At 42.3% G+C, this 115,343-nt stretch carries 94 protein-coding genes, 2 tRNA genes and 1 pseudogene (2 of these 97 running past the window's edge); 40 read left to right on the plus strand and 57 right to left on the minus strand.

Annotated features, from left to right (window positions below):
* Nucleotides 1–2,224 carry the 3' portion of an ExeM/NucH family extracellular endonuclease gene (locus tag EYR97_RS05755; protein ID WP_131092866.1) on the plus strand. 371 nt of this gene lie to the left of the window's left edge, so 2,224 of the gene's 2,595 nt are visible here — the last part of the coding sequence; its start codon lies off the left edge, out of view; the stop codon is at nt 2,222–2,224.
* Between the two features lie 209 nt (nt 2,225–2,433).
* Here EYR97_RS05755 and EYR97_RS05760 read toward each other — a convergent pair whose 3' ends face one another.
* Complete coding sequence (locus EYR97_RS05760; protein WP_131093162.1) at nt 2,434–4,119, minus strand: response regulator; 1,686 nt, start codon at nt 4,117–4,119, stop codon at nt 2,434–2,436.
* A 214-nt stretch (nt 4,120–4,333) separates the two neighbouring features.
* Complete coding sequence (locus EYR97_RS05765) at nt 4,334–5,005, minus strand: 2OG-Fe(II) oxygenase (protein ID WP_131092867.1); 672 nt, start codon at nt 5,003–5,005, stop codon at nt 4,334–4,336.
* Nucleotides 5,006–5,405: 400 nt separating this feature from the next.
* On the opposite strand from EYR97_RS05765, the gene EYR97_RS05770 reads away from it, so the two are divergent.
* The 4 genes from EYR97_RS05770 (at nt 5,406) to EYR97_RS05785 (ending at nt 11,379) form a co-directional block, all read left to right on the plus strand.
* Nucleotides 5,406–6,959, plus strand: coding sequence for a bifunctional GNAT family N-acetyltransferase/carbon-nitrogen hydrolase family protein (locus tag EYR97_RS05770; protein WP_131092868.1), 1,554 nt, complete (start codon nt 5,406–5,408; stop codon nt 6,957–6,959).
* Between the two features lie 241 nt (nt 6,960–7,200).
* Entirely contained in the window at nt 7,201–8,010 is an 810-nt protein-coding gene (locus EYR97_RS05775) for a hypothetical protein (RefSeq protein ID WP_131092869.1), read from the plus strand.
* Nucleotides 8,011–8,170: 160 nt separating this feature from the next.
* Nucleotides 8,171–8,908, plus strand: a complete 738-nt coding sequence (gene rluF, locus EYR97_RS05780) for a 23S rRNA pseudouridine(2604) synthase RluF (RefSeq protein WP_131092870.1) — start codon at nt 8,171–8,173, stop codon at nt 8,906–8,908.
* Nucleotides 8,909–9,024: 116 nt separating this feature from the next.
* A complete protein-coding gene (locus EYR97_RS05785; protein ID WP_131092871.1) occupies nt 9,025–11,379 on the plus strand; it encodes a bifunctional diguanylate cyclase/phosphodiesterase in 2,355 nt (784 codons plus the stop codon).
* A 73-nt stretch (nt 11,380–11,452) separates the two neighbouring features.
* Here the strand turns inward: EYR97_RS05785 and rpsO are convergent, their stop codons facing one another.
* The 10 genes from rpsO to EYR97_RS05835 all read right to left on the minus strand — a co-directional run bounded on the left by rpsO (nt 11,453) and on the right by EYR97_RS05835 (nt 25,484).
* Nucleotides 11,453–11,722, minus strand: coding sequence for a 30S ribosomal protein S15 (gene rpsO / locus EYR97_RS05790; protein ID WP_131092872.1), 270 nt, complete (start codon nt 11,720–11,722; stop codon nt 11,453–11,455).
* A gap of 279 nt (nt 11,723–12,001) precedes the next feature.
* Complete coding sequence (locus tag EYR97_RS05795; RefSeq protein ID WP_131092873.1) at nt 12,002–13,117, minus strand: hypothetical protein; 1,116 nt, start codon at nt 13,115–13,117, stop codon at nt 12,002–12,004.
* Nucleotides 13,118–13,223: 106 nt separating this feature from the next.
* Complete coding sequence (gene truB, locus EYR97_RS05800) at nt 13,224–14,195, minus strand: tRNA pseudouridine(55) synthase TruB (RefSeq protein WP_131092874.1); 972 nt, start codon at nt 14,193–14,195, stop codon at nt 13,224–13,226.
* A complete protein-coding gene (rbfA, locus tag EYR97_RS05805) occupies nt 14,196–14,597 on the minus strand; it encodes a 30S ribosome-binding factor RbfA (RefSeq protein WP_131092875.1) in 402 nt (133 codons plus the stop codon).
* 104 nt (nt 14,598–14,701) lie between these two features.
* Complete coding sequence (infB, locus tag EYR97_RS05810) at nt 14,702–17,308, minus strand: translation initiation factor IF-2 (protein ID WP_131092876.1); 2,607 nt, start codon at nt 17,306–17,308, stop codon at nt 14,702–14,704.
* A 24-nt stretch (nt 17,309–17,332) separates the two neighbouring features.
* Nucleotides 17,333–18,829 carry a transcription termination factor NusA gene (gene nusA, locus EYR97_RS05815; RefSeq protein ID WP_131092877.1) on the minus strand — a complete coding sequence of 499 codons (1,497 nt, stop codon included), beginning with the start codon at nt 18,827–18,829 and terminating at the stop codon, nt 17,333–17,335.
* A 45-nt stretch (nt 18,830–18,874) separates the two neighbouring features.
* Nucleotides 18,875–19,333: a ribosome maturation factor RimP gene (gene rimP / locus EYR97_RS05820; RefSeq protein WP_131092878.1), complete on the minus strand. Its 459-nt coding sequence runs from the start codon at nt 19,331–19,333 to the stop codon at nt 18,875–18,877.
* Between the two features lie 391 nt (nt 19,334–19,724).
* Nucleotides 19,725–20,723 carry a two-component system response regulator gene (locus EYR97_RS05825; protein ID WP_131092879.1) on the minus strand — a complete coding sequence of 333 codons (999 nt, stop codon included), beginning with the start codon at nt 20,721–20,723 and terminating at the stop codon, nt 19,725–19,727.
* A 13-nt stretch (nt 20,724–20,736) separates the two neighbouring features.
* A complete protein-coding gene (locus EYR97_RS05830; RefSeq protein ID WP_131092880.1) occupies nt 20,737–24,129 on the minus strand; it encodes an MHYT domain-containing protein in 3,393 nt (1,130 codons plus the stop codon).
* A gap of 158 nt (nt 24,130–24,287) precedes the next feature.
* A complete protein-coding gene (locus EYR97_RS05835) occupies nt 24,288–25,484 on the minus strand; it encodes a nucleotidyltransferase family protein (RefSeq protein WP_131092881.1) in 1,197 nt (398 codons plus the stop codon).
* A gap of 573 nt (nt 25,485–26,057) precedes the next feature.
* Here EYR97_RS05835 and EYR97_RS05840 point away from each other — a divergent pair.
* A complete protein-coding gene (locus tag EYR97_RS05840) occupies nt 26,058–26,792 on the plus strand; it encodes an alpha/beta fold hydrolase (RefSeq protein WP_131092882.1) in 735 nt (244 codons plus the stop codon).
* Nucleotides 26,789–27,685, plus strand: coding sequence for an acyl-CoA desaturase (locus tag EYR97_RS05845; RefSeq protein ID WP_131092883.1), 897 nt, complete (start codon nt 26,789–26,791; stop codon nt 27,683–27,685). Before EYR97_RS05840 ends, EYR97_RS05845 begins: the two co-directional genes overlap by 4 nt.
* Here the strand turns inward: EYR97_RS05845 and EYR97_RS05850 are convergent.
* From EYR97_RS05850 to EYR97_RS05860, 3 genes are all read right to left on the minus strand, one after another.
* A complete protein-coding gene (locus tag EYR97_RS05850; RefSeq protein ID WP_131092884.1) occupies nt 27,682–28,311 on the minus strand; it encodes a DUF4760 domain-containing protein in 630 nt (209 codons plus the stop codon). The two genes, EYR97_RS05845 and EYR97_RS05850, sit on opposite strands and share 4 nt — an antisense overlap.
* A gap of 359 nt (nt 28,312–28,670) precedes the next feature.
* Nucleotides 28,671–29,297, minus strand: a complete 627-nt coding sequence (locus EYR97_RS05855) for a hypothetical protein (protein ID WP_131092885.1) — start codon at nt 29,295–29,297, stop codon at nt 28,671–28,673.
* A complete protein-coding gene (locus EYR97_RS05860) occupies nt 29,294–29,665 on the minus strand; it encodes a hypothetical protein (RefSeq protein WP_131092886.1) in 372 nt (123 codons plus the stop codon). The genes EYR97_RS05855 and EYR97_RS05860 overlap by 4 nt, the downstream gene beginning before the upstream one ends.
* 129 nt (nt 29,666–29,794) lie before the next feature.
* Here EYR97_RS05860 and EYR97_RS05865 point away from each other — a divergent pair, with 129 nt between their 5' ends.
* The gene (locus EYR97_RS05865) at nt 29,795–30,391 is read left to right on the plus strand and encodes a TetR/AcrR family transcriptional regulator (protein ID WP_131092887.1); all 597 of its coding nucleotides are present in this window, start codon (nt 29,795–29,797) and stop codon (nt 30,389–30,391) included.
* 11 nt (nt 30,392–30,402) lie between these two features.
* On the opposite strand, the gene EYR97_RS05870 is transcribed toward EYR97_RS05865, so the two are convergent.
* From EYR97_RS05870 to EYR97_RS05880, 3 genes are all read right to left on the minus strand, one after another.
* On the minus strand, nt 30,403–31,173 hold the full coding sequence (locus EYR97_RS05870; RefSeq protein ID WP_131092888.1) for a hypothetical protein: 771 nt from the start codon (nt 31,171–31,173) through the stop codon (nt 30,403–30,405).
* Nucleotides 31,174–31,318: 145 nt separating this feature from the next.
* The gene (gene mobV, locus EYR97_RS05875) at nt 31,319–32,242 is read right to left on the minus strand and encodes a MobV family relaxase (protein ID WP_165477986.1); all 924 of its coding nucleotides are present in this window, start codon (nt 32,240–32,242) and stop codon (nt 31,319–31,321) included.
* Between the two features lie 339 nt (nt 32,243–32,581).
* Nucleotides 32,582–33,013, minus strand: coding sequence for a replication/maintenance protein RepL (locus EYR97_RS05880; RefSeq protein WP_165477987.1), 432 nt, complete (start codon nt 33,011–33,013; stop codon nt 32,582–32,584).
* Between the two features lie 426 nt (nt 33,014–33,439).
* Between EYR97_RS05880 and EYR97_RS22210 the strand changes: the two genes are divergently transcribed.
* Both EYR97_RS22210 and EYR97_RS22670 read left to right on the plus strand, forming a co-directional pair.
* On the plus strand, nt 33,440–33,574 hold the full coding sequence (locus EYR97_RS22210; RefSeq protein ID WP_258313205.1) for a hypothetical protein: 135 nt from the start codon (nt 33,440–33,442) through the stop codon (nt 33,572–33,574).
* On the plus strand, nt 33,564–35,144 hold the full coding sequence (locus EYR97_RS22670; protein WP_404840950.1) for a recombinase family protein: 1,581 nt from the start codon (nt 33,564–33,566) through the stop codon (nt 35,142–35,144). The genes EYR97_RS22210 and EYR97_RS22670 overlap by 11 nt, the downstream gene beginning before the upstream one ends.
* On the opposite strand, the gene EYR97_RS05895 is transcribed toward EYR97_RS22670, so the two are convergent.
* From EYR97_RS05895 to EYR97_RS05915, 5 genes are all read right to left on the minus strand, one after another.
* Nucleotides 35,101–35,177, minus strand: a tRNA-Met gene (locus EYR97_RS05895). The genes EYR97_RS22670 and EYR97_RS05895 overlap by 44 nt on opposite strands.
* Nucleotides 35,178–35,230: 53 nt before the next feature.
* A tRNA-Met gene (locus tag EYR97_RS05900) sits at nt 35,231–35,307 on the minus strand.
* Between the two features lie 202 nt (nt 35,308–35,509).
* Nucleotides 35,510–35,809: a 4a-hydroxytetrahydrobiopterin dehydratase gene (locus tag EYR97_RS05905; RefSeq protein ID WP_131092891.1), complete on the minus strand. Its 300-nt coding sequence runs from the start codon at nt 35,807–35,809 to the stop codon at nt 35,510–35,512.
* A 170-nt stretch (nt 35,810–35,979) separates the two neighbouring features.
* Complete coding sequence (locus tag EYR97_RS05910; RefSeq protein WP_131092892.1) at nt 35,980–38,673, minus strand: TonB-dependent siderophore receptor; 2,694 nt, start codon at nt 38,671–38,673, stop codon at nt 35,980–35,982.
* A gap of 515 nt (nt 38,674–39,188) precedes the next feature.
* Entirely contained in the window at nt 39,189–39,638 is a 450-nt protein-coding gene (locus tag EYR97_RS05915) for a MaoC family dehydratase (RefSeq protein ID WP_131092893.1), read from the minus strand.
* A gap of 231 nt (nt 39,639–39,869) precedes the next feature.
* Here EYR97_RS05915 and EYR97_RS05920 point away from each other — a divergent pair, with 231 nt between their 5' ends.
* The 5 genes from EYR97_RS05920 to EYR97_RS05940 all read left to right on the plus strand — a co-directional run bounded on the left by EYR97_RS05920 (nt 39,870) and on the right by EYR97_RS05940 (nt 44,228).
* On the plus strand, nt 39,870–40,772 hold the full coding sequence (locus EYR97_RS05920; protein WP_131092894.1) for a LysR family transcriptional regulator: 903 nt from the start codon (nt 39,870–39,872) through the stop codon (nt 40,770–40,772).
* Nucleotides 40,773–41,055: 283 nt separating this feature from the next.
* A complete protein-coding gene (locus tag EYR97_RS05925) occupies nt 41,056–41,448 on the plus strand; it encodes a DUF3718 domain-containing protein (protein WP_131092895.1) in 393 nt (130 codons plus the stop codon).
* Nucleotides 41,449–41,852: 404 nt separating this feature from the next.
* Complete coding sequence (locus EYR97_RS05930; RefSeq protein ID WP_131092896.1) at nt 41,853–42,248, plus strand: DUF3718 domain-containing protein; 396 nt, start codon at nt 41,853–41,855, stop codon at nt 42,246–42,248.
* Nucleotides 42,249–43,172: 924 nt separating this feature from the next.
* Nucleotides 43,173–43,571 carry a DUF3718 domain-containing protein gene (locus EYR97_RS05935; RefSeq protein ID WP_131092897.1) on the plus strand — a complete coding sequence of 133 codons (399 nt, stop codon included), beginning with the start codon at nt 43,173–43,175 and terminating at the stop codon, nt 43,569–43,571.
* A gap of 261 nt (nt 43,572–43,832) precedes the next feature.
* Complete coding sequence (locus EYR97_RS05940) at nt 43,833–44,228, plus strand: DUF3718 domain-containing protein (RefSeq protein ID WP_131092898.1); 396 nt, start codon at nt 43,833–43,835, stop codon at nt 44,226–44,228.
* A gap of 98 nt (nt 44,229–44,326) precedes the next feature.
* Here the strand turns inward: EYR97_RS05940 and EYR97_RS05945 are convergent, their stop codons facing one another.
* The 4 genes and pseudogenes from EYR97_RS05945 to EYR97_RS05960 form a co-directional block, all read right to left on the minus strand.
* On the minus strand, nt 44,327–45,229 hold the full coding sequence (locus EYR97_RS05945) for an alpha/beta fold hydrolase (protein WP_131092899.1): 903 nt from the start codon (nt 45,227–45,229) through the stop codon (nt 44,327–44,329).
* 134 nt (nt 45,230–45,363) lie between these two features.
* Nucleotides 45,364–47,164: pseudogene (locus EYR97_RS05950) on the minus strand (acyl-CoA dehydrogenase C-terminal domain-containing protein).
* Between the two features lie 9 nt (nt 47,165–47,173).
* Nucleotides 47,174–48,355, minus strand: coding sequence for an acetyl-CoA C-acyltransferase (locus tag EYR97_RS05955; RefSeq protein WP_131092900.1), 1,182 nt, complete (start codon nt 48,353–48,355; stop codon nt 47,174–47,176).
* Between the two features lie 24 nt (nt 48,356–48,379).
* Complete coding sequence (locus EYR97_RS05960) at nt 48,380–50,500, minus strand: 3-hydroxyacyl-CoA dehydrogenase NAD-binding domain-containing protein (protein ID WP_131092901.1); 2,121 nt, start codon at nt 50,498–50,500, stop codon at nt 48,380–48,382.
* Nucleotides 50,501–50,744: 244 nt separating this feature from the next.
* Here EYR97_RS05960 and EYR97_RS05965 point away from each other — a divergent pair, with 244 nt between their 5' ends.
* From EYR97_RS05965 to EYR97_RS05975, 3 genes are all read left to right on the plus strand, one after another.
* Entirely contained in the window at nt 50,745–51,659 is a 915-nt protein-coding gene (locus EYR97_RS05965) for a haloalkane dehalogenase (RefSeq protein WP_131092902.1), read from the plus strand.
* A gap of 8 nt (nt 51,660–51,667) precedes the next feature.
* Complete coding sequence (locus EYR97_RS05970) at nt 51,668–52,432, plus strand: SDR family NAD(P)-dependent oxidoreductase (RefSeq protein WP_131092903.1); 765 nt, start codon at nt 51,668–51,670, stop codon at nt 52,430–52,432.
* A gap of 191 nt (nt 52,433–52,623) precedes the next feature.
* Nucleotides 52,624–52,905, plus strand: a complete 282-nt coding sequence (locus EYR97_RS05975; RefSeq protein WP_141354771.1) for a hypothetical protein — start codon at nt 52,624–52,626, stop codon at nt 52,903–52,905.
* Nucleotides 52,906–53,179: 274 nt separating this feature from the next.
* Here the strand turns inward: EYR97_RS05975 and EYR97_RS05980 are convergent, their stop codons facing one another.
* From EYR97_RS05980 to EYR97_RS06015, 9 genes are all read right to left on the minus strand, one after another.
* A complete protein-coding gene (locus EYR97_RS05980) occupies nt 53,180–54,154 on the minus strand; it encodes an NADPH:quinone oxidoreductase family protein (RefSeq protein WP_131092904.1) in 975 nt (324 codons plus the stop codon).
* 95 nt (nt 54,155–54,249) lie between these two features.
* On the minus strand, nt 54,250–55,308 hold the full coding sequence (locus EYR97_RS05985) for a phosphotransferase family protein (protein WP_131092905.1): 1,059 nt from the start codon (nt 55,306–55,308) through the stop codon (nt 54,250–54,252).
* Between the two features lie 9 nt (nt 55,309–55,317).
* Entirely contained in the window at nt 55,318–56,532 is a 1,215-nt protein-coding gene (locus EYR97_RS05990; RefSeq protein ID WP_131092906.1) for an acyl-CoA dehydrogenase family protein, read from the minus strand.
* Nucleotides 56,533–56,543: 11 nt separating this feature from the next.
* Nucleotides 56,544–57,230, minus strand: coding sequence for a histidine phosphatase family protein (locus EYR97_RS05995; protein ID WP_131092907.1), 687 nt, complete (start codon nt 57,228–57,230; stop codon nt 56,544–56,546).
* 257 nt (nt 57,231–57,487) lie between these two features.
* The gene (locus EYR97_RS06000) at nt 57,488–58,615 is read right to left on the minus strand and encodes an alpha/beta hydrolase (protein ID WP_165477988.1); all 1,128 of its coding nucleotides are present in this window, start codon (nt 58,613–58,615) and stop codon (nt 57,488–57,490) included.
* 297 nt (nt 58,616–58,912) lie between these two features.
* Complete coding sequence (locus EYR97_RS22215) at nt 58,913–59,347, minus strand: XdhC family protein (protein ID WP_242634916.1); 435 nt, start codon at nt 59,345–59,347, stop codon at nt 58,913–58,915.
* Nucleotides 59,344–59,907, minus strand: coding sequence for an XdhC family protein (locus EYR97_RS22220; RefSeq protein ID WP_242634917.1), 564 nt, complete (start codon nt 59,905–59,907; stop codon nt 59,344–59,346). Before EYR97_RS22220 ends, EYR97_RS22215 begins: the two co-directional genes overlap by 4 nt.
* 38 nt (nt 59,908–59,945) lie before the next feature.
* Nucleotides 59,946–60,614: a DsbA family oxidoreductase gene (locus EYR97_RS06010; protein WP_131092909.1), complete on the minus strand. Its 669-nt coding sequence runs from the start codon at nt 60,612–60,614 to the stop codon at nt 59,946–59,948.
* Between the two features lie 139 nt (nt 60,615–60,753).
* Nucleotides 60,754–61,647, minus strand: a complete 894-nt coding sequence (locus EYR97_RS06015; protein WP_242634918.1) for an SGNH/GDSL hydrolase family protein — start codon at nt 61,645–61,647, stop codon at nt 60,754–60,756.
* 43 nt (nt 61,648–61,690) lie between these two features.
* On the opposite strand from EYR97_RS06015, the gene hemN reads away from it, so the two are divergent.
* Complete coding sequence (hemN, locus tag EYR97_RS06020) at nt 61,691–63,064, plus strand: oxygen-independent coproporphyrinogen III oxidase (RefSeq protein WP_404840951.1); 1,374 nt, start codon at nt 61,691–61,693, stop codon at nt 63,062–63,064.
* A gap of 65 nt (nt 63,065–63,129) precedes the next feature.
* Here hemN and EYR97_RS06025 read toward each other — a convergent pair whose 3' ends face one another.
* Genes EYR97_RS06025 through moaB form a run of 7 tightly spaced genes read right to left on the minus strand, consistent with a single transcriptional unit; the run spans nt 63,130 to nt 67,753 of the window.
* Entirely contained in the window at nt 63,130–64,293 is a 1,164-nt protein-coding gene (locus tag EYR97_RS06025; RefSeq protein WP_131092911.1) for an ATP-binding cassette domain-containing protein, read from the minus strand.
* A gap of 34 nt (nt 64,294–64,327) precedes the next feature.
* Complete coding sequence (gene modB, locus EYR97_RS06030) at nt 64,328–65,032, minus strand: molybdate ABC transporter permease subunit (protein WP_131092912.1); 705 nt, start codon at nt 65,030–65,032, stop codon at nt 64,328–64,330.
* Between the two features lie 2 nt (nt 65,033–65,034).
* A complete protein-coding gene (gene modA / locus EYR97_RS06035) occupies nt 65,035–66,036 on the minus strand; it encodes a molybdate ABC transporter substrate-binding protein (protein WP_165477989.1) in 1,002 nt (333 codons plus the stop codon).
* Entirely contained in the window at nt 66,033–66,512 is a 480-nt protein-coding gene (locus EYR97_RS06040; protein WP_131092914.1) for a molybdenum cofactor biosynthesis protein MoaE, read from the minus strand. Before EYR97_RS06040 ends, modA begins: the two co-directional genes overlap by 4 nt.
* A gap of 2 nt (nt 66,513–66,514) precedes the next feature.
* A complete protein-coding gene (locus tag EYR97_RS06045; RefSeq protein ID WP_242634919.1) occupies nt 66,515–66,766 on the minus strand; it encodes a MoaD/ThiS family protein in 252 nt (83 codons plus the stop codon).
* Nucleotides 66,747–67,250 (minus strand): cyclic pyranopterin monophosphate synthase MoaC, encoded by a 504-nt coding sequence (gene moaC / locus EYR97_RS06050; protein ID WP_131092915.1) that lies wholly within the window; start codon nt 67,248–67,250, stop codon nt 66,747–66,749. The genes EYR97_RS06045 and moaC overlap by 20 nt, the downstream gene beginning before the upstream one ends.
* A complete protein-coding gene (moaB, locus tag EYR97_RS06055; RefSeq protein ID WP_131092916.1) occupies nt 67,247–67,753 on the minus strand; it encodes a molybdenum cofactor biosynthesis protein B in 507 nt (168 codons plus the stop codon). The genes moaC and moaB overlap by 4 nt, the downstream gene beginning before the upstream one ends.
* A gap of 136 nt (nt 67,754–67,889) precedes the next feature.
* On the opposite strand from moaB, the gene EYR97_RS06060 reads away from it, so the two are divergent.
* Entirely contained in the window at nt 67,890–68,639 is a 750-nt protein-coding gene (locus EYR97_RS06060) for a HesA/MoeB/ThiF family protein (protein WP_131093166.1), read from the plus strand.
* Nucleotides 68,640–68,772: 133 nt separating this feature from the next.
* A complete protein-coding gene (locus EYR97_RS06065; RefSeq protein WP_131092917.1) occupies nt 68,773–69,891 on the plus strand; it encodes a succinylglutamate desuccinylase/aspartoacylase family protein in 1,119 nt (372 codons plus the stop codon).
* Between the two features lie 176 nt (nt 69,892–70,067).
* On the opposite strand, the gene EYR97_RS06070 is transcribed toward EYR97_RS06065, so the two are convergent.
* Complete coding sequence (locus EYR97_RS06070; protein WP_131092918.1) at nt 70,068–72,515, minus strand: zinc-dependent metalloprotease; 2,448 nt, start codon at nt 72,513–72,515, stop codon at nt 70,068–70,070.
* Between the two features lie 296 nt (nt 72,516–72,811).
* On the opposite strand from EYR97_RS06070, the gene EYR97_RS06075 reads away from it, so the two are divergent.
* The 8 genes from EYR97_RS06075 to EYR97_RS06110 all read left to right on the plus strand — a co-directional run bounded on the left by EYR97_RS06075 (nt 72,812) and on the right by EYR97_RS06110 (nt 83,769).
* Complete coding sequence (locus EYR97_RS06075) at nt 72,812–74,023, plus strand: aminotransferase class I/II-fold pyridoxal phosphate-dependent enzyme (protein WP_131092919.1); 1,212 nt, start codon at nt 72,812–72,814, stop codon at nt 74,021–74,023.
* A gap of 112 nt (nt 74,024–74,135) precedes the next feature.
* Nucleotides 74,136–75,323: a trans-acting enoyl reductase family protein gene (locus tag EYR97_RS06080; RefSeq protein ID WP_131092920.1), complete on the plus strand. Its 1,188-nt coding sequence runs from the start codon at nt 74,136–74,138 to the stop codon at nt 75,321–75,323.
* Between the two features lie 596 nt (nt 75,324–75,919).
* On the plus strand, nt 75,920–77,935 hold the full coding sequence (locus EYR97_RS06085) for an ATP-binding protein (RefSeq protein ID WP_165477990.1): 2,016 nt from the start codon (nt 75,920–75,922) through the stop codon (nt 77,933–77,935).
* A 329-nt stretch (nt 77,936–78,264) separates the two neighbouring features.
* Nucleotides 78,265–79,017, plus strand: a complete 753-nt coding sequence (locus tag EYR97_RS06090; protein ID WP_131092922.1) for an SDR family oxidoreductase — start codon at nt 78,265–78,267, stop codon at nt 79,015–79,017.
* Nucleotides 79,018–79,455 carry a GNAT family N-acetyltransferase gene (locus tag EYR97_RS06095; protein ID WP_131092923.1) on the plus strand — a complete coding sequence of 146 codons (438 nt, stop codon included), beginning with the start codon at nt 79,018–79,020 and terminating at the stop codon, nt 79,453–79,455.
* Between the two features lie 207 nt (nt 79,456–79,662).
* The gene (locus tag EYR97_RS06100; protein WP_131092924.1) at nt 79,663–81,900 is read left to right on the plus strand and encodes an EAL domain-containing protein; all 2,238 of its coding nucleotides are present in this window, start codon (nt 79,663–79,665) and stop codon (nt 81,898–81,900) included.
* A gap of 49 nt (nt 81,901–81,949) precedes the next feature.
* Complete coding sequence (locus EYR97_RS06105) at nt 81,950–83,164, plus strand: hypothetical protein (protein ID WP_131092925.1); 1,215 nt, start codon at nt 81,950–81,952, stop codon at nt 83,162–83,164.
* A 17-nt stretch (nt 83,165–83,181) separates the two neighbouring features.
* On the plus strand, nt 83,182–83,769 hold the full coding sequence (locus EYR97_RS06110; protein ID WP_131092926.1) for a sensor histidine kinase: 588 nt from the start codon (nt 83,182–83,184) through the stop codon (nt 83,767–83,769).
* 17 nt (nt 83,770–83,786) lie between these two features.
* On the opposite strand, the gene EYR97_RS06115 is transcribed toward EYR97_RS06110, so the two are convergent.
* The 3 genes from EYR97_RS06115 to EYR97_RS06125 are packed head-to-tail and all read right to left on the minus strand — an operon-like array spanning nt 83,787 to nt 85,350.
* Entirely contained in the window at nt 83,787–84,290 is a 504-nt protein-coding gene (locus EYR97_RS06115; protein ID WP_131092927.1) for a GNAT family N-acetyltransferase, read from the minus strand.
* 2 nt (nt 84,291–84,292) lie between these two features.
* Nucleotides 84,293–84,661: a hypothetical protein gene (locus EYR97_RS06120; RefSeq protein ID WP_307722607.1), complete on the minus strand. Its 369-nt coding sequence runs from the start codon at nt 84,659–84,661 to the stop codon at nt 84,293–84,295.
* 59 nt (nt 84,662–84,720) lie between these two features.
* Nucleotides 84,721–85,350 carry a LysE family translocator gene (locus EYR97_RS06125; protein ID WP_131092928.1) on the minus strand — a complete coding sequence of 210 codons (630 nt, stop codon included), beginning with the start codon at nt 85,348–85,350 and terminating at the stop codon, nt 84,721–84,723.
* Nucleotides 85,351–85,572: 222 nt separating this feature from the next.
* Here EYR97_RS06125 and EYR97_RS06130 point away from each other — a divergent pair, with 222 nt between their 5' ends.
* Both EYR97_RS06130 and EYR97_RS06135 read left to right on the plus strand, forming a co-directional pair.
* The gene (locus EYR97_RS06130; RefSeq protein WP_131092929.1) at nt 85,573–87,042 is read left to right on the plus strand and encodes a PLP-dependent aminotransferase family protein; all 1,470 of its coding nucleotides are present in this window, start codon (nt 85,573–85,575) and stop codon (nt 87,040–87,042) included.
* 70 nt (nt 87,043–87,112) lie between these two features.
* Entirely contained in the window at nt 87,113–87,517 is a 405-nt protein-coding gene (locus EYR97_RS06135; RefSeq protein WP_131092930.1) for a hypothetical protein, read from the plus strand.
* A 119-nt stretch (nt 87,518–87,636) separates the two neighbouring features.
* Here the strand turns inward: EYR97_RS06135 and recD are convergent, their stop codons facing one another.
* The 3 genes from recD to recC form a co-directional block, all read right to left on the minus strand.
* Complete coding sequence (gene recD, locus EYR97_RS06140) at nt 87,637–89,676, minus strand: exodeoxyribonuclease V subunit alpha (RefSeq protein WP_131092931.1); 2,040 nt, start codon at nt 89,674–89,676, stop codon at nt 87,637–87,639.
* 142 nt (nt 89,677–89,818) lie between these two features.
* Nucleotides 89,819–93,661, minus strand: a complete 3,843-nt coding sequence (gene recB, locus EYR97_RS06145) for an exodeoxyribonuclease V subunit beta (RefSeq protein ID WP_131093168.1) — start codon at nt 93,659–93,661, stop codon at nt 89,819–89,821.
* A 2-nt stretch (nt 93,662–93,663) separates the two neighbouring features.
* A complete protein-coding gene (gene recC, locus EYR97_RS06150; RefSeq protein WP_131092932.1) occupies nt 93,664–97,308 on the minus strand; it encodes an exodeoxyribonuclease V subunit gamma in 3,645 nt (1,214 codons plus the stop codon).
* 578 nt (nt 97,309–97,886) lie between these two features.
* On the opposite strand from recC, the gene EYR97_RS06155 reads away from it, so the two are divergent.
* A complete protein-coding gene (locus tag EYR97_RS06155; protein ID WP_131092933.1) occupies nt 97,887–98,543 on the plus strand; it encodes a dUTP diphosphatase in 657 nt (218 codons plus the stop codon).
* Between the two features lie 187 nt (nt 98,544–98,730).
* Here EYR97_RS06155 and EYR97_RS06160 read toward each other — a convergent pair whose 3' ends face one another.
* The 6 genes from EYR97_RS06160 to EYR97_RS21865 form a co-directional block, all read right to left on the minus strand.
* The gene (locus EYR97_RS06160) at nt 98,731–100,410 is read right to left on the minus strand and encodes an AMP-binding protein (protein ID WP_131092934.1); all 1,680 of its coding nucleotides are present in this window, start codon (nt 100,408–100,410) and stop codon (nt 98,731–98,733) included.
* A gap of 308 nt (nt 100,411–100,718) precedes the next feature.
* The gene (locus EYR97_RS06165; protein ID WP_131092935.1) at nt 100,719–104,858 is read right to left on the minus strand and encodes an EAL domain-containing protein; all 4,140 of its coding nucleotides are present in this window, start codon (nt 104,856–104,858) and stop codon (nt 100,719–100,721) included.
* Nucleotides 104,859–105,068: 210 nt separating this feature from the next.
* Nucleotides 105,069–106,454, minus strand: coding sequence for a ribonuclease J (locus tag EYR97_RS06170; protein WP_131092936.1), 1,386 nt, complete (start codon nt 106,452–106,454; stop codon nt 105,069–105,071).
* A gap of 47 nt (nt 106,455–106,501) precedes the next feature.
* Complete coding sequence (locus tag EYR97_RS06175) at nt 106,502–106,852, minus strand: DUF2750 domain-containing protein (protein ID WP_131092937.1); 351 nt, start codon at nt 106,850–106,852, stop codon at nt 106,502–106,504.
* 117 nt (nt 106,853–106,969) lie between these two features.
* Nucleotides 106,970–107,800, minus strand: coding sequence for a LysR family transcriptional regulator (locus tag EYR97_RS06180; RefSeq protein WP_131092938.1), 831 nt, complete (start codon nt 107,798–107,800; stop codon nt 106,970–106,972).
* Nucleotides 107,801–107,929: 129 nt separating this feature from the next.
* Nucleotides 107,930–108,097, minus strand: coding sequence for a hypothetical protein (locus EYR97_RS21865; protein ID WP_165477991.1), 168 nt, complete (start codon nt 108,095–108,097; stop codon nt 107,930–107,932).
* Between the two features lie 419 nt (nt 108,098–108,516).
* Here EYR97_RS21865 and maoP point away from each other — a divergent pair, with 419 nt between their 5' ends.
* Nucleotides 108,517–108,873: a DUF413 domain-containing protein gene (gene maoP / locus EYR97_RS06185; protein WP_131092939.1), complete on the plus strand. Its 357-nt coding sequence runs from the start codon at nt 108,517–108,519 to the stop codon at nt 108,871–108,873.
* Nucleotides 108,874–109,191: 318 nt separating this feature from the next.
* Nucleotides 109,192–109,929, plus strand: a complete 738-nt coding sequence (locus tag EYR97_RS06190) for a PRC-barrel domain-containing protein (RefSeq protein WP_131092940.1) — start codon at nt 109,192–109,194, stop codon at nt 109,927–109,929.
* A 43-nt stretch (nt 109,930–109,972) separates the two neighbouring features.
* On the opposite strand, the gene EYR97_RS06195 is transcribed toward EYR97_RS06190, so the two are convergent.
* A complete protein-coding gene (locus EYR97_RS06195) occupies nt 109,973–110,284 on the minus strand; it encodes a helix-turn-helix transcriptional regulator (protein WP_131092941.1) in 312 nt (103 codons plus the stop codon).
* A gap of 189 nt (nt 110,285–110,473) precedes the next feature.
* On the opposite strand from EYR97_RS06195, the gene EYR97_RS06200 reads away from it, so the two are divergent.
* From EYR97_RS06200 to EYR97_RS06225, 6 genes are all read left to right on the plus strand, one after another.
* Nucleotides 110,474–110,824 carry a rhodanese-like domain-containing protein gene (locus tag EYR97_RS06200; RefSeq protein ID WP_131092942.1) on the plus strand — a complete coding sequence of 117 codons (351 nt, stop codon included), beginning with the start codon at nt 110,474–110,476 and terminating at the stop codon, nt 110,822–110,824.
* 56 nt (nt 110,825–110,880) lie between these two features.
* A complete protein-coding gene (locus EYR97_RS06205; protein WP_131092943.1) occupies nt 110,881–111,813 on the plus strand; it encodes a LysR family transcriptional regulator in 933 nt (310 codons plus the stop codon).
* 308 nt (nt 111,814–112,121) lie between these two features.
* A complete protein-coding gene (locus EYR97_RS06210) occupies nt 112,122–113,453 on the plus strand; it encodes a sigma-54 dependent transcriptional regulator (RefSeq protein ID WP_131092944.1) in 1,332 nt (443 codons plus the stop codon).
* 59 nt (nt 113,454–113,512) lie between these two features.
* On the plus strand, nt 113,513–113,740 hold the full coding sequence (locus tag EYR97_RS06215; protein ID WP_131092945.1) for a hypothetical protein: 228 nt from the start codon (nt 113,513–113,515) through the stop codon (nt 113,738–113,740).
* A 1-nt stretch (nt 113,741) separates the two neighbouring features.
* A complete protein-coding gene (locus tag EYR97_RS06220) occupies nt 113,742–115,256 on the plus strand; it encodes an ATP-binding protein (RefSeq protein WP_131092946.1) in 1,515 nt (504 codons plus the stop codon).
* Nucleotides 115,246–115,343: the 5' portion of a response regulator gene (locus EYR97_RS06225; protein WP_131092947.1), read on the plus strand. The gene runs 355 nt beyond the window's last position; 98 of the gene's 453 nt are visible here — the first part of the coding sequence; its start codon is at nt 115,246–115,248; the stop codon falls past the right edge of the window. The genes EYR97_RS06220 and EYR97_RS06225 overlap by 11 nt, the downstream gene beginning before the upstream one ends.

Here is a 115,343-nt window from a genome sequence, read left to right on the forward strand (position 1 = left end):
CGGCAACGTTATCGATACGTTTGGTCAAATTGATGTGGACGGCACTGGTACAGCGTGGGATTACTTAGATGGTTGGGCATACCGCAACTCTGGCCAAACTGCTAATAGTGGTACTTTTGATTCATCTAACTGGACTTATAGTGGTGTTGATGCATTGGACGGCGAAGCGACCAATGCAACAGCTGCCACACCGTTTCCGCTTGCAACATTCACCACTGAAGGTGGTGGTGTCGTTGTTCCTCCTCCACCAGAGCCTGAAATTGTTCTTGGTGCATGTGCTACAGAAGCAACGTTGATAAGCGCAATTCAAGGAAGCGAAAGTGCTTCAGCTGAAGTGGGTAACGGCCACATTGTAGAAGCCGTAATTACTGGTACGCGCGCAGGTGGTTTCTTTATTCAAGAAGAAGCAGCTGATAGTGACGGCGATGACACAACCTCTGAAGGTATCTTTGTTGAAGGTAGCACAGAAATTGCTGTTGGTAACGTTATCCGCCTTTACGGTGAAGTTGAAGAAAACTTCGGCATGACTACATTGGCAATGGACAGTGATGTTCAGGCAGCTGACTGTGGTGCGGGCGAAACACTTGAAACAATCGCACTATCTTTCCCGTATGATGTTGATCTTGAAGCATACGAAGGTATGAAGGTTAGCGTGACAGACGCAACTATCACCAGCACGAATAACATGTGGCGTTATGGTGAGATTGTTGTTAGTGATAGCATCAAGCGTCAACCAAGCGACGTTGCTGCGCCACTTTCTGAAGCGTATGAAGCAGCAGTTGTTGAGAGTGAAGCAAGTCTACTTACAATCGAAGATAACAGTGGTTCACAGTACCCTGCAGCACTAAGCTTCTTCCCTACTTTTAGTTATGCCAACGCTATTCGAATTGGTGATACATTATCAGCTTCTGGCCCGCTTAACTTCAGCTTTGGTACGTATCGAATCAATCCAACAGAGGTAATTGATGTAACCTCAACACGTACAGCTAACCCAGTAGTAACTGAAGGTAACCTTTCAATTGCGACGTTCAACGTACTTAACTACTTCAATGGTGAAGTTGACGAGAACGGCGAAGTAACGTTTGATTATTCAGCTAACCGTGGTGCTGACGATGCAACTGCATTTGCATTACAGCAAGGCCGTATTGTTGAAGCTATCGTAAACCTAAACGCTGACGTAGTTGGTTTGATGGAAATCGAGAATGACGGTTTTGGCGATGACAGTGCAATTAAAGCACTTGTTGATGCCATTAATGCTGATCTTGGTGAAACCGAGCAATACTCGTACATCGAGACTACAGACGGTAACGGTATCGGTACCGACGCAATTACCGTAGGTTTGATTTACCGAAGTTCAGTTGTTACTCCAGATGGCGACCCAATCATTGTTGCTATGCCTGAACAACAGATTGACGAAGACAGCCTAGCGCGTATGCGTCCATCACTTGTTCAAAGCTTCATGCACGTTGAATCTGAAAAGACCTTCGCTGTTTCGGTAAACCACTTCAAGTCAAAAGGCTCTGAGTGTGCTGAAGATATTGCCGCAGATACTTCTGACATTGATGACATCCAAGGTAGCTGTAACGCTCTTCGCGTTTCTGCTGCTATTACACTAGCAGAAGCACTGGCTGATGAATCATTGCCTGAGCGCAAAGTTATTTTGGGTGATTTGAACTCGTACAGCGCTGAAGATCCGGTAGCAGTGCTTACTGACTACACACCTGAAGCCCGTGGTTATACAATCAAAACTGCAATCAATACAGGTATGGATGAAGGTGCATCGGTTGATGTAGAAACCAGCTACGGTTACCACAACTTAGCAGAAACTTTCGATGAGGGTGGTTTCTCATACTGGTTCTACGGTAGTGAGCAAGTAGGTAGCCTTGACCACGTACTTGCTAGTGAAGCGATGCTAGCAGACGCGGTTGATGGTGCTCACTGGAACATCAACTCAGTAGAAGCTTACCAACTTCAGTATAACCAAGCGCTTCGCTTCTATAAAGATGAAGACGGCTATGCATTTACTGATATTGGTCCATACAAGAGTTCTGACCACGACCCATTCATAGCTACTTTCACTCTGGAAGCGGATGCACCAGTAGACGAAGGTGATGATGTTGTTGAAGACAAGAAGAGCTCTGGTGGCGCGATGGGAGGAATCCTTGCATTGCTAGCTGCAGTTGTTGGCTTTCGCCGTCGTACTACTTTGGCTGCGAAGAAGTAAGTCAAAATAAAACTAAACCTGAGGTTACCTTGTTTCTGCAAGGTGACCCGTTACTAAACTAAGTTCTTATTATAAATAGAAAGTTAGTATCATTTCAGGTATTACGTAATGAAAAGCCCCATTGACATACGTCATGGGGCTTTTTTATGTTAACGATGTCACTTCTCATACCGAATTGTGCAATTTATACATAAACTACACAAAGTGATTTAGACTTTTGCTGCAACCACACCAACTAGTTCTGAGGCTAGTGACGTATCTACCTCAATACCAATCTTCCTCACATACTGATCACGTTTTTCCGATTGTGTCGGGGAAAGGCCATTTTGATAGAGCATCTTAGCAGCCCGCTCTGCAGTTTTAATCTGTTCCGGACTGAGTTCTTCTTTGAGGTGAATTTGTACAATGACTTTAAGAAGACTGAGTGCTATTTGTTTATCAGAAGGTGACAGTATCAAGGCTTGACGCAAATTATTGTAAGCGGGAATCAAACGATTCTCCTTATAATTCACCGTCGCCATGTGCTTTAGTTCTTTTGTCGTGAACTGTATTTCAGTGCGTTCAATAGACTCTTGGTTCAGGTATTCATTGACAACTTGCGACGTGAACGTATCACCTTCTATTTGTTTCCTGAGTTTGTCAAGGATGCTTACACATTGCTCACGCATACCTAATTCGTGAAACGCTTTCATCTTATCCAAACTATCTTCTAGAGAAAGCCCTTCTGTCGACGTAGTTTGTCCTTTCATTAAAGTTTCCGCAGCGCGCTTGTCATTTTTCAAGCACAGCATGCGAGATTTAATTACGTCAATCTGTGAACCAAGTTCTGCGCGAATAGATTTTTGATGGGATAACTCCGCAAGTTCAGACTCAGCGCGATTTAAATACTTCTCGCCTTCCACGTCGCCTAAACTGGTTGCCAAATCGATAGTAGAGCGAATAACATTCAAAGGCAGCTGAGGCGAGTCATGGATTGAGTTTTTGGCGAATTTAGCCATATTCTGAACAGCATTTAGCTGGCCCAGCTTGTCGTGGTTTAGCTTGGCCAAATCCCATAATCGCTTGTTGCGTTCGATATTTCTGGGAGCCAATCGACTTGCCTCTTTCATCTGTTCGTATGCTACATCAAATTGTTCTTTTTCAATAAAATACTGGGCAAGTAAGTCATAGGTTAAAAATCGAGTATCAGGGCGTAATAATAAGTCGTCAACAATGAGTTGTGCTTCTTCTAATTCGTCTTGTCTCAACAGTGAACGCGTTAAGCCAATGTGCACCCACGCATGATCAATGGTTTGCAACAACGTTCTGAAATAGCTTTCGGCGGTATCATAATCACGCAGTTGTAACAGACAATCACCGATGAGGCGCTTAATACGCGGATGATATTCACTCAAGGAAGGATCGTTAAGCTGACGTTCTGCGTAGTACATTGCCGTAGAGTAATCCCCTACTTTCATGCAATGTAACATCTTGTGTAACTTGTATCTGACTTGCAAAATATAATCAAAACGCGTCACAATTTTATTGCGCTGAAGTGGTTTTACCCAAAAGTCATCTGGCTGAAGCTCAACGATACAATTAACTAATTCAGGCGAGGTTTCGGCACTAAGGAAAATAACCGTAGTTGTATCATTGATGTAGTTCAAGTGTTTGAGTTCTTCAAACAAATGAAAACCGTCTTTGTCATGACTAACATTAAACGCCAACAGTACAAAGTCAAACTGGCGAGATTCACACAACCTTTTGGCATGAAACGCGTTAAAAGCATTTTCGACGTGTTTAATACCGATTTCATGAAGAGAGGCCGTAACCACTTCGTGTACAAGCGATTGGTTATCAATGACCAATACGTGAAGGTCTTCTCGGGGAGTAGGAGCAGGTATTCTTTCCAACATTACCTTATCACTTTTTACGTCTTCGCCAAAGTGCCACACGACCGTTTCAACATGGTTTGTAAGTGAACACAATACTTGCACACGCATCTGTAAAGCCATCCAAAGGGGTGTTGGAATAGCGTAGATTTAACTGCGTGAGAATAGACAATATTTATTATAGTTAGTATTACAAAGAAGATATTAGCATTTAGTTGTGCTGCAAGGCTAGCGCCTATTACTTCGGCGGATCAATTTGATCATTGACACTGCCGTTAACACGATACCACCCAGCAACAGAGTGTCTGTCTCTCGTTGAAGGCAATACCTCATGAGGAAACTGCTCACTGAGAAAAACCACAAATGTTCCCATTTGCGGCATTACAGTCACCCCTTCGTTGTCATTTTCATCAATGTAAAGTTTAAGTGCACCACCCTCTTTTTCGCTCCAATTGTTATTTAAATAAGCAACGAGCGATAACACTCTATTACTTTGCCCGCGAAAAGCATCTACATGACGTTTGTAAAATTTACCTGGCTCATAACAAGCGAAGTGACTTTCAAAGGAAAACAAACCCATAAATAAAGTACGGTTTATATACTTTTGCAGAGCTTCACACCATGACAACCAAAGCTTACCCTCTTCTGTTGACCCAGTTATCCAACAGATTTCGTCACCGCGCACCTCTGTAGCATGTTGAAAATCATCAGCGCGCCCTATTCCCGCTGTTTTATATTCCTCTTCACTGATAGTAGCCTGACAGCGCAAAAGTGCATCTACAATAAAGGCAGGTAAATTGTTTAGCTGTATTGAGTAGCCTTTATTTACAAGGTCATCAACGATATTTTCAAATATTGCTTCGTCAAAAACGTGTAATGGCAAGTGCGACGCGAGGCTTTCTTTATTCATGAAATAGTGAACCAATTAAAAACGAAACAGAATGATTATTTGTTGGAGCAAAAATCACGATGACTTATACGCTGCCAGCGTCATACTCGCAATGTGTTTTTAGCGTTACTTTTCGCAAGTTTTTTTATCGAAAAAAGAAAAATATTTATCACAAGAAAAATTGCACTATTTTTGCTTAATTCTTCGTATTACAACCTGTTCATCTTTGTTCATAAAATTGTATTGACCTTTGCGGTACCTTTTTACAGCAATGCATGTTCAGTATGTTCTACTGAGATTAACATCACGCTATTACTTGCCATTAATCCAAGTAACAGTTAACTTTTTCAGATACTTAACAGGCTCTGATGTCTGCAATACATTTTTCTGAGTAACTGATAGCGACAACAGTGAGTAAATAATGAGTCAAGATCAAACACAGATAGAAGAAACAGAACACCACCTCGATTTAAGAAACTTAAGATTAGACGATTACAACGACGTCAAAGCCTTAATGGATGAGGTTTATGCGAATGTAGGTGGCGCTTGGCCCTATACCAACTACAAAGCGCAAGTGACGACGTTTCCCGATGGACAAATTTGTATTGAAGACAAGGGGAAAGTGGTTGCTTTCGCCATCTCGGTGATTGTTGACTATGACCAATTTGGTGACAAGCATTCTTATGACGAAATTACTGGCGATGCTTATTTAACGACACACGATCCAAATGGCGATGTACTTTACGGCGTTGAAGTGATTGTATCGCCTGAATACCGAGGTTTGCGTTTGGGCAGACGCCTTTATGAAGCACGTAAAGAGCTATGTCGAAATCTCAATTTAAAATCAATTATGGCTGGGGGGCGCATACCCAATTATAAAAACTACGCCCATCAGTTGTCGCCGTACGACTACATCGAACAAGTTAAGTTGAAAGACATATACGACCCAATTTTAACGTTTCAGTTGTCTAACGGCTTTGAAGTAAAACAGGTGATGACCGCTTATTTACCAGAAGATGAAGCATCTAAGGGTTACGCGACATTGCTTCAATGGCACAACATTTATTACGAACCGGGAACACCCTCTCTTATCGCAAGTAGAAAATCCAGTGCGCGAATCGGCTGTATTCAGTGGCAAATGCGTTATTTCAACAATGTAGAAGAACTATTACAACAAGTGGAATATTTTGTTGATGCACTCTCTGACTACTCTTGCGATGTAGCCCTATTTCCTGAGTTCTTCAATGCACCGCTCATGGGGCTAAGTCCGTCAGATTCCTCCATTGATGCAATTTGGCACTTAGCAACCTATACCGATGAAATACTTACAGCAATTTCGCATCTTGCGGTTTCTTATAATATTACCATTATCGCAGGCTCTGTTCCTGTAGTGGAAAATGAAGAACTTTACAATGTAAGTTACATTTGCAAACGCGATGGTACCATTGAAAGCCAGTACAAATTGCATCCCACACCGCATGAAAAAGAAGACTGGATAATGAAAGGAGGTAATAGCCTAAAAGTATTTGATACTGACTTTGGTAAAATTGGCGTATTAATTTGTTATGACGTCGAATTTCCTGAACTCGCTAGAGTGTTGTCAGAACAGGAAATGCAAATACTGTTTGTCCCCTTCTGGACCGACACCAAAAATGGCTATTTGCGTGTACGCCGTTGCGCGCAAGCTCGCGCCATTGAAAACGAATGCTATGTTGCAATTGCAGGTAGCGTAGGTAACTTGCCCAAAGTTGACAATGTAGATATCCAGTATGGTCAAACCGCGGTGTTTTCACCGAGTGACTTTGCGTTTCCTCACGATGCCATCGTATCGGAAACCACTCCCAATACGGAAATGACCTTAATTGTCGACTTGGATTTAGACAAACTCACCAAATTGCAAAACGAAGGTTCAGTTAGAAACTACTTAGATCGTCGCCGAGATCTCTACCGCGTAGAGTGGATTGGCGATAAATAATGCAGTCATTTTTAGCAGTTGACTTTGCGCATATCGACGATGTGTTTGTGTTTGAATTTAAGCCGTGGCAATTGGCTTAAATTAGCGATAACATGTCATTGCGCGCAAATAAAAAAGTTTTTCTTCGATTAACAGCTTTTAACGTAAATTTAGATATGAAAGACCTGTAACAAAAGGTACTTACGTGAAACGCTTAAAACCTATATCGGGAAATACTACCAAGAGAGAATTTTGATTTACTATGGCAAATAATTCAAAGAACGACGATTTTCCTACCATCAGATTGGATGAAGAGGACCGTCGTGATTATCAAGCAAAAAAGCAAGCTGCCCCTTCTAAAGCGCCTGCTCAGTCTTCATTATCTTCAACGAGTTCCGCTTCACAAGCACCGTCTAGCGGCAATGGTATATGGATAACGTTTGTAGCAATGATTGCCCTAGTTGCATGTGGTGGCTGTTATTACTTATATACGTTGCTAGAGCAGCAAAAAGCAGTAGCCCTTGAAGCAGACAAGCGCATTATGCAATTGGAAAACAAGTTGTCTGCTACCGGCGAAGAAATTGGCGAATCAACAGTTGCCCTACAAGTCAAAGTAACCGAATTGACCAATAAAACGGCTGAGTTGTGGGAGCAAATGGACAAGCTATGGGCCTCGGCTTGGCGCAGAAACCAAAAAGAAATAGCCGATATGGGTGACCGCATAGGTAATGTTCAAACAGCGCTTAATAAGAATATTAACGGTGTTTCCGACGAAATAAAAGCGCAAGAAGCAGCAATGGGCTCGGTAAGAAATCAGCTCGCTTCAATTGCTGATGAGTTACTGGCTGTTAATGTACAGCTAGAACAAGCTCTTGGTGATAAAGAGTCTGCTCAACAAAGCGTGCGCAATCTCACTGACAAAATATCAGTGTTAGAGCAACGTAATGCGACGTTGTCAGGACGTATCTCTAGCCTTGAGAATGAAATTAGAGATATTGCGACAAAAGTGGTAAGTAGCAGCAAAGCAGCAAATACTCCCCCTACTTCACCAACACTAACAGGTAACCCGTAAGAAAAATTCACAGAGCAAGTTGGTAATGTGATTGCCAATGTGCCCAGTTTATTTGTAAATGTTTTACTTTATTGGCCCCAACCAAAGTCTGTGGTTTGGGGCTATATGAGTAACGCAATATTGTAATTCCCCATCTTAAAACCCCAGGACAAGTTGCAAAATGAGTGAACAAGCGCCAAAGCGTTTAAATAAATATATTAGTGATACCGGTCTATGTTCTCGCCGAGAAGCAGACAAACTCATTGAACAAAATCGAGTCACCATCAACGACAAGTTGCCTGAGCTAGGAACAAAAGTTATACCGTCAGACACGGTAAAAGTGGATGGTAAGGTTGTTGGTGCCGTTGCCACTGACAAATCAGACCGAGTTTACATTATTTACAATAAACCCATTGGAATAACCTGTACTACTGAACGCCATGTCAAAGGTAACATCATTGATGCCATTGGACACAAAGCGCGTATCTTTCCCGTTGGACGATTAGATAAACCCTCTGAAGGACTCATTATCTTAACCAGCGATGGTGATATTGTTAATAAAATCCTGCGTGCCGAGAATGCTCACGATAAGGAATATGAAGTAACAGTAAATCAACCTATCAGTGAGCGTTTCGTTAAACGAATGGCGCGAGGCGTACCAATATTAGGCACGGTGACAAAACCTTGTATTGTAAAGCCCACGGGTCGAGATAAGTTTACCATTATCCTTACTCAAGGGTTAAACCGCCAAATACGTCGTATGTGTGAATTTTTAGGGTACGAAGTGACTAAATTAAAACGCAATCGAATTATGCATTTAGAGCTTGGAAATTTACGCCCAGGTCAATGGCGAAATTTAACAGAACAAGAACTTTCAACACTTCAATCGGCCGTTCAAAATTCAAGCAAAACAGCCTAGAGCGTAATGACCTTTCTTTGATAGTACATGAGCTTAACTTTATTGTTTATCCTATTGGTGCAATTCATTCTATGGTCTACATTTAATACATATTATTTTGTTTATATGTAAATATTTTGGAAAACAGCCATCATCATTATTTTTCACTAGACAGTTTTGAGCAGAGCACTGAATTAGTCGCAATTTACGACCCAGTATTCGTTGTTACATCTGTTCTCATTGCGGTAATTGCATCACTCATTTCTTTTTCATTGTCTGCACGTACCGCAAAATCAGACTTTAAGAACGAGAGAGCTATTTGGTCCGTAGCTGCCGCTTGTTTCTTAGGCTTTGGTATATGGGCGATGCATTTCGTAGGCATGATCGCCTATACCTTACCCATTGAAGTATCGTATGACCCGCTTATTACGCTCGTATCAATAATTCCTGCTATTTTCGCTAGTCTAATAGTCGTGGCTTATCACCCTGAAAAATCACGTAACCTTTGGTTAAGCAGCTTACTCATGGGTGTGGGAATAGGCAGTATGCATTATGTCGGCATGATGGCATTGAAGATGAATGCTGCAATGGTTTACAACGGTTGGCTATTCTCATTATCCGTTATAGTGGCGGTTGTGTTATCAGGTATTTCACTTAAAGCACACGAACTGGTGATGCGTAGAAAGAGGAAGATATCGAGGCAAATACTCCCCGCCTTTATCATGGGTAGTGCAATTTCAGGCATGCACTATACAGGCATGTTGTCTATGCATGTCTTTCCCCTCGCCACCACCGTTCTATCTGAAGAACAACATCACAAAGAGTTAGCCTATCTTGTGATGTTTATGGTTGCTTTCTTTTCCATTATTTTCATTTTGCTACTTGAACTTAGGGTTCGGACACTATCAGCAGACCGCTTTACAGCGGTTTTAAGCACCGTTCAAGAAGGTGTTATTACTTTTGACCGTGACGGCAAATTGGAATTCGTAAACCCTGCAGCCCTCGCCATGTTTGATTACCAAATTAGAGAAATGAAGTTCAAAAGAGTAACCGATCTCGTCAATGCTGCAAGTGGAAGTAATGTCACGCTATTGAATGAAGTAGCAAAAGTATCTGGCAGCCATATTGTTAAAAATATCCCTCAGCGCATTGAAGGTATAAGAAAAAATGGAAGCGTGTTTCCTATGTCACTTCTGGTAAATAAACTTCCGGGAAACCATCAAGCGTTTGTCTGCACAGTGAAAGACTTGTCAGATATTAAAAACCAAGAAGTATTTGCTCAAACTGTTTTTGACACGCTCCCAGATATGCTTTTTGTCAAAAGTGCCGAGGATTTAACCTTCACCCATGTCAATGACCAAGTGAGCCGTGTTTTTGGCAAGGCAAAAAGCGAAATGGTAGGCCTGACCGATTTTGATATTTTTAAGCGTGATGAAGCAGAAAAAGTACTCGAGTCAGACATGCGCATTCTGAATAAAGAAATAAAAGAAAGTTGTGAGGAGCATCCCTACACTATAAATGGTGTTGAACGCTTCTTAGAAACTAAAAAAGTTGTCATTCACGATGCTAATAACAAGCCACAGTACATCCTATCGCTTACCGAAGATATTACCGAGTTACGAAAGACACAGAAAAAGTTAGAGGCACTGAACAAGCGAATGTCACTAGCTGCTGATGTTGCTCATATAGGAGTGTGGGAGTGGAACTTAGAAAATAATGAGCTTATTTGGGATGACTGGATGCACAGAATTTACAGTGTTCCTAAGCATGAATTTGAGGATTACTACACTGTGTGGTCTAACATGGTTTACGCTGATGATGTCGAGGAACTTAAAGCGCAAATAGACGAAGCAATTAATGCAGAGTCTGAATTTCATGCACAATTTAGAATTCAAGTCGACAAAGGGCGTATTAGGTATATTCGAGCAGATGGCCTTGTTGAGGGCAATAAAATGTTTGGTATCAATATAGACATTACTGAACAGGTATTGGCCGAGAAAAAAATCAACGAATTGGCCAATCAAGATAGCTTAACCGGTTTAGCAAATCGAAATTTGCTTTCAACGTTTATTGAGCTTGAATTTGCGCGAATTGAAAGAACACAACTGAAGTGTTTTTGCCTGTATTTCGACTTAAACAAATTCAAGCCTATCAACGACAACTATGGGCACAATATAGGCGATGAAATTTTAATTGAAGTTGCAAATAGGTTAAAGCGTTTATGTAGAAGTTCTGACTTAGCAGCACGGATGGGAGGAGACGAATTTGTACTTATTGTGACAGATGTTGAGTCAGTGTTTGAAATTAAAGAACTAATTAACCGCGTTCAGTGTTCCATTGAAAAACCGATAGAAACAACAAAAGGAGTCATGTCGGTAGGTGCCAGTATCGGATACTCTTGTTATCCTGATGAAGCATCTAACCTTGATGAATTAATTCATACTGCCGATGAGAGAATGTATCAAGTAAAGAGCACTCGGAACAAGGCTTAACGCCATAATTAAGATTTCAAAACCAATAGGCACAAAAAAAGCGCCCAATGGGCGCTTTTCTTGAAACCGAGTCTTAGCGACGTAGGCCCAGACGCTTGATAAGGTCAAGATAACGCGGAGCATTCTTGCCTTTAAGGTAGTCTAGAAGCTTACGACGTTGGCTAACCATACGTAGAAGACCACGACGTGAGTGGTGATCTTTCTTATGATCAGCAAAGTGACCTTGAAGCTTGTTGATGTTGTGAGTTAGCAAAGCAACTTGAACTTCTGGTGAACCAGTGTCGCCTTCTTTAACGCCATACTCAGCAATGATTTTTGCGGTTTCTTCTTTAGTTAGTGACATATCATTCTCCTTAAATGAAGCTTCGCCGATCACTAATTCAGCAAAGCGGAATGAGGGGCGTATTATAATGACGTTTACATACTTAGCAAGGCCTCTCACTACATTTTCATTAATTTGATTTTGATAGGCCGCTGTATAGCGATGTTATGCGTTTTGATAGATCTTCTTTAAATTCAAATCCATCTAAAAAGTTAGTTGCTAGCTGATCACTTTTGTTCTTGTATATAGCATAAATAGTAAGTGCGATAGCAACTTTTTTATCACGATCAATAACCAAATCTAGGTTTTTTCTACGAAATTTGGTGAATGACGCGCAGCCGTTTCCAGGACACTCTCCACCGCGCTGTTAATATCTATATTAATCTGACGCTTAGTCCAAGTTAATGCTATCTCAGGATCTGAATAGGCTAAATATGTAGCAGCATGCTCAACGTCAGATTGATAATTTTCAGGTTTACTGTGTTTTACGAACCAAGACGCGGCTTCTGTTGGTACGCTATTTATATAATCGTGAAAAATGATGAACCTGATATCATCTTTGCGCGCGCTTGCTGCAAGGCTTTCAAACCATGATTTAACCGCCTCGCTATCCTTTGACGTCCATATACGAATTAGGTTTTGTTCTAAGTCTTTATCATTGTCTATCTGTTCATTTGAAAGGGCATCTATAAATTGTTCTGGTGTTTGCAAAGCGGCAAAAATACCGCTGAAAGCTATTGTTCTTGAAACCTCAGATGAGAAAAGTGACACTGACTGTAATGCACTATCAACATCTTTTTTGGCTATTTCGTAGAGTAAAAGCGCAGGCAGCGTTCTGATTTCGGCGCTCCCCTTTAGTTGAAATTCATTGTCGAGGTACCATTCAAAAGCTTTCATGGGAGATTGACGTGACCAAGCGCTAATCACTGTGGTTCTTAGTTCTTGTTTAGCTCTTGCGTCAACGTTTAGGTTATTTACATGGTCCCATGCTTTCAAAGGGTCTAGCTCGACCAAACGTGAAACCAACATTGATCTCATAATTGCGGCACTTGGATCCACAACAATAGCGTTGAAATGAGAAAGCGCATTTGCCGCTGATTCTTCATCCATATTGCTAATTTTTGATATCAGCGCGCTTATTTGCTTTAAACTGAGCGCCGGCTTATCGGCTAACCACTGTTCGATGCTAATGGACTGTAGGTCATAGTCGTCGGGGTTAGAGGATATTGTGCTTGAGATTTCACCTTGCAATGAAGTTGAGGGGAACATTGAGGTATTAATGACCTCGTTGCCATTTAAATTTGATGAATACTCTGAACCATCCATATCTGAGGTGGCATTCATTTCACTAAAATAAACCCCAGATACAAACCCAATACACAAAGAACAAACCGCGAAAACAATCAACCTACTCATTCAATTCCCTTTAATATGTATTGCTTACTTGTATAAAAAATATCAATTAAAAAGCCTTGTGGCAGGCATCAAGGCTTTTTGATAATAAGAATAAACCACACAAAATTTAGCTGTAAACAACCCGACGTTTAGGATTTACAAACACTTCCTGTTTTGGAATGCCTTGATCTTTAGGGTCTAGCACCCCCTCGCCAACACCTAAAAACAAACCATTTGTATCTACACCGTGATAAACGCGATACGCCAAGCCTTCCTGAAGAGCTTCACTACACGTACCTTTTACTGATTGGCCATTATCGAAGCGGCTGCGCTCACTATCATTGATGGTAACAAACGGTAAGCGACTTACGGCCGTATCCATAGGAATAAGCAAATCATCCAGCCCCTTAAAGTCGTCTTCTATTAATGACTCTTGAATTTCAATCAGCCTATCTATCGATACCATTTTATCAGTTGGATAGTCTGCAACTTCAGTGCGATGCAATCGTGTAACATAAGCGCCGCAGCCGAGGTTTTGCCCCAAATCATCAACAATGGAGCGAATATAAGTACCTTTACTACATTTTATTCGCATATCTACAAAAGGAAGTTCAATGCGCAATACGTCTAGCTCATAGACTTCGATATCGCGAGGTTCTCGCTCTATTTCAATGCCTTGGCGAGCATAGTAATAAAGTGGCTTACCTTGGTGTTTAAGCGCAGAAAACATTGATGGAATTTGTTTGCTCTTACCTAAAAATGCCAAGCAAGCATCGCGCACTTCTTCTTCACTGACCTCGACAGGCTTTTCTTCTACCACTTCACCGTCTGCATCCGAAGTTGTCGTTCTCACACCCAGTTTAGCTGTCACTTCGTAGGTTTTCTCAGCATCTAATAGAAACTGCGAAAACTTCGTTGCTTCACCTAAACACAGAGGCAACATACCGCTGGCCAGAGGGTCAAGTGCGCCGGTATGACCAGCTTTTGCTGCTTTATACAACCAACGAACTTTTTGTAACAACTGATTAGATGAACCACCTAATGGCTTATCAAGCAATACAATACCGTTTATATCACGGCCTTTACGACGTCTTGCCATCTACTCCTGCTCTTGTGGATCGTCTTTCTCGCGCTTCGATTCGTCAGCAGCGATGGTTTGTGACACAAGGTTAGAAATTCGCATACCTTCCACAATTGATCTGTCTTCAAAGAAATGAAGATCAGGTACAGAACGCATACGAATGCGTTTAGCTAGAATACTGCGGATGAATTTTTTGTATTCTGCTAATTGTTTAATCTGCGCTTTGCCTTCTTCTTCGGTGCTGTTGTAAATAGTCACAAAAATCTTAGCGTGCGCTAGATCTCGAGACACATCAACATCAGAAACAGTTATTAAAGGCATATCACCTACGCGGTGTTTGTATTCATTTTGTAGAATGCTCGCTACTTCTTTATGAACTTGCTGAGCCACTCTATCGGTACGTGAAAATTCACGAGCCATTGTATTCTCCTTTCCCGTCTAATACTTGCACATGCACTATGCTAAATAGACAAAAGCGGGAGCACTCGGCCCCCGCTTTTCACATGCCGAATTAATTCAGGCAATTAGATTTCGCGCTTAACCTCAACGATTTCGAAGACCTCGATTTGGTCACCGACTTTAACATCGTTGTAGTTCTTAACGCCGATACCACATTCCATACCGTTTCGAACGTCTTGTACATCGTCTTTAAAGCGACGAAGTGATTCAAGTTCACCTTCGTAAATTACCACGTTGTCACGCAGTACACGGATTGGATTGCTACGCTTAACCACACCTTCAGTTACCATACAGCCCGCAATAGCGCCCAGTTTTGGTGACTTGAATACGTCACGAACTTCGGCAAGACCAATGATTTCCTGTTTGAATTCTGGTGCAAGCATACCACTCATGGCCGCTTTCACTTCGTCAATTAGGTTGTAGATTACACTGTAGTAGCGCAAATCAATTTCTTCTGCCTCTAGAACGCGACGTGCTGTTGCATCGGCACGAACGTTAAAGCCAAGTACGATAGCGCCAGATGCAGCTGCAAGGGTTGCATCAGTTTCGGTGATACCACCTACACCACTACCTACTATGTTCACTTTAACTTCAGAAGTAGAAAGTTTAATTAATGATTCAGAAATTGCTTCAACAGAACCCTGAACGTCAGCTTTAAGCACAATATTAAGCTCGCTAACATCACCTGACTCCATGTTCGCAAACATGTTTTCAAGTTTCGCCTTTTGCTGACGTGCAAGTTTAAGTTCACGCTTCTTCTGATGACGCTTGGCCGCAACTTCACGGGCTTTACGCTCGTCTCTCACTACCGCAGCATCTTCACCGGCAACAGGTACACCTGATAAACCAAGTACTTCAACTGGAGTTGACGGACCAGCCACTTTCATGTCATGACCATTTTCGTCACGCATAGCACGAACACGACCGTATTCTTCGCCACAAAGTAAAATGTCACCGGGACGTAATTGGCCTTCTTGAACCAATACTGATGCTACAGGACCACGGCCTTTATCAAGGCGAGACTCAATAACGATACCTCGGCCTGGGCCTTCAGGCATTGCTTTAAGGTCAAGTACTTCAGCTTGAAGAACAATCGCTTCTAGTAAGTCGTCAACACCCATACCTGTCTTAGCAGACACGTTACAGAACTGGTGCTCACCGCCCCACTCTTCAGAAATAACTTCTAGTTGAGATAGTTCAGTTTTAACGCGATCTGGATCAGCCGTTTCTTTATCCATCTTGTTAACAGCAACAATCAATGGAACACCCGCTGCACGCGCGTGTTGAACCGCTTCTTTGGTTTGTGGCATCACACCATCATCAGCAGCGACAACCAAGATAACGATATCTGTTGCTGTTGCACCACGAGCACGCATTGCCGTAAATGCCGCGTGTCCTGGCGTATCAAGGAAGGTAATTTCACCATTGTCGGTTTGTACTTTATACGCACCAATGTGCTGCGTAATACCGCCGGCTTCACCATCTGCCACTTTAGCGCGACGGATGTAATCAAGTAGAGATGTCTTACCGTGGTCTACGTGACCCATGATAGTAACAACAGGTGCACGAGTAGCTTTCTCACCATCGGTGCCTTCTGCCAACAACTCTTCTTCAAGCGCGTTGTCATTAACAAGCTCGTATTTATGGCCCATTTCTTCAACAACAAGTACAGCCGTATCTTGGTCTAGGACTTGGTTGATGGTTGCCATTTCACCCATTTTCATCATGGTCTTGATAACTTCATTTGACTTAATTGCCAAACGGCTAGCAAGCTCACCAACGGTGATAGTCGCACCAAGCTTAACTACACGCTCAACTGGCGCAGCAGGCTTATTAAAGCCTTGCTTAAGGTGCTCACCTGCATTTTTCTTCGACTTGCGACGACGACGTGAAGAGCGCTCTACTTGCATGTCTTCTTCGTCTTCAGCTTCTTGAGCATAACGGTTAGAGTGCAAGTGAACTTCTTCAGCTTCAGCCTTCTTACGACGCTCTTCTTCTTCTTTCCAGCGACGCTCATTTTCTTCAGCGAGTTTGCGCGCTTCATCAGCCGCTTTTTTCGCATCTTCTTCAAGCTTCTTCTGCGCTTCTTCTTCTTGCGCCTTACGCAAACGTTCTTCTTCTTGACGCGCTTCTTCTTGAGCTGCTTTTTCAGATTCTGTTAACTCAGGCTCATCTGCTTTACGCGCTTCGGCTTCACGTTTAGCTTGTTCTGCACGACGCGCACGTTCCTGCTCAGCAGCCTTCTTCGCTTCTTCTGCTTTACGCGCTTTCTCTTCAGCGGCTTTTTTCGCTTCAGCCGCTGCTTTTTCTTCCGCTTCACGCTTCAGACGCGCTTCTTCTTCAAGACGCTTCGCCTCTTCTTCCGCTTGACGCTGCTGCTCTTCAATGTCGCTGCGTTTAACGTAAGTGCGTTTTTTACGTACTTCTACTTTCACTTCTTTAGACTTACCAACACTCAATGTGCTGGTTGTCTTACGCTTAAGTGTCATACGCGTCGGTTCAGCTGCGCTGCCGTGTTGTTTACTTAAATGATCCAATAGTTTTTGTTTCTCGTCTTCGTTTACCTGATCGCCGGCACTCTTAGTGATACCCGCGTCTTTAAACTGGCCAACCAATCGGTCAACGGTCGTACCAATGTCGCTGGCGAGCTTTTCAATAGATACATCTGCCATTACGTAATTTTCCCCCTGTTGACCTTACTCTTCTTCACTGAACCATACGATATTACGAGCCGCCATGATTAACGCACCGGCCTTCTCTTCGTCTAGTTCATCGATATCACTGATATCATCGGTACCTTGTTCTGCTAATTCTTCTAGGTCGGTTACACCGCGGCTGGCCAACACATAAGCCACGTGTTTACTCATACCTTCAAGATTTAATAAGGCTTCTGTTGGTTCTGCACCTTCAAGCGATTCTTCATTCGCCAGTGCGCGTGTGGTGAGATAAGCACGCGCTCTGTTGCGCAGCTCTTCAACCATCTCTTCATCTAACCCTTCAACTGCCAGAAGTTCACTTGCCGGGACATAGGCAACTTCTTCAAGCGTTGTAAAGCCTTCGTCAACCAGTACAGATGCGAACTCTTCATCAATATCAAGACCAGCTGTAAATAGATTCAAGACTTTTGCATTTTCCTCTTCGTGCTTCTTGTTGAGGTCGTCAACCGTCATCACGTTAAGTTCCCAGCCTGTAAGCTGGCTTGCTAAACGCACGTTCTGTCCGCTTCGACCAATAGCTTGCGCTAGGTTGTCCGCTTCCACTGCCACGTCCATTGTATTGCTGTCTTCATCAACAACAATTGATGCCACTTCTGCAGGTGCCATTGCATTAATAACAAACTGTGCTGGGTTTTCGTCCCAAAGCACGATATCAACACGCTCACCGCCAAGTTCACCTGATACCGCTTGCACACGTGAACCACGCATACCTACGCATGCACCAACTGGATCTAAACGCTTGTCATTAGTCTTAACAGCAATTTTCGCTCGTGAACCTGGGTCACGGGCAGCTGATTTGATTTCTAATGTTTCTTCAGCAATCTCTGGCACTTCCAAGCGGAACAATTCTACCAGCATGTCTGGATGTGTACGACTAACAAAAAGCTGTGCGCCGCGCGCTTCCGGACGAATTACATAAAGCAAGCCACGAACGCGGTCACCTGGACGGAACGTCTCGCGAGGTAACATATCATCACGATAAATAACACCTTCAGCGTTGTTGCCTAAATCGATGATAATGTTGTCACGGTTAACCTTTTTAACAGTACCAGTAACCAATTCACCAACTTTATCTTCGTATTCTGCAATCATCTGCTGACGCTCAGCTTCTCGTACTTTTTGTACAATTACCTGCTTTGCAGTTTGCGTAGTAATACGATCGAATTTAATCGACTCTATTTGTTCTTCAACATAGTCACCAAGCTGAATCTCTGGTTCGTCAATTTGTGCGGCAGAGATGGTAATTTCAGCAAATGGATTTTCCTGCTCTTGATCGTCAGGAATTACCTTCCAGCGACGGAACGTATCAAAATCGCCAGAGGTTCTGTCAATGCTTACACGAACTTCAATTTCGCCTTCGTTTTTCTTTTTTGTTGCACTAGCAATCGCAAACTCTAGCGCTTCAAAAATTTTTTCTCTAGGCACTTGTTTTTCATTTGAAACGGCTTCCGCCACTAACAAAATTTCTTTATTCATTTTCGCCTCACTTTCGCTTTCTTCGATGAAAGCAGAGCTGTTCCGTTAATCGAACGTAGGAACAACGTTACCTTTTTCGATATTCGCCACAGCTAACTGGAACTGCTGGCCATCCACTTCGATATTGACGATGCCATTTTCACATGCCAATACCTTGCCTTTAAAATTACGTCTGTCACCCATTGGCATTGATAGACGTACCTGAACCACTTCACCAACAGAGGCAACATAGTGCTTTTCTTTAAAAAGCGGTCTGTCCATACCCGGTGATGACACTTCCAAGTTGTATTCGGTACTAATTGGATCTTCAACATCTAAAATTGCGCTAACTTGATGACTGACATCTGCACAATCATCTACGGTTATTCCGTTGTCATGATCAATAAATACGCGAAGAATTGAATGTTTCCCCGCTCGTACAAACTCGATGCCGACCAATTCGAAGCCCAGCGCTTCTACGCCTGGTTCAAGCATTTCAGTCAGTTTCTCTTCAAGTCTTGCCAATCCAAACCTCCAAAAACGAAAAAAGGGCCTGAAGCCCACCTGTCATCACCTAGCTCAGCAAGGCTGACTCCAGGTTTTAATACAACAAAAAGCCCCGGACTAGCGGGGCTTTTCTTAAAATTCTGAACCCATACCTGCCAAATTGGGCAGTTGCAAACTTATGGGTAAAAAACCACCGAAAGGTGATAGCTTGCTTGTGATGAATACGTTACTTTCCTAAGTTTTGTAACAATCACACGAATTGTTACAAGAGTATTGAGGGAGCCCGAGCTCATCACTTAATGGGTGTAGTATACTGGCTGGCGGCAGATTAAGCAACTGTGATTAGAGCGAGTTGACCTTTTCTGTACACTTTGCTGTAAAAACGTACCACAAAGGTCAACACGCTTTACTACTCGTCTTTGAAAGTCATCTTAATTTCTAGGATCTTCGGTAAGATAGCAATTAGCAAATCAACCAGTTTGGGTTCAAAGTGTTTACCTTTCTGACCTTGTAAAAAGGTAATTGTGTCTTCGACATTCCACGCTTCTTTATAGGGCCGCTTGCTCGTTAACGCGTCAAACACATCGGCAAGCGCACAAATACGGCCTTCGATGGGTATATCCTTGCCAGCTAACCCATTTGGATAACCACTGCCATCCCACTTTTCATGATGCGTAAGTGACACCGACTTCGCCACTTTCAATAGTAATGAATCACCACAGTCGCCTATAATTTCCGCACCAATTTCGGGGTGTTGCTTCATCGTGGTAAACTCTTCCTCAGTTAATTTACCCGGTTTAAGCATAATGCTATCTGCAATACCAATTTTGCCAATATCATGCATGGGGGCTGCGTGAAGCAATATTTCTGATTGTTGTTCAGTTAATCCATAAGCCAACGCCAGCTCTTTGGCATAATGACTCATGCGCATAACATGCATACCAGTTTCGTTATCTTTGTATTCTGCCGCTCGCCCAAGCCTTTGTACAACTTGCAAACGACTATCGAGAAGCTCATCGGCTTGAACCAAGCTCAAATGGGTTTTCACCCTCGCCTTCACGATAGCAGAAGAGATAGGCTTAATAATATAATCTACTGCACCGGCTTCAAAACCCTCAGCCTCATCGTGTTCATCATTTAATGCGGTGACAAAAATAATCGGAATGGCCCGTGTTTGCTTCTTTTGCTTTAACTGCCTACATACTTCGAAACCTGTTAAGCCCGGCATCATAACGTCCAGTAGAATGAGGTTGGGTAATCGACTTTCTGCAAGCTTTAGTGCTTCTTCGCCGTTCTTTGCAAAAACAAGTTGATAGTCATTGCCTAACAATTGCTTTAGTACGCGTAAGTTTACAGGCTCATCGTCGACCAGTAATAACGTAGGCTTTTCAATCTCTGTGTCTAACATTCCTAACTCGCTATTACTTTAAGGTTTCAAGTAATGCACTAATGTGCTGTTGTGCCAGTTCAAATTCAAAATCATCAATGTCGAGCAATATTTGCGCAATAGCGTTTTGGTGTTTGGATGTAATAGCGTCTTTCAAAAAGGTAAGTTCTTCTTCATCGACCATATTTTGCTTAACGCTTTGCAACATTTGTTCAAGATGATGACACAATAATCCATCCTCTAAACTATCATTTATTGCGTCTTCTGCAAAAAATGGCGACTCACTTAAAAACTGCTCAATGCTATCTAAAGACTTTCTAAGCGTATTCACATATTCAATATTAGCACGTTGCTTAATTGCATCGCTTTCAATCAGCTTGGTCGTGTTGAAAAATGTTGTCAAACATAAATTTCCCGATGCCCCTTTTAAGCTGTGTGCAATAGTTGCAACTTTATTAAAATTTTCATGAACAATCGCTGTAGTCAGCTCATCAACTTGTTCGCGGCACTTCGTCGTGAATTTATAAATTTCTTGTAGCGCTACCGCTTCACTTCCCCACAATGTAGACGCTTTATTAAGGTCCACAACGCGCGAAAGTTGATGCGTAACTGGCAACGACTGCTGAGCAAACCCAGTTTGCGCATTGCCAGCTTGAACATTGGTGCCTTGTACATTGCCACTTTGCGCATTTTGACTTTCTGAGGGTACTATTTCAGTTACTCTCCCCGTTAAGACTCGCGCAATCTCGTTAATTAATACTGGGAAATCAACAGGTTTATTGGCAAAGCCTTCCATTCCAGCATTTTGAGCGGCATGTTTATCTTGAACAAGTACACTCGCCGTCAGCGCAATAATAGGGGTTGCAGGTAGGTCATTCGCCTTTTCATATTCTCTTCTTCTTTTTGCCGCCTCTAGACCATCTAACTTAGGCATCTGCAAATCCATGAGTACTACATCGTAGTGACCATCTCGCATTTTCTCTAATGCCATTTCTCCTTCTGAAGCGCTATCAACCGTATGTCCTGCCCTAGTGAGTAATAGTGACAGCAGTTCGACATTTTGAATGACATCATCGACAACAAGTACATGTAGTGGCGGCAAAGTTTGTTCAGATAACACTGAGCTTTTACCTGACGACGTTTGCGAGAGTTCTATGGCTTCAAGTGGTAAGTGAAAGGCAAAGGTCGTTCCCTTGTCCAGTTCACTATGAGCACTTATTTCACCGCCCATCAGCTCTACGAGTTGTTTAGAAATGGTTGTACCTAAACCAGTACCACCATATTTTCGACTCATGGATGCATCAGCTTGAGAAAACGGGTCAAATACCTTTTCTAAATGTTCAGGCGACATGCCAATGCCAGTATCGGAAACCTCGAAACGCACATGCTCGTTGTCATCATATACATTCACGGTCACCTCACCTTCATGGGTGAATTTAACGGCATTGCCAATTAAATTATTTAACACTTGTCTTAAGCGTTCGGGAACACCTGAATAGTTTTGCGCCACGCTGTCATCAACATTTAGATTCAATGCTACTTTTTTGCGTTTTGCCTCTAACCAAAATGTTGAGATGACTAAATCGAGCTCCTCACGCATGCAGAAATTGCGATACTCCAAATCAAGCTTGCCTTTATCAAGCTTTGCACTATCCAAAATGTCATTTAATAAATGCAGGAGAGAACGCGCTGAGCGGTTAATTGTAGTTAGATGGGATTTTTGTTCTTCACGGAGTGATTCGCCCAGCATTAGATCACTAAACCCAATAATTGCATTCATCGGCGTTCGAATTTCATGACTCATATTGGCAAGAAAAGCCGTTCTCGCCGCAGCGGCTTGTTCAGCATTTTCTTTTGCAATCTTTAATTCATCCTCCATTTCCCGACGATGAGTAATATCCGTTATGAATCCATCGATATATAACAAATCGCCATTGTCATCCTTTACACACGTTCCCTGCTCAAGTACCCACCTTATGTCACCGTTCTTATGTATCAAACGATATTCAATGGTGAAGTTGTCAGTAAACGCCTCAACATCACTTAGTGCATCTTTGTCATCAGGGTGAAATAAGTCTGAAATATGAAGAGAAGGGTTTGGTAATAAAAAATCTTCTGGTGGATAACCTGTAATTTCTTTTATCGCATTGCTGACGAATACCATTGGCCACCCGTCTTTGCACAAACACCTGTATGCTGCCCCCGGAATATTGGCAATTAAACTTCTAAACTTAGCCTCGCTCTCTCGCAACGCGTCTTCCATCTCTTTGCGTTTGCGTAAATCTGAAGCAAAAACGACAAACATGGGTTTACCATCAACATTCGTAAAGCCAATACTTACTCTTGCGGGAATAGTTGTACCATCTTTTCGAAGCACATCGACCTCGCGCCCCGTTCCAATAATCTGCTCACTATTTTCCTTGCCTTGACTAAAGAAGTCGTTATCGTAAAGGTAGCGCCTTTCATGAGGAACCAAGGAAGAAGAATGCATGCCGATTACTTCCTCGTGAGAATATCCGTAAATGTCTTTTACCGCAGGGTTAGCCGTTCTCACGATACCTCTATTATCTACTGTTAAGATGGCATCAACCGCTGTAACAGTTATCGCGCTTTGTATACGCTCACTTTCCTGTGCTCTGAGCATGACATCTTTGTACTTAAACAAAAGGGTAATACCCAGCACTACCGCAATAATGGTTATGGTGAAAATGGCAATTGAAATTGCAAGATAAGCAGAGATTTCCGAGGATTGGTTAGACATCTCAAACCCAGGAGGTAAAACAAATCGCGCCGCGGCCATACCCGTATAGTGCATGCCAGCGATCGCCAAGCCCATCACGATGCTTGCTGCAATAATGTGCCTACCCAACAAATTCTTCGATTTAATTGCTGCGGATATACCAAACTTAATCCAGAGTGACAACATGGCAAGAACAACTGCCACCACAATAGAAAGCAAAAACATACCAAGGTCATAGCGTAAAAGCGGCGCCATATCCATAGCGGCCATACCACTGTAATGCATCGTGCCTATACCCGCGCCGACTAAGACCCCACCGACGAGAATTTCAATAGCCGATATACGACTCCTTATGAGTAGATTTAACGCCACCCACGCTGCAGCAATTCCAGGTAGCGCCGACAAAGCCGTGATCGTAAAATCATAGTTAACGGATAAACACAGCTCGAACGCAGTCATACCAAGAAAATGCATAGACCAAATGCCACCACCAAGCGCAAGACTACCTGCGCCTAACAACACATTTTTACGCACTTTATCTTCCGTAACTGCCGCTTGACTGGCAACGGTAAAAGCCATAAAGGCTGCAAATATAGCAACAAGTAACGATAGCGCTACAAGAGGAAAATGGTATGCACCTTCAATAAGCCTAACTTGATCATCGAAGGAAAAAAATAGAGAAAACATAAATTTATATGCCTAAGTTACGCATTAAACACTAAAAAACTGAGCGTCTTAATGCGCTAAAAGTAATTGGCAACAGCAAAGTTCTTAATCTAGCATAGTATTGCTTGACCTTTAACCACGAGACATTTTTACTTTCATCCAAAATAAATAGTTCAATCTCACTTAGTTAAATAATATGACTTAATCAATCTTCCCGCTCGCCTAAAGAAATACCGGTAAAATCGACGATTAGTTACTACAACTTCACCTTTAAAATCATCCTCATTGGGCATTAGTAGACCTTTGATTATTACTAAAGGAGAAATAGACTCACTACTTAATGACATCCACCATGAAACTATCGTCCTAACGAACGTAATAGTACTTTGATTGTTCAAATACGCGCTAACCACCGGTACTTCGTTGTGTTTCTCATAACTCTGTACCACAAAGCAATACAATATTTGTTCTTTTTTATTTAACCGCTCAGGCGCTAAATCAGTTTTAAAGAATAAATCACAGACCGCCAAAGAGGCATTCACTACATGCAACACACCAAGTTGCTTTGCTGTCTCATGCATACGGTTCCAGTCATTGAGGTTCTTGGCATAATGCAATATATCGACAAGAGATTTTAATTTTCGCCACCCATCATTCATACCATTAACACATAAATAGATAAACTCTATATGTTCATTTAACCGAGGCGTACCAAAACTATCAGTTGAAAAGCTATTAAACAGTTCATTGTAGGTTATTGGTAATAAGTGGTTTCGTCGAAGCTTCCAATGGATGTCTAGTGTCAGAAGACCACTTTGGTGAAATAACGTATGTTCAATTACCGTTGACCGATGGTGTCCTGTGCTAATGTTTTCGAATTCCTTGTGACCCAATGGGTGGGAACTTTTATCACTAAAGCCAAGCTTTTTTAATAGCATAAAAGCTAATTCTAGGTGCTCAGGGTCGATCAAAATGTCCATATCAACCATCTTTCGATAGTACCATCGTTCCTGATAAAGACTTCGTGCTATTGCAGCACCTTTTAATATCGAAAAACGTACTCCAGCGTTTTGCAGTGCTTCAATCAACAAAACCTTTTGCTGTTCAATAAACGTCATCAAGAGTAGCTGTTTTTGACGAATCACATTCAAGTCTTTTTCTATTTCAACGGGAATGATATCTGAACCTTTTGCACACTCTGCCAACCAACAATTTAAGCCGTGAAAATTAGCTAGTTTTAATACTTTTTTCCAGTCCAAGTGGTGCAATTGGTCCCCAAGAAGACAATGATTGTTAATAGGGAGGCACAAGGTGGTAGTGTTAAGAAGAAAAGTTAATTCAGGTGAGCTCTGATAACGAGCAACTTTTTCCATCATATTTTACTGCTGCCTGAAGTCAGGTATATATTTGATACACATTAAGAATAAAGTCACCTACGACTGCGATATAAAACGCAAGGTACTTTCTTTGCCATTTTTTTTCAACTTAGTAGCAAATGGATTTAATAGGCAACATATAACTCACTAGCATTTAATAAACTATGCCATTGTAAGCAAAAGACTCGCAGTTCATTTTTTGATATTTGATGGAGAAAGTTTACCATGTTTAGGCATGACGAGCAGAAGGAAAAGAACAGGGTTGTAACCTACTCTTCTAGATACAAAAAAGGCCCAGCATAAGCTGAGCCTCAAATGTGGTTGCGGGAGCGCGCAACACCTCGTACATACACATTGAGATCAAGGATGTTATGAAGAAATATAGAGACTAGTTCAGATGAGTGCACGTGGATTATCTGTTCATTTAATCAGCCGATAACGTCTGTCACTACCTTTATCAAACATTTGCAATTTCTTCTATATGGCTGTCATTATTATAGCACCAGTGAATAGTTTCACTTTTCCCATATACGCTAGGATCGCTAACCATGAAGGAGCTTTGGTTTAAAACCGATGGATTCAACAGTTATTGAAAAAAATGGTTTGCCACAAAGTCGCTTTGATGACGTCTGTTTAGTGATGCTTCCGGGCATGGATGGAACAGGAATGATGTTCGAGCCATTATTGCAATGCTTACCATCCAACCTTAACCATAAGATCATTCCGATTCCAGAAGTACATTTCTCTTCGCATCATGAATTAGCTGAAACAATATTAAGTGATTTACCAGACGATCAATGCATCATTTTGGCAGAGTCTTTTTCAGGTAGGACTGCATATGAGTTATGTTTATTGGCTCCTGAAAAGATTATCCACGTCGTATTTGCAGCAAGCTTTTTGGACAATCCTAATAAACTTACTGCGTTATCGAGCCTACTTCCATTGTCGCTTTTAAAAAGCACTCTTGTACCCAATTGGCTGCTTAAGAGTTTGTTATTTGGTTCTGATCAAGCTCCAATAAAGTTACTAAATGATTCTCTGACAAAAGTTGATACTGTTTTGTTACGCAACAGGCTTCAAATAATTGCAAATCTAACGAAACCCAAAAAGCGGTTAAGCATTGGCGCTACAGTTATTAACGCCTCGAAAGATCACCTTGTCAGTTCTGATGCTCAAAACGGAATCGCAAGAGTTTTCTTAAACACTATGCAACATGAGATTGAGGTTGGCCACTTTGTGCTACAGGCTGCTCCTCAGAACGTCGCAGCTATAGTAACCCATGTAATTGAAGAGTATTCAATACGATGATGGCTCCCGTTCATAGAATAAAAGGTGAAAGTACTGATTTTTTGAGTGGCAAAATCGTCTTTGACTATCCAAAAGCCTTTTGGAACATGGGCATTGTCTTACTTGCCATTTGTTTGGCCCCTCTGTTCTATTCAACTGAAGCTTTGGTTTTGTTTTTAACTACAACTTATTTATCGCTTTTGATTGGTCACAGTGTCGGTATGCATCGCATGATGATTCACAAGACATTCAATGTACCTAAGTGGCTTGAACGGTTCCTTATTTATGTTGGAGTGCTCGTGGGTATGTCCGGTCCATTTGGAATTATTAAAATTCATGACGTAAGAGATTGGGCGCAACGACAAAACAAGTGCCATGATTTTTTCTCTCATAAAAGTGACTACTTACAGGACATTTTTTGGCAACTCACGTGCAAGTTCGAATTTGATAACCCACCAAAAATACGAATTGAGAGTGAGTTATGGAATGATTGGTTTTATCAATTTTTAGAGAAAACTTGGCGGTTTCATCAACTTGCGTTGGGAACAATTTTTTACCTTATCGGTGGTCCAGAATTTGTCGTATGGGGCATTTTAGTAAGAGTTGCAGTTAGCGTTATTGGACATTGGACTATTACATATTTTTGCCACAATCCCGGTCCCGGAAAGTGGTTTGTAAAAGGTGCAGCAGTTCAAGCATCAAATATACCCGGCCTCGGATTGATAACTTATGGTGAGTGCTGGCACAACAATCACCATGCTTTCCCTGAATCAGCGCGAATAGGTTTGGAAAAAGGACAGCCGGACCCCGCCTATTGGTTTATCGCAATGATGGCCAAACTTGGATTGGCAAAAAACTTGGGGCGGCCTCGGCCAAAATCGAATAGAGAAGATTTAAAAAAACAACAAATTTAGTGAATCTTGTGTAATGCTACTTTATTTAGCATCTTAAATATTTTTTTAAGCTGTTTTTTACGGTTAGCTTCCTGAAAAGAATCTCTCCGTATCGTCCAGTTTAAAGCAAGCCAACTAAAATTTTCGTAAAAAGATGGTTGCCGCTTTTGGCACTCATCAATAAATTCCCTAAAGTCAATTCCGAAAGCAATTACCATGGATTTGTGGGCTTCAAAAAGATAAAGCTCATCATATAAGTTGTGTCTCATTGCATTCGCAGCTCTTTCCCAAGTGTTTAGTACGTACCTAATGGATATTGCATCTTCATCAAATCTGTTTTCTACCTTTGCTAATTCTCTCATGTCTTTGCGACTCTTGGCGGCTGCAGCTGACTTTCGAACATGTTCATTGTAATGAACGTCACTCTGTAAACTTTTCTGGAAGTCCAATGAATTAGACTCTCTCGCCGTTTTACGAGTAAAAGTTATATTCATTAATGCTGCTATTAATGCTAGTGAAGCAGAAAGCAGTATTGCGCCAGCTGAGTAAAATGCCGAATCGACTTCGTGTAAAAGATAAATCCCGGAGATTGAGACCAAAAAAATTATTGTGATAAATGCGACTTTAATTTTTCCATTTGCCTTCATTTTTATTCCTTTTAAAAAGCAAAAAAAAAGAGCTCTAAAGCTCTTTTCTTGTCAAATTCTTATGCTTTGCTTACGCAGAGGCTCCGTAGCCCCAATCTTCTTCACGATATTTCATATCTATCACCCCTTAAAAACCACTTGCATCAATATACAAAACGTTGACAGTCGCTGTCAAAAAAAACTGTAACTTATTGATAAACAAGGAAATTACCTAATCAGTGGATGTGGCAACCTTTTGTTTCACAAAAGGTTGCCACATCCACTGAGCTTTGTCAATGACTTCGCTTTAAAGAGTTTACTCATTTCGTCCAAAAAAATCAACCGATTACGGTCAAGATACCTATGCATAAACAACACACTCAACATTTTATGACTCCTAGACTTAAAAGCTCATTATGAACGTTATTGGCCGCCTGCTTCCCTAACAAAATTTCAAATTCATCGAAAAAGAAAATTCTTGATTTGCTCATAAAACTGCAAAGGATTTTGCTTCTTTTTTTGTTGTATATGAACTGGGGAACAAGCCTATATTCCCTTCTTACATCAATAGAATACTTTTCATAAACCTTTTGGGGTTGCCCTAAAACAGAAAGGTCAATATCAACAATCAACTTTTCATCATTGCTGGTTGCGGCACTAGTATGCGATGTAGCCCTTATTAGCCCTGCTACACTTTCAACAACATCTTTTGTGGCTCCACTAGCCTGAAGGAAATCGCTTGCCCACTTTGCACTGTCTTTTTCATTGGTAGTCGAGAAAAGTTTATAAACAGCATCATGAAACCAAAGCGCCAATTCAACATGGCTTTTGTTTTCTGCCAACTGCTCGACACTCGCAAACTGTTTCAAGACCATTTGTAAGTGGCTTAAGTCGTGGTAATGTCGATGGGCTTCAGAATACGCTGATATTAGCGATTCATACATTTCAACGTTTTCCTTTAACCCCAGCTCTAACATCAACTCTGACCATCTCTTTTTCAAATTCATATTAACCTCGGCGCGTCATCTTTTCTCAGACCAAGAGCTTGCAGAACATTTTTGCCGCAAAGGACAAAATACAGCCATGCTTTCTTCCATCTATTGCCTAGTAGCACAATATGGATATGCCACCCCTTCTCTCTTCTTGAACTGTATCCGCTATAAAGCACAGAATATGCTTCTGAATCACCCAAGAGCTCCTGTGAAAGCCCCCTAGCGTATTGAACACCTATATCTAACATTTCCCTAACCTCTGTTGTTGACGGCTCTCCTTGCGTTTCAGGAAATGCTAAAACGAAATAGTTTGGGATTAGCTCCCGCTTAACTTTCAGCAGTAAGCACTTGTTGCCCGACTTAAGTGTTAGATCTTTATCCATCTACATGCACTCCTGTTACTTGTTTTTATTTGGTCAAACAACCAATAAACAAACCATAAACAAAGAAGTCGCATAATGCAAAGTAATTTGGTTAAATAACCAAATAAAAAATTATCGGACGTTTGATGAATGGGTAGACCCTCAAATACGGAACAAAGAAAACAGGAAATAGTGGCCGCACTTCTGCAAGTAATGGCTAACGTCGGTTACGAGAAAGCTTCTATTCAATCCATTGCTAAACAGGCTGGTTTGGCTCCGGGCCTTATTCATTATCACTTTAAAACCAAACAAGACATACTTATTGCCGCTATCCATTGGATAGCGACTTCAGCTGAGCAACGATTACAAACAATGCTAAATGGAGCGCGAGATCCATGGGAGAAGCTAAAAGCTTTTGTTTACGCAAGGCTCGCGACTGGTGAAACACAAATGCCTCAAATTGTGGCGGCATGGATTGTTGTTGCATCGGAGTCGATCAAGCATGATGATGTAAGAACCATATATCAGAGCCTGATCAAGACTCAGCTGGACATCCTATCAGCCCTAATAGTTGATGTATGGACTAACAAGATTGAAATCGACGATGAAGTGACTCATTTAAGTGCCATTATCGTTTCAGCGATTGAGGGAGCTTTTCAGCTGTCGGTTACTGCACCTGATGCAATGCCAAAGGATTATGCGGCTGAATCTGTAATTCGACTCATCGAAAGTAGACTAACTAGATAAAACGCACAAAATCAGAAAAAAATAACCTTTCCATCGGGCGGGCACTCCCGCGGCACTTTAGCCTTGCCCTCTTCCGAAAATACTTTGAAATGGTGCGCGCGGGGCACCTGTGGGTAATGGCTGACCGAATATTTTATTTCGTGAGTGAACATGTCACGCCATTTTGAAAGGCTGGTTTCACAATTACTAATGTATGGCACTTGTTCAGCGAGTCTTGCCATTAGCTCTTCACCTTGAACCTTTACAGGCACAAGCCTTTCATGCCAATCCACAAATGACACGCCTTGAGGCAATGTTCTCCCATCAACGTACTCTATGGTTTTAAAATCGTTTGAATATAAAATAGCAGTAGCCAAGCCTGCAACAAGCGCAAAACCGATTCCTAAGCCTAGTTTGTTTTGATCTCGGCCATGAACCCTTGCATAAACTGCCCAAAAAACAAACCCACCTACAGCGCCGAGCAACGAAAAACTGATGTAACTTGAGAGACTAAATTCAATTGGCAAGCCTGATGGAGAAAACATCATGCTTCCAGGTACCGAACACAAAACACCTGAAAAAATGCAAAGTGGAAAGTTTAGTATCCTAAGTCTCTTTAACAGATAATATACAGGTGCACCGATAAGCATCATACAAAGCAGACTGAAAGGTATAGCGATTGCTATTGCAATGAGCATCGCTTCGGGCGACGTCATCGCTAAACCTGCGACTGGCAATATTGATGCGATGACTAGACCCTTGTACGGAGTATCAACGCTAAATTTACTGCTTGTTAAGTCCATTTTGTCCTTAAATCATGCGGTTAATCAGCCAAATCCTAATTTTCAACTGAGATATCAAGTTTCCTAAGTTTGACACCAACGACAACAAAAAAACACCCACCCTCAATCATGAACGCGGATAACGCACACCTTTAAACCATCTCACTTACATCCGCCTCCTAAATGGAGTTAAATCTTGTCTTGGCCGTTCAATAATTTCAGCCTTCGACTGTTTTTGAGTTGGCTCTTCATAGTCGAATTCGAATTCCTCGCCACCTAAGTGAAGCATTCGCCAACGTTTAATCATTTGATCTTTCATGAAGTGATACGAGTAAGTCACCAGTCGTTTAAACTCCTCGAGTTCTTTCGAGATCTTCTTTTCCAGAGTTTCCAAAATATTGCGTTTTTCAATAATTTGATTGTCCAATTTCTCGTTTCTCGACATTAATTCAACTTTTTCACGTCTTAGCTTGGGCAACGTCTCATTAACCAATGAGTGATATTCACGCACCGATGTGTGAGTAGCCCGTGAACCTTTCATTCCTCTTGAAAAGCCGTGCTTTTTGGCGACGCGTTCATAAAATTCGTCCTGAATCTCAGACATGCGCTGTTTATGTCCTCCCACCAATTCACGACAATTTAACGAGTTTTGCCCTTTTGGTATCGGTAAACAGAGGAAGTGTGCATGCTCACCGCCAGTTTCATCTCGGTGAATTACGGCTGTGAGAATGTTTTCATTGCCAACCTTATCTCGGAACCACTTTGCACAATCAATGAAGTACTCTCTACGTTCCTTTAGGCTCTTTTTATGAAGAGCCGCTGGTGATGCGCTGAAAACGAAATCGAGCGCTAATACAGCGTTCTTTCGGGGCTTCTTATCCATACGTTTAATGCGTTCATTAAAACGATGGATCACACTTTCAAAGGTAGTACCTGCCTTCGGAGTTAAGATTTCGTTTTTGTGGGATAAGTCGGAATCTGCATTAGGGGTATATTGAGCCCTAAGACAGTGTTTGAGCTGTCTCGTTAGAGTTGCAACTGTGTGCAACTTTTCGCAGCGCATTATCATGTCATTCTTATCGGTTTGCATTCCTCTTCTCCGACGGTTTATACGAAAGGAATATATATGATTTTTTGACAGGAAGACTTTTTTATCGAAAAAAATGTGGAGACATTCAAGCGCGGCAGCACTTGTGGACTCACTCCACATTTTGATTTCAAAATGTTGTGAGGTTTCTGACGAAACATTAAGGGGAGCTGGCGAAATCCTTCCATGCAAGTATCACAAAAATCGTGATAATTGGTCACATAAATCGGGAGGAATTATCACAATTTCAAAAATACACGCGATACTAAACACTTTAAATTCAACAAGATAAAGGCTCAAAAAAATCAAGCCTTATGTTAGATTATTTAAATCCTTGATGTGTCAAATTTCACTCAGCCATTTTTCTTCCCGTTTAAGTAAAAGCTCGTCGAACTTAGAACGCGCCTTTTGAGCACTTCTGTTCGAACCTCGATACAAGAGCCACGGGTTAAGCATGTACTTCGAGTCGACCAATTTTATGATCAGATCTGTTTTGCACAACGCAGAAAACTGATTGTTGAAAGTCGCCACTTTGATGTTCATGCTGCGACAAATACTTTTGCGAGTACTTGACGATAGATCAACGCAGTTACTGTAAAGGGTACAATAGCGGCTCAACGCAAGCATGAGGGCGAGTTGTGTTTTGGTACAAGTCTTGTATTGCCGACTGTTCACAAAAACACCAACGAAAAAGTCGGATTTCAAATTCCAATTACTCTCCGATTCGTCCTTAAATTCAGATTCAAACAGCATTTGAGTACGATTATTTGTCATTATTACAATCTCCTTTTCATTGAAATGACGAAGGGATAGTAGTGCTAAACCCATTAAAAATACCCGCTCACATATAACCAATTCACATATTTTATTCCATTAGGGAATATAAGTGCGCTTTTAGCAAAAATACGTAATAACAAAATAAAACGAAACCAACAGATTTAACCAAAATGGACAATTAAACGTTTAATATCAATATCTTAACCAATAAAACGACATTCAGAAAAAATCCACTATATTACTTTCAGGTACAGCGTTGTATTGAATATGGAGTAATCAAATGCTGAATATGGAATTTGAACGGGTGCATACTGAATCTGAAGCAGCGAGTATCACTTGCATTACTAAGACGCTTGCATGCGCAAGAGAAATTGCTTTGCTTCGTAAAGGCACATCGCCAGCAGCCATAATGGAGGTGCTACTATGATGAATAACAAAGTAACTGTTTCCATAGTGAAAGATGGAGAGGAAAGGTTTGTCATAAAAGAGTTGGCGCGGGAGCTAGCAAGACAAATGGTTATTCACGACTTTATGACGGAGCAATCTCATGATTATTAGAACGTTAACTTACGGAAGGTATTCAACTTTTTTGCAAAACCCGAAGTCTATTGAAGATCAATTTCGACTTTGCCAAAAGTACGCTAAACAACATTCTTTAACGATAGTTGACTATGCGCATGATTCTGCTGAGTCGGGCTCAGCAATTCACAGAACGGGCATTCAGTTCCTTCTAGATAATTTGTCAAAGTATGATGTCATACTATGTGAGGCTCTCGATAGACTCAGTCGTGATCAGGCTGATATGGCATTTATTTATAAATTGGCGAAATTCAATGGTGTCAAGATCATCACTGTTGAAGACGGCGAAGTATCTGAAATACACATTGGTGTTAAAGGTACTATGAATACCTTATTTTTAAGGGCATTGGCAGACAAAACACGTCGTGGTCTCATCGGAAAGATTGCAGAGGGCAAGTCCGCAGGGGGAAAGTGTTTTGGGTATGATGTTGTAAAAGGGATAGGAATCGATGGGGAACCTATCAAAGGAGAGTTAAAAATCAACCAAGAACAATCCAGAATTGTTCGTCGAATATTGTATGACTATGCGTATTTGGACAAATCGCCTAAGACGATTGCGAAAGAACTCAATGAAGAGAGAATCCCCGGACCTAGCGGCAAGGAATGGGGGGCATCTACGATAAACGGAAACAGAAGACGAGGAACAGGGATCCTCAACAATGACCTGTATTCTGGGACAAGAGTTTGGAACCGCCTGACTTATGTTAAACACCCTCTTACCGGTAAACGTCAGTCTCGGCTTAACCCAGAATCTGAACTTGTATTCAAAGAGATGCCTGAGTTAAAAATCGTTGATGACGAGCTTTGGCAAGCGGTCAAACGCAAACAAAGACTACTGGACGTGCGAGAAAGTGGCTACAAGCCTAAACGAAGAGCCAGTTACCTATTGAGTGATCTGATCAAGTGCGGTGGGTGCGGCGGAGGAGTTTCCTTGGTTAATTCTACTCAATACGGATGCAGTAGAGCCAGAAACAAAGGAACTTGTTCAAACCGCAAAACAATTAACAAGAAGTTAATCGAAACAGCTGTAATTAATGCGATGAAAGCTGAGCTGGCAACCGAGGCTACAGTCAAGTTGGTTGTGAAAGAATACAATACGCAACTTGAGAAACTTATCGCCTCTCAGCAAACTGACAAAACAAATCAACAAGCTGAGATTTCTAGGCTGAAGAAAGAGAAATCGAATCTTGTTAACGCGATAAAACAGGGTGTCGATGCTAGCCTTGTTAAGGATGAGTTGATTGATGTCTGTTCAAAGCTTCAGCAAGCGGAAGAAACGAAAGACCTGCCAAAAGTAAAACCGCTTAAAAGCGAAGGGATTTCGAAAAGGTTTCTCGAACTTTTAAATACATACGACTCTTCTTTAATGAGTAAAGAAGCCATGTTAATCATGCGAGACGCTGTTGAATGTGTAGTTTTAGATGAGAGTGGCAAGGCTGACCTGACGCTCAACCCTTATGCAGTCGTTAAAAAAAAGACCCGCCATATAGACGAGTCTTTTCGATTGGTTGCGGGAGCAGGATTTGAACCTACGACCTTCGGGTTATGAGCCCGACGAGCTACCAGACTGCTCCATCCCGCGTCTGAACTTTTAAAACTCACCTAGGTGCGAATTTTGAAATACTGTTATTTCTGTGGTTGCGGGAGCAGGATTTGAACCTACGACCTTCGGGTTATGAGCCCGACGAGCTACCAGACTGCTCCATCCCGCGCCAGAAATATATCGTTAAAGCGCTTCGTTTCGTGCCTCGCTTCAACGTGGTGCGTATTATACATAGGGACTTTGCTAACACAAGTGCTTAATTTCGAAATATTGCAATTTTCTTACCGTTCGCAGTTTAATTAACCAATATGCGCAAAGTTAATACAATTCATTGCCAACATTCCCAGTTATCGATATAAAACATCTTGGTTTCATTTGAACTTTTCCATTTTTTCAGCCAACGCAAAGTCGAGTTCACTTAACCCATCTACATCGTGTGTTGTCAAACGCACTTCAACTTTATTGTATACATTGAACCATTCTGGATGATGCTTTAGTTTCTCGGCCCAAATAGCAATTTGAGACATCCAACCAAACGCCCGAATAAAACTTTTGAATACAAATGTCTTCTTAATAGCATCGCCGTCTTGTTCCCATTTGACGTCATCAGTTGTAATGTCATTAAGTGCATCGAGCTTTGCTTGAATCTCGTCGTTCGATAATTTTGTCATTAGGAGACTTTCCTTCATTTATGCGTTGAAGGTTTACTCTAATGAAAGAAGATAATTTTAAAAGAATGGAGATTAAGAAAACTCAACGAATGGTGGCGATTAAAGTTTACAAAAAAACCGACCCCAGAACTGAGGTCGGCCTTTCTTTAGATAGCAGATAAAGCTAGAGCTTAAAACTCAACCGCTAATCTTGCATAAATTTGACGTCCACGAGGGTCGTGAACTTTCGAGTCGAAACCACTGTTAGTAAACACTTGTGGAGGCTCTTCGTCGAACAAGTTAATACCACCCAATGTTAGAACATAACTCTGCTCTGTATTAAACACACTGCCCAAATCTATGTTGTATTGCGCGTCAACAGTAACAATGCTATCAATTTCATAGAAACCGTCAGCACAACCCGCTGTATTAGCAGTACCACTTGCACAGTTTTGGTCATCGTCGTATGACGAGATATAACGCAAGAACAAATTAGCTGCATGTACATCATGCTGCCACGACAAGCCAATATTCATACGCATCTCTGGTGAAGATACCCCGATGTTATTAAAGTTACGACGCCCTGCACCATCAATCTTACCAGCTTGAGGATCGACAAGGTCATATTTAGTAATGTACGTCGCTTGAATAGTCGGCGTAAAATTGCCGAGTTCTGTTTCTATCTTGTAGCTAGCAACAAAATCAAGACCAGAAGTTTCCAACGAGCTCGCGTTAACATAGGTATTGTTAATTTGCAGAACTGGGCCATTTAGTGGGTCACCCGCTCGTACAATGCGATCAGTATCTCTTGGGTCTGCATTTAATAATGCTTGTGCATTTTCCTGGATAATCAAATCTTCAAATTCAAAGTTCCAGTAATCAACCTCTAGAGAGAGATCTCTGAAAGGTTCGTATGAGAAACCAATGTTATACGCTGTTGACTCTTCCGGTTTAAGATCTTCATTACCCGAAGTTCTAACCGCAACAAACGCTTGTGCACCTTGAACGGGGTCAACAACCTGTTGTAGTGACGTTGAACCACCTTGTGCTAAAAATACCGTAGGTGCTCTAAATGACGTTGAAACTGAGCCGCGCAGCGAGAACTCATCGGTTGCACGCCATGATACCGCTAGTTTAGGATCTACCGTGCTGCCAATAGTACCGCCGTAGTCTTCATAGCGAACTGCTATTTGAACATCTAGTTCGTCGTTAACAGGCAATGCTAGCTCACCAAATGCAGCCCAAACGTCCTGGCTACCATCTATATCAGGGTTACCAATAACAAATGTGAAGCTATCTTGATTCGCCAAGTCATCATAGTCTTGTGCCAACTGGTTTTCTCTGTATTGAACACCCAATGCAAGTGCAGCGAATCCACCACCCATTTCAAACACGTCAAAAGACGTAAATGCTTCAATAACTTCTAAATCGGCTTTTGAATCGATAATTTCAGTGCCAGTAAACGAACTAATCACATAATCTGAGTTAGGTGCTGTGGTGTACGAGGTCGCAAATGGATTGAAGAATTGGCAGCTACCAACACCTGGTGTTCCAGTAATAGGGTTACAGTCTGAACCACCGAATCCCAACAGCGCAAGTTGGAATTCCGTGTTAAGCACATCAGGCACTCGGAATTGGAAATCATTCACCGCACGTGTATAGCTGACTTCCCAGAAGCCTGCATCGGTAACACCTTGCAAGCTTGTACTAAAGCGGAATGTATCCGATTCAGTGTTCGCTGCATCTCCAGGTTGACCATTACCTTCAGCACGCCCAAAGAAAGATACTGCGCGACCGAATGGGTTCTGTGGATGATAGTCTGGTACAACAGGCGCTGTCAGAATTGGAAAGCTCGGTGCACCACCACGTTCTGCGCGGTTTCTTGCCATACCAATTTCGGTTGTCCAAGTGATGTCGTCAGTAAATTCATATTCGGCACGTGTATATGCATTGATACGGCTTTCATCTGGAACATAAGAATAATATGGACCGAAATCGAAACCACAAAGCCCTACTTCAAGGCCCGGTACTGTGCCGCTTGGTGCAAGAATATTTGGATAACCACCAAACTCCTCACATCCGTAAGGATCAATAACAGGTACACCCGGCGCTATAAAGAAGCTCGCTGGGTTACCAAGTGCACTCGTATCATCTTGAGGTCGGCTCAAACGTCTGTCGCTAATGAATAAAGGTGAACGGTTTGTGTAACTTATGGCTGCAATAACATTACCTTTATCGCCTGATGCACCCCATAAACCTTGCAAGATATATTCTTTATTATCACCGTGAGCACCGTCTTGATAATCAACGCTCACCATTGCACCTTCATAATTGCGCTTGGTAATAAAGTTAACTACACCGGCTACCGCATCAGAACCGTACAGTGCTGATGCTCCATCTTTCACTACTTCCATACGATCAATAGCAATCATAGGTACAAGTGAACTGGTATCGACAAAGTTTAAACCTTCGTTTGTTGGTTGCGCATTTACCACCTGGCGTTTGTTATTAAGCAAAACAAGTGTAGAGGCAACACCTAGACCACGAAGGTTGATGTTAGATGTACCTGCAGTCGCATTTTGAGTAAATGCATCTGGGTTATTCTCTGCACCCGTGTTAATAGTTAAGGTTTGTGTAATGTCAGCAATATTTTTAGCGCCAATTGCATCAATTGCCACGCTGTCTACGACAGCAAGAGGAGAAGGTGATTCAAAGTTTTCGCTTCGGCGAACGAAACTACCTGTAACAAGAATTAGCTCAACATCCTTTTTCGCTTCCTTCTCATTTTCAACGTCAGCTTCTTGAGCCATTGTTAGATAAGGAGAGCAAAACATTGCAGTACCGACCATTGCGGCAACTGCGGTCTTACGCGTTTTCAATTTCATAGTGTGATTCCAAATCTGGGCTTATCGCTACCGGCTTTACTACCCACACTTTCCGCTAGCAACAGGCTATTCGATTTCGTGTTGTTATTGTGTGAGGTCTACACAAATGTGCTACCTACGTAGTTGATACTATGCCTCATTTTTTAATTTGTAAATTTATTGTGAATAATATGTTTGCATCAATTTAACACATGGTCAGACCAGATGAACTTAAGATTAATGAGAAGAAATAGCGGGATTGATAATTATCGACGCTCATTTTTGAGCCTCAATAGGCAAAATTTATAAAAATAGTGCATACAAGATTGTGCCTAATGGATAGGCATATCAAGAAGTAATACTGAGAACATGCTCAAGTATGAAGAACGCCGGCGTCATCACGTTTTGTATTGCTCTGAGGCTAAACTAGAGGCTAGAGGCGAAAAAACGCCTCTATGAGATTTTCACGGTATAACCGTGAAATAGTTCTTGCTATATTAAAAATGTATATTACAGAGAAATATTACGAAGCCTTATTAAGGAGCAATAATGGCTAACATCAAGAAGCTACCTACGAGCGCAGGATTACCGCTCGACCTAAGCTTACAGCTCCCTTCTACTTTATACAGTTTGCCTTGTGGTTTTTCTGTAACTTCCTTTAACTCAAAGTGATATTTAACTGCATCTCCACTTTTAACTGGTTCCAGAAATCGGAGTTTGTCTATTCCATAATTTATCATTGATGCGATTTTATCGCTTGGTGCAACGACTTCTTCGAATGCTTTTGGCATCAAGCTCGCTGTAAGGAACCCGTGTGCAATAGTGGTTTTAAAAGGGCTTTCAACTTTACACCTCTCCTCATCTAAATGAATCCATTGATGATCGCCCGTTGCGTTTGCAAATTGATTGATCATTTCTTGGGTCACTTCTAACCATTTTGGTTGTTCCAGTGTATCGCCTACAGCTAAATCTATGAGTGTTTTCATTTTTAAGTCCAATTGGCATTTATTAACGATAAAAGTACTATTATTCACTTGAATGTTTCAATTAACTTTTAATAATAGGTATTTATAAATATTCTTGTTACACTAGCGTAAATTTTAAGTAGATGATCTGTAGCAATGTATCAAGCTGATGAATACAGCACAAACTGATACGCTTCAGATCCTCTGTATCTATTGGCTTTTTTCAGGGCACTCGCTCACAAAGGATTAGTTATGAATCTCAATAGAATCGATTTGAACCTTTTCGCGGTATTCGACGCCATTTACACGGCAGGCAGCTTGACCAAAGCGGCTGATGTACTTTGCATTACTCAACCAGCTGTTAGTAACTCTTTGGCTCGTTTGCGTGAAATGCTTAACGATCCCCTATTCGTGAGAACGGGCCATAGCATGACCCCTACACCAGTAGCTCAGAACATCATTGTTCCAGCAAGGCAGGCTTTGGCTTTGTTGAGAAAAAGTGTTCAGGAAAGCCATACGTTCGATCCGCTTACTGCTGAAAAATCTTTCAATTTCGCAAGCCGTGATTTGCTAGAGGCCAGCATAATGCCGAGGTTGGTGGCACGTTTACAGAATTTAGCCCCCAACATTTCCATTACTAATTATGAAATTCCACGCAGCCAAGTTGTCTCTGCGATGGCGGCAGGAGCACTCGACTTTTTCACTGACGCTTCCACATTTACTGACCCCCACTTGTGCAAACAAAAGTTTGCTCAAGATCGATTAGTTGCATTAGCCAGAAAGAACCATCCGGCCCTTAAAAATGGATTAGATCTCGATACATTTTTACGTCTAGGTCATATAAATGTGTCACAACGCAAGTCAGGTGCCGGCCCAATTGATATCGCGCTAGATAAAATGGGTAAAAGACGCAAAGAAGTGATGCGTGGTCAACACTTTTTAACCGTTCCTAGCACTATTGTTAAGACAGATCTCATCGCTTGTTTACCGTTTCACCTCGCTAAACACTACGACTTAGCCATATATGAATTGCCATTTGAAGTTCCACCTGTGGAGTACTTTATGTACTGGCATGTAAGTGCAGATCACGACTATGCACACATGTGGATGCGAGAACAGATAATGGAAGTAGCGAGTAACTTTAAGCCACATTAATTTTTGCGTTTTTGTCTAAGCCCTATTGCTGACTGTTGTAATTGAGCAATAGGGCCTAATTTCACTAATATATTTAAATCAGTATACAAGAAAGGTTAAAGATAAATAACGCATTGTTTTAAATAGTATTTACATAGAAAAGATGCGCTTTAACCCACCCCAATAGGTATAAAAAAACATACCTGTGTATTTATTTCAAAAGTTTCCAATTATCAACTTCTCGACTTAAATTGTTAAGGAAGCAAAACATCTGCATTTCATTTGTGAGCACGAGGAATTAACCATGTTGAAAATTGTTAAAACTTCTCTTGTTATCGCTGGCACGTTTGGCGTTACTGCCACTGCACACGCAGACGTATCAGAGGCGTTAGCAAACATTTGTACTATTGTTCAAGCAGACGACAAAGGCGAGTTACGCAAAAAGATGCGCGCTGTTGAGTCTGATTATCGCCTAAAATTGCGAGATTATTATTCAGGCATAAGTTGTGGTGGAAACAGCTTAATTCGTACCGCCCTCTTAAGTAATGCACTGGAAACTGGAGAACTATTAGTTAAAAAAATGCCTAAGAGTGACCTAGAAGCTCCTGAGTCAGATGGTAAAACTTTACAGGCGTGGGTTGCTGAAAATGGCTTGCAAGATAGTCCTTTGGCGGCAGTAATTAATGAAAGAATGTAAGTGTTGACATTATTAAATAGAACGGCCCATCTTCATTTCGACACTTATATTTCCCTAAAAAGCGGCTTCGACAGCCGCCTCTCCCTTTTGTCGCGTATCACTGACATGTTATTTGATTGATAAGAACATCAATTACAATTTACAAATTGCCTCTAAGTTTCAACCTATCCGTGACCCACTATTGGTTTTAGTCACCGTAAAAGTAGCACTTAATAGAGCCACTATTCGCATGGGAAAGCACACACAACGCCACAAACATAAGTAATTTTACTAAATATAAAATAAACGTATTACTTTATATACCTTGTTATTGAACAGAATGTTTTTCGAATCACTTAATTGGGTTTTAATTGATCTCGACAAACAAACCATCAAATAAATTATTAACTCGAAGGAATTTAACCATGTTGAAAATTGTTAAAACTTCTCTAATCGTAGCTACATCTACTTTGGCATTTTCTAACTTTGCAAACGCGAATGTTGACGAGGCGTTAGCAAACATTTGTACCATCGTACAAGCAGATGACAAAGGCGAGCTACGCAAAAAAATGCGTGCAGTTGAGTCAGATTACCGCTTAAAGCTTCGCGATTACTACGCTGGTGTTAGCTGTGGTGGTAATAGCTTAATTCGTACAGCAATGCTGAACAGTGCAAATGAAGTAGGCGAACTTCTTGTTAAGAAGATGCCTAAGAGCGACCTTGAAGCACCTGAGGCAGATGGTAAAACACTACAGGCATGGGTTGCTGAAAACGGTTTGCAGGACAGCCCTCTAGCTGCTGTCATTAACGAACGTATTTAATCAATTCACATACCATGTGAACCAGTTCAACATGGTTGCAGAGCAATCTGCACGTTAAGAAGCGGCCTCTGTGCCGCTTTTTTCTTGCCTCAAAATATTCATCAAGCGTTTTGTTTTTATTAAAAGCGCAACTTTATCTCCAGTAATATAACTCAACACTAAACCAATAGAATAAATGCCTTATACCAAGCAGCATAGCAGCTGGCTTTCTCGAGGAAGGTAGGCTCCTAGTTGAACGGGTATTTTGTAAGAACGTGCTCTACACTGCCCTTTCCTTCGAATTAAACACGTTTAATAGGTAATTAACCGAATAGCGAATGCCGATGAGTTCTATATGTAGTTGTAGCTACCTTTATTTGATTATTCGATCCACCTTTTAAAAACGTAACTAAGTTGCTAATTTACCGCATTTAAAAAGGGGAAAATGAACAAAATGAAACGTGAACCGTCAAGCTCTTTGGCAAACGAGGCTCAACAAATAAGGTTCAAAACAACGCTAAAATGACAAAGCTTTATAATGATAACATTTAGCGTGTTTCTTCATGATACATCTTGAGCATAATCACTCTATTGATAGCAATAGCAATAGCAATAGCAATAGCAATAGCAATAGCAATAGCAATAGCAATAGCAATAGCAAATACTATTTATAATTTTAAGAAAATCAAAGTAAAACTAAGTTAATAACCAGTAGAATTTCGCATCAAAAACCTCTTTCAATCCCAAAACCCCAACATCCAAAATCGATACACAAAAATAAATATAACCAATATATTCATACACTTAACAAAAATCACTATCATTCAAAACCAGCCATACGTATTAAAAAAATACGCTGTTATGAGGCTGCATGTTTTTTATTCAGTTCGATTACTTTTAAATAGAGCTCGAACTAAACAAAAACAAACCAAAGGAACTTTAACCATGTTGAAAATCGTTAAAACTTCTCTTGCAATTGCAGCAACATCATTAGCTTTTTCTAACGTAGCGCAAGCAAACGACGTAAATGAAGCATTGGCAAACATTTGCACCATTGTTCAAGCTGATGACAAAGGTGAATTGCGTAAGAAAATGAGAAGTGTTCAGTCGGATTTTAAATTGAAACTACGTGACTACTACTCTGGTATTTCATGTGGTGGGCAAAGCCTAATTAGGACTGCGCTGACTAACAACGCGGTTGAGGTTGGTACGCTATTGGTAAAGAAGATGCCAAGTAAAGACCTTCAAGCGCCAGAAGCAGATGGCAAAACATTACAAGCGTGGATTGCTGAACAGGGACTTCAATCATCTCCTATTTCAGCTGAGCTAAACGAGCGTATATAGAAAATTCACACTACCATGTGAACCATTTCAACATGGTTGCAGCGAAAGCTGCACTAAAGGCTCCTCTTTGAGGGGCCTTTTCCTTTTACATTGTACTACGTCAAACAGTCATTACTATTTCTTAAATTCCAACAAAAACTCATAAAGTATTAATTTGCATACTCAGTTATTTTTCTCGATGTTTCCTCGTCACAAAGACTAGTGTTTAATGCGCGCCATCAAGAACGCACGTATTTAATTAAACCTCGAAGGAATTTAGCCATGTTGAAAATCGTTAAAGCTTCTCTAGCAATCACTGTTTCTACTTTTGCTTTCTCTAATGTTGCACACGCTGACGTAAATGAAGCGCTAGCAAACATTTGTACTATCGTTCAAGCAGACGATAAAGGTGAATTACGTAAGAAAATGCGTAGTGTTCAATCTGACTTTAACTTAAAGCTACGCGACTACTACGCGGGTATTACATGTGATGGTCAAAGCCTTATCCGCACAGCGCTAACAAGCAACGCAAACGAAGTTGGTACCCTGCTTGTTAAAAACATGCCAAGTAAAGATTTGCAAGCGCCTGAAGCTGACGGTAAAACGCTTCAAGCGTGGATTGCAGAAAACGGCCTTCAAAGCTCTCCAATTTCTGCAGAGATAAACGGACGCATCTAAGTTTCCGAAAAAATGTATTGTCCCATGTGATGTTTCGATTCAACATGGTAGCGGCAGGATGCTGCTATTGAGGCCCCTTAATTGGGGCCTCTCCCCTTCTAACCTTCTATAAAACTACTTATTTCTTCTGCCGCCCACGGTGCCTGCTCTCTATGAACCCAATGCGTTGCTTTTTCATGGTATTTAATGTCTAACCTAGTTACGTAATCGGGTAAATAGTTAAGAATACCCGTATCAAAAGCGTCATCATTTTTCCCCCATATAACAAGCGTTGGCAATGATATTCTCACATTGGGTACGCGTATTGCATCTAATTCTTCAGACGTTGAATCTACAGCAGGTACCTGTTGAGGCATCTGACGATAATAGGTCAACATGGCCTTTAAATTTGCATTATTTTGCCAATTGTCTAAAAGGAGCTTTGCATAAGGTCCATTCTCTATAAACAAGTGTTCGCCTAGCATATGCTTTAACAAGGCAAAGTGCGTACGGCGCAATTCACTTTCAGCTTGCGTATCAATTAATTGATGGATGTATTGACTTTTTAAACGCTGCTCACGACTGTGTTTTAAAGATTGAATAAACGCTGAAGGGTGCGCAGCGTTTATGATAACTAGTTTACTGAAAAGCTTTGGATAAAAAGCCGCGAGAGGCCATGCTATTGCACCTCCCCAATCATGCCCAACCAGTATAGTTTCACGCCCTCTTTGTATTGCGCCAACAAAAGCAGACATGCGTGCTAATAATGAAGTTACTGAGTAGTCTGAGTCGTTTGGCAATGGGGATGACTTATTATAACCAGGTAAGTCTGGCGCAATAACCTCATAGCCCTCGGGTAAACATCCTATCAAAGGTTCCCATGCGAAGGCGTTTTCGGGAAAGCCATGCAAGAATATAAGCAATGGTTTAGAAACACTCTTATGAAGTTCAGTTTCGTTAGTTAGGTAATGAATAGCGTTACCATCTATTTCAATAGTCTTCGAAATTAGATCAGACTTCATAAATTCCTTTTTCCTTATTCTCATTCATACAACAGATACAAAAAAGCCGAACATGCCATGTATTTAGCTTTCGTTAAATACACGAGTTGTTCGGCTCAATTTGGTCGTAATGACCTTTACGTTAGCGACCCAACTTATTCGATTGCAAACATACTTTCAGGCATAGCCATTAGGTTATCTGCGCCAGAATGGATTGCAGAAACCAGTGAACGTGTGCGCGTAAGCAAACGGTCAAAATAGAAGCCAGTCGTTAAGAGTTTACTCTTATAAAAGTCTGTTTCAGTGGTGCCCGCATCTAGCTGCTCTTGTGCTTTCACCGCCATTTTCAGCCAGAAATACGCCACAGTCACGTAACCTGAATACATCAGGTAATCGACTGAAGCCGCACCGATTTCATCAGGGTTAGAAGCTGCTGCTTTACCGATATCCATCGTGATTTGCTGCCACTCGTCAAGGTGTGAACTTAGCGCATTGGTCCATGCACTAAACTGCGCATTACCACGAAGTGAATTACAGTAGTCACGCACCTCTTGAACAAAAACGTTAAGTAACTCACCGTTAGACCCCATGACCTTGCGGCCTAGCAAGTCAACAGCCTGAATACCCGTAGTACCTTCATACATAGTACAAATACGTGTATCACGCGCTAACTGCTCCATACCCCACTCTTTAATGAAACCGTGTCCACCATAAACCTGCATACCGTAGCTTGTTGCTTCTTGCGCAGTTTCAGTTAAGAACGCTTTTACAATAGGGGTTAAAAAACGCAAGTTTCGCATCTGCCAACTGCTTCTCAGCTTCGTCACTACCGTATAGCGTCACATCAACCAACTGCATACAGTAAGCGGCAAGTGCGCGATTGCCTTCCGCAAATGCTTTTTGGGTAAGCAACATACGGCGCACATCTGGGTGAACGATAATCGGATCTGCTGGGCCTTCTGGGTTTTTACGCCCTGTTAATGAACGAAACTGAATGCGATCTTTTGCATAGCGAAGCGCACCTTGAAACGCCGCTTCTGAAGACGCTAATCCCTCAAGGCCAGTACCGATACGTGCCGTATTCATAAACGTGAACATGCAGTTTAGACCACGGTTAGGTGGACCAATCAAATAACCTTTTGCGCCATCAAAATTGATAACGCAAGTGGCGCTAGCTTTGATCCCCATCTTGTGTTCGATGCTGCCGCAAGCAACCGCGTTTCTATCTTGCTTTTCACCTTCTTCAGACACATTGAACTTTGGAACAACAAAAAGCGAAATACCTTTTGTACCTTCAGGCGCATCAGGCAGACGGGCAAGAACAATATGAACGATATTCTCTGACATGTCATGCTCACCGGCAGAGATAAAAATCTTCGTGCCTGTTAAGCTGTAAGTTCCATCTTCTTGAGGTTCAGCGCGGCATTTCAACATACCTAGGTCAGAACCACAGTGTGCTTCCGTTAAGCACATAGTACCTGTCCATTCACCGCTAACTAATTTCTCTAGGAACATCTGTTGTAGTAACTCAGAGCCATGCGCCTTAATGGTTGCCATACAACCTTGGCTAAGCCCTGGGTACATTGCCCACGAGTGGTTAGCACCTGAAAACCATTCTGCAATAATAGATGACAACGAGTACGGTAAAGCCTGGCCACCAAATTCTTCGGGGTGAGACATACCTGGCCAGCCGCCGTCTACGTAGGTCTGGTACGCTTCTTTAAACCCTTTTGGTGTCGTTACTTCACCATCAACCCACTTACATCCTTCTTCATCGCCCGATGCATTAATTGGGGCTAGAACATTTTCAGAAAACTTCGCAGCCTCAGCAAAAATAGCAGAAACCAAGTCTTCGGAGGCTTCGTCAAAACCTAATTTCTGATAGTGATCTTGATAATTTAACAGCTCATGCGTTACAAACATGGCGTCGCGTTGAGGAGCTTTATAACCTTCCATAACCAATACCTATATTACTTCAAATAGACCGGCAGCACCCATACCGCCACCGATACACATAGTGCAAACTACAAATTTAGCACCGCGTCGTTTACCTTCGATGAGTGCATGACCCACCATACGAGCACCGCTCATGCCGTAGGGGTGACCAATAGAAATGGCACCGCCGTTTACATTTAATAATTCATCTGGAATGCCTAACTTATCGCGGCAGTACAATACCTGTACGGCAAACGCTTCATTAAGTTCCCACAGACCGATATCGTCCATGGTCAATCCATGTTGTTTTAATAATTTCGGAATAGCAAACACAGGGCCAATGCCCATTTCATCTGGTTCACAACCCGCTACCGCAATACCGCGATAAATACCTAGTGGCTGAGCACTGCCTTTAGCCGCTGTGTGTTCATCCATAATAACGGTAGCACTTGCACCATCAGACAACTGACTAGCATTACCAGCTGTAATACAGCCACCTTCAATAACGGGTTTTAGTCCCTGCAAACCTTCAAGGGTTGTTTCAGGACGATTCCCCTCATCTTTTGACAATGTAACTTCGCCTTCAGACGTTTCACCGGTCTCTTTATTAAACAGGGTCTGCATTGCCGTGATAGGCACGATTTCTTCGTCAAACTTACCGGCGGCCTGTGCAGCGGCTGTGCGCATTTGACTTTGAAAACCATACTCATCTTGCACGTCACGGCTAATGTTGTAACGGTTTGCTACAACTTCAGCGGTTTGCAACATTGGCATGTATATGTCGTTATGCTTTGCAACTAGTGCAGGATCAACAGCACGAAACATATTCATGTTTTTATTTTGAACCAATGAAATAGAATCTAAACCGCCTGCAACCATGATATTAGTATCGCCGGTTCTGATTGAGTTTGCAGCAGTAGCAATAGCATACATACCCGAGCTACATTGTCTGTCTAATGTCATACCAGCAACCGTTACAGGCAAGTCGCCCGCAAGGCCAGCTAGACGCCCAATATTCATGCCTCCACTGCCCTGTGTCAGGGCTGATCCCATAACGACATCATCTACACTTGAAGGGTCTATACCTGCACGAGCCACAGCATGTTTAATAGCATGCCCGCCCAATGAAGGCGCAGGTAGGTTGTTTAAAGCGCCTTTGTAGGCTCTGCCAATTGGCGTTCTTGCGGTACTTACAATAACTGCATCACGCATAAGATAGGTTCCTTTTAATTCGGCTTATTTTTTATAGTTCTTAAAACTGCCGCCTTCTTGGGCCAGTTTTACTAATAGTTCACTTGGTTCTAACCACATTTTGCCGTAGTCGCCAAGTTGGTCACGATAAGTCGTTAGCTTATCTAAAATAGTGCCTAGGCCTACCTCATCGGCATATTGCATAGGACCACCGCGATAGACTGGGAAACCATAGCCATACACGTAAATGACATCAATATCACTTGATTTAGCAGCAATACCTTCTTCAAGAATACAAGCACCTTCATTAATGAGCGTATAAAGTACGCGCACTAAGATCTCTTCGTCACTAATGTTGGAACGTTGAACTACGCCTAAGCGTTCTGCTTCCTGCTTTGCAATTTCAAGAACTTCAGGGTCAGGGATTGGCACACGACTACCCGCTTCGTAGTTGTAAATACCACGACCAGTTTTCAAGCCGTTACGCCCCATTTCAACAAGTCTGTCTGCCACAACCCCATAGGAAGGATCGTGTGCAATGTGCTCTTTGCGAGACTGGCGAACATAATAGCCAATATCAATTCCCGCCATATCACCCATGGTAAACGGCCCCATTGGCATACCAAATTCGGTTAATACACGGTCGACCTGTTCAGGTGTCGCGCCCTCTAGCACTAAGCGATTAGCTTCTCTGCCGTAAGGTTCAATCATGCGGTTGCCAACAAAACCAAAGCACACACCAACAAGTACGGCCACTTTCTTAATGCGTTTAGCCATCTTCATGCAAGTTTTAATTACTTCAGCAGAGGTTTTCTCAGCTTTAACAACTTCAAGCAAACGCATCACATTTGCAGGTGAGAAGAAATGCAGACCAATAACGTCTTCTGGACGGGATGTTGCTGTTGCGATTTCATCTATATCAAGGGTAGATGTGTTAGAAGCAAGTATTGCACCGGGCTTACACACTTTATCTAGTGTAGAGAAAACGGCTTTCTTGACTTCCATTTTCTCAAATACAGCTTCAATGACGAGATCTGCATCAGATAAATCATCATACGATGTTGTGCCTGATAACATTGCCATACGACTCTCTACTTGCTCTTGAGTCAGTTTGCCCTTCTTCGCAGAGTTTTCATAATTCTTGCGAATAAGTGCTAGCCCTTTTTCTAGTGCTTCTTCTTTAAGCTCAAGCATTGTTACAGGAATACCAGCATTGGCAAAATTCATGGCAATACCGCCGCCCATAGTACCTGCGCCTATAATGGCAACTTTTTCAATACTACGCTCTGGCGTATTTTTATCAAAATCACTGACATGACCTGCAGCGCGTTCAGCAAAAAAGAAATGTTGCTGCGCGCGTGCTTGTGGGGTGTTCATACACTCCATAAACAACTTGCCTTCATTTTTCAGGCCGTCTTCAAAATCAAGTGTGTATGCACCTTTAACCGCCTCAATACACTTAAGCGGTGCGAAGAAGCCTCGCGCGGCCTTTTTAGTTTGTGCAGTTACCGCGTCGAAAACGGCTTGAATGTTATCGTTCATCGACAAAGTAATATCGCTGGTACGCTTTATCGCAGTTTCAGGCGTCAATGAGGCCAAGTAGGTTTTGGTATCGTCAAGTAGATGCTCTGGTTTATCTGAAATTTTGTCAAACACCCCAGGTAATTTAACTACTGAAGTTGGCTTACCTGTAACAATCATTTCAAGTGAAATCTGCGGCTCCGCAAGACGTGGTAAACGCTGGGTACCACCAGCGCCAGGTAAAATACCCAGGTTAACTTCTGGCAAACCAACTTTATTTTCAGCGAAAGTTATACGGTGATGACATGCTAAGGCAACTTCTAGTCCACCTCCAAACGCAGGTCCAGGTAACACCGCTACAACAGGCTTAGACGCATTTTCAATTTTGTCTAAAACCTCTGGTAACATTGGCGATAGATCGCCTCCAGAAAATTCACTGATATCAGCACCACCCGAAAAGATAGGAAGTGATGAAGTAATAACAATGGCCTGAACGGCATCATCATTCAGTGCCTTGTCAATACCATCGATTAAACCAACTCGAATGGCGCGAGAAAGCGCATTAACGGGTGCACTTTGCATTGTTAGCGTCGCAACACCTTGTTGCACTGCATAAGCTACTGCTGGGTTTTCCATCTGTGTCATAACCATGTCCTGTTTATCACGTTAATTGGATGTTATTGCAGTGTTGCCAATCATCCAAGTTTATTGGTGTTATAGACATTTATCATAATATTTAATATTGACCTCCAACCCTTTAATTTATGGATTTTGCCCTACAAACCACGCCAGTACTTGAATAATGAATATTTGACAGCAATCAAAACCAGTGTTTTTGTTAACACGACAGATATAAAAATTACATTTTATTTACAAGGGATGGTTTGTTATGCAAGTACTTAAAACACCAGAAAGTGCTTTTTCTTTTATTAAAGACTTTCCATACACTCCCCAATACGTTGAAGTTACAGATACAATAAGTAGTGAAATTACCATGGCCTACTACCAAGTTGGTCCTAAAGATGGGCCTACTGTTGTACTGTTGCACGGAGAACCAACCTGGGCTTACCTCTATCGAAAGATGATGCCCATTTTGGCTGACGCCGGTTTCAATGTACTTGCCCCCGACCTCATAGGGTTTGGACGCTCTGACAAGCCCACTCGTAAAGAAGACTACTCTTATGCTCGCCATGTTATTTGGTTAAAGGAATGGTTTAACCAGGTTGTTAAAGGGCCTACAACCCTATTCTGTCAAGACTGGGGAGGATTAATTGGCCTTAGGTTAGTGGCGGACATGCCTGATAAGTTTTCTAAGGTAATGGTATCAAATACGGGGCTTCCCACAGGAGAACACCCTCCTAGTGAAGCTTTTATCAAGTGGCGTCGATTTTCTCAACTATCACCTGAATTCAAGATCTCAAGTATTATTGAAGGAGGTACCGTTATTCCACTTGATCAAGAAACCCTTGATGCCTACGACGCCCCTTTCCCTTCGGAAGACTACAAAGCAGGGGCAAGGGTCTTTCCCTTACTGGTTCCCGTTACTCCTGATAGCCCTGAGGCACATGCAAATCGTGCGGCTTGGGAAAAACTTAAGAACTTTAATAAGCCGTTCTACTGTGCTTTTAGCGATAGTGACCCCATCACAGCAGGTGGAGAGGTATTGTTTCAAAATCGTATTCCAGGGTGCGAAGAAGCCCTAAATTTCACCGTTGCAGACGGTGGTCATTTTATTCAAGAAGACAAAGGCGAAGAACTCGCTCAGTTGCTTATCAAGTTTATCGATCAAACACATAACGTATAGGTAGAAAAATGGATGCATTGTTAGATTTTACAGGTCAAGTAGTATTAATAACCGGAGCAGGTAGTGGCTTTGGGCGACTCCTTTCCCTTGGTCTTGCCAAAAGGGGTGCCAAGTTAGTCCTTAGCGATATCAATGAGACAGCACTCGAAGAAACCAAAAAAGATGTCAGTGAACTGAGTGACGTAGTGACACAAGCAGGCAACATTGCCAGTGAAGCCGTTAACAAAGCACTTGTAGACTTGGCAATGGAGACCTTCGGTCGCTTAGATATTGCTGTAAATAATGCGGGCATAGCCCATAACCCAGCGCCTGTACACCAAATGACCGAGGAGGTTATAGACACACAATTTGCCGTCAATGTGAAAGGCGTAATGTTTGGTATGAAATATCAAGTGCCAGTTATGTTGGCGCAAAAGCAAGGCCATATTCTCAATGTAAGTTCGTTAGCTGGCCTTGGTGGTGCCCCCAAAGGCGGTGCGTATGCAGCTGCTAAACATGCTGTTTCTGGTATTACACGCACCGCAGCTGTAGAGTACGGACGCAAAAACGTGCGTGTGAATGCAATTTGCCCATTTTATAGCCCGACCAATATTTTAAATGTAGATGGGTACAACACGCCTGAAGCACGAGAACAACTTGGTCAAGGCAGCCCGATGAAGCGATTAGGCGAGCCACAAGAAATAGTGAATACCATGATGCTTTTACTGTCACCGGGCAATAGCTACATGAATGGCCAAACTATTGCTGTGGATGGGGGCGTTACCGCGTGGTAACGAGGTGCAAATAAATTTAGGGATAAAAATTCATACCTAAGTATGAGCTATCATGTTTTGTTCTCTTCGTGATTTGGGTGTAATGGGGGTGAACAAACAAACTCGATTAAAGAGGCGAGTGCAACCGCCTCTGCAATCGAATCTCAAGACGTTTAACCATAGTGTTGGCTCGTAGACTCAAGAGATAGCTCATGAAACGACAAACAAAAACAATAATTCTAAGCGCCTATTTGGCAAGCTCATTTTTTGTTTGTGCAAACGCGTCAACAAGTAATCAAATATCGCATCTTAGTAGCTCCTCTACTTCAAATCACAGCGAGCAAGTTGTTAAGAAAGCACGTAACGACAGAAATCTTTCTTCTCAAACCATTAAAGCACTAGTAAGTGCAACAACTAAAAATCGTTCAGCGTTTATCTCCACGCATATCCTTCATAAGACAAAGGCAGAAAGACCTGTTTTTCAGGCTCAATAATCATCACACGTCTTAGTTTGATACCACCTTTCGCCAACTCAGACCAGAAATGCTTAGGAGTGTTTTGAAGTTTTCTAGTGTCTATGGGGCGCGTACCCTTTTTTTAATCAAAAGTACAGTAAACCCATTTCGTCTTTAGACGCGCGTAGACCTTCTCGATAGGTTTTTGCAGCAAGGTAAACCGTCTTTAGGAAGCCGCCACAAAAAAAGTCATTGTGTAAAAAAACGGCCTACCAGCAATAACTGATAGGCCTTAAAAACGTTTAAATCAGGTTTATGGAACCAGAACCATTTTACCTTTTACTTCTCTATTCATCACTTTCGCCATGGCTTTTGTTACTTGCTCTATAGGTAAAGCTTCATCTACTACAACTTTAACTTTACCTTGAACATACCATGTCAGCAGTTCTTTCATATTATCTGCAAAGCCCTTAGGGTCATGCTGTGTGAAAGAGCCCCAGAATACACCCATAACCGAATAGCCTTTAACTAAAGCTAGGTTCACTGGAAATTTAGGAATTTCACCACCAGCAAAACCAACCACAAGCAAGCGCCCTTCCCACGCCATACTGCGACTGCATGCATGGAAAGTATCTCCACCAACACATTCGTAAACAACATCTGCGCCTTTTCCACCCGTGACTTCTTTTAGGGTTTCTTTCAAATCTTTTTCTTTGTAGTTTATAAGAATATCTGCACCATATTCTTTAGCCAGAGCGAGTTTCTCTTCTGTGGAGCAAACTGCAATAACTTTGGCCCCCATAATTTTACCAATTTGAACTGCCGCTAATCCAGTACCACCAGCAGCACCGGTTACCACGAGTGTTTCACCGGGCTGTAACTTAGCACGTTGTTTCAATGCATGGTGGGCAGTAGCGTGTGCAGTAACTAATGCCGCACCTTCGTTCACGTGAATAGGATCAGGCAACGGCATGACATGGGTGGCCGGTACTAATACTTTTTCAGCAAAGCCACCTAAATTAGAAAGCGCAATTACTTTCTGTCCGGCTTTGAGGTGCGTCACACCCTCTCCCACTTCACTAACGGTTCCAGCAACTTCGTTACCTGGAATGAACGGGAAATCAGGCTGCATTTGATAAAGGCCCTGCACAAGCAAGCCATCTGGGAAATTGACACCTGCCGCTTCTACATTAACGACAACGTGACCCTTTTTGACCACTGGATCGGGTACTTCTTTGTACTGTAAATCATCGATAGGACCAAAAGCTTCACATACTATGGCTTTCATAATATCTCCGTATTCGTTGTGCGCTTCGCTATTTCAAAGCGCATTCACATTGTAGTTTCGAACTCTAGCTCACACTCGAGCCAGAGTGCGTTTTGCTATGAATCTTGATGAATGGTTTGATTGGCGATTTGCGCAAGCGGACGCACCATAGCCCCAAGCTGCATGGCCTTCTCACTAGACGCATTACCATCGTGAGCACGTTTCACTACACCTTGTAAAATCGCGGCTAAACGGAAAAAGCTAAAGGCTAGATAGAACGTCCAATTATCGATATGTTCTATTCCTCGGTGCTGACAATACGCCTTGACGTATTCCGCTTCAGAAGGAATACCTAACGCTTTGCGATCAAGCCCTCCCAGACCAGCGGCATGCGCGATGTCACAAGGCAAACGCAACTGCATGCATTGATACGCTAAATCAGCATAGGGATGACCTAATGTGGACAACTCCCAATCCAGCACTGCAACCACTTTTGGCTTGGCTAAGTCAGACATATCAAACATCATGTTGTCGAGCCGAAAGTCACCATGGACCAGTGACACTTGGCCATCGTCTTCAGGCAAGTTTGCTTCTAGATACGCTATGAGCGACTCTATTTCTTCAATATGCTCTAATTCAGACGCTCTGTATTGCTTTGTCCAGCGACTTAGTTGTCGTTCAAAGTAACTACCGGGTTTGCCGTAATCACTTAAGCCATTGGCATCAATATCAACACTATGCAAAGCAGCCAGCACGCGATTCATTTCCTCGTACATGGCTGTGCGGGTTAGCGCGTCGTCTATTTCAGGTAGTGCACTGTTCCAATATATCTGACCTTCCACAAACGCCATTATGTAAAACATGCTTCCAATAATATTGGTGTCTTCACACAGATGATACGCTTTCGGTACAGGTACTTCGGTACCTTGCAAGGCGTTAATAACTCTGTACTCTCTGTCCACAGCATGAGCAGATTTAAGTAATTTACCTGGTGGTTGTCGACGCAGTACAAAGGTGCCATTGTCAGTGGTGAGCTTAAAAGTAGGGTTAGATTGACCACCGCTAAACTTATCGGCTGCACTGACGTACCCTATTTCAGGGCACGCCGCAGACAAATAACCATTAAGCGCCTCTAAATCGATAGCATGTGGATTCTTTACTGATTCTTGAGACACACCGGCTCCTTACGCATTTTTCTCAGCAATGAGGTTACGTCCAAGTTGCATCATGTGGACCTGATCAGGACCATCAGCCAATTTAATGGTGCGCGCATAAGCGTACATAGCAGACAATACGAAGTCTTGGCTGGTGCCAGCTGCGCCATGCATCTGGATAGATTTATCAATAACATTACATGCCATGGTTGGTGCAACAATTTTGATAGCTGCAATAAGATCACGAGACACCTTATTGCCATAGCGATCCATCTTGTCAGCAGCTTTTAGCGTTAACAAACGGGCTTGTTCTATATCGCAGTGCATTTGCGCGATGTCTTCTCTGATTGACTGTTGTTTGCTAAGAGGTTTACCAAAGGCAATACGCTGCTCAACACGCTCACATGCCATATCTAAGGCTCGCTGTGCACAACCAATCAAACGCATGCAGTGGTGAATACGTCCCGGCCCTAGACGACCTTGTGCAATTTCAAAACCTCTACCCTCACCAAGTAGTAAGTTTTCCGCAGGCACACGCACATCTTCAAATAACACTTCAGCGTGACCGATAGGCTCATCGTAATAGCCCATTGCAGACATAGGACGTACAACAGTTACGCCTTTCGTATCCATAGGCACTAAAATCTGAGATTGTTGCTGATGACGTGGCGCATCAAAATCAGTTTTGCCCATTACCACCATTATCTTGCAGTTTTCATTCATTGCACCACTGGTGTACCACTTACGACCATTAATAACGTATTCATCGCCATCACGGGTGATAGATGTTTCAATGTTGGTGGCGTCACTCGATGCAACCGCAGGCTCTGTCATTGCGAATGCAGAGCGAATTTCTCCGTTTAGCAAAGGCACTAACCACTGTTCTTTCTGTGCTTCGTTACCATACTTAGCAAGTACTTCCATATTTCCTGTGTCTGGCGCACTGCAGTTAAAAATCTCTGCACTGAATAAAACACGCCCCATTTCCTCACACAGAGGAGCATACTCAGCATTAGTCAGTCCCGCACCGTATGGCTTGTATTCTTCAGGTAAAAATAGGTTCCACAATCCAGCGTCTTTGGCTTTTTGCTTTAATGTTTGCATCATTTCCGGTGACTTCCACCGATTTTCGGCATTCTCAACCGCGTGAATGTACTCCTTCTCAATAGGGTACACCTCTTGCTCCATGAAGCTACGCAATTGCGTTAGAAGTTGGTTGGTTTTGTCGTTGTATTCAAAATTCATAACTGTCCCATTTAGCTATAGGTAATGGCGTGCAACCTGTCAATCACATCCAGGTGAGGTACGCTGTTGAAGTTATTAAGGTGGAAACCTCGCGCATTCGCGAAGCATTGCGAAAAACTGGCGTTTCGAATTTGTAGGTTCATATTGATAACGGTCGCGTCGTCGTAGCCAAGTATTTGCTTGAGCATCATGGCAATAGCACCGCCTGAACTAACCACTAAAACACGCTTAGCATCAAGTTGCTGGATACGCGTTAACATGCCTGAAACTCGGCCCTCGAATTGTTGCCATGTTTCATCTAGCAAGTCGTGCTCGAGAATATCTTGCGACCATGCCAACATGGCTTTCTTTAGCAAACGGTAGTATTCAGAAGGTGAAGCGCCGTCCTTTACACTTTCATCAGGAAACCGAGTAAGATAAGCCTTTGCTACAGCTTGAAAATTAAACTCGTTGAGTGCACTGTCTACGCTTGCCTCAGGTAATGCATGAGATGACGACTTGATCCCTGTTTCAATACCGTCCTTTGTCTCTCGATGACGCACCATGTCACCCATGAAAACTGCGTCGAACTCTGTTTGTCTTTGTTTGAAATAATCACCCAACCAAATGGCTTGTTGCGCGCCTAGTTCACTTAACTTGTCATAATTCGCTTTACCAAACGACGCTTGCCCGTGACGCACTAAATAGATATCGGTCATTCCACTCTCTGATGTTATCAATATGTTAACTCACGATTACCATACTAAGGAAAGTGTCGTTATAAGTTTAATTGATATTTTGAATGAGTATGCATCATGTGAAACTATTCGAGTAAATCAAAAACACACAGCGCATTTCTAATATGAACAACAATCAAAGAGTATTCGCCTCTAATAACATAAGTTTGATTTTGCTTAGGCAGGCTTTATTTTGGGTGAATATCAACTATTCAATTAAGGTTTATCTTAGAGCCTGTTTATCTTTGTTCATTTGGTTTAAACGCGTTGATTTTGGTTTTAAGCCTTTTAAGATCTTCAGAACTGTTACTTCCTTGTTTAACAACTACTTGCGAGAGCGCGTTCAAATATTGATTCGCAAGTTCTCTGTCGCCAACAATAATTGCCTGTTCAGTTAAAAGTGTAAGTACAGTTTGATTGTCAGATAACAAGCTATTGGTCCATTGCAAAAGCGCTAACGCTGCCTTGTAATTTTTCCGCTCGTTCATCAATGCGACTGTTCCGACAATACTGTTCCTTGTCCAATACCCTTCTAGTAAAGGGTACGTCTGCATCTGATACTGCTTATCTAACTCACTGTAAAAGTTTTTCAGGTAGTCAAGTGGATTACTGTCTTCAGACCAAAGAGATGCATAGTCAGGACGCCATAGGTCTATCGGATATAGCAAGCTAAAGGCCCTTTCTAATGATATCCCAGCTTGTTGGTAGTGCTCCGTTTTAGGCGCAATAAATGTATGGATCCCTTTATTTGCATACGTGTCTTTACTCATTATTTGAAACGGAGTTCCTCTGTCCGGCTCTTTCAAGACATCGTCAGAAGCAAGGCTAAAGAAAATAAAACCTTTATCAGATTGTGAATTTGAAAGATCAAAAACTAGTGAATAAGGGCTTCCGTTAAATGATGGGGTAGCCAAAAAGTCCGCAGCAAGTGCAATATGTGCATTAAAATATGGTTGCTTCTTTAAATAGTCATAAACTACATTCGTCGCTGTCGGTGACATACCGATTATTGTTCGGTGATGTTGCGTTCTATACTCAGCGTCAATATACGGTAGTAATTCTTTTTGTATAAAATCGTCCATCTTGTCTGGCTTTGATTGCTCAAAGATTACGCCTTCACCATGAATACGCTGAACAGGTGAAGCAAATCCAAATCGTTCGTTTGCATCCCGTGCTTGAATTCCAACCACGATTGATTGTGGTGCTAAATCTCTTCTCCAGCGGTTTTTAAGTATCGAAACCGTTAGGTCAAATAAATAATTACTATCTAGCACGACTACAATCGGATAATTACGTGTTGAGTCCTCGTATTTTTCTGGAAGATATAAATCAATTCTTCGCTCGTCTTGCAAGAATTTCGAGTCCACACTAAAGCTAACCCCTGTCGCCCTAGATTCTTTAACAGTGGTAGATATGAAAGTGCTACCTAAAACAGTAGTTGGTAGTAAGGCGGCAAGGAGCAAGATATATTTGTATGAAAGCATCATTGTCTTCTAATTAATTACCCGAATTGCTAAAGCGACCGAGCTGGAATGAAAACTCTTCGCTTTAATAGGTGAAATGCCTAAAATCACAGACGAGTAAAAGGCGTGAGGAAAATCGAGACATCTAATACAGAACGTTTGCTGTTGCCATATGGTTGAGGTTAATTCACCCTATCGCCTTCAAGATAAAACTGCGTGAGGTAATTTTCTATTAAATACTGCATGGCACTGCGCTACCACAGATAACGCGATATGCTCTGGCAATTCACCGCCAATATCAAACCCTGCGGGACTTGCAAAATACTCACAGAAATCGGTGTTATCTAGACCAGCAAGTTGCATAATCTCGTGCTTGCGGTGAAGCGGCCCTAACATTGCTACGTAAGTCAACGACGCTTTGCTTAACGCTGAAAGTGATTTTGCATCTATATCTCGGTGATGCGACATTAACACTGCAGCTTTAACATTGTGCTGCAAAATGTGCACGTTTAGGGTGTCTATTTCAGGATCTTCTATTAGGTAATTCACTTCGGGAAAGTGTTCAAGTCGTGCCTGTGCCGGGCGTGGATCCCACAAACTCACTAGCCACCCCTGTGCCTTGGCCAATGAAGTCATAAACGTTGCATCATATCCCCACCAACAACAAGTAAGTGAATAGGCGGTAACAGAAGCACTGATAATATACTCTGCCCGTTTGTAATATGGAGTTGTGCTTGGCTAAGCTTGCTCTGGCTATTCTTTTTGATCTCACAATTGCCATAACTGCCTTTGACATCACAAGACCAGATACACTCATTTCCACTAGAAAGTGATTTATAGACCTCGCCAAGTGCCAAATATTCATTGTTTTCATGCAAAGAAACTAGTGCGAGATGAACTACACCGCCACATCCCACACCAAGCTTAAACGCAATGTCTTCTTCATCTTCATCGTCATACACTGCCGTGCGGCTTTTACCATCCGCCATCACGCGATGTGCTTTTTTAACAATGTCGCTCTCTAAACAGCCACCACTTAAAATTCCTAATTGATGACCAGCATCACTAAACAGCATCATGGCTCCCGCTTTTCGATAGCACGACCCTTCAGTTTTATAAATAAACCCAAGCACCCATTGATGTTTATCTTTCAATGGGTACCATTTAGCTAAAAGGTGATTGACGTGATTACTCATATTTACCGAACTTAGTTGCCAATTTGTTAAGTGCTTTTTTACTTTTTCTTTTGATGATGAAAAGGCGCTATGACGCCTGCGCAGCTTGTTGAATAAATGCTGCAAGATTTTCTGGGGGGTTGCGCTCCTGCTACACCTTGATTGCCAATAACAAACGTCGGAACGCTTTGAATACCACGTTGCTGCCACATAGCTTCTTGCTGTCGCACGGCATCAGCGAACTGTTCACTTGTTAAGATTCGCTCCACGTCATGGCCGTCAAGACCAACTTCTTCAGCTAATTTCACCAACACACTGTTGTCACTTACGTTTTGCCCTTCAGTAAAATACGCGCTGAACAGACGTAACTTCATTTTTTCCTGTTTATCGTGTTTCGCCGCAAAATGCACTAATTGATGGGCTTTGAGCGTATTCAGAATCATGCTGTCGTCCGAAAAGTTAAATTCAAACCCAAGAGCATCGCCTGCAGCAACAAGTCTTGCCCTATTGTCAGCACTTTGTTGCGCGGTGATGCCATATTTTTCCATAATATGCTCTCGCAAATTTTGACCTTCCTCTGGCATCGATGGATTCAACTCAAAAGGATGAAACTCAATCTTAACGTCTATATCAGTCAGTGATGCCATGGCTTTTTGCAAGTTCTTATAACCAACGATGCACCAAGGACAAACCACGTCTGAAACCATATTGACTGTTACTTTTTTCATAGACACTCACTGTTGTTTACTATGTGAAAATTATAAATCGACATGGAGTCACGATTGAAAACATCAAGCCTTTGTCACTAGATCAGCGACAGACGCCCTATGATATTCGACCAAATGAAGTATTTAGTCCTGAGTAAACTCAGAGTCTGTTTATCTTTTTTGTGATTCGCTTTACAAGCTGAGCCGCTTCGTCTGCCCACAGTGCATATCCTTTCTCGGAGGGGTGAAATCCGTCGTCTGCCATCAAACCACTGTCGAACATTTCTTTCATTGACACATCCTCTTCCATCGACGAGACAAAAAGCAACGTCGCATTTTCATTGCACTGTAGTTGCTCACTCATAACTTGGTTAAGTATTCTTGCTCGTGTGCCTAAAATACTGCGCAGTGGCTGAGGTATAGCTGGGAACAAATGCATAGGCGGTAACGCAGTGAATATTATAAGCTCACATTTAAACGTATTGGTAAGCGTATCAATAAGCGTTTGTATGTTTCGCCGCCATCGCTTTATCGAAGTAAATCTTGTCACATCGTTCACGCCCACAGACACCAACGCCATTGAAAATACTTCAGCGTCTAGGCTTTTAAGGGTGTGAAGTACGTCGCCACTCGTAAAACCCGTTTGCGCCCACAAATAGGACGATACAGCCACATTATCATAAAGGGGAAAGTGTGCTAGATGCGACAGCTGAGATAGCTGCGAAAAAGCCATTTTACTAATACGATGATGCAACTGCCCTAATAAGGCGTTATCTTGTTTGTTTGCCCCAACGCCTGCCGCGGCTGAATCACCGAGAATGAGGACTTTGAATAGAAGGGTATCGTCGAAGGTACCGTCGTGGGCACTATCAGGAGCCTCGTCACTCTCTAGTGACGTTATCTTTCGGTCACCGCTAGCTTCAGGCAATCGCAGCGTTTTCTTGCGAACCCACATTGCCTGAATAACAACGAGTGGAAATAACACCACAATCAATATATTCAATAACACAACTTTGAAGTAGATCAACATTCCATTTTTAGTAAAACGATACACTCTTATTCGCCTAGAAATTTATTGTGCACAAAAGTAGAACATGATGACAACGTCAGTAGTAGCAAACAACAACACCTCATTTATCAAGAAGTATGCTCAACATGCACCACGGTATACGTCATACCCCACTGCCCTTAAGTTTGAGCCTGTAGACAATGACATTTTATCTATTGCTAATAAAGATACGCTAGCCGATGAACTGAGTTTGTACATTCATATTCCTTTTTGTAACACACTTTGCTATTACTGTGGATGCAATAAAATTGTTACTCGGCATCAAGATAAAGCAGACATTTATCTTGAGTACCTTGAAAAAGAAATGATTGCCAAGCAGTCCTTGTCAAAAGGCAAGCCTCTTGCCTCGTTACATCTAGGTGGCGGCTCTCCTAGCTTTCTTACTAAAGCGCAACACACTCATTTAATGTACCTTGTAAAGAAATACTTCACCTTTGCCGCTGACGCAGAGCGCGCTATCGAACTGGACCCCAGAAATGTTGATACAAGCTATTTGGCAACGCTGAAGTCATTGGGCTACACCCGATTAAGCTTTGGCCTTCAAGATACCGATTACAAAGTACAGCAAACCATTAATCGCATACAGAGTACTGCCCACATTGCCAATTTAGTTTTTGAAGCGCGCACACTTGGCTTCAATTCTATAAATCTTGATCTGATCTACGGACTGCCACATCAAACACTTGAAACATTCAAAACCACAATTGCTGCAACTAAAGCCATGCAGCCTGACAGAATATCCTTATTCAGCTACGCCCATTTACCTGAACGCTTTGCAGCACAAAGTAAATTTAACGATAGTATGTTACCCGATGCGGAACTAAAGGCATTGCTGTACAACACCGCAGTGAATAGCTTCAAAAAAATTGGCTATGAAATGATTGGTTTAGACCATTTTGCCAAGGCGAACGACACACTCGCTATCGCTAAAAATGGCGGTGTACTGCATCGTAATTTCCAAGGGTATACCACGCATGGTAATAGTGACTTACTTGGTATTGGCGTGTCTTCAATTAGTACCATTGGTAATGCATTTGCGCAAAATCCTAAGGAACTTAAGGCCTATTATGCCCGAATAGATGAAAAACAACACACCGCCACAATTGGATTGTCCTTAACAAAGGATGACTTAATTCGACGAGATGTAATTTCAAGCCTTATGTGTAATTTGCATGTCAACAAAACAGCCATTGAAAAGAAACACCACATTGTTTTTGATGACTACTTTGAAGATGCGCTTGATGCCCTTTCAAGCTTAGTAGATGATGGGCTTATTGCACTAAACGATGAAAGTATTCACGTTCCTGAACATGCACGTATTTATATTCGAGCAATCTGCGCACGTTTTGACGCCTATTTAAATACCGACGAAATAGTTAGCCGCTACTCTAAGGCAATTTAGACTAGTGTGTGGACTTATGCGTGTTGACCTTTGCGGTACATTTTTGCAAAGAAGGTCAACCCGGTCTAAAGTAATTTAAACCGAGCAATAACCGATAGGCCAATACAAAGCGACAATTTGTGCACTGAAATAGCGCTCACGCTTGCATATAGCGTTTGAGGGTTCGGCTCGGTGGCAAATGAGTTTGAAGGCACATTGGTTTTAATAGTGCCGTTACAGTCAGTCTCAAGAGTGAGGAGCACTTTACCGCTTCTTCCCTCATTGTTGACACACTCAAATTCATTAATTGCCACAATTTTGCACGGCAGCGCATTTAGAATACTTGAAGTTGTTTTTTGCCGTGACTCGGAAGTGTTAGTATCAATACTGACATCACATGCTTTTACTGCAAAGCGAACTGTTTGTTGTCTAGGGGGTTGTTTTGTAAAGGTATGACTGTCCACTTGCAACGCAGTTTTTGACACATACAGGCGAGTATTTGCAACATCGACAAACATAACACTGTCTGTTTGCATACGCTGGTTGGTCAGAGATTCCGTAGACATGACCTCTCTATGATCAATTAACGTTCCTTCAAGCACCGCTGATGGACTTTCGATAGTGCCAGAAGTAAATATAGTATTAAGCACGTCGCTAGCGCCCCCTTGCATGGCGACTTGTCCGTCACTGATATAAATCAGTTCATCACAAAATAGTGCTAAATCCTCTAAATCATGAGAAACGATGAAACATTTGAGACCGGTTTCAATGCAAAGGGATTTAAGAAACTGATAAATACGACGCCTTGTAACAAGGTCTATCGCACTGAGCGATTCATCGAGCAACAATACATCAGGACCGTTAGCCAGTGCACGAGCAATAGCTACGCGCTGAGCCTCACCGCCAGATAACGTGTATACGTCTTTATCTAAAAGGTGAGTACAACAACACCCTGTAAGAATTCGCTCAACGGAAATCGCTTTGTCACTAGCGTGACGCTGTGCCAGTGCAATATTCCCTTGAACATTAACATGAGGAAACAACATTGGCTGTTGAAACACCATACCAATTTTCTTGACTGTTCGCCCCCACTGCATCTCAACATCAGCATTTCGCTCTACCCCTGCGAGGGCGCGAAAAAAGCTACTTTTACCTGCGCCAGAAGGCCCTGTAATGCCTACAATATGCGCAGATGGCCCTACGCTTATTTTCGCGCTTATTCGCCCAGGTAAATCTACAGACAATTTCATAATGACACTACCGAATAAAAACGAATAAGGCCAACTAAGACCGATTAACTGAGCGACTAACGGCAATACCGTTAAAACGATAAAGCGCTGCTAACAATATAAAAGAAAAGACCAGCAAGAGCAGTGATAGTACGTGAGCTTGATCGTACGCTAAAGCTTCAACCTGCTCGTACAGTGCAATGGACAATACTTGTGTCTCACCGGGTATACTGCCGCCAATCATCAGCACCACGCCAAATTCGCCAATAGTATGAGCAAAGCTCAAACCAAAGGCCGCCACAACAGGCGCTTTACACAAAGGGATTACTATTTTGAAAAAGCGTTCTACGTTTGAAAAGCCTAATGAATACGCTATTTCTAAATACCGTTTATCTAGCTGGACAAAGCCGCTGTATAGGGGCTGAAGCGCAAAGGGAAGAGAATAGATCACCGAGCCCAACACCAAGCCTTCAAAACTAAACACTAACATGTTACCACTAAGGTTGTACCACAACTGACCAAGTGGGCTTTCGGGAGAAAAAGCAATAAGCAAGTAAAAACCTAAAACCGTGGGAGGCAACACCAAAGGCAATGCGAAAACAGACATGATCAAGGGCTTAGTTCTCCCCTGCCAATTTGCTAACCACCACGACAGTGGCAGCGCAATGGCGAGTAAAATAATACTCGTAATAAATGCGAGTTTTAAGGTAAGCCACACCGCATCAATAATACCAGGTGTGATACTAGAAAATATCTCCATTATTATGTTGGCTCGCTAGACTTTGTACTACTAGCTTTTTCATTGCTGGCTTTGGCGCTAACAGAACGTTTGTAACCCCAACGGGGTAAGCTACTTTGCACAGCGTCTGACAGTAAATACTGCACAAACAAATGGCTGGGAAGAATAGTAAGCTCAGTTAGGTGCTCAACACCTTTGGTGTCAGAAGTATCAAGCGTATTAAACACATTAGGGGTGATGACGGCTTTAGAATTACTGTTTATAACCAACGCCTGTGTAATAGGCTGATAGAATGCTTCTGGCACTCGTATCACATGGATGTTGGGAATTGACGTATTCACTGTGCTATCTATGTTAACCGAGGAATAAGCGATAAAAGCGCCTTTCACACCGCCAGTTGTAAAATACTGATAAGCTTGCAGTATGTTTTTTCCCACAACTAATGATGGCTGCACCTCATCCCATATATCTAAATGCGTTAACGTATTTTTCGCAGCTTCACCATATGGCGCTAGCAAAGGGTTTGCCACGGCCAATTTTCCAGAACCTGTTGTGGTTACCTGTTTAACAAGCTTATAAAGATATATGCTTTCTTCTTTGTATGGCTCTTCTTTGTGCGGTTTAGCATCTATATGCGGGGAGATATCAGAAGCATATACAAAAGCAAGTTGCCCTTGGGCATACTGATACATGTTATCTTTATGCACCTTACCGGCGTCTATCAGTGCTTGTGGTCTCGCTGTGTCAGCTGACAAAAAAACATCAAATTTGGCGCCGTGCTGAATTTGCGCGAACAAGGTGCCACTAGAAGCGACGGTAACATTAACCTCTATGCCAGTTATTCGGCTAAATTGTTCAGCATATGCTTTAAGTGGCGCGGCAAAATTTGCTGCAACAGCCACATTTATCACCTCGGCGTTTCTGCTACCTTGCTTGTCTTGTTTATCTTGCGCAAACACTAAGGTTACAGAGAAAAGGCTACATATAACCAAAGCCTTAACTACAAGGCGTATTGTTGACCTCATTTCGACGCCATCCATTTAAGCGCGGCTTTATCATCCGAGGCTTTTGTCTCAACCCATTGCGAGCGCTCGCCTTTAAACTCTTTTTTCCAAAGCGGTACCGACTGTTTGAGCATATCCATCAGAAAACAGGCGGCATCAAATGCTGCTTGCCTATGTGGCGCCGCCGCTCCAACCCATACAATTTGCTCATTGTTATACAAGCGCCCTATCCTATGAACAGCGCCAGCAGCGGTGAGAGAAAATCGCGCAACCGCTTGCTCAACGAGTAACATCAAGGCTTTATCAGTCATTCCAGGGTAATGCTCTAACTCAATACCGTCGATATCACCTTGACTGTTGAAGTCTCGTACCAAACCCGTAAAGGTTACAATAGCACCCGTACCACCAAGAGAATACGCGTTGGCATAAGATTGCAACTGCGAGTGCAACTGGGCGTGGGAGAAATCCTCATTTTGAATGAGCGCAAAAACGTTCACACTCACCCCCCGGTTACTGGCGGGAAAAATGCTACTTCGTCACCGTCATTTAGTACGGTTTGTTTATCGCATAATTGATGATTTCGCGCTGACAATATACTGCCCGATAGCGCCAATTCCCAATGACTTCCTCTGGCAGTTAAGTGCTTTATTACCGTATCTATCGTGGCATCCGGCTCTAAATCCAATGAAATATTGTCTTCACCTGATAATTCGCGGGTTTGTGCAAAAGTTTTAACCGTGATGTGCATCATTCGCCTCTTGGGAATGGGTCCAATGCCCTGTTTTACCGCCTATTTTCTCAAGTACACGTACGCCTTCAATATGCATCGTAGGGTCTATGGCTTTGCACATATCAAACAACGTCAGTAGCGCAATATTGACACCGGTGAGCGCTTCCATCTCAACACCTGTTTGGCCGCTTAATTTACAGTAGCAGGTTGCTTTAATACGATTATCGTTGCTGTCTATGTCAAAGTTGATGTCTACCTTTGATAGTGCAAGCGGATGGCAAAGTGGAATTAAGTCACTGCAGCGCTTTGCGCCTTGAATGCCCGCAATGCGCGCGACTGCGAATACATCACCCTTTGCGATGGTTGCATCACTAATTTGCTCAATAACAGAGGGAGAAACATAAATATAGCCTTCGGCGATCGCCTCACGCTGAGTTACCGCTTTATAACTAACGTCCACCATATTCGCTTCGCCACCAGCATTCAAATGACTAAAGGTGCTCATGCTTCCACCAAGTGCTTAACAAAGTTACACGGCTTAAAATCTACATCCAGCTGACTGGCAATGATCTTCTCCCACGCGGTTTTACACGCCCCCGTTGACCCAGGTAAGCAGAAGATAACGGTATTATTTGCAAAGCCAGCGATAGCGCGAGATTGAATGGTAGACGTACCTATCTCTTGGTAGCTAATGTGGCGGAATAACTCACCAAACCCGTCGACTTCTTTATCAAACAAAACACTGATCGCTTCAGGCGTAGAATCTCGGTGGGTAAACCCTGTACCACCGGTAATAAGCACAGCGTGAATTTGGTTTTCAGCTATCCACTTTGAAACTACTGCACGTTGTTGGTAAATATCGTCTTTAACCAGTGTTCTATCAATTAAAGTGTGTCCAGCAGAGGTAATCGCTTCGCTAAGGTAATCACCTGACTTGTCATTGTCGAGCGTGCGTGTATCAGAAATGGTAAGCACGGCAATATTGAGAGGTTGACTGACTACAGACATATAATATCCTAATTTGATCTGCGTAATTTGCACTGCTTTTGGTAAACTTTCGGTAAAGTAACAGCACAATTTAAGTATTGGTCTTCACTTTATAAGGGTGCAGACCATGAATTCAACAACTAAGTTGCCAAAATCTATGCCCAAAAGTCTAACAAATACACAAGCAATGCGGTATAACCGCCATATTGTGCTTCCCCAAGTTGATTTAGACGGACAAGAAGCCTTATTAAATGCACACGCAGTAGTCATTGGCGTTGGAGGTTTAGGCACTGCTGCGGCGACGAGTTTGTGTGCAAGTGGCGTTGGTAAAATTACCCTCATCGATTTCGATATCGTCGAGCAAACCAATTTGCCGCGTCAAACCCTTTATAAAGAAGACGACGTTAATAAGCGTAAAGTCGACGCTGGGGCAACGCATTTAAAAGCACTGAATAGTCATTGTGAGATAAACGTTGTTACTGTTCCATTTGATAACTCACATCAAGACATTATTGCAGATGCTAACGTAGTGCTAGATTGTACCGACAATGTTGAATGCCGAGACGTAATAAACACACTGTGCTTCAACACGCAAACGCCGTTGGTTTCAGGTGCCGCCATTCGCTTTGAAGGTCAGCTTTTTGTTGCAATACCGGGTAAAAGTCGCTGTTATGGCTGTTTGCGAAAATTATTTAATGAACCTAATTTAAGCTGTGTTGAAGCAGGCATTTTTTCACCGGTAGTTAATATTATTGGCACCTATCAAGCCATGTTGGCGATGCAAGTACTTATGGGTTTTGACAATTTGCCACTTAACCAACTCATTACTTTTGATGGACTAAGGCATGAATGGCAACATTGGACGTTACCTGATGGACTGACTTGTTCACTGTGTTCTTCAGACTAGCGCCTTTTTATCTTTATTCATAAATTGCGCTTCTGTGGAATTGAGGCCAAAAGCAATGAGCATAGATAGAATCCATAGCTAATAACAACAAGAGTTAATAATAAAAGACTTAATAACGACAAGAATTAATACAATGACCACTCAAGTAGTAAAAAAACACATGGTTGTGGCGCAAAACGCGTCAGGCCGAAACATGAATGTGCCTATCTATCGCATGAAAGGGTCACGACCTGGCCCAACGGTGTACATTCAAAGCTCCATTCATGGTGCTGAAGTACAAGGCAATGTTGTTATTTATCACCTAATACAACGCCTTAAGCACATGGACATTTGTGGTGAAATTATTCTCGTGCCCAACTGTAATCCAATTGGCACTAATATTAAGGCAGGTGAATACACCCTTGGCAGGTTTGACCCGGTAAATGGTACGAATTGGAATCGCGGCTATTTCTTTGATAAGAATGCGGTTGAGGATTTTGCTAAGACGGTTACACCGGAAGAGTCTGTAACAGGCATTAAACAGCGGTTTCGCGCGCACCTGTCATCGTCGATTGACAAAAAGCTTGCAGAGCCTTGGGGGTTAGGTCTAGCACAACAACTTAACCTTAAGTTACAGCAACTGGCTGTGAACGCTGATTATGTGCTCGACTTGCACAATGGCCCAGTTTCTACACGTCACATTTACATACCGGAATACGCGAAAAATAGTGCGTCGCTGTTTAATATTCCCCACTGTATTTTTATTCCCAATGTATTTGCAGGCGCTTTGGATGAAGCTACATTTTGTCCATGGTGGACACTGCAAGATCATATCAACAGCAATCTTAGTCGAGAGGTTTGCTTTGATGTCGAAGCTTTTACCCTTGAGATGGGTAGTCAAGAAGTCATTGATTTCAAAGAAGGCGATATTGATGCAACTAGCATTCTAAGTTACCTGAACGCTAAAGGGGCCTTGCACCATTGCGATATACAACCAAAAGACATGCAACGACTTGCGGTGTATTTAAAAGACTATAAAACCCTTTTCACCAATTGGGGGGGTATGGTGGAATATCTCGCCAAACCGGGGCAAAGAATCAACCGCGGTGAGCCGCTTGCACAAATTCTCAATATTGATGATTTAGACACCGATTTTGGGAGTCGTACCTTGGAGGCACCGTGCGATCTTATCCCTATTCTTCACTTTCCATCAGCGTCAGTACTAAGTGGCACCCAGTTGTACAAAGTATTCACCAACTACTTTGACATTTAGCATGAGATGAATGGCCCATCACTTAAATTAACTACCAGCTAGATTCACTCACAAAGACATGCTCAGTAAACATAAAAGGCTGTGTTGCAGTACTCCCACAACACAGCCTTTTGAATTAACACTTTAGGAATTTAAAATAGGCTTAAATACATAAGCCTAAAACCCAACTCTCCGAATTAGATTGGCGAACCGGGCGGAAGCGGTGCTACTTCAAATGAAGCATGCCACTGTCCGGTTTTCCAATATCCGTCGAACTGTTCGTGTAACACTTCGTACTGATTATCGTCTGCCTTGTCATCTAACCATTCGGTAAACTCAAGCAACGCAGTTTCTGCGGCTAGTTTAACCTCAGGTGCCAATTTATTTGACGTTACCGCTTTCATTACCGCATTCAGAGCCACAAGTTGTAAGCGTCTGGCGTACTGACTACCCGATGCATTATTGTACCAATGTACACTGAGAATTTGTTTCACTAGCAACGCGACATCCACTTTTCGACTTTTATCTCTGCTGCTATGCGCCTGCCACTGAAGACGATTTAAACGCTCAGGATGAAGTAACAACTCAAAAGCAAAATTAGCTGCAGATGCTGCCGCAGATACAGGGTCGAGCATTAGCCCCATATTGCTTGTAAACTGCTCGCGAGTAATATCATCGCCGTATGCCGTAGGGGGAATAAGTGCCAACACGTGTGGGGGTATAGTTAAATACGCTTCTGTAGTTGCTTTTAGCAATTGTTCCATAGCGCGTTGTTGTATTGCTGGTGCAACAAATTGCTGCCCCTGTGCTTTTGCGTAGTCACCTTTTCGTTCATATTCGTATTGCAAACCGCCTACTTGTTTGGCAACAGCTTCTAACTGATAACGGTGAAGCAAATAAATAGGCACTAAGGCGTTTTCAAGTGACGATAAACTGCTTTGTGCAGGCAAGGTATCTAAGCCTAATTTTGATAACGCCAATTCGCGCACAGCTGATATTTCATCAAATGCATCTAGAGGATCCCGTCCGTTGTCCCACATATGCCCATTTGACGAGGCGTGACGAGAACTACGGGTATCTGAATCAGATTTGAAACTTAAACCCGCATTACGCGCTTTCACGATGAGTTTTGCCAACGCTTCTGACTCTTCTGCCTCACTTGCAAAGTCTTGATACCCGTAAGCCACAGCGTGTTTATCCCACTCACCAATTCCTTTGTCATAGGCACCAATCAACGACACTTCACCATCTTTGATGGTCAATTTAGGATGCGGATAGTCCATTACAGAGGCCCTATCGTTTTCACTGGCGGCAAAATTATGCGCAATGCCTAAGGTATGCCCTACCTCATGGGCCGACAGTTGCTTGATTCTGTCTAGCGCCATAGTTTGCTGGGTTGATGTATCTGACTGCGCATCTTTAAATGGGCTGGTAAGGCCAAGGGCAATCAAATAATCTTGCCTTACACGCAACGAACCTAGGGTAACGTGCCCTTTTATAATTTCGCCCGTTCTTGGGTCGACGACCGACGAGCCATAAGACCAACCACGTGTTGCACGATGTACCCAATTTATAACGTTGTAGCGCACATCCATGGGGTCAGCCCCTTCTGGCAACACCTTTACCTTAAACGCATCTTTGTAACCGGCTGCTTCAAAGGCTTGATCCCACCAGCTAGCCCCCTCTTTAAGGCTAGACATAACTGGCTCTGGAATGCCGGGGTCTAGGTAATAAACAATAGGTTCCACCGCCTCACTCATTGCGGCATGGGGGTCCTTTTTATCTAGACGGTGTCGCGTGATGAAACGCTGTTCTGTCGGCTCACTGATTGGCGTTGAATAGTCAAAATAACTAAACTTCCAGTAACCAGAAAACGGATGGTAAATACGAGGTGAATAGTTGCTATCGGGCAACGCAACAAATGAGTGGTGTAAATGTACCGTAAGACTTTCTGGGTCTGGCGTAACCTGCCTAACAAACTCACCTGGTTTTTTACCAGCAAAAGTGACCAACGCCTCAAGTTCGGTATTTTTTTCAAACCCTTTGGTCTTGGGCAAATAAACACCACTTCGCATTGTATCTACACTGAAGCTACCCTGATTGGTTGCCGACAATCTATTGCCAATGCCGTGAATATCAGACAAAAGATAAGGTGTATAATCGATTAAGTGAGCGCTGTCATCTTGTGCCACAAGCGCAAAACCGGCGATAACCGAATCGGCAAATGCTTCATTGATACTTTGTTTTTCTGCTTCGCTGCCATGCGCTGCGCGATAGTCAGTATTATGTTGCTTTAACAACAACTTATTGCCAAATTTTTCAAAGCTTACCAAGCGCGTTAAACCAAGTTGGCCGCGATCAAGTCCTATATCATTCGACCCCACACCGTAAGGCAAACTACTTTGAAATAAATATTGGGAAGCATGGTTGGGAACGGCCAAATAAACTTTATCTGTTGCACTGTCATAGTATACCGGGATAAGCCCATCTTTCTGCTGCATATCCGCCGTAAAGTCACTGATGGTGGGAAGCGTTGCCCATGCTGAGGATGAAAAGACAAAAGATAGCGCAACTACTGTAATTAATCGGTATCTAACCAAGTTAACGCCTTTAAATCGAGACCGAAGACACTTGAAATGCAGCATGAGTTTATCCTTCTATGTGCAAAAAGGCGCAAAGCGCGCACTGAGCGTGTTGAGTATGAATGCCTCTTGTGGGCACTATGTATGTTGTTAAACATTTAAAAACAAAGAGTTAAACAAACCACTTTGTATATAATTCTAGCCTACCCCATGTGAGCCCATTTGCCTATTCCCGTTCATCGCATAAAATGGAGCGAAGTCGAATTTGGCTTTTTATATTGCGCTTAGGACTATAATGCGTTTAAGACTATAGTAAGCTTGAGAAAAAGCAGCGAATAACCTTTGAAGTAGGAGTTAGTTTGAATTTTGCATCTCGCGCCACCGCCATATCCCCTTTTCTAGCCATGGCTTATGGCGAAAAAGCGACAGAGCTTGAAGAACAAGGCCACGATGTTATTCGATTAAATTTAGGTGAGCCTGATTTTGGCGCGCCCAGCGCAGTAATAGAAGCAAGTAAACGCGCACTGGAGACAGCGCAGTTTCCTTATACATCCGCTTTAGGAATGCCACAGTTGCGCAAAGCTATCGCCGACTTTTACGCAGCAAAGCACGGCGTTAGTATTGATGCGTCAAGAGTGGTCGTCACCGCAGGCGCTTCCGCTGCATTACTTTTAAGCAGTGCTGCTTTAGTTGAGTCCGGTGACAATGTTATATTGGGCGACCCATCATACCCTTGTAATCGACGCTTCTTAAACGCATTTGGCGCTGATGTAACTTTGGTTCCCACGTCGGCAGAAGATAACTTTCAGTTAACGCTTAATCAGGTTATTGAGCACTGGCAGCCTAATACAAAAGGCGTGTTGATTGCTTCTCCTGCTAATCCAACGGGCACTGCTATTTGTCCGAATGAGCTCAAAGCCATTGGTGAGTTTTGCCAGTCTAAACAAGGTTTCTTAATTGTTGATGAGATTTATCTCGACTTATCACTCGATACGCACAATGCCATTGATGCTGGTTTGTCTACGAGATCATCACCACAAAGCGCGCTTGGATTTAACTCACTAGAAGATACGATTATTGTTATCAATAGTTTTTCTAAGTATTTCGGAATGACGGGTTGGCGCTTAGGTTGGTGTGTTGTACCAGAGCCCATGATATCCGTGGTAGAAAAACTGTCTCAAAACTTATTTATTTGCCCGTCGACCTTGTCACAACAAGCCGCATTAGCCTGTTTTACACCTGAAGCACTGACGCAGTGTGAGAATAACAGGCAAACTCTTAATACGCGTGCGTCCACCGTTATCAGCGCCATAAATGACATGGGTTTACACATTGACGCCCTGCCCGATGGCGCATTCTATGCTTATATTAATATTGAAAAAACCGGGCTAACTGCGATGACATTTTGCGATATATTGCTTAAGGAGTACCACGTTGCTTTAACACCGGGGAACGATTTTGGCGATCACAATGCGAATAACTATGTTCGTTTGTCTTTCGCTACCGATATCGAGCGACTAACCGAAGGCTTAAAGCGATTAAAGCGATTTGTGGAAGTGCAGAGCGGTTGAAAAGAGAGATTGAAAATAGTTTCGTGAATGAATAGGTATTACCGAAAAAAATGATGGATTTCGTGTTCAAAACGTATAGTAAATCCACAAGACATAAAAACAGGAAATATGCATGAGTAACGAACAGGTAATAGACAGAGAATTCGATGTTGTCATATTCGGTGCTACAGGTTTTACCGGGCAATTAGTTGCGGAGTACTTTCAAGCGCAATATGGAAGTGACGCATCAGTAAAGTGGGCTATTGCTGGGCGCAACGAGGCTAAACTGAATGATGTAAAACGCGAACTGGCTCTTGACGAAAACATACCTTGTATTGTTGTAGATAGCGATGATGACGCCGCGCTCGCTGAAATGGCAAAACGCACGAAAGTGGTACTTACTACGGTAGGCCCTTATCAGCTTTACGGCGAAAAATTACTCGCTGCGTGTGTAAACAATGGCACTGGTTATACGGATTTATGCGGAGAGCCAGCGTGGATGCACCAAATGATTAATAAGTACGAAGCCACGGCAAAAGAAACAGGTGCAGCAATCGTATTCTCTTGCGGATTCGACTCGGTACCTTTCGACTTGGGCGTACACTTCTTGCAGCAACATGCCAAAAGCAAAACAGGCAATACCATTGAATACGTGAAAGGCCGCGTACGCAAAATGCAAGGTACGTTTTCAGGTGGCACTGCTGCAAGTTTAAAAGCAACGATGGCAGCAGCCCATCAAGACAAATCCATAATGGCTGCCCTTTTAAACCCATTCTCACTAGCCAGTGGTGAACTCATTCAACCGCAACCCGATGGCAACAAGCCTTACTTTGATGAAGCGCTTGGCACATGGGTAGCCCCCTTTATTATGGCAGCCATTAACACCAAAAACGTTCATCGCTCAAATTATCTGAGTAACTATTCCTACGGCAAAACCTTTCAATACGACGAAATGTTAATGACAGGGCCAGGTGAAAAAGGTGAAGCCATGGCAAACCATGTGGCACAAGACAAATCACTTGCTCGTGATGACGGTCCAAAACCTGGCGAAGGCCCAAGCAAAGAAGAGCGTGAAAATGGCTTCTACGACGTGCTATTTACAGGTACTACATCGGATAACAAAGTGTTAGCGGTGTCGGTGAAGGGTGATAAAGACCCAGGCTATGGCTCTACCAGTAAAATGATCTCTGAATCAGCTTTGTGCTTATGTAAAGACGTTAAAGTAGCTGGAGGTTTCTACACACCAGCTGCCGCTCTAGGCGATGCGCTAGTAAAACGCCTTGAAGCAAACGCGGGCCTGAGTTTTACAATAGAGGCTTAAGAGTGTAAACCCAGTTAGATTAAAATTAACCGCCCGCTGCAATTGACTGCATTTTGGGCGGTTTTTCATATCAGTGATATTAAGTCCGTTTGACTTAATTAATGGCTGACCAGACTATTTTGAATAGATATTTGTAGCTTCCCTAGAGCCTGTAAAACAATTTATTTTACACACATACCAGTACAGAAAAGTACTTTGGATATTCACAGACGTTAAATCAAAACTTGAACTATGCTGATACTTAGGTCCAGCGCTAAGTTAAGTGAATTAACGTGCAGCATAGCTTCAATACTTTTAATAAAATCATCTTAGTGATTGTTATCACCGCTAGTTTTTGTTTTCACATTACCTCGCTGGTAATAGCCAATACGTTAATGCTTAATTGGCGCTGGCAACACCTCCCCGTACATTCCGCTGTCGAAGTCAGTGGAGGTTTCATAGCCCTTTTAGTTTCATACATGTTGCTCAACCTCCAAAACAAACAGCGAGGTACCAGCTTCAACATCATAATAGCCAGTGCATTAGGTACCATGGGACTACTTGATATAGCCCACGCCCTAGTCGAGCCAGGTCGATTATTTGTTTGGTTACACTCATTGGCAACCTTTTTTGGGGGCTTACTATTTGTTCTTATTTGGATACCCAAAAGTTCTATTCGATTTTCTTTTCCATTTGTTAGCTTTTGTTTTATTTTTACCTTACTAACTATCATTCTGTCATTTTACTTTCCCCATCAAATTCCCGTTATGGTAAGCAACGGGACATTTACTTTTGCAGCACAATTTTTAAACACGTCAGGTGGTGTTTTACTTCTTATCTCCAGTGTCAAACTACTACTTGTGTACCGAGAAAAAAGGAAAGTTGATGATCTCTTGTTTGTCTTACACGCTAGTATGTTTGGCTTGGCAGCAATCATGTTTCAACAATCTGCATTGTGGGACTTTTCATGGTGGGGCTGGCATATACTGAGATTCTTTGCATACGGCGTTGCTCTTTGGTTCGCTTTCAAAAATGAACAGCATATCTTTACAGAAATAGAGACTTCCAATCAAACACTTACTCTGAAAGCCAAAGAAAACGACAAAGCGTTTACCGCCCTACAATATCAACATGATATGAGCGAGAAACAACAAGCGGCTATTTTGGCATGCTTAAAAGATGCGATAATAGTAACTAATAATACTGGGATTATTAAATTTTTCTCTGAAAGCGCAGAACAAATGTTTGGATATCACGCAAGCCAAGTATTAGGCAAAAATGTAAACATCCTGATGAATCAAGAGTTCGCAAAAAATCATCATCAAAATATGGCAAACTACACGCACGAATCGCGTTTTAAAATTGTGGGTGTAAACCGTGAACTCAAAGCAATCAACAAAAGCGGTCATGAATTTCCAATAGACTTAGTTATTAGCGCTCTAGTTATAGAAGGCATTCAACATTTTGTGGGCGTCATTCGTGATATAACAGTAAAAAAAGAGCAAGAATGTAAACTCAACCGAGCAATAAAAGAAGCAGAAAGCGCAAGTGATGCGAAAAGTCTGTTTTTAGCAAATACCAGTCACGAAATTCGTACACCTCTAAACGGAATATACGGAAATTTACAATTACTTTTAAAAGAGAACCTCTCCGACAATGCTGAGCAATATCTCAATAGAGCTCTTCACTCAAGCAAAACGTTAATGACAATTATTAATGACCTTCTCGATTTTTCTAAAATTGAAGCGAGCAAGCTTACCATTGAGGACACTGAGTTCACCCTATCTACACTCATTAAGAATACTGTTTCTGATTTTATCCCACTGACCAAGGCAAAAAACATTGCGTTGTCCGTGTCTAACAATGTGGTCCATGACCATTGGAATGGTGATCCTACACGGATCCAACAAGTGCTGCTTAACGTCATTTCAAATGCAGTGAAGTTTACCCTTAGCGGCAAAGTAGCTGTTGAAATTAATTGTAATTCAACTTGTGTTGTTTTCTCTGTGAGTGATACGGGAATAGGCATGGATGAAATTGCACTTGAGAAACTATTCGCTCGGTTTGAACAAGCCGATGCTTCTACAACCAGACAATATGGTGGAACCGGTATAGGCATGTCGATAACAAAGTCACTTGTCGAATTAATGCATGGTGATATTTCTGTTTCAAGTAAAAAGAATGTAGGAACAACTTTTACTATTAGCCTTCCGCTGAAGAAAGTCACTAAACCAATATTAAGTGAAGTTAGGCAGACTGATATAGCAATAGACTTTTCTGGTAAAAAGATATTGATTGCAGAAGATAACTCTATTAATCAAGAAGTTGTTAAAGCGATGCTGCAAGATTCGAAAGCACAAGTTGATATTGTAGAAAATGGAGAAGAGGCTGTTGCGCGCTTCAATAGTTCCTACGACTTGATTTTACTTGATATACAAATGCCAATCATGGACGGTTTAGAAGCCATAAAACAATTACATAAGAAAGGCGCAAAGCTACCAATCATTGCTTTAACAGCGAATATAATGGAAGAAGATATCAAAAAATACGAAAAAGCAGGATTTACCGATTACATTGGAAAACCGGTCGACAAAAACTATCTACTATCCAAGATCTCAAAGTATTTAAATTAAGATTTTGTCTTATTTATTTGGGTTGTAAAAGTGCCATGGCCGATTCACGTAGTTCGCTCATATCAATTATCCCCTCTAACCTGCTTGCCTTGATTTACCCCCCCCCGCTTCTTCAGGTGATATCGCGCTTGCAGACAAAAGTGCATGTTGTATTTCTGAAAAAAGGCACTGAAATGCCCCGGTGATATGAACACCAGCAATTGCGAAGGCTTGTCTCTAAGGTTTACAATTCCCCCTTGGCTATAAACAGAATATTTTTCTGAATCAGTCTATCGAGTAAGCAATGCAACTAGCATAAGAACACTTATAACGAATCTAGAAGGAATACCGTGTCCAATCAAAAAGTAGTTATTGTTACAGGTGGTGCCCGAGGTATTGGCGCAGCAACGGCAAAGCTCTTTGCCAAGCATGGCTATGCGGTTTGTATTAATTACAAGTCCAACACCGTTGCCGCCAATAATGTTGTCAAAGAAATTAAGTCTCTAGGTGGTAATTGCATCTCGCAGAAAGCTGATGTGTCTAATGAAGAAGAAGTTTTGCGCTTATTTAACAATGTTGATCGCGAGCTTGGCAAAGTATCAGTACTTGTTAATAATGCAGGAATATTAAAGCAACAAAGTCGTTTAGAAAAGATGAACGCAGATAGGATTAATTTAATCCTTAACAACAATGTTACCAGCTATTTTTTGTGTTGCCGAGAAGCCGTAAAACGCATGTCTACAGAACATCAAGGCTCAGGCGGTGTCATCATTAACGTGTCATCGGCTGCCGCAAGAAGTGGAGCGCCAAATGAATATGTTGATTACGCAGCCTCCAAAGGTGCCATCGATACTTTGACCAAGGGGCTATCTATAGAAGTAGCTGGTGAAGGTATTCGTGTTAATGGTGTGCGACCGGGCTTTATTTATACCGATATGCACGCCGATGGCGGAGAACCTGAGCGCATTGCAAGGCTGAAAAGTAAGATTCCGATGGGGCGAGGTGGAATGCCTAAAGAAGTTGCAGAAGCTATTTATTGGCTTGCTTCTGAAAAGTCTTCTTTTTCAACAGGAAGTTTTCTAGACTTAGCGGGAGGATTGTGAATGAAAATTTCACTGGAAGAAATCAATAAATCCAATTATGAAGCAGTTTGTGATTTGGATGTTACCGAAGAACAAGAAGACTATGTTGCTTGTAACATGTGGTCACTTGTCGAGTCCCATTACAATGCATCACACACCTGTAAAGCCATTTATTGTGACGGTATACCTGTTGGCTTCTTTATGTGGGTGCAAGTGTCACCTGAAAAAGTGTCCATATGGCGTTTTATGGTCGACAAACACCATCAAAACAAAGGCATTGGTCGACAGGCCTTAGTAGAAGCCCTAAACAAGATAAAACAGACGCCAAGTCTGAAAGAAATCGAAATTTGCTATAACCCGGAAAACCCTGTCGCAAAAGAGTTCTACTCAAGTTTTGGGTTTCAAGAAGTTGGCCTAGATGAAGACGGCGACGATATGATTGCTGTTATAATGCTTTGATTTTGTTACTTTCATGTACACACCTTTCGTTCCCATTGAACCCAGCTTTCATTATTTAATAACCTTCATATTTTCTTTAGTTCATTCAGCACCGCTAATACTTGCATTATCGTGATCTTAGGCAACAATTACGTAGAGTCTCTCTAAAAATTAGCATGAACCTAAGATTAACAGTATGAAAATGGAGAGAAAATTAAAGGAGTGATAATGAGCGACATTTTTGAGTTCAGTCCAGAGGAAGGAAATCACCGCCCGATAGAAAAAAGCTGGGTAGTACTTAGTGTCGAAGACGATCAATCATATCAAGACGTTTTAGATATTGCACTGCAAGATGTCGTTTATGATAATCGAAAAATAGAGTTACTTCGAGCATCCTCCGCGGCAGCGGCTGCAACTATTTTATCTACGCGTCAAGACATCAGCCTTATCTTGCTTGATATCGTAATGGAAACCGACGATGCAGGTTTTTATCTCATAGACACTATTCGCAATGTAATTGGTGACGAGCTGGTTAGAATAGTCGTACTAACAGGTCAACCTGGCGTTATGCCTCACAATAAAGCAGTCAGCGAATACAATATTTCTGAATATTGGAATAAAACTGAGCTTAGTGCTGAAAAACTAAAAAGCGTTGTAATCAGCAATCTAAGAACATGGCAAATGTCCCATGAATTAAGGATGGCTCGCCGCGGTCTTCAAATGATTGTCGATGCTTCGCGCGCATTAACTGCAAAACAAGACACTACAGGCTTTGCCCACACCGTATTAGAAGAGATAGCAAGAATAATTAATGTACCCGATACAGGAGGTATTGTCTGTATTGTTAAATCTGGCATAGACAATTTACAACGCGCACCGATTGTAGCAGCGAGCAGCTACTTCAAAGAGCTTATTGACACTCAGTTAGAGCGAGTATTCAGCATCTATTCTGAGGGCCGAAGGCAGCGTATTGAAAATGCCTTGCAGGACGCATGGAAAGCACAAAAACACGTCTTTGAAGAAGACTTCACACTGCTTTACTTCGACACCAGAGAGCATAATGATAAACAGTATTTAATGCTGGTAGACTCACCTAACTCTCTTGATAACAATCAACTTTACCTGCTGCAAGCATTTGCTGAAAACATTAGCTCTGGTTTTGTTAATCAAGCTTTAATGAACAAGCTGAGCCAATTGGCCTATCTCGATAGCCCAACTGGGCTTCACAATAGAAACTGGTTAGCAAGAGAACTACGGCAACAATCTAAATTTCACCTAGAGAATAGCTCACTTGTATTGTTTCGCCTACTGAACTATGACACCGCGGAAATGATAGCAGGGCATGAACATGCCACTAAGATGTTTAAGATTTTTGGTAAATTCATCAAGCAACACATGGCACAACATTATTTAATGGCTGTGTGGGACAAAGAGACAATAGCCCTAGTTTTCCCTCTCGACAAAAAGCCTACTAATGATGACATTGATGTTATTCAAACTAAAACAATAGAAATGGGCGAGCTTGACATTCAATTGCAATTTCAAGTAGGCATTTTAGATTTAAAGGATACTAGATCCTTAAACTTATCTGAAATACTCGTTTTAGCCGACACTGCTTTAGGCAAGGCACGTAAATTAGGTCTCAAAATATACAACTTTGATTATGACCTAATTCAACGGCTTTCGAGCCGTATGCGAATTCTAACCGCATTGAAAGCCTCATTAGTCACCCGTGATGAGTTTTTTCTTGTATTGCAACCCAAAGTTGAATTAGCGACGGCAAAACCTGTGGGCTTTGAAGCTTTGCTTCGCTGGAAGATGAAGGATGGTAGTTTGTGTCCACCTTCTGACTTTGTCCCTATCGCTGAGGCCTCTGGTTTAAGCTTGGAACTTTCCGAAATGGTACTTGCAAAAACCATTGAAGTAATTCAACGTTTAAGACGAAAAGGATATACACTCCCGGTTTCATTTAATCTTGCAAATAGTGATGTTGTTAGCCCAATTATATTTAAGGAAATCTATCGCAGTATTGATGAACACGACATTGATGCCGCTCTTATTGAAGTAGAAATTACTGAAACACAGGCAACCGAAGACTATGCTGTAATAAACCCAATATTGCGCACTCTTATCGACAAAGGTGTGAGTATTAGTATTGATGATTTTGGAACAGGTTATTCTTCACTCACGCAACTGGCCGAGCTTGCGGCCACTACTATCAAACTCGACCAAAAATTTGTTAATGATTTATCTGTCAAAAGCAATGACAAAGCACTCCATATAGTACAAATGATTGCTCGTTTATCAGAACGTTTTGGTTTTAACTTAATTGCTGAAGGAGTAGAAACTGAAGAGCAACGACAGCTGCTTTTAGAAAATGGCTACGAGTACGCTCAGGGGTACTACTTTGCCAAACCTATGCCTTTAGATGAATTGTTAGTATGGTTAAACTCAAGTGCGACCTAGATCCACAAAAAACCAATTATCCATTCCAACTAAATGGCGAATTTCGTGGTTGCTTTTTGTATCACTCGTTTGCGCTACCGTTTTTCGATTTTCTTTTATTGAAAAGCTTGCTGATACCAAACAACCTTTTGAAGTTCGTCAAAATGCCATAATCGATAAAGCGGCGTTACTCATAAATACTCGTCTGAGCTTGGTAGAGACACAAATTCGACTGTTTAAACACGAGCTGACTCTACTTAATCCCAGCGCCAACCAGTTAGAATCTGCGATGAGATCTATATTCACCCTCTACCGAGATTCATTGCAAGTGCGCTGGATTGATTTACAAGGCGCAGAGCAAGTACGCCTGAATAAAACAGAAGATAACCGTGTTGTCGCTGTTCCAATTGGGCAATTACAAAATAAATATCAGCGCTATTACACCCAAGCAGGGCTTGCGCTTGATAATGATTCCGTTTTCATATCTCAAATTGACCTAAACGTTGAGCAAGGTATCGTTCAACGCCCTTTTCAGCCCACATTACGGGCCGTGATAAAAACCCAGTTACCTAGCAAAGGCGAAGGCCTTTTGGTGATCAACTTTGACTTACGTTCACTACTAGCGCAAGTCTCATCACTCAATGAGGAAAACATTCAATTATTAATAAGTGCAGGTGCAAAGCGTTGGGTAGTCCACCCTAATAAAGACAATGAATGGCGAATAGATTTAAAAAAAGCACCTAGCAATATATCAACGGATTTACCTGATTTACTAGCCCTACTTAAAGAAGTAAATATCGCGCAAGGTGTTGAGATCGATAATCAACTTTATACAGCGCAAAGTATAAAGTCACCCTATGAAAGAAAAGGAAGTTTGCCTGATATTTATGTTGTCAGTCGCACAGCACCGTCAGTACTGCCCACATTAAAGAAAAGTGCAATGCTGTACGCTGTCCTTGTTGCGATTGCGACAGGTTTGGGCGGGTTTGTTATCTATGTTTCCTACTCTCGCTATCTCAAGAGTATAAATTCCTTAAACGAAGAATTAGCACGCCAAAGAGACAATCTACAAAGTTCCCTTGAGCGTCAATCAGCACTAATCGACGAACTGGCCGAATCAAAAAAGCTGTCATCACTCAGTATTATGGTGGCAGGCCTCGCTCATGAATTAAATACCCCCGTTGGTGCAACACAACTGGCACTATCCAATCAACGAGCATTGTTAGAAAAATTAGTTAAAAACAAAAAGAAGGGCTTACCAAATCAGCTTTTGAGCACTACATAGAGCAAACGCAGCAGTCTTTGCACCAAGCACAGCACAATAATCAACGGGCGATAGAGCTTGTTCACAGTTTTAAACGCCTTACTTTCGAGCGCGCAATTAACGAACAGATGCACTTTAGCGTGAAACAACACCTAAACGACCTCTGCAAATCAATGAAGGGCCTGTTACACAAAAACAATATTTACCTGAAGGTGCATGTGCATGAGGAATTATCGCTTTTTGGTTTTGCAGGGGCGTTTAGTCAAATTGTGCAAATTATACTTAGCAATGCTATCGATCACGCCTTTGACGGTATGGCTGGTGCGCGTATCGAATTAATTGGAGAGCAGCGTAACAATGATATTGTAGTCCGTGTAATAGACAATGGTAAGGGAATAAAGCCAGAGGAATTGCCTCGTATTTTCGACCCTTTCTTTACTACAAAACGACAAGAAAGTCATACAGGGCTTGGACTACATATGGCCAAAATATGGATTGAACAGGCTTTCAATGGAGAAATTCGCGTTGATTCAACCGAAGGAAGAGGGACAAGTTTCGAACTCAAATTTCGCTCTATAGAACAAGGTTTCTGCCCTTTACCATCTTCTAAAACCGAATTAATATAATTTTGCGTTGAAAAAAATTAAGTTTTGTATTCTTCTTTAAGCAATGCAAAAACAAACTTGTCATAAAAAGTATTGTTTTTATAAATCGCTTTCGCCATTTTGGCTTCTTCAACAAAACCGCATTTAAGCAGTAAACGTCTAGAAGCTAGGTTATCGGAAAACACGGCACCAAATATGCGAATAATGTCAGTTTCAGCAAACACCATATGGATGATTTGCTTTATCGCCAGTGCTGTAATGCCTTGGCGCCAATGAGACTTTGCCAACCAGTAACCAATTTCGCCGCTACGTGAGTATTCAAACTCACCGCGATTAACACCAATACAGCCAACCAATTGCCCCTCGTATTCAATAGCGCGAATGACACCTTGCTGGCTGCCTTCTTCAATCCACCATATTGCATCGTCTGGAGTATAGGGACTGGGTATTTTACTCGACAGATATCGCGTTACTTCAGCATCATTTAGTATCGACACCAAGGGTGTAACGTCTGACTTTTTAAAAGGTCTTAGCGTTATCATGCTCAGCTTCCAGAAACGGCATAAGTTAACTGACAGTCTATATATTTGAGCATTTTGTTTACCACGTGAGGCACAGTGATTTCAGTGCTTTTGCGTTCAATACTCGCGTCTTGTTTTTTAATGCTTGTATCTTTATTTTCAATAATCGCTTCGACCAAAATATCACACTCATCATAACCAATTTGCTGACGAATAAAATAGTCATTTAATTCATCGAACAATGGCTCTTCTAAGGGGACAAGACCAACAAAGCTATCCTGATCGGCAACTTGATAAAACTGTGCACCACGAATTTCTTTTTTAAGGGTATAGGCCTGCATTCTATTTAGCTTTAAAAAACGAAAGCTCACTTTTACTGTTTGATTTTTCAAGGTTTACTCATCAGTTTGTTAGCAAAGCCCAATATAACACACAATGACTAATCAACGCGCTAGACAATCAACAAAAGCGTGGCCGCTGTCGCAGCGCCCATTGTTAAGTTGAAATGTCTTCTTCTTGTTGGTGAGCTCAACCACAAACGCATCTTTGCCCCTGCCGCTGCCCAAACTGAAATACTTGGAAAGCCTATCAGGGCAAAAGCGAGCACAATGGCAACGCCCGATTGCACATAATACTCACCGGGAACCGTAAATGTGCCTACACTGGCCAAAGCCATCATCCAGGCTTTCGGGTTAATTAATTGAAATAATGCCCCTTCCCACCACTTAAATGGCCCTTTTGTAGCGTCGGCTTTATCCTCAGTTTTAGCCTCAATGTCTTCATAAACAGAATCTGTAACTGGCGATGTGGCAATTTTAAATGCTAACCATAATAGGTAGGCGACACCAAGCACTTTAAGTATTGTGTAAAGCACGGGAAAGATACTAAACAACGCCCCAACGCCTAATAAGGTGCTAACCATTAATCCAGCAACGCCAATGACTATACCGACCATGTGAGGCAGGGTTTTAACGTAACCATATTGCGCCCCAGACGCCAACAACATCATATTGTTAGGCCCAGGCGTTACTGTGCTAATGAATGCAAATGTGCAAAGCGCTACAAATAATGAGAATTCCATAATAAATACACCTGTTAAATTTCACCGACACGTCGCGGTTTCACTACATTACAAGCTTTAGTGTGTATTAAGCAGAACCAAAGAATGCCATTTACAACCATACAGATAAACAGAATCATCAACTGTATGGTGTTAATTCTGTCAAACTGTATGGTTAATACTGTAGTTAGTTTGCTTTATAGTTGTTTGTATGGTGTTTAAGTCAATCAAGTGAGCTGTGTAATGACTTTGTATTCAAATTTGGCCAATAGTGTGAAAGCACAAATTCAACGCGGGCGCTTTACCGCCGGAGATAAGTTGCCTTCAGTGCGTCAATTAGCGAAAGAACACAAGGTGAGTATTGCTACTGTACAAGAGGCTTATCGGGTGCTTGAGACGGAAATGTATGCACAAGCCAAACCTAAATCGGGCTATTTTGTGCCACATAACATGCCTTATGAGAACACCCCAAAAATGACCAAGCCGCCGCAGCGCCCTATGGATGTATCTCAATGGGAAGACGTTTTCGACATGTTATTAAATACGTTTTCGAAGGAATCTCATACGGACATAAAATGCCAATTTCAGCACGCCATGCCCGACATGCATGCAAAAACGCTGACGCCTTTGACCAAGCGCTTACAAGAGTTAACCAAAAACCGTGCTTTTGACGGTATGGTCTATGGCGATGTTAAAGGTGATGTTGGTCTTCGCAAGCAACTTAGCCGCTTAGTGGCTGCGTCGGGCTGTCAGTTACATCACGACGAATTTATCGTAACCTCTGGGTGCCAAGAAGCACTCTCTGTGTGCTTACGCGCAGTTGCTGAAGCAGGTGATATTATTGCAGTTGAATCACCTGGCTTTTACGGCGCAATGCAGGCCATTAAAGGCGCTAACTTGAAAGCTCTAGAAATTCCCACCCATTCAAGTACCGGGTTGAGTTTAGACGCTTTGCGATTAGCCGTCGACCAATGGCCCATTAAAGCCATATTGGTGACCCCAACCGTGAACAATCCACAGGGCTTTGTCATGCCCGATGAAAACAAGCAGGCGCTTTATGCCCTTGCCCGAGAATACGATATCGCCATTATCGAAGATGATATTTACGGTGATATTGCTTATTCCTATCCCCGCCCCCGTACCATTAAATCATTTGATGAAGACGGACGGGTTTTATTGTGCTCATCGTTTTCAAAAACCCTCGCACCGGGATTTCGCGTTGGTTGGATAGCACCTGGCAGTTTTAGAAATAAAGTACTTCACGGTAAGTATGTCAGCAGTTCCATGTGTCCCACGCTTCCGCAATTAGCGATTGCAAGTTTTATAGAGCAAGGCGGCTATGACCGTCATATACGTGCCATGCGTCAAGAATATCAAAGTGCACGCGATGCATTTAGAAGTGACATTAAGCGGCACTTTCCCACCGACACGTGTGTAAGTTTTCCGGAAGGAGGTTACGTGCTATGGGTGGAGCTCCCCTCTCAATACGATTGTGTAAAACTGGCAGAGATCGCGCGTCAACACGGTATTTTTATCGCACCTGGACAACTTTTCTCTGCAACGGGTAAATACCGAAATTGTTTGCGTTTTAACTTTATAGACAGTACGTCAGCGCAACGCAGTAACGCTATTGAAGTATTGGGGAGCCTGATAAAAACGCAAAGTTCAACACGCTCTAATGATACTGAAAGTTCACAGAGCATGGATCGTTGATCCACATCAACGCAACATTGACCAAGAATACGCACAATAAAACCATCGAAACTACTGTGTGAACTTGCGTATGCTTACCCTTGTAAACGACACTAATTCAAATGATGACATTACCCCAGAAGCACACGGGTTATATAAACTATCATTAAAACCCGCAACGCAAGTGGCCATAGAAACCAAACCCGTGTTTGGTGCTAACATTACCCTTCACAAAGGAGTAATGGCTCATTCGAGTTTTATAGCAACACCAGACAATATCATGGGCTGGGTTGATCACGGTGGACTATCATATTTTTCAGTAAATGAAGGGCCAACCTCTAAACCAAATGAAGACGGTGCAGCACACTTACCTTCTCAATTTTTGAGCACTGATGGTGGAATTCTGCGGGTTACTTCACCTACTCGCATCTATTTAATTGCTACAGTGCCTATCGACATACACAAACACGGTTTGTGCTTTTTCACTCCGGTATGAGACTATACCTTAAGAGTGCATACTCTTAAGGTATAGTCTCAAGGAATTAAACTTGAAGATATTTAATTTAAAAATATACCACTGAAAGATGTGATGTCTAATTAGTAATCGTATTCTTTCTAATGCACTTCAGTACTAAAATTCGTTATTGCCTCTGATAAACCTGAAAAACGTTTATCAACGGTCGCTACCATCTGCTTTAGTACCGGCTTATCGGCTATGATCAAACACCCAGATTTCGCCCGCGTTAGGCCTGTATAAACTAAACCTCTATGACACAAACTCGCTGCTTTTTCGCTTTCTGGCTGTGGCAACAACATAACCACATTATCAAATTCCGAGCCTTGTGATTTATGAATCGTCATCGCAAAAACCGTTTCAAATTGAGGTAATCGAGACAATGAAATGCTTCGCAGTTCGCCACTGCTTAATTCGAACCACGCGAGTAATTTTCCTGTTTCGTCTGGCCAAATAACCCCAACCTCGCCGTTCGACAAACGCTGAGGATGATGATTTTTCACTATCATTATTGGCTGGCCTTGATAGAAACGACCTTCCCAACGTTTTATTTTGGGCTTAATGGCATCAAATACCAGTGCATTAAGCCCTTCTACGCCGTTTGGCCCTTTGCGCACAGGCGTTAACCAACGCACATTATTTAGTGCACGCAGTGCACTTGTGGCATCAGTTGCGTTTAAGACAGCCTCAAAACTCTCTTTGGCTAAACGCCGCAAATCATTCACATTGACCAAGTTTTCAGGCAGTAAATAAACCCCTTTCTTTAATAGGTCTGTACCTTCTATATTACTGTGCTTTTCATATACCGAAAGCGCAGCCTCAACATCGAGTACATTTCCTTTCTGCATTGCCCAAGCAACCTGCGCGAGCTGGCCTTTGAATCGCTTAGGCGCCTGTAAGGTAGCAACCCAAGATTTCGCAGATTCATCCACAGGCAACAGAGGAAGGTGCGGACAAAGCTTAGCAATATACTGGCGCATGTGATTAGGAACACCACCAGTATTCAAGGCTAGGTTTTCGCGTTGAGCTGATACTTGCTTTGATGTTGATGATGGTGCTATCGAAGTAGATGAATCATCAAGTAATGGGCTTTCCACTAGTTGTTCGAGCACATTTCCAAGCTCTACGGCGGGCAATTGATCGGCATCACCAATAAAATAAAGGCGTGCATGGCTGGGCAACGCGCGTAATATTCTGGCCATCAACGCCAAGTCAACCATACTAGCCTCATCAACAATCAATACGTCAACATTAAGCATATGATGCTGATGATATCGCGTGGCGACGGTGTGCTCGCGCAAACCCAGTAGTCTGTGGAGAGTTAGTGCGTCAGTAGGTACTTTTCGTAAGGCGTCGTCATTAACTTTTCCGCGAAGCCCTTCAATACTGCTCGAAATTGACTCCGTCATGCGCTGTTGTGCCTTACCGGTTGGCGCAGCAAGTACGATATTTAATTTATCGTTGCAAGCCTGTAATGCCAGCAGCAAACGCAAAACCGTGTAGGTTTTCCCCGTCCCCGGCCCGCCGTTTATCACACTAAAGCGCTGTACTAAACACTTAGCTACCGCTACTTGTTGCCAGTCCTGCTCATCGGTAACGTCAGTTGGAAAAATATCTGACCATAGCGATTTTACTCTGCCTACTGAATCTTCATCAAGTGGTTCGTATGTTGTCCGTTGGGAAACTTGACGCGCTATTTCTTGCTCAAATTCAAAGTAACGCCGGCTATACAAGCGACCGTGTTGGTAAACGAACAATGGCGAAATTTTTTCATCGCTCAAGGCGTCTTTCACCACTTTAATCAAGCTTGTCAGTGATGGGAAAACAACGCCTTCTTTACGCGGCTGACTACTATGCTGCAGCTCTTCACTTACATCGCTTCCTTGACTCTCCTCACTTTCTATATTCTCTTTACTTCCTTTTATGTCGTCAAAAAAGCGCTTATTAGCAATACTTGATAGCACAACACAACTGTGACCATTTCGCTGCATAGATGACAAGCAAACCAATAACGCAGCCCAAACTTGCCTACTTTCCTCGTCTAAGGAACCGGTGCGTGAAAACGCCGTAGCAATTTGCCTATCAATCGCTTCTGTACCCGATAGCGTGTCTAAAAGCGCTGATACAACATTATCTATCATCTGCAATGCCATCCTTTACGTTTGCATAACCTGTCGGGTTATTCATCGATACTTTCAATTTTGGCTTTCCACCTTTGCATTCCACCTTGGCTTTATATCTATGCTTTCTAGCTATGCCTTGTTTCATCGCCAATCACTATTGCTATTCATCATCAAAGCTAAATTGCTGTTGGTCAGGTGAAGAGGTGTTTGTGACATTTCCACTAAATGCCGCGTCTAAACGCCGTAAGACCGAAAGTGATATGGATGTATAAAACACACCTTCTTCATTTTTGTTGTCAGGATGCATGCCCCGTAAATACAAATAATATACACCACCGAAATATTGTTCTGGCGTGTAGTCAGGCAAAGTATTTTGTAGATAGCGGTGCAAGGCAACGCTATAGATGAGGTACTGCAAGTCGTATAAATGATGCTGGTTATTTTCAAAAAGTACTGATGGCGTATAGTGACCGACGGTATCCCCTAACCACGTGGACTTGTAGTCGGCAACGTAATACTTGCCTTCATGTTCAAAAATAAGATCGATAAAACCATGCATCATGCCTTCTAGTTCACTGGTTAGTAAGTTAGGCACAGACAAGGCATTTGCCGACAATTGCGAAGCAACATTTTTTCTATGTTCAACGAGTATTTCGCGTAGTAGAGACCATTGGCTTTCATTCATTGGAAAATAGAACTCAGCCTCTCTGAGAGTCTGGTTTTGATGTAAATCGCACATACACAACCCACTCTTTAACCTCAATGGCGTATTCAGCACTTCGTTAAGCCATGCATAAAGTGCAGGAACCTTGGGTTCTTCCAATCCAAATCGAATGACTAGCTCACTTCCCACCTCTTCCCACTCGGGCTTACTGAAATCAGTATGCTCGAGTATGTCGTGCAGCAGGTTTCCTGCACTTGCACCTTTTGGTAACGTAAACCTCAAGCTGTCTTTCGTGGCACTTGCTGTAAAGACGTTATCAGCATTGCGTTGATATTGAGACTCTTTCAATATCAAGGTTTCATCGTCACTGAATAACTCTTCATCGCGCACAGTTTGAATGATCGGGATCCCATTTAACGGCGTAGATGAAACCGCTGCAGAAGCGGAAAGATGTGAAGGCGTATGAGTAGTCAGGCGACTTAAGGCAGAGAATGAGTATAAACGCCATGTCTCACTGGCCGTTCCAGTGAATTGACTTACGCTTAACTCTGGCATTTTTTCATTATTTACTAACTGCTTGTTTTGCGCTTTTGCAAATTCCCCATCAATGTGACAAGTAAAGGCGTCTTGCTCGCTTGCAATGCGCGACAATATATTGCACCACGGGTTATTTTCTACGTCCTGTTGACCGTCAATTGAATGTATTTCGTTTAAACCAAAAGCGTTAGCCATTGCACTTTTTTCATTGCCATCTAGCGGAATAATACCCATATAACAGCGATGTGCCGCTCGCGTTATGGCTACATAAGCAAGTCGCATATCTTCTGCCGCACCCTCTGCACGTACTCTGTCGATGGCTTGTTGTGACTGCCCTAATTGAAGTTGCAAGTCTTGTTTTTCTGCATCAAAGTACGTGAATATATGCGACATTGATTTGCCATTTCGCGCTGCATCTTTGTAGCTTGTACCAAATGGAATAAAAACGATGGGATACTCAAGGCCCTTCGAACCGTGCTGGGTGATCAACCGTATAAGCTGACTATCACTTTCAAGACGTAGTGTAAGCTCTTCATCACTTTCTGGTTGCTCAATTTGCTTGTTCAACCAATCCAGTAATTGTTCTGGCCTTTGGTAAGTAGTACTGGCCTTTTCAAGCACTTCTGCCAAATGCTGATAATTAGTCAATGCCCTTTCAATATCGTTACCATGGGGATGATAACTCGACTGCATTAAGTGCAATATCACACTCATACAGCCTTTTTGCAGCCACATTTCTTTTAGGGTGAGTACCTTATCAAACGCACTGTCCCACAAGCTGTCATTCTCGTGATACAACAACTCAATTAATGTTTCGGGTGAATATCCCCATAAGGGGGAGGCTAAACTTGCAGCCACTTTGCGACTGTCAGTTGCATGCCATATACCATTTAAAAGACGCAATATGTCTTTTGCTTCTGGCGCAGCGAATAAATTGCTGCGATCGCTAAGGTAAACGCATGCCAACCCGTTTTGCTGCAACACGTATTTAACGATATTGGCTTCAGTTCTGTCTTTTACCAAAATGGCAATATCTGCTGGCTTAACAGGTATGTTGAAAGTATTGTTTCCAGCGTTGGTATTTTTATCACTTTGCTCAGATACGGTTTGTTGAGTGAAGTGCGCATCATTCAATAGTCGGTAGATTTCCTGTGCTATCCACGAGGCCATATTACGCCGCATGGTGTTGGCATCTTGCTTATCATCCATGTGCATAGTGATATAATTCATGGCATTACGGTTGTCATGGGGGTCGTACAATGGCGTTTTTGCCGCCGCAGCCTTCGAGGTAAACTCTACAGGGCTGTAGGTAATACCAAAACCAAACACATCGACTGGGTTACCTGAATTTATGGGTGCACCATAAAACAGACGATTGTATGCCTTCACCATCCCTTCAACCGACCGCCAATTGGTGTTCATTACCCATCGATAGTCAGCTTGGCGACCTGCTTTTAAATAAGTAAAAATATCACCACCGCGAAAGCGATAAATAGCTTGTTTAGGATCACCAATCATTAACAGCGCATTATCGCTGTCAGCCCCCTTAGGATAGACAGCATCTAAAATGGCGTATTGTTTAGCATCGGTGTCCTGAAATTCATCAATAAGTGCAACTGGAAACCTGTTGCGCAGTGCACTTGATAGCGCATTTCCGGGTTTTACAACTTCATCAGCCAATAAACGAATAAGATCGTCAAAATCAATGATCCCTTGGTGTTTCTTTTGTTTGGCTACCCGTAACTTTATGAATGAGATGGCATCACTTACCCGTTGTAACAACGGTATTTTTTCAATAGATTCGGCTTTTGCATCAATGGCAGCTTGTATGTCTTTGGCAAAATTCTTTATTGGTGTAAGGATCTCTTTTACGCCGGATGTATTGCGTGCATAGCGACGAGCATCTAAAAATGCCAACGCTTCATCCGGTGCACTTGAATATTGTTGAGACTCTGCGCCTGTGTTCAACCACGCTTTAAGTGCCTCTAATTCCTGCGGGCGCGTTTTCTTGTGGGCAGGCGTTTTAATTAACTGTGCGACGAGCAGTGATTCGTTACTCTCAACGTCAGCTAAAAAGCGACTAAATTGGGCTATTTCAGTGGAAGGCGAATTATTGAGTGTTTGGAAAAACGCTTTTTCAATCGCTTGCTCATCAAGTAGCGTGGGCGCTAGTGTGCTTTTTATACTGGCATTAAACTCACCGAGTAAGCGATCTGGTGTGTGCCATCCCGCCTGAGCAAGTAATAAAAAATCCTCTTCTTGTTCACTTAGCTGACGAATATAATCTTCGGCGGCTTGAAGATAGAGATCGCTGGTGTCTTTTGCGAGATTTAGCGACATCGCGAAACCACTGTCAAAAGCAAGCTGTGCAATGACGTGTTGGCAAAACCCATGAATAGTGAACACCGAGGCGTCATCTAGTTCAAGTTGCGCCGCTTTTAACCTTGCCAAACTTTCTAACGCATCATTGTTATTAAACAGATGTTGATAAACCGCGTCGCAATTTGGGTCAATCTGGTTGTTGTTATCAATCGCCTTTTGCCAAATCTGTGTAGCTTCACGTAACGTTTTGGCAATTCGACCTTTTATTTCTTCGGTAGCCGCTTTAGTAAACGTCATCACCAAAATGTCTTTTACCGTGAGAGCTTTTTCTAATAACAGGCGCAGGTACAATCTTGTAATGTTGAACGTTTTTCCCGTACCTGCACTGGCTTCAATAAGATGACGACCGCGAAGCGGCATGCCCACAACATCAAGCAACTGTGCCGTTTTCACTTCATTGGAGTTGGAATCGTTAACCATAGTCACAGTGTTTCCTCCACCGCGGCATTAGCCACCATAGAAAACAAAATAAACCCTTGTACGCTGGGCAGATCCCCCCAGCTAACTCCTTGAGGAAACAACCACTTCACATAAGGGTTACTGGCAACATCAGGGCCAAATTGCCCAGACGACTGCAGCCAACGGGTTAACCCCCGCACAGCCTCTTCACTTTTTATAAAATCGTCAATATCGCGCACTATTTGCTGAGCTTCTTCTTGCTTTGCTGGTTGAGTTTGCTGTGCAGGTTGAATTTGTTGCGCAAGCTCATTTTCGTGAGCGTGCTCTTCTATTTCTACATTGCTATAGGGAGATTCATTCCAAGCAGCCTGAACTATTGCGGCAAAACGCTCCGGCTTTATTTCTGCCACAATACTTGCACTGGCAGATTTTCGTTTACCTGGCACGAACTCTGAAAACAGACTACTAAACAGTGGCGTCGGTTCGCTATAAACCTTAAGGTACAAGTGCTCAATGAACAGCAACAATTGCTCAGCGATTTGAGGTTCAAAGGGCTGAAAACGTCGTTTCATCAACTTAGTTTCCCCTTTAACCCAGTCACAAAAGAAAACATCTAAAGGGAAGCCCGTGTGTTTAGCGCCTTCACTTGTACTTGAGAAAATAAGTTGTGTAATAAAATAGCCCAGTGCGCGGGTATCACTGATTTTCCCAGCACAGAGCTCAACAAGCGCATCACTGCCTTCAAATACACTTGCGGTAAAAGTGAAAAAGCGACCGCGAAAACTCGCAGTCTTCGGCTCTGCATCATGTGGGCCCATTGCTTGATTGAGCGCAAGGGCACCCTCTTTCCACATTTCTAATTCATTTTTTGCCACTGGGTTTTGCGGTATATCACCACGTAGTAAAGCATATTCAATCACCCTTTCACCAAAATTCAATTTATCATGCTGCGCTTCAATATCTTGAAGTGTGCGTTGTGGCGATGAAAAAATGGCGTCCATAATTTGATAACGGATCAGCGCATTGGTTTCGAATGGCTCGCTATTATCAAGCAGCGTCATCGACTGAGATAAATCGACACCTAAGCGCTGAGAAGAGAAATACGCTAGAGGATCAGCAAAGGCCCGTGCTATTTGCATTGCAGACACACTAACATCACTGTTGAGCTCATCGTCTTTGAGCAAGAGCCCCGTGGTTGTCACCGTATTGGCCTGAGCGTCGTTAAGCGGCCCTTCACAAAGCTCACTCGCGCCTTGCTGATTCGTGCCTTTTGACTTTTGCAATGCATCTGCTAATCGCAACCAGCCTTTGTCATAACTAGGAAGCATGCCGACAAAACCATTTTCACTGAACGGGTGTAATGGCGCATGCGTTACGAAGCGAGACAGTGGAACTTGATATTCCAGTTCAAGCATTTCGAGAAGTTCTGCGAGCACGAGGCTAGGTTGTCGCTCACTATTGTTAGTAACGCTATTGCCTTGGTAACTTAGATACAAACTGTCACGTGCAGAGATAATGGCTTCTAAGAATAAATAACGGTCTTCTAATCGACGAGAACGATCGCCCACTCGTCGAGTAGATTTAGCCATTAAATCTAATCCTAGCGGAGTCGACTTTCGAGGAAATTCACTATCGTTCAGGCCCAAAATGCACACTTTCTTAAACGGAATACTGCGCATAGGTAACATAGAGCACACTGTAACCTGCCCCGTCACAAAGTGATTCCCTGCATCAGGGGAAGAGAATCGGTTTAACAAGAGTTCTCTAACCTGCCGCAAGCTTAACTCACTTTCATAACTTGCTTCTTCACATCGTGCGGCAAGGTCAGCGGCAACTTTTGCGATAAGCTCCCAGCTTTGCTCTTGCTCACGTGTAGGTGTAAAACAGGCATCACGCAGAGCCAGTAACGCACTGGCCCACGCTTTGGGGGGTCTGGGCGTTGTTAACTCAGAAGCAAACTGACCTAATAATTGAACTACCTCAATGAGCTTACCCAGTGTTAGTGAGCCTTGCCCCTCTACATCTGGAATGGTGAGTACCCCGTTAATTACCATTTCGCTGTCGGGTGCAAGCATACCTGTTAATAGACGATTGAGCCCCCACCACCAACTGTATATTTCTTTATTGGTTACTCCCTCAGACACAACCGCTTTATGCTCTCCACTCAAACCCCAATGAATATGTGCTTGTTTCAACCATGCAACCATTTGATCGATATCGTCTTGCGTTAACGCAAACCTTTTTTGCACGGCATCAAGCTGCAAGTAATCCATGATGTCAGACACGCCAAAACGGCTGTCAGGTAAGTGAAGTAACGCCATATAGGCAGCAATAAGCGGTTCGGCGTCCATTGGGCTTCTATCGGCAATGGAGCAAGGCAAACGCGTCGTTGTAACATCACCAATTTGACGCGTGCCTACACGATGAAAGACGGCATCAACAAATGGTGCATAGTTTTCAATAGCGGGACACATAACCAAAATATCAGAGGGCGTTCTTGTATTGTCTTGCGATAGCCAGTGCAGCAAATGATCATGCAACACTTGCACTTCTCTTAACGCAGAGTGGGTACACATAACAGCAATACTATCGTCATTATCCACGTTGACGGGATGAGGTGCTTTTGCTTGTAAAATATCGTCGTGAATATAATCAAGTAATGGTGCTGCGCTGGCCGTTTTATCAGTTATTTCTGAGGCTTGACTGGGCACATCAATGGGCTGCTCTTGTCGGTTACTCGACAAAAACTTAGGTGCATCGAAGGCACTGATTTCAAACGTATCAAGTGCCGTGAGTAAGTTAAATAGTTCCCTGCCTTGCTGGCCTAAATTTCCTAAAAGCGGGTTACTTTGCGTTTCATGCATCCACCGCGCTAAACCTTCCTGACGAAGTTGCTTCGCTTGTTGAGCATTGCTCTTTGCATCGCCCCAATAATTCACGCTGGGGTTTAAATGAAAGATATGTACATCAATATGCTGTGCAAGGGCGTCAAAGAACGCAATAAGCTGTGGCGCCATGGTATTAATGGCAAAAACAATTACCCTAGAAGGTAAGTCTTGTGGTATTACCCCAGAGGCTAACGACTCGATGGTCATTTTATGGAGCTTAGCGGGGTGCAGCGGTTGCTCTTTTACTAACAAGCGCCATATTTCACTTTGCCAGATCTCCATGTCGTCGTGTACAACGGCTTGATTACTCTCCCAAGCAAACAACCAATCAGGCCGATACAACAAATACTGTTCATAAACATCCGCAAGTGCTGTTGCCAATTGAAGTCGCTGTACCCCTTGCTCTACTTCATTACCTGCCCGTTTCCAATAATGATTAACCTGCTTAAACGAATGTGATTGGGTAATTTCTTCATTTTGTAAAATATTATCAATACGCCATGCAAGCACTTCTCGGCGATACGCTGATTGTTTAGGCACTTTATCTTTGCCCAAAACCGTTCTTGCTGTATTCCACATAAATCGCACGGGAAGTGGGAAATCAATATTCATGGCGACACCCTGCTCTCGCGCCAACTGCATACTTACCCAATGCTGCATACCAGGACTTTCTACCAAAATAGTCTCTGGCGTAAATACCGCTGTGGGTTGTTGCTTCAACAATGTGGTGAGAAGAAAGCTTAAATGCTCGAGTTTGTTTGATGGGTATAGCGCAAGCAATCGAAAATCCTTTAATTAACCGCCTATTAGCTTTTGAAGTACAGGCTCTAGTACAACAAGTACAATACAAATAGTGTATCGCAATACGCTGCTTAGTTAAGTTATTTATTACGTTATTTTACGCTGGTTCTGGTAGATGAGTCGTTGCGCTGATTTATAAAATAAAAGGAAGTTAAGCTTTATGGCGGTTAAATAATGAGCTTATACTTTTTGGGAGGGCTATCGATTAAAGTTAAAAAAACCCACACAGACCTCAGGACACGAAAAATCTGTGTGGGTAAGGTTTACGGGCTGCCCAGTAACAACGTGAATAAGCGTTGCCTGGCACTCATTCACGTTAGCGCTACTGCACAGCACAGTTAACTTCTATAGCTTTGCATGTTAGATGCCAATTTAATAAAACTTTATTTATCAGATAGTTAAACATAACCGAACTTTTTTCAAACACACGTTTGGGTTTACGCTGGTGCAAATGCACCATTAGCATGCAGGTTCATTGCGCATTTAACTGTTTTCCACCGCTGCGCATTCCCGTACAATTTCAACTTTATACATTTAACGGATAATCGGGAGCCACGATGTTAACCGCGCAACAACTCGCCACTATGCTTAACCTACAAGACAAAATGAATGCCAAGGTCAATCCTGACTGGCTAAATGCAGGTTACGGCTACTTGCGGGCAGCCATGGTGGAGTCTGTAGAAGCCATTGAACATCACGGCTGGAAATGGTGGAAAGCACAAGCTAAGGATCTTCCTCAATTGCAAATGGAACTTGTAGACATTTGGCACTTTGCGCTAAGCGCATGCATTATCGAGTATAACGGTGATATTGCGCAGTCAGCCGAGCGTATCGCTAGTGAACTTGCCAGTGGTGAAACTGCGGTTGTGTTTGATGGGAAAACCTATGAAGCAGCACAGCAATCTCTATTAGATAATCTAGAACTCATGACAGGGTTATGTGCCGCAAAACGCTTCAGTGTCCCTTTATTTATGTTCATCGTGAGTCAATGTGAAATGACCGCTGATGAGCTTTATCGTCAATATGTAGGGAAAAATGTGCTGAACTTCTTCCGACAAGATCACGGATATAAAGAAGGAACATACGTTAAAGTTTGGCAAGAACGTGAAGACAACGAGCATCTTGTAGAGGTCATGGATGCACTTGATTTAACCCAGACTGATTTTAGTGATCGTGTTTATGAAGGCTTGAAGGCACGTTACCCAACCGCTTAGCGTCGCTGCTGGCTAAAAGCCTTACTGGTTAAAGCGTTAGGGGTTAAACGCGTTAAAGGTTAAAAACGTTAGGCTTAAAGGCTTTGCTGGCTAACATGACAATGAACTAGCTAAAACAAAAAAGGTGTCAACACGCTGTGTTAGACACCTTTTTTACTAGTCTTGCTTTATTAGTTATGCTCAAGCCTTACGCATCAACCCAAACAATTTTGTCTTTATAATTGCCTTGGATGATTGGTTCGAATCGCTCTTCCAACACATGACGCTTCACTTTTAACGTTGGCGTTAGCAAATCATTTTCAATGGTCCATTCATTTTTCATTACAACCACACGATCCATTACCTGGTGGCTCTCTAGTTTACTGTTGATCGCGTCGAATGTTTTCGCCAAACTCGCCTCAATTTCAGCTTTATCTTTTTTCTGTGCCCCTTCACTTAATACCATAAGCGCAACAGGCTGAGGAAGATTAGTTCCCGTTACACACACCTGCTCAACAATAGGGTTTTCCATGAACTTGGCTTCAATCGGCGCAGGCGTTACATATTTGCCTTTTGCAGTTTTAAAAATGTCTTTTAAACGCCCTGTTATTTTTACATAACCGTCCGCATCGATAACACCTTTATCACCGGTTCTCAAGTAACCATCTTCAGTAAACACTTCTGCCGTTTTTTCAGGCTCTAAATAATATTCAAGCATGTTACACGGGGCTTTAACCTGTATTTCACCCTCTTCTGAAGTGCGAATATCCACACCTTCATAGGGCTTGCCTATACAGCCTATTTTGTCATGTCTAAATGGAACGCTTCCCGTGCCATAGGCACTGTTTTCCGTCATGCCCCAACCTTCTGAAATGTTAATACCAACTTTGGCAAACCATTCAATGACGGCGGGTGCTAACGGTGCAGAACCACTGGCCCATAATCTCGCATTACTAATGCCAAGACCTTCGCGTATTTTCTTGGCAACGGCTTTGTTTAAAAATGGAATTTTAAGCAGAAAGTCTAATTTCTTCTGTGGCATTTTGGCCAACACGCCCATTTGGAATTTGGTCCATAATCTGGGTACAGAAATAAACAAGGTTGGCTGACAATGGCAAACGTCACGTTGGAATGTCGCGAGATCTTCCACGAAATGAATGCGACCACCACTGTAATAACTCGACAATTCCACCAAAACTCGCTCTGTAATATGAGCTAATGGTAAATAGCTCATAGTGCGGTCGTTTTTGTTGATACCTAGTTGATCAAGTGAGCGTCGCGCTGCCCAACACGCCGTGTTATAGCTATGCACTACGCCTTTAGGTTGCCCGGTACTTCCCGATGTATAGATGATAGTCATCATATCGTCCATATCGGGAACTGGTGAGTCATCGATAGGCGCAATGTCCATGAACTCATTCCACTGTTGCTTTGTAGCAATATTAGGATATGGAAAGGCAACGGTTAAATATTCAGAAGGAATAGAAGCGACCTGTTGTGCCGTATTATCGAGCTTACCAACAAACAACAACTGAACGTCCGCGTGCTTTAGTACATACTGCACGGTGTCAGGACCAGCAGTTGAGAAAATAGGCACCGACACATGGCCTGCCATCATTATGCCGAGGTCTGCAATGAACCATTCCGCACAATTTTTAGAAAAGATCCCAATGCGACTACCTTGAGGAAACGCCATTTCTCGAAGGCGTGCCGCTACTTTACGAGCCTGTTCGGCCACGTATTTCCACGACATATCGTGGAACTCACCTTTAATGGGCTGCGTTAAAAATACATCGTCACCGCGAGTTTGCTCCCAGTGGTACAACATACTTAAAGGCGATTCAATTACTTCCGTGCTGTTGGCATTTGCTGTCATATCTAGCGGCATAGTTCACTCGTTTGTTGTTATAATGTAGCTCATTTTTACAATGATTTCACAGACTTCTAATAAGCCCTATTTTTCATTGAATGACAAGCTTTTTAAACAAGCGTTTATATTCTATGCGATGAACGACGTGGCCTAGAGCGATGAATTTAAGTTTTTTTATAGTCCTGACTTTCAAATTTTTATGGTCGAATCAGTCTAGTATTAACCGCTCATGCGGTAATAAGCACCCATCAAATTGTAGATTTATTCAACTAAAATCCGTAAGCAAATGGAAATAGCGCGCCAACAAGCGCAACTAAAACAGTGAACTAGTTCCACGTTTTGAACAAAAGCGCTTCAACATCATTAGCAGCACAAGGTTTAGCGTAGTAATAGCCTTGATGAAAATAGCATGCATTTCGCAATAACTCTTCAGCTTGCTCTTTTGTTTCAACCCCTTCAGCTACACAGCTCATTTTCAAACTGCTTGCTAGGGTAATTGTGGTTTTAACAAGTGCTTCATTAGCATTACCTGGTGCCATTTCATTCACAAAACTCTTATCAATTTTCAGTATGCTTAATGGGTATCGCTTTAGGTAGCTTAACGAAGAATATCCCGTACCAAAGTCATCTAGCGCTAGCACGAATCCGTGTTCGATAAAGCGCTGGATTTGGCGCAGCGTGTTATCACTATCATCCATCAGTACGCCTTCTGTTATTTCAAATTTGAAGGCATCCTTAGGTAACTCAAACTCTTCTAAAAGACTCAGTACACCATGTAGGTCAAACTCTGTTTTGAAATGCAGTGCAGACAAGTTAATAGAAACGAATCCATTGAAGCCATTCTTATACCAAACGGACAAATCTTGTGCTGCCCGGCGCATTGCTTTACGAGTAACTTCAATGATGTATTTCAGCTCTTCCAGTACAGGAATAAATTGATCTGGATACAAAGCCTCTTCATCCAGTCTTCCACGCAACAACAACTCAACACCGATGGTTTTCTTTGTCCTAGCATCAACAATGGGCTGATAATGGTTGAAAAAGCAATCTTCCGAATATGCTTTCTTGACTTTATTCTCAAGTTGCAATCGCACCTTGGCCTTTTCATTCATGTCAGATGTAAAATACGTAAAGCCACTTAGCGCATCCTTTTTCGCTGAATACATAGCAACATCGGCTTGTTTAATCAGCTCCGCTGGTTCAGAGGCATCCTCAGGATAGAATGCCACACCAATGCTGCACGAGATGCGAAGAACTTCTTCGGCAAGTGAAATTGGCATCTCAACAGCCTCTATTATCTGGCTGACAAAAGAGCTTAAATCATCCTCAGAGGCAACTTCTTCAATCACAATAACAAACTCATCGCCACCTAAACGCGCAACTGTGCCACTATCGGCAACAAGGTTACGCATGCGATTAGCCACAATACGCAGCAACTTATCACCATAATCATGACCTAATGAGTCGTTAATGCCTTTAAAACGATCCAAATCGACAAACATGACAGCAATACGGTGATGATGATGCCTTGCTAGTCCTATAGCATGTTCAAGTCTATCAAGAAGGAGGGAGCGGTTTACCAAGCCAGTCAAGCTGTCATAAGTGGCTATTTTAAGTAGCTTTCTTTCCGCATTTTTTTGCTCAGTAATATCTGAAATTACAATCAAATAATGCTCAGGTGTGTGTCCCTCACCACTTACCGCTGTAATATCGATTAGGACGTCGTAACGCTTTCCATCAGCGCCATCAATCACGCCTTCATCTTTCCAAAAATCACCACCTTGAAGATCAGGTAACTTACCTGATAACTGCCGATTTAAATTAGGATAGCGCATGTAAAGCTTTGCCAACTGCTTGGGAAGCGGCTCTTTCCTATTGAAACCAAATACTTGTTCAAATGCTGGGTTAGCAGCAACTAATCGTTTATCTTCATCGAATATCAATACCCAGTCACGGGTTTGACGAAATGCATCACTAAACAAGGTCACTTGCTGTTGCGCTTTGTGTAAACGAAATAGTTGGCGCTGACGAGACAACAAATAGGCGACAAACAAACCGATGAGTAATGCTATGTAAATTCCAAAAGCCAATGGAGAGCGCAGTGGCGCATAGGGCATTGTCATTGTGATTTCTGCAGGTAACACAGTAAAATCGAAACTGCCAGGTGTAGGTGTAACAGAAAACACGTACTCCCCGGGCTCTATATTCGCTAGAGTGATTTTTGCGTCCTCTGTCACTCCTTCTGTAACTATTCGCTCACCTCTTAACAGCTTGTAGTAATACTTTACCTTGCCAATACCTGACATGGCTAATGAAGAAAAATGAATGGTCAAACCATAGTCTTCATAACCTAAACTGAAGTGATGCCCGTTGAGATTGCCTAGAGGCTGCTTGAGTATTCTGTTATCTACAGACACTTCAGTAATGGCCGTTTGTTTACTGATAAGGCTTCGACTCATCTCTATAGAATCTAGCTGAGATGCCGAGAATACCACTGCGCCACTGGTTGAACCGTAAGCAAGTCGTCCATCTTTTAATTTAAGTGAAGCCCCTTGATTAAACTCAGATACGCTAAGCTCCCTGCCATAAATAAAGTTCTGAATTTGACCAGTTGAAGGATCATATTTGTGCAATCCCTTGTGGGAGCTAAACCAAATGTTCCCATTGTCGTCTTTTTGTAGTCCATAAACGATATTCGACAGCAACAAGTTGCTGTCGTTTAAATTGTACAGGGGTTCAAATGTCGTCGCATCAAGGCCCATCAAGCCAACGCTACTATATGCTAGCCACAGCACTCCAGCATCATCGATAACCCAAGAAGAAATAGAGCGGTCTCTTCCGCGTTGCGACTCAGGAAATCGATAGACCAATTCGTGCTCTGAGGTTTTAGGATCGATTAGCCATAGGCCACCTTCTGTCGCGAGAAATAATCGCCCCTCGTGGAATGAAGACGGCCCAAGGAAGCCTTGCGTGAAATTGATATCAAACACCCGTGGATCAAGGGGCAAGGGTTTTATCGTTTTCGTTTTCGTATTGTAGGCAAGAAAGTTTTCATTCCCAATAAAATACAAAATGCCGTCATCGGTAAGCGTTGTACCCGCACTATAAGCGTCAAACCAAGCAGTATCTTCATCACCAACCACTTCTGGCGTCGTGAGTTCCCCTGAAGCTTGATCAAAAACTCGTATGCCATCATAGGTTTGTAAGAACAAGTTGTTGTTACTATCAGGGATAATACGCTCAATAGTACCCTCACCTATGTAGGCATTAACTGACTTATCGTAAAGAAAATGCTCGGCTTGACCCGTAGCAAAATTATAATGATTTAATCCGTTTGACGTGCCAATCCATAGTTTTCCTGGCTCAGTTTCAGCAAATGCCCATACCACGTGACTGGTTAATGACTGTTCTGCCCCATTTCGTTGGTTTTGAATGGTAAAAATATCTGCGCTTTTAACACCAAAATGCAATGCGCCAGCATAAATAGAACTCAGCCATAAGTTGCCTGTTTCATCTTTGGCGATGGCTGTTATCTTTTTATCCGATATTTCTGTAGCACCATTATGGGGTTCAAGTATATGTTCGCTTACCCAGCCATTGGCCTGTTTGCTTAATGAGTAAAGCCCTTGATTAGTTCCAATCCAAAAACTATCGCCTTTGTATTGCACCATAGTCCACACATTAAGTTTGTCAATTGCTTGCTCAAATCCTCCCTTTTCCTGGCCTTTAATCTGAGCGAGCATTTGTGCTTTTTCAGCAACAAAAGTACCGTCAACTGTCGCTATCCATATTCGATTTGATTCATCTTGAAGTAAAAATTTAGCATTAACGTTGTCTAAGTTTTCAGGAACATCGTTAAGATAATTAAGCGGCTTTAGTCGCCCCCCCACCTCAGAAAGATCCCTAGTAAATACACCGGAAGTGGTCGCGACCATAAGGTAATTATCTACTGTTATTGCAGCGCGAATACTCTGATGGTTCACAACTAAATCTTGTGTCAGCGAGGCAAGTGTTTCGAGTGTTCTTGTACGCGTATTATAACGCTGAACCTCTTCACCTAGAGCAATAATTAAGTTCTCATCATCTTGCCAGTGAAAAGACTCAGCATGCTGAATAAAGCCTTCGAGTTCGCTGTATGGCTTTGGTTCTAGCTGAACAATTTCTTGCGTTTTTAAGTCGAGGTAAAAAACCCCATGCCCATACACACTAAACCACAGCGCTTCGCGCCCCTGTAGGGTTAATTTATAAACAGATGAATCAATGAGAAAATTATTGGGACCATAAATGCGTTTTGTTCGAACACCGTCCCACCTGACCGCCCCGCCTTCAGTAGCTATCCAAACAAACCCATCGTCGTCGACAACAATATCATTCACCACATCTTGTGGTAAGCCGTTCTTTGTTGAAAGAGATTGGAAAACAGGATTAGAAAGGCGCGGTGCCCCCAATGCATTGTGGGAGGCCATCCAAATCAAAAAAACTGAAGAAAACGAAACGGAACATTCCAAAGTCGCACATGTAAAATTTTTATTATGTGGCCAAGTGTAACAGAATGTATCTGCGATGTGCATAGCGAAAAATTATCGATGCGGCCCTACTAATAAAAATTTAACATATTGAATTAGATAGTTTTTATTAGCAACTGTGTAGATTAATATGCAAATTCCAACCATGTATTACGACTGATTAACAGGGAGCCTACCAGTGAAAACAACTTGACGTCGAATACTTGGCTGAGGTGCTAGGCGGTACAAATCACCGTTTTGCCCAACATAGGACTTATTTACACCGCATGCTTTAGCTATGTCTGCGTGTGCGCGTAAATGCACATTTTCTCCATGTACGGGAATTGATATGGCAGGCTTAACCCAGTGATACATAAGTTTCAATTCCTCTTCACAAGGATGACCACTTGCATGAATGGGAAGTGGACTGTCTTCACTATGGATGACAGTTACGCCCTTAGCTTGTAACGCTTTACTAAGACGTAAAACAGATTCTTCATTGCCAGGAATAATAATTGAGGAAAATAGTACGCAGTCTCCTTTATCTAACTGCAAGTGCGGATGTGCATCAGCAGCAAGTCTCATTAGAGCAGTATGTCGCTCTCCTTGGCTGCCTGTTGCTACCGCAAGTACTTCTTCAGGAGGTAAATAGCCCAAATGAACGGGGTCAACAACAGGTAAATCATCTGGCCATACCCCCTGTTGCTTAGCGATACTGTACATATTTATCAATGAACGCCCATAAAGGCCCATATATCTCCCTGTCTTTTTTGCAACACGGGCAAGGGATATTAGCCTAGCAACATTACTGCCAAAACACCCTACAACAACTCTACCCTTCATTGGAGATATAGTGCTAAGCAGGCCGTCATAACAATTTCGTTCTGAAATAGAAAAACCTGGTTTCGTTGCATTGGTTGAATCGCCAACAAGTGCTAATACATTGTCATTGGCAAGCGCTTTAAAAAGAGATGGGTCAAAAGGCTTACCCGTAATGGGGTTTGCATCAATCTTCCAATCAGCGGTATGTAACACTGTGCCAACTGGTGTTTCAATTTTTAATGCAAAAGGCTCGGGCAATGAATGGGTTATGGCCAGCCATGTAACGCAAAACTCACCTATTTGACGCGACTCGCTCCCATCCACTTCGATAATCGGCACTTTGTTGGCCAAGTTACTTCTCGCCAATTTTCTACGAAGAACTTCTGCCGTAAATGCCGTGGTGTAAATGGGTACTTGGAAACGTTGCCACAGGTATGGAATAGCGCCCACATGGTCTTCATGGGCGTGGGTTATTACTATGCCGACCAAAGCGTCTTTCTGCTCGGCAATAAATTTAGGATCGGGTGCGACTACGCGGTGCTTAATGTCGTCAACCCTGTCCTCTACAGCGGGTTTTACCCGTCGATAGGAAGGTGTCAAAGGCTCATCAAAAGAAACGCCGCAGTCCACCATCAACCATTGACCATTATGACCATATAGGTTTAGGTTCATTCCAATTTCACCAGTACCACCGAGGGGAACAAACCACAAATCATCTGCGCTAGGCTGCATCACACCTTTTGTTACACTCCTAAACTACTGCCAACAACGTTGTATTACTACTATAAGTATTCAGCAAACTCCGCAGGAGAAATTACTTCGCCTTCTTCTCCTGGCACAGGGCAGACAATAACCATTAGATCATCTTGGCTCATACCTGATACCCACTTTGTTAAAAACTCTTTTGTGGACAACTCCATTGCTTCACAGTCAGCCCATTCATCTGTAGCCCAAAGCAATGCCAATTCTGCGTCTGGCCATACTGGAACACCGTCTTCGTCGTCAGTGGTCAACATTACACAACCATGCTCGTCTTTAAGTATAAAAAGCCTTTTATCTTCCTTTATAGCAGACAAGCTTGCTTCCATACGTTGAAACGCATTTTTTTCCAAAAATGGATGATTTTGTGACATACAATTCTCTTTCATAAAATAAGGTTTTAGCTAGAGGCTGTTGCTTTTAGCTGTGCACTTTCTCAAAGTGTAACATTCGCTCGTTGCTCAATGAACGTATTTTGCAGGATGTAAACATCAGCAATCTTGCGTTACGCTTTCGATTATTTCGCCAAGCCCTACTCGCCTTACCTGCTTCATTGTATGTACAAATACAGTAAGAGATAAATCATTAATCGATTCGATAAGCGTCAATGCCGTACCTTCTGAAAATTGCGCTTCTACACCAATAGGAAGCACCGCAACACCTCCTTCACGTTGCAAATTATTAATGGCCAAACTCAGCGAATTTGTTCTTAGTTTAGCATCTCGTAATTGCGGGTAAGCAGTAAGTAGCCAATCTCTAACTTTACTCCCCCAATCAATGGCCACAAAGTCCACCGCATCGATGGTATCTGTCTTCGTACCAACCCGATATAACGCTAATTTCCTTTCAAGCAAAACTTCGCTGTTCACTTCTTCAGACTTCAAAGGTTCTGTCGAGAACGCCAAATCAGTCACGCGCTCGTGTAGCTGACGGGAAAGTGAATCTAAAGTAAGCACTTCTGCCTTGACGGACCAATCGGGAAATTTGTTGTGTAAGTGGCTTAGCACTTGGGGCAGTAATAGTTCGCTGGCCAATTGTGTTGCCCCACAAACAACATATTCAGAAGACTGTATTTGAAGTTCTTGCTTAGCTTCGTTCAGGGTTGTGCACAATTGTTTTGCATAAGGCAGCAACTTTTCACCCGATTGAGTCAGTTGTATACTGTTGCGCTGCCTAATAAAGAGCGTCGTGTGGAAATATTCTTCGAGAAGTTTAATCCGTGCGCTAACAGCCGATTGGGTCAGGTAAAGGTTTTCTGCAGCTTTACCAAAATGGCGGGTTTTTGCCACCTCTATAAAGGTGGTAAGAAAGCGTATATCCATGCTTGTATTTAAAAAACCAAATCAAGATGTGTCTAAGTTGACACAGATGATACGGCAAGTAAACACAAAAGCACAGAAGCGCGCCGTATGAAACGGCACGCTTATTCAAATATTCACCAATATGTTTAATTAATACTCTTCTTGGTGCAGGCGACGTTGCTTATCGCGGCGTTGCAAATCGCGCTTTTGCTTCGTTTTTACGTTACTTTGGCGCTTCGCAATCGGCTTTTTAGCGTGAACATCTTCCTCTTCTACCGAGTCCCATTCATCACGCTGGTAACGATAGTCTTTACTCATTGATTTCTCTAAATAGTTGTTGGTTAAAAACACACTTTAATTATTGACCTTACACCGCAAATAGAAAACGAATTTTAATCATCGTAGCGATAAGAAATTTTTATTGCGAGAATTTGACGTTTTAACTACCCCCACATGTTTTTCATCGCGGTATTCACTTTGCAGCCTTGTGTAAGGATAAGGTTTGCTCAACCCTCTGCAAATTAATAAAAATAAACATCTATTTTCAATATATTACGTAAAAGCGAATATATTCATCACGCTTTAAACCGCCTAGCGAATTAATGCAAAATCATGGAAATTCCTTTGTAAAATATATAGTTAAAAATTTTTATTGATAAGAGAAAAATCTTTTGTTTTATCTTCCTTTTTATTTCCCTTAAAAGTGCGCTGAAGACATTAATTACGTTGGGTATAACATGACAAGTTTAGCTATTCGACTCTCAGCAAAACCATTTATCGATCGCCAAAAATTTCCTTATGGCTTTCGAAAGTCAGGTGATTTCAGTATCACTGAAGCCGATTTGCTTACGAAATATGGAAAAACGTTAGTAAGTCTAGAAAGCGGGGAATTTTCACCTCAAAGCGACGATGAACAACACTTTGTGGATTTTATCTCTGGCCAAGTCGAAGCAAGTAATAACCTTGAAAAAGCATGGGCTAAATACGTACGACTTGCGAGAGGCAAAAAGCACTTTTACACGTTGCACAGCAGCGCCAGTAATCAATCTGATTACGACGATGATTTTTCTGATGAAGAGTTTGATGTAGCCTAATTGGCAATAAGGCAAAAAAGTATCTCAAAGCTTTACACAAACAATGCTCAATATCAAAAACAAAGCCCACACTTCTCAAAGTGCGGGCTTTTTTCATTTTATCTAGAGCCAGCTTATCTTTGTTCAATTTTGCCCCCATAGAGGCATGGCCATTTTTTAGCATATTGCTTAAGTACATTCCCTCAAACAACACTGATCGGTTGTTTTAGCGCATTGGTAAGAAAAATATCAAACAAATCGCTACGCGTTTTCAAAGACATACTACACTTACTACTTAGATTGTCGAACGCGCTAAAATCCCCCAATGGAGACGTAGATATGATGATTAGTTCAAAGCAGCTCACTCATTTTTCGATTCGCGCCACAAACGGCGACATTGGCGGTGTTCGTGATGTACTTTTTGATGACGATACTTATGTGGTCAGGTATTTAGTAGCAGATACAAATATTTGGTTACCATTAAGTCGAAAAGTGGTTATATCACCCATTTCAGTGAAACAATTCGATACTGAAAATAGCATCGTCGATATTGATATGACTGTGGAAACGCTTAAAGAAAGCCCCACAATTGAAGAGCACAAACCCGTTTCAAGAGAATACGAAGAACACCTTTTTAAATACTTTGGTTACGGTTATTACTGGATTGGTCCAGGCGCTTGGGGTGAATTTGCCCATCCTAACGAGCTTGTAGATCAACACCAACAATACACTAACAATGATGGAAAAAGTACGCATGAAAATCACTTGAGGGCATGCAGCGAAGTAAGTGGCTATGAAGTGGCTACTCAAGATGGCAACGTTGGACATATAAGCCAGTTTATTATTGACGTCTCTAACTGGACCATTGTTATGTTAGTTGTCGACACAAACAATTGGTTGCCTGGAGGTAAGCATCTTGCACTGTTGCCCAGCGACATTATTGACATTGATTGGGCAGCACACCATGTGTCTGTGAAACTAACACATGACGAACTGGTTAATAGACCTGACGTAGACGAAAATAAACTAAGCCAAGATGGCTACGTAAATACAGTATGCGCAGCCATAGATGAATAACGTTAGTGGGTACGCTTTGAGCGATCGCGTTGTTGTGTACTTTTTATTCGCAGAAGAACTCGTACATAAGGGAAATCAGGCGTTTAACACGTTCATCCGCTAACCGGTAATAAATGGTTTGACCTTCTCTTCGTGTAGCAACCATTTGTGACTCGCGCAACAACGCTAAGTGCTGTGAAACGACAGGCTGTGAAACACCGACGATTTCCAACAACTCGGTAACGGATTTCTCTTCTTTAAGCAAAGAACACAACACCATCAATCGTGTTTTATTAGCGAATTGCTTCAGAAACAACTCCGCTTCAGACGCGTGTTCCAACATTTCATCAGATGTCATCAACATATCATTAGACATAAGCAGGCTCGTATTTGTAAATAATAATCAGTATCAATTTAACCTTTTGTTATACCAAAGTATAAGACAATTTGCTAAGTTGCCAGATTATGCGACGAAACTCCGTCGATGCTATTGTTTTTGAATAAACTCAAATATACATTAGAGTAGCCTTATATTAAAGACCAAAATTTCAGTCAAGGGGATTACATGCTAATAGATATGAAAGCGCGAATAGACAATATGGATGTTGATTTAAGAACAGTTAGCGCCTCGCAAGCCGCAAAAGAAATGCGTGAAAATAAAGGTTTATTAATTGACGTACGAGAGCCCGCTGAGGTAAGTGCCAATCCAGTTAAATCAGCGATTAATATACCAAGAGGCGTCTTAGAGATGAAAGTGCTGGAAAGGGTAAAAGAGGCTCATATGCCAATATACCTTCACTGTGCCTCGGGTGTGCGTGCAAAGCTCTCAGCTGAGCAACTTATAAAAATAGGATACGAAAACGTCAGCGTGATTACTTGCGCTATCAGTGACATTAATCAAGCCCACGGAGAATGACACGCGTGTGCGTACTGTGCTATAAAAACCCTAAGGGATAATCAAAAAGGCACCTCATGCTAAAGTCAACGTTGGAACAATGGCGAATGTTCAAAGCAGTCGTGGACGCGGGTGGATTTAATCAAGCAGCCAGCTTAGTACACAAAAGCCAATCTAGCGTGCATCACGCAGTACAGAAACTCGAAAATGCTATTGGCATTGTGCTATTTGAGAACGTTGGACGAAAAGTACAGTTGTCACCACAAGGTGAACTTATGTATCGCCGCGCTTCTTTTTTACTTAATGAAGCGCATAAACTGGAAGCGGTAGCAAGTAGCTTACAGGTTGGTACAGAAACCACGCTGCGAATTGCCGTAGACATTATATTCCCCTCAGAACTGTTGTATAACGTGCTTGCAAAAGTCTCTGCAGAATTTCCCATGCTCAGAATCGAGATAGAAGAAACCGTACTAAGTGGTGCGAATTCTCTTTTGTCTAACGGAAAAGTGGATTTAGGTATTTCGCCATTCGTATATCCCAATGGCTTCAGTGAAGATTTATGTGAAATAGAATTCGTCGCAGTAGCCCATGCTGATCACCCACTACACCAACTCAATCGAACGCTTAATCTAGAAGATTTGAAAGCACATCGACAAATAGTTGTAAGAGACTCTTCAGCTGAGCGAAAGGCGGATGTAGGCTGGTTAGGCGCAGAGCAACGTTGGACCGTTGGCCACGTTCGCACATCCCTCGATATCATTTCCCAAGGTCTCGGTTTTGCTTGGCTACCTATTGCCATCATTAAAGAGGAATTAGAGAATGGGATCTTGGTTCCTTTGCCATTGGACAACAACGCCGCATTACGCAAAGCCCTACTTTACTTGTCATTTGAGGACGGCGATACTCTTGGCCCTGCCGCTAGAGCGTTTATTGGCGAATTGCGCTACCAAACAATGAACCTGCCCTCATCAGATTTCATGATTAGCGATTGCTCCGAACAACACCTTTAGAGCGTACTTATCCATTTCACATAGGAGTCCTCTCTCAGAATGAATAGACTTCTATGCGGCTAGGTAAGACACAACATTTTGTGCCAATTGAAATGAGCAGTACATGAAGGCAGCATGAGTAAATTTTTCAAGCGAGTGGGAAAAATTGTCCTATCAAATTATCGCTAAACATGTGACAGTGTAAGCTTACATTTGAGATACCCCTTACATTCTGCGGCCAACAAACATATTTTGGTCGGTCATCTGCAAGGCATTAAAATTGCACTCGCAAACATTACAATAAGATTTATAACAAAAAGGACAACCGCGTGCTAACTGTACTATTGGTCGATGACGATACTGAATTTACTGATGTTGCCTGTACCATTATTGAATTTTTAGGTCATGAAGTTCTAACGGCAGGAAATTTGGAAGAAGCCAGAAGTTGGCTACAAAAAGAAACCTTCGATCATATACTACTCGACTTTATGTTACCCGATGGTAGCGGCGCCCACCTTTTTAATGAGTTAGATTCTCTTCCTAAACCTCCACGGGTCACGCTCATCACAGGTCACCCTTCTATTAAGGGGGTAATAAAAGACTTGTGTGGCCCTAATATCGATTATCTTGTTAAGCCAATTCAACGGGAAGAAATTGAAGACGTACTGAGCCGTAAAAGCAAAAAAACAGCGCCTAAAGTTGAGAAAATTGAACGTCACTTTGATTTGCTAATTGGCGAATCTGAGGCGATGAAAGAACTGTACAAACTGATTTCCAGAGTCAGTAAAACCAGTGCCAATGTCATGCTATTAGGTGAAAGTGGTGTAGGAAAAGAAGTGGTTGCTGCGGCTATTCACAAGGCGTCAGAAAGCGAAGGCGCTTACATTGCAACAAACTGCGGCGCATTTTCTAAAGAGCTCATAGGCAGTGAATTATTTGGTCATGAGAAAGGCGCATTCACAGGGGCAATAGGTCGCAAGGAAGGTGTTTTCGAGCAAGCAGAAGGTGGTACTTTGTTTCTCGATGAAATCACTGAGATGCCAATTGATATGCAACCTAACTTACTGCGAGTATTAGAAAATAAAGTGGTAATTCGCGTGGGCGGCACGAAAACTATTCCCGTAAATTGCCGTGTGGTGTCTGCAACCAATCGCACCATGGAAGAAATTGCCCAAAGCAAAGTCCTGCGTGAGGATATCTATTTTCGCCTTGCTGTTTTTCCAATAACCATTCCCCCGCTTCGTGAGCGTAAAGAAGACATCTCATTACTGGCAAAAACGTTTATAGATGAATTCAACAAAGAAAATGGTACGCAGTTTAACTGGGAAGATGCGCAGTTAGACACCCTACAAGCTTACGATTGGCCAGGTAATGTGCGAGAGTTGAGGCACTTTTGTCACCGCGCTGCAATAATGAGCGATCCTGAAAGCAGTCAAATTGAACTGCCAAAAACCATTGAATCGCCCTTTGCTCAAAAGCAAAGTACAACCCCAGCGTTACAAGCGGGCAGAACCATTGAAGATGTGGAGAAAGAGCTCATTTACGCTACCTTGGATAAGGTTAATGGTAATAAAACAATGGCAGCTGAGATGTTAGGGATAAGTACTAAAACTCTCTACAACCGCCTTCACGCCTATGGTGATATCAGCAAAGACGAATAATGCGTAATAGTCGCTACTACTGTTTTTTTAAAGTTAAGTTAGGCGAGGAAAAAAATAACATGACAGAAAATGAAAGTGCCATGCTCAATGTTTTTGTTCATGATGCACGTAAGCCTTTAAATCGAATAACAATGCAAGCAGAACTGGTTAAAATGGCGCTAAATGGTGATATTCCCGCGCAGCAAGCCTTAACGGCACTTGACAAGATCATTGCCAGTGCCAAAGACTGCAGTCATATTTTAAGTGATTTAACCGCCCAAATGCATAAAGCTTCGTCGGACACTTAGTATGATACGTACAGTAATGTCATCGCTCTACAGTTGGATATCAATAGTCATTTTTGTCATTGTTGTTATGGCTGCAAATTCATTTTATGTCGTTACAACATTGAATGACCTTTCAGCACTAGAAGCTCGACTATTTACGACCAATCGTGTCATTAATGCAGTAAATAGCTTACATGTAGCCGTACTTCGCGTTGAGTCTGGCAAACGGGGTTTTTTGCTCACCCATGATGAACGCTACTTAACTGACTACACTGAAACCTTAAATAGAATAAACGAAGTAATGGAAGAGGTAGAAGTCAGTGCCTACTCTTCCGATATCGAAAAACAGTCAGATAGAATCAAGCGACTGCTGGCTCTGACGAAGTTAAAGCTCAATGAAATGATCAAAGCCGTAGAGCTTGCCAAAGCAGACCGTTACGACGAAGCAATTGCCCATGTAAACGCCAACAAAGGCATTGCGCTTTACAGTGATTTTGAAACACAATTTAAAGAAATAGATGAATCTGAGCGCGTTATGCAAGGAACGCATTTAGCGAATTTGATGCGTCTTCGTCGCGACTCCGTTAATACCCTTATTATTTCATCCACCACTACCCTTTTACTCATCATCACAATTTTCTTATTGTTGAAGATAAACGCGAAAGAACACGAAAAACATTTACTTGAGCTAGAAGATATCAATGAAGACTTGGAATCTCGTATAGCCGAACGAACGCAAGAACTCAGTTTGTATTCTGATGAGCTTTCCAGAAGTAACCGGGAACTGGAAGACTTCGCCTTTGTGGCGTCGCATGATTTGCAAGAACCCTTGAGAAAGATACGCGCATTCGGAAACCGACTTGAATCTGGCTATGCTGATGTCATAGACGATAGAGGCAGAGATTTCCTCAACAGGATGCTCAATGCTGCTGAGCGAATGTCGATGTTGATATCTGATCTACTGGCCTTCTCGCGAGTCTCAACACGGGGAAAAGACTTCAGTGACGTTGACTTAAACCTTGTAATTAATAGTGTTATTGACGATTTAGAGATAGCGATTGATGAAAAATCAGCACAAGTCAATGTGGATCCTATGCTCACCATTCGCGGTGATAAGTCTCAATTAGAGCAACTATTTCTTAACTTATTGTCCAACGCACTCAAATTTCAACGAGAAGGTGTAACTCCTCTCATTAATATCGCTTTGACCACACCCGATGATAATGACCTCAAAGATATATTACAGGTTGACGACTACGAGTGGATAAAGATAACAATACAGGACAATGGCATTGGGTTTGAACAAACATTCGCAGAAAAGATCTTTGCCCCCTTTCAACGTCTTCACGGCAGAAGTGAATACAAAGGAACAGGTATAGGCCTTGCTGTTTGCCGACGTATCGTAGAGCGACACAATGGTTATATTGACGCTCAAAGTACACCAGATGTCGGTACGACATTTACAATAATAATACCTAAAAACAGTGTGCCATTTAGCACCAACAACACTATCGGAGATACACAGCATGACGCGTAAACTAATGCAGCCAATTACTATTTTGATGGCTGACGACGACGAAGACGATCGCCTGCTTACCATAGACGCGTTAAAAGAAAGCCGTGT

This window comes from Alteromonas sp. KUL42 (genome assembly GCF_006538325.1).
Classification (GTDB): domain Bacteria; phylum Pseudomonadota; class Gammaproteobacteria; order Enterobacterales; family Alteromonadaceae; genus Alteromonas.

Excerpts from the sequence above, each read along its gene's own strand:
- EYR97_RS05795 (WP_131092873.1), bottom strand. The coding sequence starts at position 13,117 with ATGAGTAGGTTGATTGTTTTCGCGGTTTGTTCTTTGTGTATTGGGTTT.
- EYR97_RS06195 (WP_131092941.1), bottom strand. The coding sequence starts at position 110,284 with ATGTCTAATGATATGTTGATGACATCTGATGAAATGTTGGAACACGCG.
- nusA (WP_131092877.1), bottom strand. The coding sequence starts at position 18,829 with ATGAATAAAGAAATTTTGTTAGTGGCGGAAGCCGTTTCAAATGAAAAA.
- EYR97_RS05870 (WP_131092888.1), bottom strand. The coding sequence starts at position 31,173 with ATGGACTTAACAAGCAGTAAATTTAGCGTTGATACTCCGTACAAGGGT.
- truB (WP_131092874.1), bottom strand. The coding sequence starts at position 14,195 with ATGGCAAGACGTCGTAAAGGCCGTGATATAAACGGTATTGTATTGCTT.
- EYR97_RS05770 (WP_131092868.1), top strand. The coding sequence starts at position 5,406 with ATGAGTCAAGATCAAACACAGATAGAAGAAACAGAACACCACCTCGAT.
- recB (WP_131093168.1), bottom strand. The coding sequence starts at position 93,661 with ATGGTTAACGATTCCAACTCCAATGAAGTGAAAACGGCACAGTTGCTT.
- EYR97_RS05905 (WP_131092891.1), bottom strand. The coding sequence starts at position 35,809 with ATGACAAAATTATCGAACGACGAGATTCAAGCAAAGCTCGATGCACTT.
- recD (WP_131092931.1), bottom strand. The coding sequence starts at position 89,676 with ATGATAGATAATGTTGTATCAGCGCTTTTAGACACGCTATCGGGTACA.
- EYR97_RS06180 (WP_131092938.1), bottom strand. The coding sequence starts at position 107,800 with ATGGATATACGCTTTCTTACCACCTTTATAGAGGTGGCAAAAACCCGC.
- EYR97_RS06080 (WP_131092920.1), top strand. The coding sequence starts at position 74,136 with ATGAGTAACGAACAGGTAATAGACAGAGAATTCGATGTTGTCATATTC.
- EYR97_RS22670 (WP_404840950.1), top strand. The coding sequence starts at position 33,564 with ATGATTATTAGAACGTTAACTTACGGAAGGTATTCAACTTTTTTGCAA.
- EYR97_RS05865 (WP_131092887.1), top strand. The coding sequence starts at position 29,795 with ATGGGTAGACCCTCAAATACGGAACAAAGAAAACAGGAAATAGTGGCC.
- EYR97_RS05910 (WP_131092892.1), bottom strand. The coding sequence starts at position 38,673 with ATGAAATTGAAAACGCGTAAGACCGCAGTTGCCGCAATGGTCGGTACT.
- EYR97_RS05965 (WP_131092902.1), top strand. The coding sequence starts at position 50,745 with ATGCAAGTACTTAAAACACCAGAAAGTGCTTTTTCTTTTATTAAAGAC.
- EYR97_RS06175 (WP_131092937.1), bottom strand. The coding sequence starts at position 106,852 with ATGTCACAAAATCATCCATTTTTGGAAAAAAATGCGTTTCAACGTATG.
- EYR97_RS22210 (WP_258313205.1), top strand. The coding sequence starts at position 33,440 with ATGATGAATAACAAAGTAACTGTTTCCATAGTGAAAGATGGAGAGGAA.
- EYR97_RS06165 (WP_131092935.1), bottom strand. The coding sequence starts at position 104,858 with ATGGCCTCCCACAATGCATTGGGGGCACCGCGCCTTTCTAATCCTGTT.
- EYR97_RS06115 (WP_131092927.1), bottom strand. The coding sequence starts at position 84,290 with ATGATAACGCTAAGACCTTTTAAAAAGTCAGACGTTACACCCTTGGTG.
- EYR97_RS05760 (WP_131093162.1), bottom strand. The coding sequence starts at position 4,119 with ATGTTGGAAAGAATACCTGCTCCTACTCCCCGAGAAGACCTTCACGTA.
- rluF (WP_131092870.1), top strand. The coding sequence starts at position 8,171 with ATGAGTGAACAAGCGCCAAAGCGTTTAAATAAATATATTAGTGATACC.
- EYR97_RS06130 (WP_131092929.1), top strand. The coding sequence starts at position 85,573 with ATGACTTTGTATTCAAATTTGGCCAATAGTGTGAAAGCACAAATTCAA.
- mobV (WP_165477986.1), bottom strand. The coding sequence starts at position 32,242 with ATGCAAACCGATAAGAATGACATGATAATGCGCTGCGAAAAGTTGCAC.
- EYR97_RS05980 (WP_131092904.1), bottom strand. The coding sequence starts at position 54,154 with ATGAAAGCCATAGTATGTGAAGCTTTTGGTCCTATCGATGATTTACAG.
- EYR97_RS06010 (WP_131092909.1), bottom strand. The coding sequence starts at position 60,614 with ATGAAAAAAGTAACAGTCAATATGGTTTCAGACGTGGTTTGTCCTTGG.
- EYR97_RS05925 (WP_131092895.1), top strand. The coding sequence starts at position 41,056 with ATGTTGAAAATTGTTAAAACTTCTCTTGTTATCGCTGGCACGTTTGGC.
- EYR97_RS05845 (WP_131092883.1), top strand. The coding sequence starts at position 26,789 with ATGATGGCTCCCGTTCATAGAATAAAAGGTGAAAGTACTGATTTTTTG.
- EYR97_RS05960 (WP_131092901.1), bottom strand. The coding sequence starts at position 50,500 with ATGACACAGATGGAAAACCCAGCAGTAGCTTATGCAGTGCAACAAGGT.
- EYR97_RS05860 (WP_131092886.1), bottom strand. The coding sequence starts at position 29,665 with ATGGATAAAGATCTAACACTTAAGTCGGGCAACAAGTGCTTACTGCTG.
- EYR97_RS06070 (WP_131092918.1), bottom strand. The coding sequence starts at position 72,515 with ATGCTGCATTTCAAGTGTCTTCGGTCTCGATTTAAAGGCGTTAACTTG.
- EYR97_RS06065 (WP_131092917.1), top strand. The coding sequence starts at position 68,773 with ATGACCACTCAAGTAGTAAAAAAACACATGGTTGTGGCGCAAAACGCG.
- EYR97_RS05970 (WP_131092903.1), top strand. The coding sequence starts at position 51,668 with ATGGATGCATTGTTAGATTTTACAGGTCAAGTAGTATTAATAACCGGA.
- EYR97_RS05995 (WP_131092907.1), bottom strand. The coding sequence starts at position 57,230 with ATGACCGATATCTATTTAGTGCGTCACGGGCAAGCGTCGTTTGGTAAA.
- modB (WP_131092912.1), bottom strand. The coding sequence starts at position 65,032 with ATGGAGATATTTTCTAGTATCACACCTGGTATTATTGATGCGGTGTGG.
- EYR97_RS05940 (WP_131092898.1), top strand. The coding sequence starts at position 43,833 with ATGTTGAAAATCGTTAAAGCTTCTCTAGCAATCACTGTTTCTACTTTT.
- EYR97_RS05920 (WP_131092894.1), top strand. The coding sequence starts at position 39,870 with ATGAATCTCAATAGAATCGATTTGAACCTTTTCGCGGTATTCGACGCC.
- EYR97_RS06220 (WP_131092946.1), top strand. The coding sequence starts at position 113,742 with ATGATACGTACAGTAATGTCATCGCTCTACAGTTGGATATCAATAGTC.
- EYR97_RS05850 (WP_131092884.1), bottom strand. The coding sequence starts at position 28,311 with ATGAAGGCAAATGGAAAAATTAAAGTCGCATTTATCACAATAATTTTT.
- EYR97_RS05835 (WP_131092881.1), bottom strand. The coding sequence starts at position 25,484 with ATGATGGAAAAAGTTGCTCGTTATCAGAGCTCACCTGAATTAACTTTT.
- EYR97_RS06215 (WP_131092945.1), top strand. The coding sequence starts at position 113,513 with ATGACAGAAAATGAAAGTGCCATGCTCAATGTTTTTGTTCATGATGCA.
- EYR97_RS06060 (WP_131093166.1), top strand. The coding sequence starts at position 67,890 with ATGCCCAAAAGTCTAACAAATACACAAGCAATGCGGTATAACCGCCAT.
- EYR97_RS05945 (WP_131092899.1), bottom strand. The coding sequence starts at position 45,229 with ATGAAGTCTGATCTAATTTCGAAGACTATTGAAATAGATGGTAACGCT.
- EYR97_RS21865 (WP_165477991.1), bottom strand. The coding sequence starts at position 108,097 with ATGAGTAAAGACTATCGTTACCAGCGTGATGAATGGGACTCGGTAGAA.
- modA (WP_165477989.1), bottom strand. The coding sequence starts at position 66,036 with ATGAGGTCAACAATACGCCTTGTAGTTAAGGCTTTGGTTATATGTAGC.
- rpsO (WP_131092872.1), bottom strand. The coding sequence starts at position 11,722 with ATGTCACTAACTAAAGAAGAAACCGCAAAAATCATTGCTGAGTATGGC.
- EYR97_RS05955 (WP_131092900.1), bottom strand. The coding sequence starts at position 48,355 with ATGCGTGATGCAGTTATTGTAAGTACCGCAAGAACGCCAATTGGCAGA.
- EYR97_RS22215 (WP_242634916.1), bottom strand. The coding sequence starts at position 59,347 with ATGACTTCATTGGCCAAGGCACAGGGGTGGCTAGTGAGTTTGTGGGAT.
- EYR97_RS05840 (WP_131092882.1), top strand. The coding sequence starts at position 26,058 with ATGGATTCAACAGTTATTGAAAAAAATGGTTTGCCACAAAGTCGCTTT.
- maoP (WP_131092939.1), top strand. The coding sequence starts at position 108,517 with ATGACAAGTTTAGCTATTCGACTCTCAGCAAAACCATTTATCGATCGC.
- EYR97_RS06100 (WP_131092924.1), top strand. The coding sequence starts at position 79,663 with ATGAGCGACATTTTTGAGTTCAGTCCAGAGGAAGGAAATCACCGCCCG.
- EYR97_RS06125 (WP_131092928.1), bottom strand. The coding sequence starts at position 85,350 with ATGGAATTCTCATTATTTGTAGCGCTTTGCACATTTGCATTCATTAGC.
- EYR97_RS05775 (WP_131092869.1), top strand. The coding sequence starts at position 7,201 with ATGGCAAATAATTCAAAGAACGACGATTTTCCTACCATCAGATTGGAT.
- EYR97_RS06160 (WP_131092934.1), bottom strand. The coding sequence starts at position 100,410 with ATGCCGCTAGATATGACAGCAAATGCCAACAGCACGGAAGTAATTGAA.
- moaC (WP_131092915.1), bottom strand. The coding sequence starts at position 67,250 with ATGAGCACCTTTAGTCATTTGAATGCTGGTGGCGAAGCGAATATGGTG.
- EYR97_RS05765 (WP_131092867.1), bottom strand. The coding sequence starts at position 5,005 with ATGAATAAAGAAAGCCTCGCGTCGCACTTGCCATTACACGTTTTTGAC.
- EYR97_RS05935 (WP_131092897.1), top strand. The coding sequence starts at position 43,173 with ATGTTGAAAATCGTTAAAACTTCTCTTGCAATTGCAGCAACATCATTA.
- EYR97_RS05915 (WP_131092893.1), bottom strand. The coding sequence starts at position 39,638 with ATGAAAACACTCATAGATTTAGCTGTAGGCGATACACTGGAACAACCA.
- EYR97_RS06155 (WP_131092933.1), top strand. The coding sequence starts at position 97,887 with ATGTTAACCGCGCAACAACTCGCCACTATGCTTAACCTACAAGACAAA.
- EYR97_RS05825 (WP_131092879.1), bottom strand. The coding sequence starts at position 20,723 with ATGTTAGACACAGAGATTGAAAAGCCTACGTTATTACTGGTCGACGAT.
- EYR97_RS06045 (WP_242634919.1), bottom strand. The coding sequence starts at position 66,766 with ATGATGCACATCACGGTTAAAACTTTTGCACAAACCCGCGAATTATCA.
- EYR97_RS05880 (WP_165477987.1), bottom strand. The coding sequence starts at position 33,013 with ATGACAAATAATCGTACTCAAATGCTGTTTGAATCTGAATTTAAGGAC.
- EYR97_RS06095 (WP_131092923.1), top strand. The coding sequence starts at position 79,018 with ATGAAAATTTCACTGGAAGAAATCAATAAATCCAATTATGAAGCAGTT.
- infB (WP_131092876.1), bottom strand. The coding sequence starts at position 17,308 with ATGGCAGATGTATCTATTGAAAAGCTCGCCAGCGACATTGGTACGACC.
- EYR97_RS06205 (WP_131092943.1), top strand. The coding sequence starts at position 110,881 with ATGCTAAAGTCAACGTTGGAACAATGGCGAATGTTCAAAGCAGTCGTG.
- moaB (WP_131092916.1), bottom strand. The coding sequence starts at position 67,753 with ATGTCTGTAGTCAGTCAACCTCTCAATATTGCCGTGCTTACCATTTCT.
- hemN (WP_404840951.1), top strand. The coding sequence starts at position 61,691 with ATGACAACGTCAGTAGTAGCAAACAACAACACCTCATTTATCAAGAAG.
- EYR97_RS05975 (WP_141354771.1), top strand. The coding sequence starts at position 52,624 with ATGAAACGACAAACAAAAACAATAATTCTAAGCGCCTATTTGGCAAGC.
- EYR97_RS06025 (WP_131092911.1), bottom strand. The coding sequence starts at position 64,293 with ATGAAATTGTCTGTAGATTTACCTGGGCGAATAAGCGCGAAAATAAGC.
- EYR97_RS06135 (WP_131092930.1), top strand. The coding sequence starts at position 87,113 with ATGCTTACCCTTGTAAACGACACTAATTCAAATGATGACATTACCCCA.
- EYR97_RS06200 (WP_131092942.1), top strand. The coding sequence starts at position 110,474 with ATGCTAATAGATATGAAAGCGCGAATAGACAATATGGATGTTGATTTA.
- rbfA (WP_131092875.1), bottom strand. The coding sequence starts at position 14,597 with ATGGCTCGTGAATTTTCACGTACCGATAGAGTGGCTCAGCAAGTTCAT.
- EYR97_RS05990 (WP_131092906.1), bottom strand. The coding sequence starts at position 56,532 with ATGAATTTTGAATACAACGACAAAACCAACCAACTTCTAACGCAATTG.
- EYR97_RS22220 (WP_242634917.1), bottom strand. The coding sequence starts at position 59,907 with ATGAGTAATCACGTCAATCACCTTTTAGCTAAATGGTACCCATTGAAA.
- EYR97_RS05830 (WP_131092880.1), bottom strand. The coding sequence starts at position 24,129 with ATGTTTTCTCTATTTTTTTCCTTCGATGATCAAGTTAGGCTTATTGAA.
- EYR97_RS05855 (WP_131092885.1), bottom strand. The coding sequence starts at position 29,297 with ATGAATTTGAAAAAGAGATGGTCAGAGTTGATGTTAGAGCTGGGGTTA.
- EYR97_RS06190 (WP_131092940.1), top strand. The coding sequence starts at position 109,192 with ATGATGATTAGTTCAAAGCAGCTCACTCATTTTTCGATTCGCGCCACA.
- EYR97_RS05930 (WP_131092896.1), top strand. The coding sequence starts at position 41,853 with ATGTTGAAAATTGTTAAAACTTCTCTAATCGTAGCTACATCTACTTTG.